Source organism: Pasteuria penetrans, from assembly GCF_900538055.1.
GTDB classification, from domain to species: Bacteria; Bacillota; Bacilli; order Thermoactinomycetales; family Thermoactinomycetaceae; genus Pasteuria; species Pasteuria penetrans.
This window is the reverse complement of record NZ_UZAC03000001.1, coordinates 403,698-519,040: the sequence shown is the minus strand read 5'-3', so window position 1 is coordinate 519,040 and position 115,343 is coordinate 403,698. Positions and strand designations below refer to the sequence as shown.

Annotated in this window: 85 protein-coding genes, 2 tRNA genes and 3 pseudogenes (1 of these 90 only partly in view); 41 read left to right on the top strand and 49 right to left on the bottom strand. The window is 46.0% G+C overall.

The annotated features are described in order from the left end of the window. The 12 genes and pseudogenes from PPRES148_RS02050 to PPRES148_RS10525 form a co-directional block, all read right to left on the bottom strand. On the bottom strand, window positions 1-317 hold the 5' portion of the coding sequence (locus tag PPRES148_RS02050; protein WP_223127915.1) for an NADH-quinone oxidoreductase subunit J family protein. Its footprint begins 193 nt before the window's first position; the window shows 317 of its 510 coding nt (coding positions 1-317); the start codon lies at window positions 315-317; its stop codon lies beyond the left edge, outside the window. 146 nt (window positions 318-463) lie between these two features. Next, a pseudogene (nuoI, locus tag PPRES148_RS02045) lies at window positions 464-874 on the bottom strand (NADH-quinone oxidoreductase subunit NuoI); the annotation flags it as partial. 30 nt (window positions 875-904) lie between these two features. Further along, window positions 905-1,888: an NADH-quinone oxidoreductase subunit NuoH gene (gene nuoH / locus PPRES148_RS02040; RefSeq protein WP_149453004.1), complete on the bottom strand. Its 984-nt coding sequence runs from the start codon at window positions 1,886-1,888 to the stop codon at window positions 905-907. Beyond that, window positions 1,885-2,967 (bottom strand): NADH-quinone oxidoreductase subunit D, encoded by a 1,083-nt coding sequence (locus PPRES148_RS02035; protein WP_149454190.1) that lies wholly within the window; start codon window positions 2,965-2,967, stop codon window positions 1,885-1,887. Before PPRES148_RS02035 ends, nuoH begins: the two co-directional genes overlap by 4 nt. A gap of 20 nt (window positions 2,968-2,987) precedes the next feature. Next, a complete protein-coding gene (locus PPRES148_RS02030; RefSeq protein ID WP_149453003.1) occupies window positions 2,988-3,791 on the bottom strand; it encodes an NADH-quinone oxidoreductase subunit C in 804 nt (267 codons plus the stop codon). After that, on the bottom strand, window positions 3,788-4,306 hold the full coding sequence (locus PPRES148_RS02025; RefSeq protein WP_149453002.1) for a NuoB/complex I 20 kDa subunit family protein: 519 nt from the start codon (window positions 4,304-4,306) through the stop codon (window positions 3,788-3,790). The genes PPRES148_RS02030 and PPRES148_RS02025 overlap by 4 nt, the downstream gene beginning before the upstream one ends. Then, window positions 4,291-4,665, bottom strand: coding sequence for an NADH-quinone oxidoreductase subunit A (locus tag PPRES148_RS02020; protein WP_425468234.1), 375 nt, complete (start codon window positions 4,663-4,665; stop codon window positions 4,291-4,293). Before PPRES148_RS02020 ends, PPRES148_RS02025 begins: the two co-directional genes overlap by 16 nt. A 379-nt stretch (window positions 4,666-5,044) precedes the next feature. After that, window positions 5,045-5,284 carry a hypothetical protein gene (locus PPRES148_RS02015; RefSeq protein ID WP_149453001.1) on the bottom strand — a complete coding sequence of 80 codons (240 nt, stop codon included), beginning with the start codon at window positions 5,282-5,284 and terminating at the stop codon, window positions 5,045-5,047. A 310-nt stretch (window positions 5,285-5,594) separates the two neighbouring features. Beyond that, window positions 5,595-5,897 carry a hypothetical protein gene (locus tag PPRES148_RS02010; RefSeq protein WP_149453000.1) on the bottom strand — a complete coding sequence of 101 codons (303 nt, stop codon included), beginning with the start codon at window positions 5,895-5,897 and terminating at the stop codon, window positions 5,595-5,597. Between the two features lie 199 nt (window positions 5,898-6,096). After that, a complete protein-coding gene (locus PPRES148_RS02005) occupies window positions 6,097-6,342 on the bottom strand; it encodes a hypothetical protein (protein ID WP_149452999.1) in 246 nt (81 codons plus the stop codon). Window positions 6,343-6,815: 473 nt separating this feature from the next. After that, entirely contained in the window at window positions 6,816-7,334 is a 519-nt protein-coding gene (locus tag PPRES148_RS02000; RefSeq protein WP_149452998.1) for a hypothetical protein, read from the bottom strand. 763 nt (window positions 7,335-8,097) lie between these two features. Then, window positions 8,098-8,271: a hypothetical protein gene (locus PPRES148_RS10525; RefSeq protein ID WP_187820391.1), complete on the bottom strand. Its 174-nt coding sequence runs from the start codon at window positions 8,269-8,271 to the stop codon at window positions 8,098-8,100. A 291-nt stretch (window positions 8,272-8,562) separates the two neighbouring features. On the opposite strand from PPRES148_RS10525, the gene PPRES148_RS01995 reads away from it, so the two are divergent. The 3 genes from PPRES148_RS01995 to PPRES148_RS01985 all read left to right on the top strand — a co-directional run bounded on the left by PPRES148_RS01995 (window position 8,563) and on the right by PPRES148_RS01985 (window position 16,500). Then, entirely contained in the window at window positions 8,563-11,820 is a 3,258-nt protein-coding gene (locus PPRES148_RS01995) for a trypsin-like peptidase domain-containing protein (RefSeq protein WP_149452997.1), read from the top strand. Between the two features lie 482 nt (window positions 11,821-12,302). Next, window positions 12,303-13,628: a hypothetical protein gene (locus tag PPRES148_RS01990; RefSeq protein WP_149452996.1), complete on the top strand. Its 1,326-nt coding sequence runs from the start codon at window positions 12,303-12,305 to the stop codon at window positions 13,626-13,628. A gap of 43 nt (window positions 13,629-13,671) precedes the next feature. Next, entirely contained in the window at window positions 13,672-16,500 is a 2,829-nt protein-coding gene (locus PPRES148_RS01985; protein WP_149452995.1) for a PAT1 family protein, read from the top strand. 330 nt (window positions 16,501-16,830) lie between these two features. Here PPRES148_RS01985 and PPRES148_RS01980 read toward each other — a convergent pair whose 3' ends face one another. After that, complete coding sequence (locus PPRES148_RS01980) at window positions 16,831-17,148, bottom strand: hypothetical protein (protein WP_149452994.1); 318 nt, start codon at window positions 17,146-17,148, stop codon at window positions 16,831-16,833. Between the two features lie 807 nt (window positions 17,149-17,955). Here PPRES148_RS01980 and rlmN point away from each other — a divergent pair. The 12 genes from rlmN to PPRES148_RS01925 all read left to right on the top strand — a co-directional run bounded on the left by rlmN (window position 17,956) and on the right by PPRES148_RS01925 (window position 30,324). Next, a complete protein-coding gene (rlmN, locus tag PPRES148_RS01975; protein WP_149452993.1) occupies window positions 17,956-19,047 on the top strand; it encodes a dual-specificity RNA methyltransferase RlmN in 1,092 nt (363 codons plus the stop codon). 99 nt (window positions 19,048-19,146) lie between these two features. Continuing rightward, window positions 19,147-19,905 carry a Stp1/IreP family PP2C-type Ser/Thr phosphatase gene (locus tag PPRES148_RS01970; protein ID WP_246142944.1) on the top strand — a complete coding sequence of 253 codons (759 nt, stop codon included), beginning with the start codon at window positions 19,147-19,149 and terminating at the stop codon, window positions 19,903-19,905. A 37-nt stretch (window positions 19,906-19,942) separates the two neighbouring features. Then, on the top strand, window positions 19,943-21,598 hold the full coding sequence (gene pknB / locus PPRES148_RS01965; protein ID WP_149454188.1) for a Stk1 family PASTA domain-containing Ser/Thr kinase: 1,656 nt from the start codon (window positions 19,943-19,945) through the stop codon (window positions 21,596-21,598). A gap of 22 nt (window positions 21,599-21,620) precedes the next feature. Then, the gene (gene rsgA, locus PPRES148_RS01960) at window positions 21,621-22,526 is read left to right on the top strand and encodes a ribosome small subunit-dependent GTPase A (protein WP_246142876.1); all 906 of its coding nucleotides are present in this window, start codon (window positions 21,621-21,623) and stop codon (window positions 22,524-22,526) included. Window positions 22,527-22,528: 2 nt separating this feature from the next. After that, entirely contained in the window at window positions 22,529-23,173 is a 645-nt protein-coding gene (rpe, locus tag PPRES148_RS01955; protein ID WP_149452991.1) for a ribulose-phosphate 3-epimerase, read from the top strand. A gap of 1 nt (window position 23,174) precedes the next feature. Beyond that, window positions 23,175-23,849 (top strand): thiamine diphosphokinase, encoded by a 675-nt coding sequence (locus tag PPRES148_RS01950; RefSeq protein ID WP_187820390.1) that lies wholly within the window; start codon window positions 23,175-23,177, stop codon window positions 23,847-23,849. A gap of 1,093 nt (window positions 23,850-24,942) precedes the next feature. Continuing rightward, on the top strand, window positions 24,943-25,938 hold the full coding sequence (locus PPRES148_RS13235; protein ID WP_149452989.1) for a CPBP family intramembrane glutamic endopeptidase: 996 nt from the start codon (window positions 24,943-24,945) through the stop codon (window positions 25,936-25,938). Window positions 25,939-26,333: 395 nt separating this feature from the next. After that, the gene (locus tag PPRES148_RS10515) at window positions 26,334-26,777 is read left to right on the top strand and encodes a hypothetical protein (RefSeq protein ID WP_223127914.1); all 444 of its coding nucleotides are present in this window, start codon (window positions 26,334-26,336) and stop codon (window positions 26,775-26,777) included. Between the two features lie 44 nt (window positions 26,778-26,821). Further along, the gene (locus PPRES148_RS01940) at window positions 26,822-27,004 is read left to right on the top strand and encodes a hypothetical protein (RefSeq protein ID WP_149452988.1); all 183 of its coding nucleotides are present in this window, start codon (window positions 26,822-26,824) and stop codon (window positions 27,002-27,004) included. Window positions 27,005-27,387: 383 nt separating this feature from the next. Then, window positions 27,388-27,906: a hypothetical protein gene (locus PPRES148_RS01935; RefSeq protein ID WP_149452987.1), complete on the top strand. Its 519-nt coding sequence runs from the start codon at window positions 27,388-27,390 to the stop codon at window positions 27,904-27,906. Between the two features lie 1,473 nt (window positions 27,907-29,379). Next, a complete protein-coding gene (locus PPRES148_RS01930; RefSeq protein ID WP_149452986.1) occupies window positions 29,380-29,616 on the top strand; it encodes a hypothetical protein in 237 nt (78 codons plus the stop codon). Window positions 29,617-29,943: 327 nt separating this feature from the next. Further along, a complete protein-coding gene (locus PPRES148_RS01925) occupies window positions 29,944-30,324 on the top strand; it encodes a hypothetical protein (RefSeq protein WP_149452985.1) in 381 nt (126 codons plus the stop codon). Window positions 30,325-30,799: 475 nt separating this feature from the next. Here PPRES148_RS01925 and PPRES148_RS10505 read toward each other — a convergent pair whose 3' ends face one another. Then, on the bottom strand, window positions 30,800-30,961 hold the full coding sequence (locus PPRES148_RS10505) for a hypothetical protein (RefSeq protein ID WP_187820386.1): 162 nt from the start codon (window positions 30,959-30,961) through the stop codon (window positions 30,800-30,802). 2,425 nt (window positions 30,962-33,386) lie between these two features. On the opposite strand from PPRES148_RS10505, the gene PPRES148_RS12185 reads away from it, so the two are divergent. Further along, window positions 33,387-34,091, top strand: coding sequence for a CAP domain-containing protein (locus tag PPRES148_RS12185; RefSeq protein WP_149452983.1), 705 nt, complete (start codon window positions 33,387-33,389; stop codon window positions 34,089-34,091). 190 nt (window positions 34,092-34,281) lie between these two features. Here the strand turns inward: PPRES148_RS12185 and PPRES148_RS01910 are convergent, their stop codons facing one another. The 4 genes from PPRES148_RS01910 to PPRES148_RS01895 form a co-directional block, all read right to left on the bottom strand. Next, window positions 34,282-35,406, bottom strand: a complete 1,125-nt coding sequence (locus tag PPRES148_RS01910; RefSeq protein WP_187820382.1) for a Nif3-like dinuclear metal center hexameric protein — start codon at window positions 35,404-35,406, stop codon at window positions 34,282-34,284. Between the two features lie 22 nt (window positions 35,407-35,428). Then, complete coding sequence (locus PPRES148_RS01905) at window positions 35,429-36,205, bottom strand: tRNA (adenine(22)-N(1))-methyltransferase (RefSeq protein ID WP_187820381.1); 777 nt, start codon at window positions 36,203-36,205, stop codon at window positions 35,429-35,431. Window positions 36,206-37,122: 917 nt separating this feature from the next. Then, window positions 37,123-37,959, bottom strand: coding sequence for a peptide deformylase (def, locus tag PPRES148_RS01900; RefSeq protein ID WP_149452980.1), 837 nt, complete (start codon window positions 37,957-37,959; stop codon window positions 37,123-37,125). A gap of 436 nt (window positions 37,960-38,395) precedes the next feature. Next, the gene (locus PPRES148_RS01895) at window positions 38,396-38,659 is read right to left on the bottom strand and encodes a hypothetical protein (RefSeq protein ID WP_149452979.1); all 264 of its coding nucleotides are present in this window, start codon (window positions 38,657-38,659) and stop codon (window positions 38,396-38,398) included. A 632-nt stretch (window positions 38,660-39,291) separates the two neighbouring features. Between PPRES148_RS01895 and PPRES148_RS01890 the strand changes: the two genes are divergently transcribed. The 10 genes from PPRES148_RS01890 to rsmG all read left to right on the top strand — a co-directional run bounded on the left by PPRES148_RS01890 (window position 39,292) and on the right by rsmG (window position 50,549). Beyond that, window positions 39,292-39,507, top strand: a complete 216-nt coding sequence (locus PPRES148_RS01890) for a hypothetical protein (RefSeq protein ID WP_149452978.1) — start codon at window positions 39,292-39,294, stop codon at window positions 39,505-39,507. A gap of 1,031 nt (window positions 39,508-40,538) precedes the next feature. Continuing rightward, a complete protein-coding gene (locus PPRES148_RS01885; RefSeq protein ID WP_149452977.1) occupies window positions 40,539-40,967 on the top strand; it encodes a hypothetical protein in 429 nt (142 codons plus the stop codon). A gap of 584 nt (window positions 40,968-41,551) precedes the next feature. After that, window positions 41,552-41,923 carry a hypothetical protein gene (locus tag PPRES148_RS01880; RefSeq protein ID WP_149452976.1) on the top strand — a complete coding sequence of 124 codons (372 nt, stop codon included), beginning with the start codon at window positions 41,552-41,554 and terminating at the stop codon, window positions 41,921-41,923. 1 nt (window position 41,924) lies between these two features. After that, on the top strand, window positions 41,925-42,152 hold the full coding sequence (locus PPRES148_RS01875; RefSeq protein ID WP_223127913.1) for a hypothetical protein: 228 nt from the start codon (window positions 41,925-41,927) through the stop codon (window positions 42,150-42,152). 204 nt (window positions 42,153-42,356) lie between these two features. After that, window positions 42,357-42,710, top strand: a complete 354-nt coding sequence (locus PPRES148_RS01870; RefSeq protein ID WP_149452974.1) for a transposase — start codon at window positions 42,357-42,359, stop codon at window positions 42,708-42,710. Window positions 42,711-44,490: 1,780 nt separating this feature from the next. After that, window positions 44,491-45,519, top strand: coding sequence for a membrane protein insertase YidC (locus PPRES148_RS01865; RefSeq protein WP_149452973.1), 1,029 nt, complete (start codon window positions 44,491-44,493; stop codon window positions 45,517-45,519). 34 nt (window positions 45,520-45,553) lie between these two features. Next, window positions 45,554-46,453 carry a YidC/Oxa1 family membrane protein insertase gene (locus tag PPRES148_RS01860; protein ID WP_187820380.1) on the top strand — a complete coding sequence of 300 codons (900 nt, stop codon included), beginning with the start codon at window positions 45,554-45,556 and terminating at the stop codon, window positions 46,451-46,453. Between the two features lie 31 nt (window positions 46,454-46,484). Continuing rightward, a complete protein-coding gene (gene mnmE, locus PPRES148_RS01855; RefSeq protein ID WP_223127912.1) occupies window positions 46,485-47,891 on the top strand; it encodes a tRNA uridine-5-carboxymethylaminomethyl(34) synthesis GTPase MnmE in 1,407 nt (468 codons plus the stop codon). Between the two features lie 5 nt (window positions 47,892-47,896). Then, the gene (mnmG, locus tag PPRES148_RS01850) at window positions 47,897-49,834 is read left to right on the top strand and encodes a tRNA uridine-5-carboxymethylaminomethyl(34) synthesis enzyme MnmG (protein ID WP_149454186.1); all 1,938 of its coding nucleotides are present in this window, start codon (window positions 47,897-47,899) and stop codon (window positions 49,832-49,834) included. Further along, window positions 49,800-50,549, top strand: coding sequence for a 16S rRNA (guanine(527)-N(7))-methyltransferase RsmG (gene rsmG, locus PPRES148_RS01845; RefSeq protein ID WP_149452970.1), 750 nt, complete (start codon window positions 49,800-49,802; stop codon window positions 50,547-50,549). Before mnmG ends, rsmG begins: the two co-directional genes overlap by 35 nt. 17 nt (window positions 50,550-50,566) lie before the next feature. Here the strand turns inward: rsmG and PPRES148_RS01840 are convergent, their stop codons facing one another. After that, complete coding sequence (locus tag PPRES148_RS01840; RefSeq protein ID WP_149452969.1) at window positions 50,567-51,250, bottom strand: hypothetical protein; 684 nt, start codon at window positions 51,248-51,250, stop codon at window positions 50,567-50,569. A gap of 87 nt (window positions 51,251-51,337) precedes the next feature. On the opposite strand from PPRES148_RS01840, the gene PPRES148_RS12180 reads away from it, so the two are divergent. Continuing rightward, complete coding sequence (locus PPRES148_RS12180; RefSeq protein WP_223127911.1) at window positions 51,338-51,490, top strand: hypothetical protein; 153 nt, start codon at window positions 51,338-51,340, stop codon at window positions 51,488-51,490. Window positions 51,491-51,531: 41 nt separating this feature from the next. Here the strand turns inward: PPRES148_RS12180 and PPRES148_RS01835 are convergent, their stop codons facing one another. Together PPRES148_RS01835 and PPRES148_RS10485 are read right to left on the bottom strand one after the other, a co-directional pair. Beyond that, on the bottom strand, window positions 51,532-52,737 hold the full coding sequence (locus tag PPRES148_RS01835) for a ParM/StbA family protein (protein ID WP_149452968.1): 1,206 nt from the start codon (window positions 52,735-52,737) through the stop codon (window positions 51,532-51,534). Between the two features lie 1,053 nt (window positions 52,738-53,790). After that, complete coding sequence (locus tag PPRES148_RS10485) at window positions 53,791-54,162, bottom strand: hypothetical protein (RefSeq protein ID WP_187820378.1); 372 nt, start codon at window positions 54,160-54,162, stop codon at window positions 53,791-53,793. 63 nt (window positions 54,163-54,225) lie between these two features. Here PPRES148_RS10485 and PPRES148_RS10480 point away from each other — a divergent pair, with 63 nt between their 5' ends. Continuing rightward, window positions 54,226-54,381 carry a hypothetical protein gene (locus PPRES148_RS10480; RefSeq protein ID WP_187820377.1) on the top strand — a complete coding sequence of 52 codons (156 nt, stop codon included), beginning with the start codon at window positions 54,226-54,228 and terminating at the stop codon, window positions 54,379-54,381. An 841-nt stretch (window positions 54,382-55,222) separates the two neighbouring features. Then, window positions 55,223-55,672, top strand: a complete 450-nt coding sequence (locus PPRES148_RS01830) for a hypothetical protein (protein ID WP_149452967.1) — start codon at window positions 55,223-55,225, stop codon at window positions 55,670-55,672. 425 nt (window positions 55,673-56,097) lie between these two features. Here PPRES148_RS01830 and PPRES148_RS01825 read toward each other — a convergent pair whose 3' ends face one another. Both PPRES148_RS01825 and PPRES148_RS01820 read right to left on the bottom strand, forming a co-directional pair. Next, on the bottom strand, window positions 56,098-57,096 hold the full coding sequence (locus tag PPRES148_RS01825; RefSeq protein WP_149452966.1) for a hypothetical protein: 999 nt from the start codon (window positions 57,094-57,096) through the stop codon (window positions 56,098-56,100). A 371-nt stretch (window positions 57,097-57,467) separates the two neighbouring features. Beyond that, window positions 57,468-58,208: a hypothetical protein gene (locus tag PPRES148_RS01820; RefSeq protein ID WP_149452965.1), complete on the bottom strand. Its 741-nt coding sequence runs from the start codon at window positions 58,206-58,208 to the stop codon at window positions 57,468-57,470. A 371-nt stretch (window positions 58,209-58,579) separates the two neighbouring features. On the opposite strand from PPRES148_RS01820, the gene PPRES148_RS01815 reads away from it, so the two are divergent. Further along, entirely contained in the window at window positions 58,580-59,536 is a 957-nt protein-coding gene (locus PPRES148_RS01815) for a hypothetical protein (protein ID WP_149452964.1), read from the top strand. 47 nt (window positions 59,537-59,583) lie between these two features. Beyond that, entirely contained in the window at window positions 59,584-60,249 is a 666-nt protein-coding gene (locus PPRES148_RS01810; protein ID WP_149452963.1) for a transposase, read from the top strand. Window positions 60,250-61,020: 771 nt separating this feature from the next. Here the strand turns inward: PPRES148_RS01810 and PPRES148_RS01805 are convergent. From PPRES148_RS01805 to PPRES148_RS01765, 10 genes and pseudogenes are all read right to left on the bottom strand, one after another. Further along, window positions 61,021-61,899 (bottom strand): ParB/RepB/Spo0J family partition protein, encoded by an 879-nt coding sequence (locus PPRES148_RS01805; protein WP_149452962.1) that lies wholly within the window; start codon window positions 61,897-61,899, stop codon window positions 61,021-61,023. Further along, window positions 61,892-62,611 (bottom strand): annotated as a pseudogene (locus PPRES148_RS01800) (ParA family protein); the annotation flags it as partial. The pseudogene PPRES148_RS01800 and the gene PPRES148_RS01805, both read right to left, overlap by 8 nt. An 8,188-nt stretch (window positions 62,612-70,799) precedes the next feature. Beyond that, window positions 70,800-72,428: a putative polysaccharide biosynthesis protein gene (locus tag PPRES148_RS01795; protein ID WP_149452960.1), complete on the bottom strand. Its 1,629-nt coding sequence runs from the start codon at window positions 72,426-72,428 to the stop codon at window positions 70,800-70,802. Window positions 72,429-72,760: 332 nt separating this feature from the next. Continuing rightward, complete coding sequence (locus tag PPRES148_RS01790; protein WP_187820373.1) at window positions 72,761-74,401, bottom strand: putative polysaccharide biosynthesis protein; 1,641 nt, start codon at window positions 74,399-74,401, stop codon at window positions 72,761-72,763. Window positions 74,402-76,000: 1,599 nt separating this feature from the next. Continuing rightward, the gene (locus PPRES148_RS01785; RefSeq protein ID WP_149452958.1) at window positions 76,001-76,588 is read right to left on the bottom strand and encodes a TetR/AcrR family transcriptional regulator; all 588 of its coding nucleotides are present in this window, start codon (window positions 76,586-76,588) and stop codon (window positions 76,001-76,003) included. Window positions 76,589-76,662: 74 nt separating this feature from the next. Further along, window positions 76,663-76,736 (bottom strand) — tRNA-Arg (locus PPRES148_RS01780). Between the two features lie 2,057 nt (window positions 76,737-78,793). After that, window positions 78,794-79,177, bottom strand: a complete 384-nt coding sequence (locus tag PPRES148_RS01775; RefSeq protein WP_149452957.1) for a hypothetical protein — start codon at window positions 79,175-79,177, stop codon at window positions 78,794-78,796. Window positions 79,178-79,625: 448 nt separating this feature from the next. Then, entirely contained in the window at window positions 79,626-79,784 is a 159-nt protein-coding gene (locus PPRES148_RS10460) for a hypothetical protein (RefSeq protein ID WP_187820370.1), read from the bottom strand. 580 nt (window positions 79,785-80,364) lie between these two features. Further along, window positions 80,365-80,604, bottom strand: a complete 240-nt coding sequence (locus PPRES148_RS12500; protein WP_281289969.1) for a group II intron maturase-specific domain-containing protein — start codon at window positions 80,602-80,604, stop codon at window positions 80,365-80,367. A gap of 96 nt (window positions 80,605-80,700) precedes the next feature. Beyond that, window positions 80,701-81,426: pseudogene (locus tag PPRES148_RS01765) on the bottom strand (reverse transcriptase domain-containing protein); the annotation flags it as partial. Between the two features lie 846 nt (window positions 81,427-82,272). Here PPRES148_RS01765 and PPRES148_RS01760 point away from each other — a divergent pair. Further along, window positions 82,273-82,623: a hypothetical protein gene (locus tag PPRES148_RS01760; RefSeq protein WP_149452954.1), complete on the top strand. Its 351-nt coding sequence runs from the start codon at window positions 82,273-82,275 to the stop codon at window positions 82,621-82,623. Between the two features lie 834 nt (window positions 82,624-83,457). On the opposite strand, the gene PPRES148_RS10450 is transcribed toward PPRES148_RS01760, so the two are convergent. The 15 genes from PPRES148_RS10450 to rpmH all read right to left on the bottom strand — a co-directional run bounded on the left by PPRES148_RS10450 (window position 83,458) and on the right by rpmH (window position 96,075). After that, window positions 83,458-83,628, bottom strand: coding sequence for a hypothetical protein (locus PPRES148_RS10450; protein ID WP_187820366.1), 171 nt, complete (start codon window positions 83,626-83,628; stop codon window positions 83,458-83,460). A 567-nt stretch (window positions 83,629-84,195) separates the two neighbouring features. Continuing rightward, window positions 84,196-84,369: a hypothetical protein gene (locus PPRES148_RS10445; protein WP_187820365.1), complete on the bottom strand. Its 174-nt coding sequence runs from the start codon at window positions 84,367-84,369 to the stop codon at window positions 84,196-84,198. A gap of 66 nt (window positions 84,370-84,435) precedes the next feature. Continuing rightward, window positions 84,436-84,681, bottom strand: a complete 246-nt coding sequence (locus PPRES148_RS01755; RefSeq protein WP_149452953.1) for a hypothetical protein — start codon at window positions 84,679-84,681, stop codon at window positions 84,436-84,438. A 74-nt stretch (window positions 84,682-84,755) separates the two neighbouring features. Beyond that, window positions 84,756-86,099 carry a 16S rRNA (cytosine(967)-C(5))-methyltransferase RsmB gene (gene rsmB, locus PPRES148_RS01750; RefSeq protein WP_149452952.1) on the bottom strand — a complete coding sequence of 448 codons (1,344 nt, stop codon included), beginning with the start codon at window positions 86,097-86,099 and terminating at the stop codon, window positions 84,756-84,758. After that, the gene (fmt, locus tag PPRES148_RS01745) at window positions 86,099-87,061 is read right to left on the bottom strand and encodes a methionyl-tRNA formyltransferase (RefSeq protein ID WP_149452951.1); all 963 of its coding nucleotides are present in this window, start codon (window positions 87,059-87,061) and stop codon (window positions 86,099-86,101) included. Before fmt ends, rsmB begins: the two co-directional genes overlap by 1 nt. Beyond that, window positions 87,061-87,615: a peptide deformylase gene (gene def / locus PPRES148_RS01740; RefSeq protein WP_149452950.1), complete on the bottom strand. Its 555-nt coding sequence runs from the start codon at window positions 87,613-87,615 to the stop codon at window positions 87,061-87,063. The genes fmt and def (PPRES148_RS01740) overlap by 1 nt, the downstream gene beginning before the upstream one ends. A gap of 7 nt (window positions 87,616-87,622) precedes the next feature. After that, on the bottom strand, window positions 87,623-90,088 hold the full coding sequence (gene priA, locus PPRES148_RS01735) for a primosomal protein N' (RefSeq protein ID WP_149452949.1): 2,466 nt from the start codon (window positions 90,086-90,088) through the stop codon (window positions 87,623-87,625). Then, window positions 90,066-91,301, bottom strand: coding sequence for a bifunctional phosphopantothenoylcysteine decarboxylase/phosphopantothenate--cysteine ligase CoaBC (gene coaBC, locus PPRES148_RS01730; protein ID WP_149452948.1), 1,236 nt, complete (start codon window positions 91,299-91,301; stop codon window positions 90,066-90,068). The genes priA and coaBC overlap by 23 nt, the downstream gene beginning before the upstream one ends. A gap of 923 nt (window positions 91,302-92,224) precedes the next feature. Then, window positions 92,225-92,995: a DNA-directed RNA polymerase subunit omega gene (gene rpoZ / locus PPRES148_RS13135; RefSeq protein WP_149452947.1), complete on the bottom strand. Its 771-nt coding sequence runs from the start codon at window positions 92,993-92,995 to the stop codon at window positions 92,225-92,227. Window positions 92,996-93,007: 12 nt separating this feature from the next. Then, window positions 93,008-93,613, bottom strand: a complete 606-nt coding sequence (gene gmk / locus PPRES148_RS01720; RefSeq protein WP_149452946.1) for a guanylate kinase — start codon at window positions 93,611-93,613, stop codon at window positions 93,008-93,010. Between the two features lie 96 nt (window positions 93,614-93,709). Further along, window positions 93,710-93,832 (bottom strand): hypothetical protein, encoded by a 123-nt coding sequence (locus PPRES148_RS12740; protein ID WP_281289889.1) that lies wholly within the window; start codon window positions 93,830-93,832, stop codon window positions 93,710-93,712. 1,067 nt (window positions 93,833-94,899) lie between these two features. Further along, window positions 94,900-95,025 carry a hypothetical protein gene (locus PPRES148_RS12735; RefSeq protein ID WP_281289888.1) on the bottom strand — a complete coding sequence of 42 codons (126 nt, stop codon included), beginning with the start codon at window positions 95,023-95,025 and terminating at the stop codon, window positions 94,900-94,902. A 141-nt stretch (window positions 95,026-95,166) separates the two neighbouring features. Next, a complete protein-coding gene (gene yidD, locus PPRES148_RS01715) occupies window positions 95,167-95,397 on the bottom strand; it encodes a membrane protein insertion efficiency factor YidD (RefSeq protein WP_425468233.1) in 231 nt (76 codons plus the stop codon). 18 nt (window positions 95,398-95,415) lie between these two features. Then, window positions 95,416-95,850, bottom strand: a complete 435-nt coding sequence (rnpA, locus tag PPRES148_RS01710) for a ribonuclease P protein component (RefSeq protein WP_187820364.1) — start codon at window positions 95,848-95,850, stop codon at window positions 95,416-95,418. A 78-nt stretch (window positions 95,851-95,928) separates the two neighbouring features. Then, window positions 95,929-96,075, bottom strand: coding sequence for a 50S ribosomal protein L34 (gene rpmH / locus PPRES148_RS01705; RefSeq protein ID WP_149452944.1), 147 nt, complete (start codon window positions 96,073-96,075; stop codon window positions 95,929-95,931). 365 nt (window positions 96,076-96,440) lie between these two features. Here rpmH and PPRES148_RS01700 point away from each other — a divergent pair, with 365 nt between their 5' ends. The 7 genes from PPRES148_RS01700 to PPRES148_RS01670 all read left to right on the top strand — a co-directional run bounded on the left by PPRES148_RS01700 (window position 96,441) and on the right by PPRES148_RS01670 (window position 110,621). Continuing rightward, window positions 96,441-97,391, top strand: coding sequence for a TIGR01777 family oxidoreductase (locus tag PPRES148_RS01700; RefSeq protein WP_149452943.1), 951 nt, complete (start codon window positions 96,441-96,443; stop codon window positions 97,389-97,391). Window positions 97,392-98,151: 760 nt separating this feature from the next. Continuing rightward, on the top strand, window positions 98,152-99,753 hold the full coding sequence (dnaA, locus tag PPRES148_RS01695) for a chromosomal replication initiator protein DnaA (protein ID WP_149452942.1): 1,602 nt from the start codon (window positions 98,152-98,154) through the stop codon (window positions 99,751-99,753). A gap of 2,315 nt (window positions 99,754-102,068) precedes the next feature. Next, the gene (gene dnaN, locus PPRES148_RS01690; RefSeq protein WP_187820363.1) at window positions 102,069-103,220 is read left to right on the top strand and encodes a DNA polymerase III subunit beta; all 1,152 of its coding nucleotides are present in this window, start codon (window positions 102,069-102,071) and stop codon (window positions 103,218-103,220) included. A gap of 48 nt (window positions 103,221-103,268) precedes the next feature. Then, the gene (gene recF, locus PPRES148_RS01685; protein WP_187820362.1) at window positions 103,269-104,459 is read left to right on the top strand and encodes a DNA replication/repair protein RecF; all 1,191 of its coding nucleotides are present in this window, start codon (window positions 103,269-103,271) and stop codon (window positions 104,457-104,459) included. Next, window positions 104,425-106,392: a DNA topoisomerase (ATP-hydrolyzing) subunit B gene (gene gyrB / locus PPRES148_RS01680; protein ID WP_149452939.1), complete on the top strand. Its 1,968-nt coding sequence runs from the start codon at window positions 104,425-104,427 to the stop codon at window positions 106,390-106,392. The genes recF and gyrB overlap by 35 nt, the downstream gene beginning before the upstream one ends. 42 nt (window positions 106,393-106,434) lie before the next feature. Beyond that, entirely contained in the window at window positions 106,435-108,891 is a 2,457-nt protein-coding gene (gene gyrA / locus PPRES148_RS01675) for a DNA gyrase subunit A (RefSeq protein WP_149452938.1), read from the top strand. A gap of 1,406 nt (window positions 108,892-110,297) precedes the next feature. Further along, entirely contained in the window at window positions 110,298-110,621 is a 324-nt protein-coding gene (locus tag PPRES148_RS01670; RefSeq protein WP_149452937.1) for a hypothetical protein, read from the top strand. Between the two features lie 447 nt (window positions 110,622-111,068). On the opposite strand, the gene PPRES148_RS01665 is transcribed toward PPRES148_RS01670, so the two are convergent. After that, window positions 111,069-111,920, bottom strand: a complete 852-nt coding sequence (locus PPRES148_RS01665) for an alpha/beta hydrolase family protein (RefSeq protein WP_149452936.1) — start codon at window positions 111,918-111,920, stop codon at window positions 111,069-111,071. A 386-nt stretch (window positions 111,921-112,306) separates the two neighbouring features. Here PPRES148_RS01665 and PPRES148_RS01660 point away from each other — a divergent pair. Both PPRES148_RS01660 and PPRES148_RS01655 read left to right on the top strand, forming a co-directional pair. Further along, a tRNA-Ser gene (locus tag PPRES148_RS01660) sits at window positions 112,307-112,399 on the top strand. A 1,133-nt stretch (window positions 112,400-113,532) separates the two neighbouring features. Continuing rightward, a complete protein-coding gene (locus PPRES148_RS01655; protein ID WP_149452935.1) occupies window positions 113,533-114,315 on the top strand; it encodes a hypothetical protein in 783 nt (260 codons plus the stop codon). Window positions 114,316-115,343 lie beyond the last annotated feature (1,028 nt).

The following is a 115,343-nucleotide window of genomic DNA, read 5'->3' as shown; positions in this document are numbered from 1 at the left end:
AACAACACATGCGAATAGAAAAAGGATCGGGGATGGGGGACAAAGTCACCATCCTCTTCCACCTCGTGACGGGTCAACATGATACCGAATAACATCAGTACCGACACCGCACCCGCATAGATCAACAGTTGGGCTACCGCCACGAACATAGCATTGAGGAAAAAGTACAACGCAGCGATTCCGACCATGGTACTCGCAATGGCCAACACAACATGAACGACGCGTTTGAGCTGAATGGCAAACAGAGCGCCAGCGAGAATCCAAATAGCCAGCAGAAAAAAAACGATAGTGGAGCCTATATCATTTCCTGTATCCAAGCCCAAACCCACCCCCTCATCAACATTGTTCAAGGAGAAGGATCCTTATCCACCTCCTCCCCCCCTTTCGTCGCCGCAGCTACACGCGCCTTCCGTGCTGCAATTTGTTTTGCCATCGCAGCAGCAGCGGGAGAAGGAACGGGCAAATTCTGCTTTCGAATCTGCGTATTGTTATCATCTAGCCACTCCAAATCCTTGAATAACTCATCCCGTCCGTAAACGGCTAATTCGTAGTTGTGGGTCATAACCACTGCCTCTGTAGGGCAAACCTCCGTACACAGATCGCAGAGGATACAGGTCTCGAATTGGATATCATACGTTTCTATAACCTTACCCTTGCGCTCCGGATCCGTACTCTTCCTTCCCGTTAGTGTGATGCAATCGGTGGGACAAACCAATGCACACTGATTGCAAACGATACATTTTTCTGGATCAAAGTGCTGAATACCTCGGAAACGATCAGGCATGGGAATAGGTGCATCGGGATAGCGGTGTGTCACCTTAGGTCGAACGAGATTACGCAAGGTAACCGCCATTCCCTTTGCTAATCCTAACATGCGAGCCCCCCTCCCCGGAAAACGAATGTTTCATTGCCCTGCCCCATAAAACGACCGCAAAACAGGAATCTCTTTAGCAACAGCTACCCAAAGTAAATTGAGCAGGGCAAGGGGTACGAGTACCTTCCATGCTAACGGCAATAGGGAATCTACACGCAAACGTGGCCAGGTAGCCCGTACCCAAAAAATCACAAACAGGATGGACGACATCTTCAAACCAAACCAAAGGGCAGGCGGCAAGATACCCACACCAAACGGAGAATCCCAACCGCCAAGATAAAGAACCGTCGCTAAGGCAGCCATAGAAAAAACGTAAACATACTCCGTAAGCATGAAAAGGGCAAAACGGAAACCGCTGTATTCTACATGATAACCAGCCACCAACTCCGATTCCGCCTCCGGAAAATCAAAAGGGGTCCGATGCAACTCAGCTAACAAGGAAACACAAAACACAGCAAACCCAACAACCTGCGGTAGTAGAAACCAGACATAGGACTGGGCTCTAACAATCTCATCCAACTGCAAACTACCCGCACCCAGTGCCACACCAGCGAGTGCCAACAACAAGGGGACTTCATAGCTAATCATCTGGGCAGCCGCACGCATGGCACCGATAAGCGCGTATTTGTTATTGGAGGACCATCCAGCCACAATGATCGCTAGGGTGGTAATGCTAGACCACGCCACACCGTACAACAACCCAGCGGACAGATTGACATTCATACCCTGCGGCATAAAGGGGACAACCACAAGCCCCGCAAAGGATGGCAGAAAAGCCAGAATGGGCGCCCAGCGAAAAAGCCTTGGATCCACCTGGGCAGGCCGTATATCTTCTTTGCAGAAAAGTTTACCCACATCCGCCATCGTTTGCAACATCCCCCAGGGACCCACACGATTGGGTCCATGCCGCAGCTGGATCCATCCAATCACTTTTCTCTCTGCCAACACGGCCAACATAACGAACAGCAATACAACCGCAAGAAGAATACCGGCATACAACAAATCACCAATCATCCATCCACCTCCCCAAGTACGATATCAATACTACCCAGGATCGCTACAAGATTGGACAGGTTTTCCCCCTGCAGGAGATAAGGGAGAATTTGGAGATTGTAAAATGAGGGTCGACGAAACTTGAGACGCCAGGGTTTGTCACGTCCACGACTAATGATATAACATCCCAATTCGCCACGCGGAGACTCAATCCCTGTATAAACCTCTCCCTCGGGTGCCCTCAAAATGCGGGGCACCTTGGCCATGAAAGCGCCCGAAGAGGGACATTGCCCCGTCAACTGCTCCAAAATGTGAAGGGACTGATCAATCTCCCCCATCCTGCACAAGTATTTGTCATAGAGATCCCCATTTTTCCCTATGGGAACGGTAAAATCCAATCCTCCATACAACGAATAAGGGCGCGTTTTCCGAAGATCCCAGTCCACCCCCGTAACGCGGAGATTGGCACCCGAAAGCCCATAGGCAATAGCTGTCCCCTGATCATACTTACCTACACCCTGTGTACGCTGACGGAAAATGGAATTTCCTGTGATGAGCTGATGATACTCCCCCATCCGCTTCTGCATTCTCCCGATCCAATCACTCAATTTCTCTACCCAACCGGGGGGGGCATCCCATTTGACCCCCCCAACACGCATGTAGTTATAAGTGAGGCGTGCCCCGCACAACTCATTGAACATATCAAGGATTTCTTCACGGTCCTTGAACGCATAGAGAAATGGGCTCATGGCACCTATGTCCAGAAGATACGTCCCCATCCAAACAAGATGACTTGCAATACGGTTCATTTCCATAACCATAACGCGTAGGTACTGAGCCCGCTCAGGGATATCCAAACCCAATAGGGTCTCCACAGAATGAACGAGAGAAAAATTATTCGTCATTGCCGATAGATAATCCATGCGATCTGTATAAGGAATGATTTGTGTATAATTCAGATCTTCGGCCAACTTCTCCGTGCCACGATGCAAATAACCCAACACAGGGTCAACCTTGACAATTTGTTCGCCATCAATCGTAACCCGCAACCGCAAAACACCATGGGTACTGGGATGCTGAGGCCCAACGTTGAGCAACATTTCCTCCGTACGCACCCCTTCTACACCCCCTCATCAAACGGCTCGTAATCCTTACGTAAAGGGTGTCCTACCCAACCATCAGGAAGCATAATACGTCGCAGGTCAGGATGGCCCTCAAAATGAATACCCAACAAGTCATACATTTCCCTCTCGTTCCAATTCGCCGCCTCCCAATCTGTAGCCAAGCTAGGAATACTCGGCTCCCCTCTCAAAAGGGAGGCCTTGAGACAAATATCATAGGGTTGGATGAGGGAAGCAAGTTGGAGAATGACATCAAAGTGCGCCCCTTGATCGGCTGCTGCATAATTACGCATGTAGGAAAAAGAATACTCATGATTCTGGCGAAAAAACAACGCCACCTCCCGCCAGGCCAATGGAACAATGGAAAGTACTGGCAGGGAAATATGCGGCAACACGATCACCTCCGGGGCAACCATATCCCCCATAGCCCGGTTGACCGCATCACGCCAACTCTCTGCCCTCTCCTGCCACTCAGGGTCTATCGGCGGGGGATCAGGCTGAGCACGAGCCGAACCCCGCGAGGTAGGACGAGCCCTATTGGGGACATCCTTGGACTTCGCCTCGGTTCCTATCACACCCTCCGGTGCTATCTTAGGATCTGCCTTAACCTTAACCTTGGAATCAGAATCATTCCCCTCCGATTCCGGGGGATCGTCCACTTTCTTGTCCTCCTCCGATCCCCCTCCACGTCGAGTCGTAGCCTCCATCTCTGATTCCAAGGTAGGAGATCCCTCCGACGACGACGCGTCAGAACCATCCCCATGTCTCCGCGACTGGGTTCCAGAATCCTTTTCCTCGTTCAACCCTCAATCACCCGCTTTCCCATACGGGCCTCCTCACGAATTTTGCATTGTAATTTATAAATCCCATAAAGCAACGCGGCTGGATTCGGCGGGCACCCTGGTATATAAACGTCCACGGGAACGACCTGATCGACCCCCTTGACGACAGAATAAGAGGCACAATAGGGACCCCCCGCTGTCGCACACGAACCCATGGCGATCACCCATTTGGGATCTGCCATTTGTTCATACAGACGATGCAAAACCGGCGCCATTTTTTTGGTTACAGTACCCGCTACAATCATCAAATCAGATTGACGTGGTGAGGCCCGAAAGAGAACACCAAATCGATCCAGATCATAGTGGGAACCACCCGTAGCCATCATTTCAATTGCACAGCAGGCTAGTCCGAAACTGAGCGGCCATAGAGAATTGCTCCGTGTCCAAGCCTTGATCTGATCTACCTTCGTCAGAAGAAGATTACGGGAATCCTCCGCATCCCCGAAGGGAGACAAAACGCCTAGGTCCGCTCCCATCGTAACACCTTCTTTTGCCAGGCGTAGATAAGACCCAGGGCGAGGAAACCAAGGAAAATCAACATTTTGATGAGTGCACCCCAACCCTCCACGGATCGGAGGTGATTGTAAACAACAGCCCAGGGAAAAAGAAAAATCGCCTCCGCATCAAAGACGAGAAAGAGTAAAGCCGCGGGCCAATAGGCAGCATGGAAACGGATATTCCCCACACCCTCTGGGATTACCCCACTCTCGTAGGGGAGTTCCTTGATTGCATTGGGACTGTTGGGACGTATCCAACGTGCCAACAGAGAGGAAAAAAGGGGAAGAACCAGGGGAACCAACAGAAAAAAAAGCAAGGGCATGAAGGATCCAGACACCAAGTATACCCCCTTCTTCCAGGCCGGGAAAATTCTGAAAAACAACCATATTACCTAGAAATATGCGAAAATGACAAACAATCCACAGGAAAAACTCACTTCAGATAATATTCATTCCCAAGAGAAATACTCACTATTCGCACCGAAATCCCACCATTTGGAAAAAAACATCGGGAGTGGGACGCTACTCCAAAAAAGAAAGGACATTCATTACCCACATGGGACTGGAAACAACGCACCCCCACCACCAGCATAACGACATCAGGCAATAATGTCTAGCATTGGGAATGAATTCGAATGAACACCAAGGACATGTAAAATACCCCCGATTCATAAAATTCAGGATGGATTCAGCGGGGGAATGTAATCTCTCCATCACCTAGGAACCCCCCACATCAACAGGGCGTAAATCCAAGGGGCCCATCCCCCCCATGCCTAGGTACGTAACCATGTCGAGTAGGGCTGGCATTTCAGCCACCCCCCGCACAAGAACATGTACTATTCTCCCCATTATGCAGCCCTCAGGATCCATGGGATCAGGATTCACCCAATGAAACGTCAAGGCGCACACAACTTTCTGTACTTGGAACAGATAGTAGGATATCCAGATCTTCTCCATCTTCTCTTGGATCTTTTATATTTGTGTTTCGATCATTCCTCTGTTGTCTAATGGATAGGGTAAGGGCTTTTATCACCCTAGACAGTTGAAAAGCGCCCTAGTGGTTGGATCCCCCCTACCCACAATGGATTGGGTCACTCAGCTCCCCAGTCCATTCCCTTCGTGTCCATCGATGGATCCCCATCACCTTCGGACGTTTCGCCCTCTCATTCCTGGCTTTTCGACTGATTGGATGGATGGAAGCCCAGGAATACTGTACCCGCCCGGGTTACAGTCGTTCGGGGTTTGAATGGATCCCCCAGGCATGGGTCTAACCGTCCTTTCGATAGGACGGAAGAACCTGAAGAGACGATGTTTCCGAGCAGCACCCATGAGATGAAACATGAAAAGAAGGTTCTAGGTACGGTTCTAGTCTGTTCTTGAGGACGATCTGAACAACTCGACCCGCTACGGCAGGAATTCTAAGCGGTTCCTTGCTATCATCAGACTCCGGGATATCCACTCCCGCCGGACTTCGGGTGGGAAGTAGAAACCTGCACCCATTTGGGTTCCCAGTGACGTATCGATTGTTCTTTCGATGGCTTCCCAATTCCTCCATCTTCAGCCCATCCATCCCTAGCCAGCCCTCTACTCTTCTTTATGGACCTAGCGCCATGCTAGCAGTACTTTTGTTTGTTGTATATGGTGCCTAACGGAGTTTCTCATCTGATGTCGCCTGACCCACGACGGAGTCTCCTCTTTACCGTCCCCACCCCCGTATCGGACACGACCCTTCAGCTCCCCTTCACTCCATCTTCATTACAAAGATTTCATTAAGCTACTATGGGCTGATCCAACTTTGTAAACGGGAGGCCCAGTTGCCTTTGGCTTTTGACTACGCCTGGCCGTTGCCAGGCGCGCGCCGTGCGAAGACCTCCCAAGTTCCGTATCAACGCCTGGATTAGGCTTCTTCCGTCTTTCACCAGCATACCCGCCCGAATCGTACATAGGTCGTCTTCCGCGACTTCTCCCGACGTTCCCGAACACACCCCGGCTTGGACACGAACTACTCTTTCCAATACGTCCTCGTCGAACGATTTACCTTTCGTCGAGCTCCCTGACCCCCACCGAACGAGGATATATGGCTCCGCCTTTTCCTAGAACCGCCCATGGTTTCCACACCAGCAGCATTCAGAAGGCGGGAAGCCCGCTACCTATCAGCAAGCTTCGAAGGAACGATTACAACCTCCGCCGCCCATACAAAGCACTGGGCACACTTTTTGAAAAAATGAAACAATTAGTTTCAGAAATTCATAAATGTTTTAATTATTAATTTTTTAAGAAGAAAAACAATACATATAAATACTCCAGAAAACTTCAGTAATTCAGTACTTTAGGGTTGAAAATTACCATATCCGAAAAACTACGCGCAAAAATGATATTCCTTAATTTAAATTTTTCTATATATTAAATTCTATCGTATATGGATACGGTTCTTGATAACATATGATGTATGGGGGAGAGCAAGCCCCCCCTCAACAGTTTAGGAGTCTCAAAGTGGTACAGAACTCAATGGAAACCATTGATCCATGTGTTGATAATAAAATTCATTATTTTCTGGAAATCCTAATCTTTCTAATATGCTACGAATGTCTTCCTCATCCATACTCGGATTAATGATGTATCCCCCCTCCCCCCTATCAGCTGCAAGTTCAAAAGAATGGGACCCAAACTCTACTGCCTTGTCGATCCGTTCCGATGGACTGAGATTTTTCCATTCTGGTTTCCTATAAAGAATGAATTTTTCTAAACGATCAATTACATACTCTTCATTTTTATATAGCCACCTGGCCTCCCTCAGCTGATCCTCACTCATATGATTTTCCTTCAATAACTTCTCTACTCTCTCAACATTCTCATCCATTCGGTTTTCGTATGAATTGCCATTGTAAACGTTTAGACTAGTACCTTCATCTCTCCCCTCCGCATACGAATGAACATTAAATGTTGCTGAAAAAAAAGGAGTAAGCGACAACACAGTAGCAAAGATCATTTTTGCATTCTTTCTCACTTTCAGATCCTCTCCTCACTCACTTGTTAGATAATTGCAGGCAGGATTCCCTATTGGGAGTAATTGTGGTTCTATAACCATCCCAAGCCAAAGAGGGGTAATAAGTTACTTCCTAAGATCCTATCCATCGGAAACTACCTGCCGCATCCCATGTAGTACAACTTTCACAACTGTAATGCTGTGGATTGACTAGTAAAAATTTAGATGGATTCTCGATCCTCTCCCAACTACCCACCGCATCCCATATGGTACAACTTCTGCAACTGTAATGCTATAGGATGGATAGTAAAAATTTGGGGATCGTGTGTTCAATGGGCCGTACGAGTGATAAAGGTTGTAATGAGCCCCCGCCCAAGATTCGGTCTTGGAATATCCTTGAGGGCTTTTGCCTAGTTCTAGATTCCAAAGATGGATTGGATGAAGGCCTATTTTTTCCTAACACATGCCAAGTTCCCTCACGTTGAATAGGGATGGCATCTTAGCCAACCCCCTTACAAAACTACACGTACTACTCTCGCATTATGTGGCTCTTATGGCCTCATAGGATTTTGCCCATTCAGAACCCCGGTCTGGTGTCACGTTCTTCCTACCTTCCTCTGCTGTGTTCTATCCGGATTTCGATCCAATGTTGCCTGGTCCAACTTTCGATCATCTCCTTATCTCAGTATGAGCTGATCTGACTTCGTGCACGGAACCCCGGTTTGTCCTCGGTCTTTCCATCTGGCGACAGCCAAATGCCGTACGACGATCTCCTAAATTCCGATCAAGAGCCTACATCGGGTTTATCCCGCCTGTACACCGCATGCCACCGGAGCAGAAGATAGGTCGTCCCCCACGGTTGATCCCGACGTTTGCACCCCACCCCGGTTTTGACATGGACTACGATTTTCAATGCGTCTTCGAACGGTTCGCTTTCGCTGATCTCCCCGACTCCCACCTGACGGGGTCATGCCCCCTCCTCTTCCTAGATCGCTCACAACCGGGGTGTTTCCACACCAGCAACATTAGGTAGTTGGAAGCCTACTACCTACCAGCCGTCTCCTAGGGGCCCATTACAAACCCTCATCACTTACACAGCTTACACTTGCAAAGAAATTCCCCCCCTATCTCCTCTATTCCGCATGCGATAGTACTACACATCCCTTGACTCCCCTGCCAAAGTTTGCTACCGTGTCGACACGCGTATGGAAAATAGGTGGTAGAAAATAATTGCAAAGGGGATAATTACATGAAGAAATTAAACAAAAAGAGGTGTTTCCTAGCCCACCATAAACCCCTACCGCTGTGGGGTTATCTTACTGTGGGCCTTCTCCTATCTGGTTTCTCCCCTCAAATGATAAAGGCAGAACAAGAAGCGGGGACCGGAGGAGGAGACATTTCGTTGGAAACGTCAGGAAAATATCTCCCCAATCTAGCAACAAAGGAATCCACGGGAATGGGGAAGAGAGAAACCGTGGAAAACCACCCCCCCATGGATCGCGAACCAGCGGAAAAAATGGGGAAAACAGTGGAAAATTCCAACAAACCCCTACCCACCACGACGAAACGGAAAACACCCGGGGGTAAATCCGAGGGAAACCGAGGATCCACTGAAACAGCAGAAGATCCATCCACTATGGATAGGAAAACAGTGGAAAACCAACCCCCCATGGATCCCAAACCAGCGGAAAAAATGGGGAAAACGGGGGAAAATTCCAACAAACCCCTACCCACCACGACGGAACGGAAAACACCCGGGGGTAAATCCGAGGGAAACCGAGGATCCACTGAAACAGCAGAAGATCCGTCCACTATAGATAGGGAAACAGTGGAAAACCAACCCCCCATGGATCCCAAACCAGCGGAAAAAATAGGGAAAACAGGGGAAAATTCCAACAAACCCCTACCCACCACGACGGAACGGAAAACACCCGGGGGTAAATCCGAGGGAAACCGAGGATCCACTGAAACAGCAGGAGATCCGTCCACTATAGATAGGGAAACAGTGGAAAACCAACCCCCCATGGATCCCAAACCAGCGGAAAAAATGGGGAAAACGGGAGAAGATTCCAACAAACCCCTACCCACCACGATGGAACAGGAAACGCCCGGGGAAAGGTCCGAGGGAAACCGAGGATCTACTGAAACAGTAGAAGATCCATCTACCATAGATAGGAAAAAAGAGAAAAAAACAGAACAGGTGAACTCGAATTCCAATGGACAACAATCCGTCCCCACAATGGTAGAGACATCGGGGGGTGAGTCAGGGAGGGATGAGCAATCTGTGGAAAAACCATCCCCTGCATCAGAAACAACTGTTTTACATGGAACTATACCATGGGTAATCCAAAAGGCCGAACAATCCACGGTAGCAATCGCAGTGAATCGTGTTCCAGGCGTTCGCCCATTTCCCTTTCCCAAAAATCTCATCCAGGAGGAAAGGGAAATGATCTATGGTTCGGGTGTGGTTATCAAGGAGGAAAATGGTGAAACTTGGATCCTTACCAATCACCATGTGGTAGAAAACGGCCAAGGGGATATTGATATATTAACCGCCAAGGGGGAAGAAGAAAATCTCCCCTCAATACAAGCCAAATTTGTAGGCTCCGACCCTGGAACGGATCTATCCGTTGTGAAGATAAGGTCCCACGACCTTCAAGGAGTGCGGCCGGCTACGTTCGCCAGCTCCGATTCGGTACGCAAGGGGGAGACGGTGGTAGCCAGCGGTAGCCCCATGGGAATTGGTCAATCTCATTCCGCAGGGATCGTAACCCGCTATTCCAAAAAAGGATCAGATTTCCCCATGAGTTCCGTCTCTGCCATCACACCGGGATTATCAGGATGGGAATTACCATGTTTTAGCATTGGCAGTTGTATTCAAACCGATGCACATATAGAAAAAGGCAACAGCGGTGGACCATTATTCAACATGAGGGCAGAGGTAGTAGGGATCAATGAGAGCAGCATGGGAAGGGGAACGGGATTCGCCATACCCTCCAATCTGGCAAAGCGGGTTGCGGAGCAACTGATAAAGCATGGTCGGTTCCGCAGGGGCAACTTGGGTGCTCTGGGGGCAACGATCACCCCGGAACTAAGATCCAGTTTCAACGTTCCCGATGAAATTAGACAGGGTATGGTGATTACTGCTATTGAACCTGGAGGGGTAGCGGATCGGAGTGGATTCCACGAAGGTGACATCTTTACCCATATTAAAATAGATAATAATAAAATTAGAATCAATAACTTACAAAGCTACAATACACTCATGAACCAATATGGAGAACCGGGCAAACCACTTACCATTGAATACTATCCGCAAGGGAATAGAACGGAGGTAGAAAAGGAAGTCCTTCTGGAAGATATTCCTGGGACGATGGATCAAGACAAGGATTCAACTGAGGAGATCCATAATCCGGCCCAATTCTTGTACCAACTTAGTCATCAGAATAATACGTATCAGAATCATCCATTGGCACAGGAAAAAATACGTGGGGATTTATTCGACTCTCTTATCGAATTCATGGATGGGAGGGAAAAGTACGGGGATCATAAAAACAACCAAATGGATCACAGTGAATTATTATTAGATAATATATTTGCTTATAAAATTAAGGAAATGATGATGTATTCAGGGGATCTACCCTCCGCTATAGGGATGCACAGTATGATAGACACAAAACAAATAGCAAGAGATGATTTGGTAAGGAACAGGGAAAGTATAGTAAAAAACCACTACGTTATCTTTGGATTACCCACAAAAAAAAGATCGGGTAAAGTTCCCAAACTAGAAGTATTAGGGCCCCACTCTACCAAGAACGATCTATACAATGCATTAGGAAACATGGCAAGCAAAACAATGAGGTCGGGTGATCACAAACTTGTCTATCACTACAAGGGGAAGGAAAAAGAAATAAAGTTGCCACCAGGCGATCTAGAAAGAATAGCCCAAACCTTCGAGAAAAAGGGTGTGCGCGGATTGGAAAAAATAGTACCTATATGGACTGAACCGCACAATATGCCCCCTTATGATATTTATAAGGAATCATTATCGAAAAGAATAAGATGGATGAGATCCCAGCCAGATGATGTGCCGCATAGGGACAAACCAGACCATCTTTTTCTCCAGCTCCCCGATATGGATTCATGGGTAAAGAACCATGACAGTGTGGGTATAGATCATCTTCATATGGCCATCGAGCGATTTGTGGACAAGAGGGACGACATGGGAAAACCAATAACCAATCAGGAATCAAACGATTTGTTGGAATTTCAAAAAGCGGCATACACGATGTGGAATCATGAACAATCCGGGAGAAACCCAACAAACACGGATGAGGATGGGGATGAGGATCGTGATAGAGAACAAGCATATCAAGAGGCATACCAAAGGTATAAGAAGCTAATCGGATCGTTCATAGAAAAGGGGTGGTTGTTGAAGGGGAAGCAAGAATCACAACCGTCCAGTGAACCCAATAGTTCAACTGAAACCCTCACAGAATCCCCCTAGCAGGAATCCCCCGATTCCATGGAAAAGCACCACTGTAACGATTTTCGTACCCTTTGTGAATATAAATAACAATAAACTTATAAATATCTATAAATGGTCTATGAACCATCGTTACGATGGTTCATAGAAAAGGCATGGACAAAAGAATTTTTGGAGACCACAAACCGCCCTCTCTTGGACCTTACAGCACAAAGTGGGGTATGGACCTAAATTTTTGACTCGTTGTCGGCCTCAGCCCCATATCCTCCTGAATAGAACGGTTGGTTCAAAACTTTTTCCAAAAATACTACATTTGTGTAATTTTTGATTCATAGGAGTTCCCACAGATAACCCGGATCCGGTTCATGATCAAAATCCTGAATCATTATATAAAAGAAATTGTTTTTATTTAGTAATTTATTAATATTATAAATATTTTATTTAAAATATTTTGGTTAAACATAAAATTAAAATATATAAAAATATTTTAGGGAAGGGAAAACATGAATAAAATAAGTAAATATATTCTATCCATGTTAGTGTTTTCACAGGGAGGGAGTCCCAGCATCACCCCACATACCTTTGCTACTGGAAAACCATCGCAACAACAGCAGACGTCCGGGGATATACAAGAACAGGGGACCTCCTCGGTGGAAGGGGTATATTACACGCAACAGATACAACAGCTAGGGACGCGGATAGAGAATCTGACACAGCAACAGCAGGAGTGGATGCTACCTGAGGAAATCAATAGCCTAGGGAAACATCAGATACAATATCTATCATCCCCTAAGGTAGTACAGCAGATAGTACGACCCGACCTAATACAGCAGTTGCGTTTCGAGCAACTGGGATGGATAGCCCCCTGGCAGAGCCATCATCTCACCTTCGAACAAAAACTAGATCTACCCAAATGGGAACGAGGGCAACAGAAGTACCTGGAAAAAGTGCAGGAGCAAATGCCACAAGCTCAGCGAAAAAAAATGTGGGAGTTGGTACAGAACCTAACACCTCAACAAATACGAAACCTAAAATTGGAACCTGGAGAATTGCCACCTCAATTGTCCGAGGAACAGAAGAGGAAATTACTCAAGGGGGTACTGGAAAAAGCCCTGAGCGAAAACCCGATGGTACATTCGCCTATTGTTGGCTATGGGGGGGAGGAACAAAGAATGTCCCCCTCTGCAGAGTCAGAATCGACCCAAGTACCATCGCCGCAGGAACGATATGGGAAGGAGATACGGAAAAATCCGGAAATGCGATTACAAGCCATACAAAGTTTGTCTAGTCTCCCCCCTGAAACGGCACATAATATGTTGCAAAATTTGATAAAGTATTTCACAATAGAAGAGCTTCATATTTTGACACAGGAAATAAAGGTGTTACCGGAACCCCTGCAATGGTATTGGACAAAGGGGATAGAGGTACGATTACGAATGGAACAGGATATATCCCATCTCCCCCCTGGAATGACACATAATATGTTACGGAATTCCATAAGGTATTTCACTCCAGAGGAACTTCATATTTTAAAACAGGAAATAAAGGTGCTACCGGAACCTCTGCAACGGTATTGGGCGAAGGAGATAGAAAAAGTACAGCATTCGATAAAGTATTTCACTCCAGAGGAACTTCATATTTTGAAACGGGAAATAAAGGTGCTACCAGAATCCTTGCAACAATACTGGGCAAAGGGGATAGAAAAAGTACAGCCAGGGCCTTCCCAATCCAGTAGGGTGGAGAATGATGGTTCATCCCCCACCCCTGAGATAGGAAAAAGGGGGGAAGGATCACGGCAAAGCCAAGAAGGGGGGGGGGGCAAAAAATAAAACTAATGCCCTCCCCCCTAGCAGTGCTGAGGCTAAGCGATCCTTGTCCATTGCCAGAAAAGAGGAACCATCTGTACGAAAAAAACAAGGATCACGAAAGGATCAAGAGGTAAAGGAAAAAACCAATACCCCACCCCGCGAAAATATAGCAAATGAGCAATCCATGGGGGGAGGGGAATCATCATGGGTACGAGGGAGTCGGGGACTGCAACAAAACAAAAGGGAAAAGCATGCAGATGGAGAACAGGCAGGGGAAAAATCCCATAGAGCCCCCCTCAACAATACGGCAACCAAACGATCCCTATACACCATCGCGGAGGAGACATTGCCACCGTCGGTACAGGAAAATCAGGGACTATGGACGGATCAAAGGGGAAAGCAGGTAGTAGGAAAATCCAGGCCCCTCCCTTTGGATAATGATGAGAATAGTAAACACACACCCCCTCCTACTGGGAAAAAGGGGGACCCCCCATCGAACCTGGGGAGTCAGGAATTACAGCAAGAAATTCAGGGGAGGAAACAGGAAAGAGGGAACCTATCCATTTCCCGCACGAACCATACAAAGGAGGAACCACCATCATTCCCCCCTAAAACCCAGGGGTCTCTGCAGCCGCAATCACCACGGAAACAACAGCATTCACCCCCTACCATTGTAGAGGCGAATAGGATCACAATGGAAAACTCCCCACATTCCCAATCCAGGAATTCTCCCGGTGCCCACCACACAATACCCACTTACGCAGCGGTAGTTCAAACAGATCAACAACCTCCTCGATCCGATCCATCGTTACAACGAGCAAACCAGGAATTACAGAGGTTACCCCTCCCTTCACTACCGGGAGGGACACAGGATTCGGGAGGACCCAATGAGCAGGAGTTGCATTCGTCCCCATCGAAAGAAGTAGAGCGGTTCGATGCAACGAGTAGGACGGTGCATGGAACATCAGAAGGGGGACCCACGGTTCACAATATGTCATCAGCCCCTACGGTCGATCCCCCATCCCCCAATCGTGGAGCTGTAACATGGGAAGAACAGCCCACTTCTGGTCACAATACGGATCGTGGACAACGGCAAGGGTCCTCCCGTTCCCCTAGCAACAAAACGGATCATCCATTACTCCAACAAGTGAACCAGAGATTACGGGGGTTATTTCTTTCCCCACCACCAGAGGGGACACAGAATCCAGGACCCAATCAGCAGGGGTTGCATTCGTCCCCATCGGAGGAAGTACAAAAGTTAGATGCAACGAGTAGGACGGTGCATGGAACATTAGGAGGAAAGCCCGCAGGTTCTACTATGTCATCAGCCTCTACGGCCAATAATCCCCCATCCCTCAATCGTGGGACCACAACGTGGGAAGAACGACCCTCTTCCGATCACAATGCAAATCGTGGACAACGGCAAGGGTCCTCCCATTCCCCTACCAACAAGACAGGTCCAACATTGCAACAAACGAACCAGAAATTGCAACGATTATCCCCACCACCAAAGAAGGCACAGGATCCAGGACCCAATCAACAGGTGTTGCCCCCGTCCCCGTCGGGAGGAGTACAGCAGTTGGGCACAACAGGTAAGCTAGCCCCATCAGCAGGGCATACCACAAATCATATGCCACCAACTCATACAACCATTCCCCCAACTGATCATCCATCTCACTACCGTAAGACCGTTACGTTTTGGGAGCAACACCCTTTTGGTACCAAAGCAGACAACGAACCATACCAAGGCCGTCCCTCAATCCATCATCCCCCCCCTCCCGAGTGGAATGCAGAAGTAAAGGACCCTTCATTCCCCTTATCTGCGAAGGGAAAATCATCCCAAATGAAGTCCCCACCCCCGTTATCATCCGAGATCACGCCGCCACAAATAGGATCCCTATTCCTCCCTCGTCCTAGAGTTGCACACCCAGCGCAACCCCCAGCAGTCTATCAAATTTCCCCCCAGGTACAATCCGTAGTTCCCCCACAAGTTCCTCCCTATCGGATGCGATCCATGGTTCCTCCACAGGTTGTTTCCCACCAGATGCAATCCATGGTTCCTCCACAAGTTGTCCCCCCCCACATGCAATCCATGATTCCTCCACAGGTTGTTTCCCACCAGATGCAATCCATGGTTCCTCCACAAGTTGTCCCCCCCCACATGCAATCCATGATTCCTCCGCAGGTTGTCCCTCCCCACATGCAATCCATGGTTCCTCCACAAGTTGTCCCTCCCCACATGCAATTCATGGTTCCTCCACAAGTTGTCCCTCCCCACATGCAATCCATGGTTCCTCCGCAGATTGTCCCCCTCCACATGCAATCCATGGTTCCTCTACAGGTTGTCCCTCCCCACATGCAATCCATAGTTCCTCCACAGGTTGTCCCTCCCCACATGCAATCCATAGTTCCTCCACAGGTTGTCCCCCCCCATATGAACCCTATGATTCTCCCACAGCAGATACAGCAAATTCATATCCCCCCTATGCATATGCAAATAGAGCGAATGCAACAAATGCAGCAAATACAACAGATACAAATTCAACAGATGCAGACCCAACACGCGCAGCAGATCCATGAAATACATCAGATACAGAAAATACAAAAGATACAGCAAACTCAACATACGCAGCAGATACAAAAGCTGGAGGGGTATTCATTATCCCCCTATCCTAGTGGTAGCAGGGGGAGTGAATCAGGGGTGCGTAACTCCCCATCATTGGGTCTTTGCAGTAGCGGGGTTGGGAAAAGATTGTCGGGAGTTTGTGATAGTGTTCGTAGTAGAACCAAGGTTCATGCTAAGGGAAGAAGAATTGGATACAAGATAAAGGGTATTGATCAAAAGAGATGGAGAGGCGGTGGAACCGGCATGAGGACAACGCGTACGATATAGGATGGGGGATTGTCCCCCTTATGTATAATTCCTCCCGTTAGTAGGAGAGGAGTGAGAAGGGGTACCCCCCAAGGGACGTCACAGTCGGGGAGTTATGGAATTCCCTAGGGACACCCAAGAGGAATGCCTACCCTTCCGTTCCCATATACCACACCCCCGGAACCTTTTTGGATTACGGGGGTGTCTTTTCCAGTTGTCCCTATCGGTTTAAATCCCTAACGAATATTCCCCCAAACGTCAACTCTCAGGGGGATTTCCTCCCTCTTTCCACGTATTATAAGATGAGCTGGATTGCAGTGGAATTTTCACGGGGGGTGAATGAATAGCTGATTACAAGTCTCCACCTGTAGAAGTGTACGAGGTTAGGGATAGTTCATCCTGCGCCCTTATGCGTTTTCTCCTCCGGGGTCGGGGCGGTGATTTTTGGGTCCCCTTTGGATCGTGAGTTCCTTCCATACAGACTACAGTTGACTTGTAAGCAAATTGGGCCTGTTGTCCTTTCGCAGCCATAACCCAAGATTCTGTCCAGTCTACTGACATAATATGAACCCCTAACAATAAAATGAATGAATATTTTTCTAATTTACCTATTCTAAAAAAATTCCTATTCAACGACTCCTCTGGTTCGGACACTTCTTCTTCCACCACAGAATCCCCCTAGCAATTTCTCCACTTCGTTATCTCTATTGAAAATTTTCTGTGTTCTTAATTACCGACATGGAAGAAATCATAAAAAAATACTTCCCAATCAGCAAAATACTAGAAAAACAGAAATGATCCACAACGAGGATCGTCCTGGCAATCCAACAACAAGTGTGCAGACAACCCAAATTGGGGATCTATCGATACAAGATAGATATAAAAGGGTAGTAAATTAAAATGAAATCCAAATACCACTACCACTACATTATCAATTATAACATACATTTAATAAAATATATAATATTCTTTCTATGGGCATTACCACAGTGCCGGGGATCAAGATTGGATTCTTATACCCCATCTCCTATACCCCAATGACATGAACTCTTCCGTGCGAAAAGGTATCTTGTCCCCTAGATTCCGTTTAGAACCCTCTTCCCTCTCTCAGACGCTCTAAATCCTGATAAAAGTCAGAGGTGTTGATCGTAATACCCGGGACATTCACCAGGAATTCACGGATCACCGATTCCTGTATTGTGGACGTGGTATAGAGATCACAGTTCGGAATTCTTCGCCGAAGCGGGAACCGTACAATGGATTGGATTCCGAGGTCAGGATTGTTACAATTGTAGGGTAGGAATTTTTAGGACCTGTTGGTATTTCGGTTTCCCCTTTTCCAATGGCTTTGCGATTTGTTTTTTGCTATAAAGTAGGAGATAAAAAACCATGCTGGATCTGATCTCGCTCTTTTTGCACCCGTTTTAGCGTTATTGTCTACAACCGGTAAGGGAAGGGGTCATGGGAGGAATCTCAATGTCTTTAGTTTCTTCTGCCTACGGGCAAACTCAGGAAGATTGGTCCCAGGAAATGGAACGGAGGAAACAGCCCCCATTCCGTGCCCAACAGATTTGGCAAGGTTTATACGAAAAAAAAGTGACAGCCTTTGCTGATATCACGAATCTACCGCGAGATTTGAAAACACAGTTGGATTCCTCCTTTGATCTTCAGCCGTTACGCTGTTTGACAAAGCAGGATTCTGCAGATGGTACCGTCAAATTTCTTTTTGGATTGCGTGATCATCATGCAATCGAAACCGTTCTCATGCGTCATGAGTACGGGATCTGTGTTTGTGTGACAACACAGGTGGGTTGCCGTTTAGGTTGCAAATTCTGCGCCTCTGCCCTTGGTGGCTTGAAACGTAACCTTACGGTAGGTGAAATTGTTGCCCAGGTGATGGAGGTTGAACGATTTCTGTCCCCCTGCGGGGAGCGTGTGCGTTCCGTCGTAGTGATGGGTATGGGTGAGCCGATGGAAAATTATGAGGCAATGGTACAGGCCCTGTGCATCATTATGAAGGGTTTTTCCATTGGTCAACGACGCATTACCGTTTCCACTAGCGGTTTAGTACCGGAAATTTATCGTTTCACTCATGAACCATGGCAAGTGGGTTTGGCTATTTCGCTGCATGCCCCCGAACAGGATCTGCGGGCAAATCTCATGCCCATCGCGCGTCGTTATCCGCTTTCTGAACTGATGGCTGCCTGCCGGTACTATGGGCAACAAACACGACGTAGACTCACCTTTGAGTATGCTTTGATGGACGGACACAATGACCAAAAGGAACATGCCCATGCGTTAGGTAAACTCCTGTCGGGTCTATGCTGTCTTCTCAATTTGATTCCAATCAACAGCGTTCCCGAGCGTGGTTTCAAACGCACACCACACCAGCGTATTCTAATGTTCCGGAAGATCGTTGCAGGTTATGGGATAGCAGTAACCATTCGACGTGAACATGGACATGATATCGATGCGGCATGTGGCCAGTTGCGGCTGCGTAAGGGTACGGACGATTTCCCGGTTGCGAAGGGCACAATGATGGGATCAAAAGAGGATCGGGGACAGTAGAACGGAAAGCGTTCCCTAATGTCCCCCAATTTTGACCTAATCATGGTTCATAATCCCGCGTAAAAAGGGCAGTCGGCTCAGGGAAGGGGTAGCCCCGTGATGGAGATGGTACAGCGAACCGATATTGGGCACGTACGCAGCCACAATGAAGACCGAACCAGTTTGACACGTACTGCCTGTGGTACGATCCTTGCTTTGGTAGCCGACGGCATGGGTGGGCACCAGGCGGGGGAATTAGCAAGTCGTTACGCCGTGGAAACGATTCAAGGGGTATTTGTTCCCGATACGTTGAAGGTTTCGACGGATGAGAAACGAAATAAGCTCTTCCAATCTGTGCAAGCGGCCAATCGGAAAATTTTCGAGTTGGCCCAGGGTGACCCCAATCTCCTCGATATGGGTACGACGGTTTTAGCCTCTCTTGTCGATGAGCATGAGATTGTCCTCGCCCATGTGGGGGATAGTCGGGCTTATTTGTTGCGCGGAGAACGATTATACCGTCTGACTGTGGATCATACCTATGTGGAAATTCTCAAACAGCATGGCCAAATTACGGAAGAGGAGGCCAAAAACCATCCCCAACGGCATTGGATCGTGCATGCCGTGGGTACAAAGAAGGAGGACGTGAAAGTCGACATTGTGAATACACCCTGGGAAGAGAAGGACATACTTCTCCTCTGTTCTGATGGCCTCACTGCTATGGTGGAAGACAGGGAGATTGGTTTGTTCCTCGCTTCGCGGACGATGACGTTGGAGGAAAAGGCTGATTCCCTCCTACAGCGCGCTCTGGATGCTGGTGGTACAGATAATATTTCTCTAATCCTCTTGCGACATACAGGAGCATCATCCTCTGACATCTAGTAAAGAGCAAAGGGAGGAACGAGAGGTGGCCATGCAGATGTTAGGGAAAAAGCTAAGAGGGCGTTATGAGATCATCACCCGTGTTGGGGGCGGGGGCATGGCTGCGGTGTACAAGGCACGTGATTCTCTACTCAATCGATACGTTGCCATCAAGGTGCTCAACGAATCACTGAGTAATGATTCCGAATTCGTACGTCGCTTCAGCCGCGAAGCCCAGGCAGCAGCGAGTTTATCACATCCTAATATCGTCAATGTGTATGATGTAGGATACGACGGATACACACATTACATCGTGATGGAATTGGTAGAGGGACCCACCCTAAAACAGTACGTTCGTGCCCGGGCTCCCCTGAGTACAGAAGAAACAACAACGATTGCTGTTCAGATATGTGACGGGCTCATTCATGCGCATGAGAATCAGATTGTGCACCGTGATATCAAGCCCCATAACATTCTCCTGGGCAGTCGTGGGAGGGTAAAGGTTACCGATTTTGGGATTGCCCGTGCCGCTAGTTCAGCTACCATCACTCAAACAGGTTCTGTCATGGGATCCGTTCACTACTTCTCCCCCGAACAAGCACGGGGCGAATCCATTGATTTGAAATCCGATCTTTATTCGTTGGGTATCGTCTTATATGAAATGTTGACAGGTCGCCTTCCCTTTATGGGTGATGCCGCTATTAGCATTGCGTTGAAGCATCTCCAAGATCCCGTTGCGGACCCGCGCGAATACAATCCGGATATATCAGAAGAAGTGGTAGCTATTCTTCTGCATGCTTTGGAGAAGGACCCTGAGCTGCGTTTCAACTCTGCACAAACCTTCAAAAGAACTCTTTTACAGGCCGTTCCGATGGACCGCCATCAGGAGTTACATTGGCAGAATTTTGAGGTCCCTGAGTCATCAACCGACGACGGACAACGGAACCAGAGTGAGGATTACCTTACAGACAGTGGCTTACCCCTTTCCTCGCGCTCTTTCCCCCGAAGAAATAGTGTCACAGGGGACACACGGTCTACGGTAGACCCTGTAGAGGGTACGATTTTACAGAAAACGACAGCCTGGTTGGGTGTAGTGGGTCCACAACGCTTGCCACTTTGGAAAAGGGCACTTTTTGTTGTTTTTACTATGATCGTAATTCTGGTATTAAGCGTATGGGGATTCATTGCCCTATGGAATTTTATACGGAATGATCCTACGGATACTAAAGACCCTTCCCTTCAGGGGGATGTGTCCAGCTCTTTGAGGCTCCCCCGTTTTTCCACCCGGGACGAGGCGAGAAAGTTCGCAAAGGAGAGAGGACTACCTTTGCCCGTGGTTTATTCTATCTATCATCCGGGAACGGATGCGGGGGCTATTTGGAAACAGCAACCTGCCCCAGGACAAATGGCCAGCCAACGGGATCCTATACGGCTCTTTGTAGGGGCAATGTACCCTGGGGATGCTTCCATGGATGGTTCCCCTATAGAAGGGTCTGTTGTTAAAAACTATGTGGGGGGATATGAATCCCGTGCTACAAAGGATGGCGCAACGGTTAAGTACTGTGATGCTACCGGTATTTATCCAAACCCCACGAGAGCCCATGTAGTTGCGCAATCACCGCCAGAAGGATCTCCCTCAGTGGGTAGTGAGACCTTACAGGTAATCGTCCATATACCAGGTACTAAGAGTTGCAATGATGTTTCATTCGATTGAATCGGAGTGCGGGGAGAAAATCGTGGAGGGACAAATTGTAACGAGTGTAAGCGGCGTGTACGGGGTTTTGACAGGGGATGGGAGTAGGATTGATTGCAAAGCACGGGGTGTATTTCGTTGTAAGGGAAAAAAGATTCACCCCCTCGTGGGCGATTATGTGCAATATGATACTCATGCAACGAACAGGGATGGTATGGGCGTAATTGTAGCCGTTCAGCCACGCCGGAATGAACTTCTCCGCCCAGCCGTTGCCAACGTAGATGTGGTACTTGTTACCGCCTCGTTGGCCTCGCCACCCGTCCACACCCTAACATTGGACCGCCTACTCGTCCAGATCGAGAAGGTAGGACTTGAGGTTCTGTTGATTTTTACAAAGACCGATTTAGTGGATGAGGAAACTGCCCTCATCTTTTACAATATCTATGACGGGGTGGGATATCCCGTCTTCCTTCTGGGGGCGGATAGAAGCATCCGACAAGTTATTGAGACACTTTCGAAACTGTTGTGCGGTCGTGTGGCAGTGATGGCTGGGGAATCCGGAGTTGGTAAATCCACCCTTCTCAATCATCTTCTGCCAGACCATAGATTACAAACAGGTGAAGTAAGTCGTAGACGCCCTCGGGGTCGTCACACAACAAGAACGGTAGAGTTGTTCCCCCTCCCCGGTGGGGGACAAATAGCAGACACACCAGGTTTTAGCCAATTGGAACTGGAAATTTATCACCCCCAGGATTTGGCTGAGTGTTTCCCTGAGTTTATATGGGTGAAGGAAGAGAGTGTTTGTCGTTTCCGGGCCTGTTTGCATCATAATGAGCCTGGATGCGTGATCCAGCAGGCTGTGCAGCAAGGTACCATTGTCGAGAGTCGATACAATAATTATCTCCACATGCTTGCAGGAATTCGCCCTCGCTATAAAAGGGGTCGATGAGTATGGTTACGGTTTTTCCCTCCCTACTGGCAGCGGATTTTTCCCGTCTTAGAGAGGAGATAGAGGATGTTGAAACAGCAGGTGCTGATGGTTTGCACTTGGATGTAATGGATGGACATTTTGTTCCCAATCTTACGTTCGGTCCACCCATCATTTCCTCCCTCCGTAAGGTTACAACCCTCTACTTTGATCTCCATCTGATGGTGAAAGAACCCGATCGTCTATTGGATGCTTATCTCGGGAGCGGTGCGCAACGTATCACAGTTCATTATGAGACCTCTCCCCATCTCCATCGTTTGCTGCAATGTATTCGCTCCTGTGGTGTCGAAGCAGGCGTAGCGCTCAATCCTGCTACGCCTGCTTCCATGATAGAACCGATTTTGGACGAGCTTGATATGGTTCTTATTATGACAGTGAATCCAGGGTTTGGTGGACAAGCCTTTCTGCCCTTCGTGTTGCCTAAAATTGAAAGGATCCGTTCGTTGGCCCCCAAGCTACCCATCATGGTGGACGGTGGTATCGATGCAGCTACAGCCCCACATGCAATTCGGGCAGGGGCGAATGTACTGGTAGCAGGATCCGCTGTTTTTGGCCAGAGTGACCGTGGGGGGGCGATAGGAAATATCCGCTGTAGGGAGGATACATGAAGTGGAAGGGGGAAGGAGAAGGGCCATCGTGATAGCGGGTGGTGAATGCAGTTTACGGGAATTGAATGAATATTGTACACCATCCGCTATAGTGCTTGCTGTTGATGGGGGTTTGTACCATCTGTTGGCAGCCAATTTATTCCCTGATGCCCTGATTGGTGATCTCGACACTCTAGATCCCGCTCTTAAGCGATCCATTCAGGATACGAATATACCTATTCACATTCTTCCCCATGATAAGGATATAAGCGACACTCATGCCGCCTGTCGGTTGGCTATTACCATTTATCAGGCAAATGAGATTATCCTGTTGGGCGCCTGGGGGGGGCCAAGGGCTGATCATGCAATGGCTAACGTCATGTTGTTGGAATGGCTAGAACGAAGGAATATACGCGCCGTGTTGCTCCATCCCACGAATCGCTTCCGTCTGTTGCGGGGTCCCGGTAGCCTATGGATGGGGAAGAATGGAGGGTATACCCATATCTCTCTATTGCCGCTTACAGATACGGTCCAAGGGATTGTACTCGAGGGGTTCCAGTATCCCCTGGATGGTGCTGCGTTACCGCGTGCCCCTGTCTACGGTTTGAGTAATCGTTTGATAGCGCCCTTTTTAGGTCGATTGTCCATTCAATTCGGTGCTTGCCTCGTGATAGAAAGCCAGGATCAGGATACCTAAGTACCAAATGAGGTGCTTATGGGGTGGGTTTGAATGGTTGATCTAGTCTAGAATTCATCCAAAAATTATCTTTCTGCTGATAAAGAAAATGGAGGGGTACGAACAAACCGGTAGCACCCCATTGTGGGTGTGAATTTTTGAACAAGGTTTTCAGAGGGGATTTCCCCCCACTTTTGGGACTTCCTTCTCGGATTCCTATGCACAAAATTTTTATTATTAAAAAAAATAAAATTTATATTTGAATCCTGGTCCCATTCCTATTCTTTTTACGTATTTTTATGTATTTACCAACTACTTATCCCCATCCTACTTTGTCAAAAGAGGTAGCAGATTCCTATTCTTTTTTACTCATCCTCCTCCTCTATTCCATAAAAATAAAAAAATATGGATACAGAGGAGAGTATAAGCTCATGACCCACTGACACTTTTACCACTCTACCAGCTCCTGTTTGCAGTAAGAAAATGGAGAACTATCTCCTGGGGCGTTTGCAATGTTTACAAAATTGGAAGTATCAACGGAATTGACCGCCAAACCAGTTGAGTATCTAGTCTTGTACGATAAAAACTGGGTAAATTTTAGTATAGAAAGAACTTGGACATGGTTGGCTAACTATGAGAAAGATGAATATCTAGAGCGAAAAGACGATCAAAGAGATGACAGGAACGCCGCAAAATCATCAGAAATGGCTATCGAAAGCGGGCACCTTATATACCCATAAGAGTCCTATTACCCATCTAATTCCACGGTTACGAAACGGCAATTTTCAGTCCGTGGCTAGCAGATCCCTACTTTCGTTATGACCCCTCCCTGTTAAAAGAGCTCGTTTCCTTTCGAACAGACGGTGTATCGTTGGGAGGTCCTGGCAGGACAAACGGAGTGGATATTCGGCAAAAAGATTCCCCGTTCAACCCTTTCCCAACGTTTTATTTTCCAATGTGACAGCCGCCTGGATGCGTGGAACCCTCGCTCCCTACAGAGCCCCGCGAGAGTGTTCGGTTCTGTGAGGGTCTCGGTTGAAATACCGGATCTACCCGACCTCGCATCTCTGTTATTAAATTAAAAATATTTATTTTTTATAAAGGGAGGTTGATAATGTTGCAATATGTTACAACGGTTTTTTTAGGGAGAGCATTGCTTCAGGTGTTGCTGGTTTTTTTTGTTGTGAGATTTGATCGTGTTTATCTTCAGAGGGATATAATGTTTAGGAGGGATTTTCCTCAGAAATTCTTCTGGTTGCATCGCAAGGCGATAATGGATGTTTTCCTAATGATTTTATATATGATTTGGATGGTGTACCATTTATACTATCTTGTACCTGCTTTTATAGGAGGAGGATCTCTGTCCGAACGACCTTCCCATTCGCCGATATTAGATCAACTTTTCTTTTTTAGTAGTATTGTTATTTACTTATTATTGGGTATATTTTTTATGTGGTCTACGTTCCGATCATATATAATGTCTAAATTACACCTGGATCCCCAACGATACGTTCATTGTATAATGGTATGGTGGATGCTTTCCTGTGTAACTTATTCTATATATTTTAGATATTTTCAGCCAGTTACTATGTATGACCATTGGGATCGAATAACAAATCATATATTTTCATTTATTCTAGGGTGTAAAGAGGTGCTGTTGACTGTACTTGCTGTAGGTTGGGGTGTTTCTCGCAACTGGCGGAAGGTATTAGCCCGGCTGGGAATGAATAACAAACCCACAATAATGGGCTTTTTGTGGACTTGTGTTCTTGGGACGGTTTACATTCTTTTTAATTTATTAATATATAAATTTTTATATATTTCATATTCATCTGGCCAATTTGTTCGCCCATCGATTGATTGGTTGAGTAGCGTGCTAATAATGGTTATTCCAGCGATTGGGGAGGAGCTATTTTTTCGGGGTGCCCTTCAACCACGTGTGGGTATTTGGATCACTAGCATTTTGTTTACTATAATACATTTTCAGTATAATTGGTTTGGGACTCTTAGTATTTTTTTGGTTTCCCTGATATATGGATGGTTGGCTTCTCGTTATTCAATATGGTTATCTATAGGATTACATATGTACAATAATTGGCTATCTGTGTAGTGGGATGCGAACAACCTTCTATCATTATCTTTTTGTGGGTGTGAATTTATGGATAAGGTTTTCGAGGAGGATTTTCAGGACCAATTTTTCGGTTGCATCCCAAATTTGGTATCGCCCCCCAAAAAAGGTAATTTTAGGTTCCTTATCCTTGCTCACTAAAATGCCCCCCTGGAGGTATTTTTTAACGGGTCTCCGTACTTTAATGGTTACGGAACCAGGAGGACCTAGGATGGTCCTATTTTTTATGGTTCATAATAAAAAAGACAACGGAAAGAATTGAATCAGCATACCCATACTGCAATGTTTTGCTCAGTATAAATGAATTTAAAATTGAATATGTTCCATTCTGAATATGGATCTGGAGTTTTCATTGTACTTTTCGGGAAAAATGAATAATGTGTAGACACCACGTTGAAATTTTTATGAGAATACCCTACTATGGATATGCTAAATGTTTCTGTAGGAGGGACATCCATGATCCACCAAAGAAGATAAGAAAATGGATCCTATATGTACCGTGCCCCCCTCTAACCAATGAAGTGGAACTGATAAGCCTAGAGGAAATAGAATCCGAGTATGAGGATATGAGAACCATCCGATCTGTACTTAAATCAGTGGTCGAAAAACCCTCACCCGAAACCCAGTGTTCCTGTAAAAAATCCCGAGAAAAAGGGCAAAAGTTAGTCAAAATAGGTTTTGGTAGCTTCCGAACCTTTCTTCACCCAAAATGCGACTCATGGATTCAGGAGTCAAAACTGGAACCGCAACGGTGGAAATGTAAGTACCGTAAGCAGCCCAAGCTGCGGACCATTATTGTGTGCCAAGGGACGGTGCTCTGACCAAGCATTACTTTCAAATACATTTGCCTAATAGGAAAAGGGAATTGGAGGATCGGGCCCTAGAGGATGCAGAATCACGGAATGGGCCTATACGTATTGGTATGGATGATGTATCAACCCGTAAGGGACAGAGGTATTTCACAACCATCCATGATCAGGATTCAAGAGCTGGCCAAACTTCGGACCCAAAATATCCTTGGGCTTTTTTTCCTAATTCTGGATTGTAAGAATGGGTTAGGTGGGGATCCCGGGTTTCCCGAATCCTCACAGGAATACCTGATTCCCTAGGATGGACGATTGGCAATAGACTCTAGGGTATCCGTTATTGCTCCCATATTGTGGGTGTTAATACAATGTCGATATGGGAATCTGTTTGAATGATCGAAAATCACTGAACATATAGATTGGAGATGCTTTTTTGAAAACGTCCTGTATGAAAAAGCTTATGATTGTGTCTGTTGTTTCTTTGTTTAGCACCCCCTTGATTTCAACAGCTAATTCAGTTCAAAAGCCCCCCAGTGGGGAGCAACATATTTCATCAGAAAACCTAACGCATGACATACTATCCTCTGAATGAATAGATCCTGAATCAAGATTAAGGGAGATCGAAGTGACAGAGCAAGAACTTTCCAGTGATGTGTCTGAACCTATAAGGGAACACATGAAACAACCACTCAAGGAGGAATTATCGGAAAAATTGCGCGAAAAAGATATGAGAGTGGATATCCAAAGTGCCCGATTGTCTAAACTGGTTCCAACAACAGATACTTCCAAGGAAATACAGAATAATTTGAAGGATTCCCCCCTGTCTGCCTATCTTATGCGGCATATGATTGTGGATAAGGCAAGTGGGCGGGAGGTGGGTACCTTGGTTTCACAGGTTGATGAGTCACTTTTTCCTCCGGTGGCTTTTTTCATCAAGTATAACAAAAATGATGTGGGTAGCCTCTATGCTATGTCCGCTTATGCCGAGGGGGGGATGGATATATCCCCAAGGCGAACTAAGAGGGACTGGACCTGGGGGGATACAGTGGATTGTGGGATAGCAGCGGCTGGTCTTGGGGGCGTTGGCGCCCTAGTCGATTCGTCGATTCATCGAAGAAATATCGTAAAGATAGGGGGTCTTTAAGAAGGTCGTCCGTAAAGTAGCGCTTAAGAGCGCTGTGCGGCTCATTCCCGTGGTGGGTCCTTCAATTGCTGCTGGGTCGGGTGTCGTCTGTATAGGGAAAAAATTGAAATGGTGGTTATAATAATGCTTGCACACATCCAGAGACTCTCCCTGGGGCGGGTTATTGTTGTGGATTTGTGGATGAAAACATTTGTCTGATCATTATGGGGTTATGAAATGAGGGAGGGATAAATCCGGCACGTAATCTCTCATGTATGTGAATCAAGGGTTTGTACCCTTTAAAGAAAGGCCCAATCTCCAAGGAATACTGAACCACATCTACGAAATTCAAGAGCCAGCTCTTTGCATAGTGAAAACCGCTATTCAGGGATTCATCCTTGCTATATACAATTAAAGTAACGATGGGTTGAGTGTTTAAGACAATGGGGAAGGGTTTCGGGGCATTCGGATCATATACAGGAGGGTTCTTAAAATCCGTCTTGGGCCTCTCCAGCCCCAATCTTTCACCCAATGGGTCTAGCTGGTTTCCCCTCTACTATTTCCTTCTGGATATTTGTTATTAGTCCTCCCTTCTCTACCCCAGGGAAGGTTGTGGTCTATCCCTATGCTGAGTTGTGTGTGTCAAGAAGTCGTTCAAGAGATGAAGGTTGCTCGGCCCTTCGTAACCGGCTGGTAGGTAGCAGGTTACAAACCGCCTAGTGCTGCTGGGGTTAAAGTGCCCTGGTAATGAGCGATCTAGGAAAAGGCAGGGCATGACCCTGTCCGGTGTGAATCGGGAAGATCAGCGAAAGCGAACCGTTCGAAGACGCATCGAAAGGCATAGTCCATGTCAAAACCGGGGTGGGCAACCAACGTCGGGATGAACCGTGGAGGACGACCTATCTACTGCCCCGGTGGCATACGGTGTTCAGGCGGGATGAACCCGATTTAGGCTCTTGATCGGAACTTGAGAGTCGTCGTACGGCGTCTGGCTGTCGCCAGATGTATAAAGGGCCGAGGACAAACCGAGGTTCCGTGCACGAAGTCGGATCAGCTCATAGTAGTGAGGAAGCTTCTGTAATGGAAGTGGAGCGAAGGGGCTAACTCATCCTGCGGAGGACAGTTAGATGAGAACTTTAGTGGTAGATCCACTGGAGGAGATCACTGGAACCTCGGAACAACATCCCCATAATCGAAGTAAGACCTAAGGGGTCTGAAGATTGGGATGGGATGAGGAGAGCCGGATGATGCGAGAGTATCAAGTCCGGTTCTGTGAGAGACTCGGCTGAAATGCCGGGTCTACTCGACGTACCTTTCAGAATGACATCTCTCGACTTTGTGTTGGTTTCCTCTCCTCCACATTTTTCGTTTTCTTCACATTTTTCGTTTTCTTCACATTTTTCGTTAGCCTTCAGATCAAGGCTGACCTGACCACAAAGGGGCGTCAGAGATGGGTTGTATCCTCCCCTACAGATGAGGATGGATTAGAAATGAATGAGGTTGGATCGATTCCCTATATCCAGTGTTTGCAAGAAGGGGTTGCTATTAGATATTATAGTTGGCGTTCTAGTAGGGGCTATATTTCTCGGTCGTAGTGATGGTAGTAGGAGAACCCTCGTGGGTACCCTGGTGGGAGCTGCCACCGGCGCAGCTGCGCTCATTGTGGTGAGATGCTTGATTTTTGATATATTGTGGTCGCATCCATTATTTGTCCCAATATTTTTTAATTAGCTCCTCGGTGGGGTCATTGGTACCTAATTAATGACCATGGGCCTAGAGAGCCCCCCTATTTCCTTGGACTTTGGGAAATTCACGGGGATGGCTCTCACTACTGGATGTTTGTCATTGTTTTCCTTTCTTACCTCTAAGAGGGTTGTGGTTTATCATTGTGTTGGATAGGATATTCCCTACTTCCTACAATGGCACCCCTGGCCTCCGTGTATTGGTTTTCCCACATTCATCGTTGGCATTCGGACTATAGCCCGGCTCAACTCCATCGTAAGGGATTGTCATAAACGGCCCTATTCCCACCACCCACGGGATGAGGATGGATCAGAAATGAATTGGCTGGATCGATTTTCCGTATCCAATGGTTGCAAGGAAGATTTGTCGTTATGCATTGTAATTGGTGCCCTAGTGGGTGCTGTAGTTCTTGCCCGTAAGGGTATCAGGGGTGTCCTTATAGGAGTTGTTCTTGGTGCAGCCTTCAGCGTAGCTGTGCGTATCGTTGTGAGATGCTTGATTCTTGATATATTGTGGCCGGATCTATTCCCTATATCTGATAATTATAAGGACTGGGTGTTAGCAAGTACTATGTTTTGTGCCTTCACGGTGTTTTCATCTAGCGACCGTAGTATAAAAGGACTTCTTGCGAGCGCCACTGTCGGTGCTATCATTGGTGCAGTGCTGGGCATCATAATAGGATACCTAATCCTTTGATATATTGTGGCCCTGAAAGTCTTCGAATCGAAGGATCTCAACCGGGAACTTGGCTCAAGGGTGGTGAGATTTTCCTGCGGAACATCCCATTTTCTCCAGGGCTCTTTCCTTTTGACCGTTAATAGCTATCATAGGGGAAGTTGGCTGGATCTTCTCCCTGTGCCTGGTAGCTATATTGTGTGGGGGAGGGTTGTTTGGTGCTATTTGTGATGCTATATGTGGGTATAGTTTGGGGTCGTGGGACCATGCTCCAGGGGAGCGTCCGCCCCTTGATCCCTTGTTACTCCAAAACTACCTGGGCCGGGGATCTTAATCCAATCGGATCGGTGATGATCATAAGGCTCATCTCTCGGTCAAAGAAGGATCGTGGGCATTGCTGTGGAGTGCGTTAGCCCCACAATTACCCTAGCGGTATTAGGAACAGGAGGTAAAACTCACTCACCATGGAAACACCCATACAGGGTAGCCAAACCCCTCACTCTAACTCCAAACGGCTGATGATCCCTTTTTCCTTCATGGTTGGTTTAGCATCCCATGTTCTCATGATATTGCCCATCAGTATGTATGGTGGTTTTTTCCATTTTTCGACCATTTTTACATTGACATTGGCCATATTTTCGTTTTGGATTTCCTTCAATGTAAACTTCTTTCCCCGACAACAGGAGCTAGAACATCAATGGTACGATTCCTACAGAAAGCTTCTGGAAATGCAAGCTTACAGGCAAACATGTCTCCGCTTATACCAGGTGCAAGGTTTCTCAAAATGGAGGTGGTATATCCCTCATTTTGTTGGTCCCCTGGGGATGATTGCTTCCACCCTCGTGTTCGTTTGTATGGAACCGCAGAGGGGTGCTCTTTGGATCCTATTGGCAGGGGTTGTTGGTTGGTGCATATCCTTCCGATGGCAAATTAGGCGGGAGTGCCGATGGTGTTCCGAGGCGGGATCCATCGACCTGCATTTTTTGTATGGGAGGATATTTCAGTTATTGATATGGTACACTATAGCCCTATATATCTTTCATACCTATGGAAACGGGTGGGAAAAAGAAATACAAAGAGTTTCTATTGGCATCCTTGTCCTTGTTCACACATGCCTTTCCCCGAACTGGATCCATCTCTGTCTAGGGCAACGTAGAGCAACGTCCCAAAAGACTTTTTGTGGATTCCTATTAGAAGCTAGTTGTTGGTACGGAAATTTCGGCGAACTGTCTCCCTCCGCCCCTGCCTTGTCTCCCTCTGAAAAAAGGAGGGTGCAGAAGGATGCTTTATTATGGGATTGGGTTCTCCCTATCGTATCCTCCTGCATTTTATTTACTCTATATCTGGTATATATAATAGTAACGGAACTATGAAGAAACAGGTTCATTCGGTTGCATCCAAAATTTGGGATGCAACCGAAGTAGGGTAGGGGGTACCTAAATGGCCAACCCGTGCCGTCCATGCTTTTGACCCGACACCCCATATAGGATTTTGCCCATTCAGAACCCCAGTCTGGTGTCACGTTCTTCGTACCTTCCTCTGCTGTGTTCTATCCGGATTTCGATCCGATGTTGCCTGGTCCAACTGCGATCACCTCCTTGTCTCAGATTGTACATCCAGTTAGACCCATCGGGTCTAACCCACGATCATCTCTTTGCTTCGGATTGTACGTTGGCTGGTCCAGGCAGACCATTCAACCCCTTCGCTCCACCCCCATTACAAGGGGTTCTCCACTACTATGAGTTGATCCGACTCTGTTCACGGAGGCCTTCTCGCATCCTTATTATTAAATTAAAAACATTTATTTTTTATAAAGGGAGGTTGATAATGTTGCAATATGTTACAACGGTTTTTTAGGCAGAGCATTGCTTCAGGTGTTGCTGGTTTTTTTTGTTGTGAGATCTGATCGTGTTTATCTCCAGAGGGAGATAATGTTTAGGAAGGATTTTCCTCAAAAGTTCTTCTGGTTACATCGCAAGGCGATGATGGATGTTTTCCTAGTGATTTTATATATGATTTGGATGGTGTACCATTTATACTATCTTGTACCCGCTTTTACAAGAGGAGGATCCCTGTCCGAACAACCTTTCCATTCGTCAATATTAGATCAACTTTTCTTTTTTAGTAGTATTGTTATTTACTTATTATTGGGTATATTTTTTGTATGGCCTACGTTCCGGTCGTATATAATGTCTAAATTGCACTTGGATCCCCAACGACACATTCATTATATAACGGTATGGTGGATGCTTTCTTGTGTAACTTATTCTATATATTTTAGATATTTTCAGCCAGTCACCATGTATGACTATTGGGATAGGATAACAAATCATATATTTTTATTTATTCTAGGATGTAAAGAGGTATTGTTGACTATACTTGCTGTAGGTTGGGGTGTTTCCCGTAACTGGCGGGAGATATTAGTCCAGCTGGGAATAAATAACGAACCCACAATAATGGGCCTTTTGTGGACTTGTGTTCTTGAGACGGTTTACATTCTCTTTAATTCATTAACATATAAATTTTTATATATTCCATATTCATCTAGCCAATTTGTTCGCCCATCGGTTGATTGGTTAAGTAGTGTGCTAGTAATAGTTATTCCATCGATTGGGGAGGAGCTATTTTTTCGGGGTGCCCTTCAACCACGTGTGGGTATTGTGTAAATATTTTGAAATTATATAGGACGACTGCCCTGCGGTACCCATTTTCGACATCGTTTAGAAAGCCCCGGTTTATATATTTATTAATAAATATTTTTATATAAAATGGATGGTAATTAGAGTCAATTTAGATTTTATTATATATTAGATTGAAATAGTTAATAAAAATAGATTCAGAGACGGGTCATTAGATGACGCGGGGAGGATAAAAAAGGGCCCCCGCGGGGCCCTGACACCAAATTTGGGATGCAACCTCATAAAAAAATTATATGAAAAATAATGAATACTTGGCACCCCCCGCCCTTTGAAATGAGGGAACCCCTGAATACCCATCCTCACATCCATGGGATATCATATGATAACAAACCGGGGACGGCGGCCACCACTAGTATCAAAAATCCACTAAGGAGTTATGATCCAATGCAACAAGGATACAACCATCCCAGCCGTGTACGCCCCTCCCGTGCTCCATGTTGTAATCAGGGCATAACCTCTTTCTTTCACACCCCCCTTCCACAAAGAAGTCATCAAGGGGCTGTCAGGCGCTATCATCTTGGTCCCGTAAGGGATGGCAGAACGGTCTCGTCGTTGGTAGCCTTCGTTCCAGATCCCCATCAAACCATAATGTTCAACACGCAACCTGGAGCCTCCTACTCGCGCATTTGTGTTGGGAATCAGGAACCTAAGATTGCTGAAGATATACTGTTGGAAAATGGGGTATTCCATAAAATTAATGAATTTAGACAGCAAAATGGCCTCGGTTCACTTATCCTCCATAATAAAGGGCAACACGTAGCACGCTGTAAGACCCTCCACATGGCAGAAAATCAATACTTTCATCACCACTGGTCCATTCCTCTCACCGATGGTTCTGTAGTTGAGAGAAACAGTTTTGATATGCTTATTGATTTACAAATTGTTTTCAAGCGGGTTGATGAACTCTTGTTGGTAAGCGCTAGGGATGCCCATGCAGAACAGGTTACTGCCTCTTGGATACAGAACGAGGATAGCAAAAAGAGCCTACTACACGTAGAACACAGTCATATGAGTATCGGGTTTGCTCGGGGATCATACCAAGGGAGCGATGTGTTCTATTGGTCGCAAATGTTATTTCAATTCCGTTGATTTCCCACTAATCGTCATAGGATAGAAGGGAATATAGTCCAGGAGGGTCACACCCGCCAGCGGTGATGGAAACCTTAGCAGTCCCCTATCTAATTTTCCCCATTATATTTCCTTCTGTTCCCTATATCCTCCTCATTGTTCTACTGAGCGTCCATTTTTCTATCCATTTCCCTCCAACCACTATGTTTTTCTATGAGGGTGTGAGTGCGATTTGGAATGGGTTGGGTGTTATAAGAGTATAAAACGGTAGTTGGGGGAAGACTTTTTGGAGTCTTTCCTCCAAGGCTGATAATCCTAACCCTTCTACACAGTGACCAGGATCCACAAGACAGAGACCTGCTGCCTGTGCGTCCAGTACGGTATGATGATCCAGATCTCCGGTAAGATAAACATCCGCCCCCTGGCGTAATGCTTCTGGCCAAAACTTACCTCCAGAGCCCCCAAGTAGTGCAACCCTTTGCACTCTTTTGCGGGGATTACCAACATAACGGACATGGCTGATTTCATAAGCACGGCCAACCTCTTTGGCCCAATCCCCCAGAAAGGATGGTTGGGCCAACTGACCAATCCTTCCCATACCCACGTTATCCATTACATTTTTCAACGGGTAAAGATCATAAGCTACTTCCTCATAGGGATGGGCTTGCAACATAGCCTCTCTTACCCTGGGCCACACATCCATGGGTACCAGTGTCTCTAGACGAGCTTCCCTAACAAATTCCTGTCGTCCCACCGTGCCCACCGCGGGTTGTGCACCTTCCTCTGAAAAGAAGGAACCCTCCCCTTCCATAAAAAAGGAACACTGACTATAATTCCCTATGTGACCAGCGCCAGCGCGAAAAATGGACCTTTTCAAGGTGTCGAGGTGTTCCATGGGCACATATACAACTAACTTATGATGTAGGGGCCGCCCCTGGGACAGAAGGGGGGTGGATGATTGCAACCCTAAACGCTGCGCCAGAACCTCGTTGATTCCCCACGGTACCACATCCAAATTCGTATGCAACACAAAAATTTGTATTTCCATTGTCAAACATTGGCGTATCAAACGTCCTGTGGGTAGATTCGTGGTTACGGAGTTGGAGGGTCTGTATAGGGGTGCATGATGAACAAGGACCCAGTTGGCTCCTCTTTCCCGTGCCACTTGCAGGGTCTGTTCATTCAAATCCAGTGTCAATATAACCCCCTTCACGCCAGCGTTGGGGTCTCCAATTTGCAGTCCAATAGGATCCTTGGGCTCAGCATAATTGGGTGGTACCAGGGTATCGAGAAGGTGTGTGAATACCTTCCCCTCCACCTCTTCTTTTCCCTTCATAAAAAAGTTTCTTCCTCTCATATCAGAATGATGTTTGTATCCGTTGGGAGGGGGGAAGAAGCGGTTGGTATTCGCTGTGGGTACGACATCGTTGATGGAGAATCTTATTCCCCTCCCTTAGGATATCCCTCCAATACCACCAGTGTTGAGTATGCGGATGGGATGGATTTTGTAGCGAGGCTAGAACACGCCCACAGCGTTCCCATTCCCTTTGCCATCGTTTTGCGAGCAGAGGATGACGTTTTTTCCATAGTAGTGGTCCAAAGGTCCTTAGGAAAGAGCGTGCGATTACATGGGACCGATAGGGGAGGTCCCCCCACCCGGGTCGGGCGACCATGATCTCATAGAGGTAGTCCCGTTCCTCTACGAGATCCTCCTCTACTAAACACCATTGGTGGTTTGCTAACCAATATCGTACCATTGCACTGCCATTATTGGGTTGTAGGACCAGGGTATGGACACCCCTGAGAAAATGGGAACCCTCCTCCAACATTGTAACGATTTTTTTCCCTCCAAGGCCTGCAATCACAATACTATCTACAATGTAATTTTGTAGGACTTTTAATCCATTTCCTAATTGCAACGAAATCGGTAGAGAAATGGGCTGTGCTTGTAGGTTTAGCTGCGCCTGCGCCAGGGGTCCCGGGTGGATATCCCCCCCTATGCCCATTCGTAGCCGGTGGGTGAGGGCCAGATGGATGAGGAGTTGGGCATGATCGCAACCTATATCAGCTACCCTGTCCCCCTCGGGTACAAGGGCTGCGATGGCCCGTAAACGTTTGGATATGTGTCGCGACAAAATGCCATCTTCCTCCTGTCGCCAGATGCATAGATTTCGATGAATTGGTAAGGTGGTACGGGATCCAGCGCATACTGTTTTCGTAATTCTTATCGTAAAATATTTTACAAATGGCGCTGGCGCAAGAACAAAATTACCCCTGTTCCATAATCCACCTACAATTTTTTTGTTTTTAAAAATTTTATTTATATGGAGCATGAAGGGATAAAAAATGACATGATGGGAACGGTAACTGTTACCACCACTACTACTTACACCCAACGTCATCAATGAATAGAGACTCTGTTGAAGCCAATATTACAACAATTTTAATATGAACCACCTTTCTATTGAATCTGGACTATACTACCCCCGTCCTGTGGGAGGAATCCGCTGTGGAAACAGGTTTACTGCCCTGTGTATAGGAATTGTGCATCTTTCGGGTTTTTGCAACACATCCAGTAATAGACGACAAAAATAATGCAAGGAGGAGGATAAATTAACCTTGATTGTGTATAAATTTTAGTTTCCTTCCGTTATAATTTAGGAACATCCCCAAGGATCTTAGGGGCCTATCTACCCCTGTGCTCGCACATCATGGCATTAACCACATTAAATTAATACATAATAATATAAAATTATATATGTTATGGGTGCCGGACCAACTTTCGATGGGCAACCGTGGAGTGAATTGATCATCTCCTCATGAAATGGGTAGGGGAATAGGGGTTTTCCTTTCTGATACGGTAGGTTGGTACAACCAATTCATCGTACAAGAAGAACCTCAATCCACTATCCAACCTAAAACCGAAAAAGGATGTTTGTCCTCTTTACTGGCGAGGTTTCCTTAAGACAAGAGGGGTAACGGTTATACCGGAATTGATTTAATCCGTTTCACCCCCTGTTCCATTCTCTCCCTTCACACGACCGACGTCCGGTTAAACCGGTTGTAGTGCAGCGGATTTTGCATAAATCCAGGGTTCCCCAATTTGGACATAGTTTTCCTTCAACCAATCTTTGATTGATATTTTTTGTTGATTTTCCCTAATGATTTGAATTTCCAACAATCCAAGCTCGCCATCAGGTGTCGCTAACCAGACGACTCCCTCCTCATGATCCACATCAGCCACGCATCCCGGTTCTGTAGTAGTCGTATTGGGACGGGTCTTGGCCCCCCATATTTTCCACCTTGTACCGTTAGTGTGCTGAAAGAATGCAGCAGGCCATGGGAGTAACCCTTCTACTCGATGGAGCATTTCTCGTGCACTTTTTCGTATATCCAGTTCTCGATCCTCGTATTGTTCTCTCATTCGGTCCGTGAACAATACCCCATCCAAATGGTCCATCCCATGCTGGATAGACCAAGCCAGGGGCCCTTCCGCCCGGATTTCAATCTCCTTCCCCCGTCGATCTTGGGCTCGGATTGTGATGTATTCAAAACGCTGCACCTTTCCCCAGAGATTTGGGACCGATAGGGAACCCTCTGAGGGATTCCATTTCTCCCCCTCACGTTGGATAAGGCGAGGGTTGATGATCTCCAAATGTGAAGTTTCTGATTTGGGTTGTGATGTTGGTTTGATCTTTTTACTATTGATGACCATCAAACGTTGCAGAATACCTATCTGTGGAGCCGTTAGTACGGTCCCGGAAGCCCCATACATTGTCTCCACCATATCGTCCAGGAGTTTATGGATATTCTCATCGAAATGGAACACCGGACTCGCCATTTCCCTCAGGACGGAATTGGGATACAGTAAGATGCTGCGTATGGCCATCTATGCAAAACCCCCTTCTTTTTAAAAAGTTTAAATAAATGTGATGAATAAATTGATCCCACAATCGATCCATCCGTCCGCATGCACTAATTGTAACAACTTTATCCCCAAAAACCAACTCAATTTATCCTTGAGTTAATTATTTATATTCGGATTGATATTATTCATTATATGCAATATTAATTAGGGAACCCATACCACAACAGATATCAATTTATTATATATAGTGGATTCTATCTGTAGAATTAATTATAAATTTATAAAATCAATATATAATTTCCGGCATAGGCACAAATTTTGGGATTCATGGTTTCCCCATCCCCCATGGTACTTGGGTGAAGGAGGCCATTGATTGGACAAAATACCTCGGTAGAACGAAAATTCTAACGAGGACGTAAACTCATGCTCCACGATACTTGTACTTTTCTATCAACCCCTATTGGCGGGAAAAAAATGAAGAACGATCTCCTAGAGCATTTACCATGATTACAAAAATCAAAAATATCAACCGAAAAAGCTGTCCAAATCGTTGGGTACCTAGTCCTGTACGATAAAAACGAGGGGAATTCCAGAGACTTGGACGTGGTTGGCTAGCTAGGAAAAGGATGAATATCTGGGGCGGAAAAACAATCAAAGAAACGATGGATAACGCTGTAAAGTCGTAGGAAATATACAAAAAAATCGTACCATGAATACCCATAGGAATCCTATTACCCTCCTGATTCCACAGTTACGGAACGCCAATTTCCCGTCGGTCCTGGGCCGATCCCTACTTCTGTTAGGATCCCTCCCTGTTGAAAGAACTCGTCTTCTTCCGAACAAACGGTGTATGGTTGAGCACCCTGGAAAGACAAACAAAGTAAAATCCTCGGCAAGAGGATTCCTCCGTTCCCAACGTCTTATTTCCCGATAGGATACCCGCTCGGACAAAGTGGAATCTTTTGCCCCCTACACAGGGCCGGTGCCCCGCCCTTCAGACTAAGGCCACCTACCCGGGAATTGGCGGACAAGGGGAAAAGTAGCCCTTTCATAGTGATAGGACGCAGATGGGATGGTGTCTGGAAGCTTCTTTAACTGTTGGATACAAGCACCCCCCTTAAACGTTAGACACCTAGGACCCTGTTTTCAAAAATCTTCGCTCATGACATCGGTTCCCATGATCGTTACCAACGCGCCCACTCTCGCCTCAGGACAACCATTCGTATGAATGATCCCGCATCAGATAGGCCCAACGGGGGCCCATCATCCCTTTAGAAATCCGTAGAATGCCGCCAGGAGATTGCACAAGAAAGGTTCTGGCTTCCGATCCGAAGACAGCCTATGGGACCTGGCATGGGGATCTGCGGTGATTATGCAACAATGGCTCTGAAAAAGGTGAAAGTAACGGGAAAGAACCTACACGATATCACCATTCATCTCAGGCACAACCTTGCCTATCGAAAGTCGAATCGGAGTACGAATGTCCTGGAAAACCTCAATGGAAATGGGAAGCGTAGTACAAGTCGAGCCTGTTGTAATCTTGATGGCAAGGCTGTGCCCACCGGATAGCGATCCCCTTCTGCCTTCGTTATCACAAAAAACAGCGGGAAAGAAGGGATCAGGAAGAAAGCATAAATAGTATTGAATTGTGCACAAATTGAAATTTACCATATTGTATATAATGAAAATTGACAATAGGAGAACGAAGAACAAGAACGAATTTTTTGTTTATACAAATTAATAAGAAAATTATTCTTAGGAGAATACAGGAGGATGTTCCCTCTGAAGAATGTACACACACCCGTTCGAATACTGCCATTAATGCCCTTAGGTCGGAGAAAAATTTGCTGAAAATCACATTCAGAACACATTATTACTATAATTTTACATTAGAAGTGCTGGCGCAAAGGGAACAATGATGCGAAAACAACCTCCCTTGGCCCCATATCTTGATGATAAATTATTTATTTTTAAAAAATATTTATTAATGAATAGATATTGGAAGGTAAAAAATGACCTAGTTGGAATGGTGACGGTAACCCGTCCCTATTCCTTGCACCCACACCCCAGAGAAGTGGGCTTGGGATAACAACCCAGGGTCCAACATTAAGCCAAGGCCTACCTCACAGGCCAATCCTTACTCCCGTGTAAGGGGTTCCTGAATTCAAGGAAAAAACACCGGTAATCTTTCAAACCATTTGTATTTTGTCCAATATACAAATAGTTTCATAAGTAGTATAGACCATAATCGTAGGGACATGCTCTAAAAAAACGGGGGAATAACCCAGTATCAGATAAATCTTTCATTTGATGAGACAAATAAACATTCTAATTGTTCACAATGATACCCATTTCATGTATAATTGTCCCTGAGGGTTGGGTTGTTAGTCACATCATATCCAATGCTGCTATGATCCGGGAGATCCGTCCATTTCTAGGATATAGCCAATCTAGATATTCCCAAAGTAGTAGCAACATTAAGCCACCAAAAAGCGGATCATAGTAGGCAGTTAGGGTGGGGCAGATCTCTTTGCCATTGAAGTGACAGTGTTTTCCCAATCTATTATAGGACATACATCCTAAAGGAGGACGTTTCAATTATGACTCATCGTAAAGTCGTAGGTTCCATAGCAGCTCTCGGTACCCTGGCTTCAGCCTTCGCCGTATCTGCTTCAGTGGCTTCGGCAGAACCAATAAGTATAAGTGCAAATATCAACCAAACTGTGCAACTAACCTATGGAGGATGGTCCAGTGGTTGCCAGACATTTGTTCTTCCACCCAATGTCAAGATAAATCAATTGAACAACTTCAGTGTCTACCTTCCAACGGTTCAGAGTAACGCCATAGTTGTTCACAACATCCAACAGCTTCCCCTCCCAATCTCAACATTACAGACCAATGTATTACAGGTTCTCCCTGTCATGATAAGTGGGGTACAGTACTATCAAACCATTATAGGTTCTCAGTACTATCTCCTCTCCTCACAGATCACCAATCATCTCAATATCAAGATTGTAAGTAGTTTATAACATTTATATACCATTTTTCAAAAATTAAATAGGGGTATTGTTCCCCCTATTTTTTATGTATAATTCAATTATGGTGCTACCGCAAAAAGGAACGATCCGACAAGTACCGCCTAGAGCATTGGTTTCCGAAATTTGGTTCCCTCCCCTACCTATAATAAAATTTAATAAATATAGTGGGTTATTTGATAGTACTTTCTCTTTCATTCAATGCATCCCCAGAAAATAGATCAACACGATATTTCATAATAAACAGTTTGCTTAGATTATTATGTACCAAACCGTGATAATTAAATCTTGTTGATTAAAAACATGGTAAGAGATAATGGGAAATCCATCTGCTCTTGTTGTATAATCTTCCTTATCATAGACAAAAAATATAAGGGGACTAGAAGACAGATAGCTCTCCAATATTATAACACAATACCCAATGTCTACGAAACAGAGGAAATAGAACAAAGGGAAACTTACTTGTAGAATCATCTATTATCCACGGTGGATCCGAATCCTCTTTCAGATATAGAATTGGTTTTTATCCTCCCTGGCCGGTTCTTCACCAAATATGCATCCTCGTATGTAGACCACTTATGGGCGAAAGAACACTATACGAGAGTCGAAATCGCCTCAATGTCTATGAGGAAACCGAAGACTATAAGGTGAAGGAACAATTCTACTCCAACTCCACCCAATTTTTGATGGGGATCGTGGATATAGACCCCAGTTTTTATCGGATGGATTCAACCCTTATCGACAGCTTTATCAGGAAATTGAGCCGCAATATGTTGATTTTCTTGGTGATTAGGATTGCAGTCCGTACGATGGCCAAACTTGCTCTCCCTCTTCCTTCCGAATGGGAGATCTTCTTGCAACCCGATTGCAGGATAGCCTATGTGAACGGAGCCCAGGCCCGTTCTTATGGATCCCTCCCTCCTTCTACCAGCGGATCACCTAACGGATAAGATGAAACGGAGGGCAACACTGCTAGAGATTTGCCTAACCCTCGAACACTTTGGGAACCAGTACAAGGAGTTTCAATCCGCCCCAGTCTATATACTGTTGCAAAGGGTGATAGGAGAGCAGACAGAGGGAGTTGAACAGGAAAGGCAAAGAAAACTCATGGTGCGTTCCACCTTGCCATCAGGCAGTCTGCAAAGCCCCTTTGATCCAGACGCCCAAGATCGAGGGTGAGCCATTGTGTGAAGGGTATGTTGGTAACCTTGTCGAGGCCCATGATGGGGAGAAGGGATTGAGTATAATCACCCATGCAAATACCTAAGGAGCACTTCATTCCGATAAGGATTTCGGAGTTGACTATATATCCAACCATGGGGTACAACTGCCATGAGGTAAGGAGGGCGGCTAAAGAACGTACTATCTATACACCCAACCGATATGTTGGGAAGAAAGGAAAATCCCAGTAAAAAGAGGGTAAGTGGGTTCAAGAGGGGGAAGGATGGAAAGATCCATCGGTGTCCTGGTGGCAAGACCCCCGACTCATCCACGTACCAACCCGGAGAAAATGGCAAGGGTAAGATGGTAGCCCACTTCCATGAGGGGACCTGCGGGGGATGTAAATTTGCCGAGCAATGTGCCGCCAAACCTCTGAAGAGGGGGGGTCCTGCGCACCACAGATCAGTCCTATTCAACGGCGGAACAACGGGACAAAATGGAGCAACCAGAGTACAAAGAGAAAAAGAGAAGGGTAATCGTTGTGCGGCTGTGGAGGGGGGGGGTGTTCTTCTATGAGGAATCGTTTTCAGGCCGCCAAAATGAAGGTGCGTGGTAAGATGAGGGTGGCACGGGCCATGATGGCAAAAGGATCTGCTTATCATTGATCCCAGGTCGTCCGTTATCTTCAAAAAAAGATCAGGAAGAGAAGGATAAGATCACCCATAACTACATAGGATTTAATATATAATACTATTTAAATAAAAAATAAAATTCGACTTCATGTCGGTTTCTTTGGTGTGCGCAAAAGGGGCAAGCAAGACAGGAACCGGTTCCTATGATCTCACAGTGATTTCGGTGTTTCAACAAAAAATAGCCGATCGTATTAAATTTTCAGGTGCAATCCCCCAGAAAGGGGTATCCTTCCACCCCCAAGCACTTATGCCGGAAATACTCAAACAAACTGTTTTATACCCATTAAAAATATAAACATTTATCAAACACATCATTTAGTATACAAAAATATTATAATAAGTTTGATACCTTTTTTCGCGGCAGCATCCGTGGTAGTAATGTTTAGGAAAAAACATCTATTTTGTTTAGCAAATAAATATATTATAAATTAAAAATTCGGATAGATTCATGAATGTTTAGGAACCTTACTCATAACTTTTAGACCCTAAACCCCTTAGGGCGGTTATCCCAATCCGCGTCTGTCGGAATTCAGGCAACCCCTTCCTGTACTGGGATCTAGGGAAATTCCGTTCCTACCTATACAATACCAAAGGGGTTCACGTTTGAATTTAAGAGCATCAGGAATTGTTACCATTCCTAAATCAGAAAAATATCCATTTCTTTAGAAAAAAATAGGAAGATACCTCACTATACCACCCGCAGAATATGTTTTTGGGCCCATTTTATATCCGTTTGGATATAGATTCCTATTCCTTGACTTTCCATTGCAAAATCGTTATAATGTCGCTTACTGCTAGTTGTTGGCTCGCCCTCCGAGTTCGACTTTCCCGGACATAGGGTTGGAAAGCCCTCCCGCGTTTCAGAAGGACAACGGTGTATACATCAACGATCCGAAACGGGTTGCTGACCCCCTAAAAATCGGGGGGTTGTTTTTATAATCCATGTTTCCCCAATCTCCGGGATCTCCATAAAGAACACGTACCCTAATGAAGACATAGTACCCATGTTTCTAACGCATGCTCTTTTGAGCATATGGTGGAAAAGGACGGCCCACGTTTTCATAAGCAGTGTTCAGGTACCAACAACATCCTGAAGGTTACCTTTTTCGGTCTTCGGTGAACGTAGTTTGTCCCCCGCCCTAAACCCTGTTATAATCTTTCCGCAAAAACGTATCGATATTTCCCCCTTCGTTTTGTACTTAATAGTGAAGGTGGTTACTGTTCTACCGTTGGGGATTGTTTTTTCTGGTACTTTTTCGGGGTACGCATTCCCCATTCGTGGTGCTACCGAAACGTCAAGCGTTCCTTTATTTGCTGGTTGATCAAAGAACTACAGATGGGGACTGTTTCCCAGAATGATATAGGGGGTCATGGATTCCTAGGGGATTCTCACCATGGTTGTTGCGATGATCCTATACCAATATAGGAGAGTCTTGACCCCTTTCCCACCATTTGTCCCCCTGAATTGCGGAGGAGGAAAGAAGGCAGTCCGCTACCAATCCCTGGTCTCATGGGCTATTGTAAATCGGCGATGGGGTGGGTTGCTTTGTGTTGTTTTCTCCCAGCCAAAACCTAGAGGAGGAAAGGTGTTTAATGGGTCCTGTGTTCCTGTCCAAGTGGAAGGGTAGATTAGGACAGGTCCTGTTCGAGGGGGCGTGTCAACGTTGAGGAATCTCATTTCCGTCCTCAGGTCAAGAAGGCATATGTTCTTTTTTATTATTATCCTCGTTCTTTTTCTGTTTACCTCGAGTGGTTGTAGTGGAGTACCGGATTACCAACAGGATCCATGGACACCGGAAAGGGTATACAACGACCCCTCTTCGCTCCCTTGGTATGCCCGGTTCCTCCCAGTACCCTTTTTCATCAAAGTTCTAGATTACGCAAAGGATTATCTGGGTCTCTATGCATGGGCTTTTCTCATGGTTCCCGCTGCTGTGAGAATCCTTCTGGCTCCCTTGGTTTGGAAGAAGGATTTAGCTTTGGTGAAGATGAAAAAGCTCTATCCAGAGATTCGCAGATTACGTGAAAAATATAAAAGTGATCCCCTTCGAGCACACGGAGCTATACGTGACCTCTATACCATGCATGGCACGAGTCAGTTCGCCTCCATGGGATGCCTTCCGATGCTGTTGCAGACTCCAATTTTCGTTTCATTGTACCAGGCAACCCTCCACTATACACCCCTGCGTGGGGAAGGATTTTTCATTTGGGATGATATTGGTCAGAAGGATCCCTATTATTTAGCTCCCTCACTGGCTGCTGCCATGATGTTTCTCTGGCAAGTTGTCAATTTCATGACCCAGGGAAAGCAACAACTGAATATGGGTCAAGTCAATATTCCTCCCCAGCTTCTCTTGATCATGGGCCCTCTCATTACCTTCGCGTTTTTCGTCAGTTTCCCCGTAGCATCCAGCCTGTATTTATTTTCTTCCAATACGATTGCCTTGTTGCAATCCTCCGCGTTTTATCTTTTTTACGTACGTCCCCGCCGTTTAGCGGGAGGGAGCGAGCCGCAGGCAAAAAAGGCAAGCCCCAAGAAAAAGGGGAAGGTAGTTATTGAAGCGGAGGCACGTGTTAAGGACGCAACAGGAGAATCAATATCCCCTAATGATTCCTATGAAGGATCCACTCAAAAAAAGAGTACCGGAAAGGGGAAAAAGAAAAGGAAAAAGAAAAAGAAGCAGGGTCGTTAGGAAACGGTATTGGATGAAGGGGGGCCAATCAGGATTGCAATGGGTCCATGTGAGGAGGGGATTCTTTCCCCTTGTGTTGTACTTATCATTGAGCTTATCGGGATGTAGTTCCTCCTCCTATCCCCAGGAACTATGGACTTCAGAGCAGGTGTACCACCAATCGCAAACGTTGGATCTGTGGGATCACTGGCTAACAGTACCCATGATTCAATTGTTGGATGGATTACGGTACCTCCTCGGTACTTATACAATGGCCATTTTGTTTATCCCTGTGACGGTTCAGCTCCTGGTTTCCCCCCTCATCTGGCGCCAGAATAAGATACAAATTATGATTCAGGGTTTGCGCCTGGAGATTCAGGACCTGCAGAAAAGATACAAGGATGACCCTGTGCAGTTGCACAGGGCAATGCGTAATTTCTATGAGCAGCGAGGTGTTGGTTCTCTTTCCCAGGTGGGTTGTCTTCCGATCATGATGCAAGCCCCCCTTTTTTTTGGGTTATTCCGGGCTATCCTTCATTACATTCCCTTGAGGGAAGAGAGATTCCTTCATTTTACCTTAGGGGAGTTAGGTCCCTACTGGTTGTTTCCCCTCCTCTCAGCGCTCGCCGTGTTAGGTGTACAGGTTATGGGATTGGTTATCCGGGGAACTCAAATGATCTCACAAAAATCACATCTTCCCTGGAGGATGATGTTATTTTCCTTTACGGTTAGCACCCTGATTGTGGCCGCCATTATGCCCGTGGCTGCCAACCTCTATCTAATTGCTGCCAATATAGCTTTCTTTTTCCAATCATTGGCTTTTTTCATTTTGTATGCGCGTCCCATGCGTTTACAACAGAAAAGATCAGATTCGGGTAGGGAAGATGGGCAATCGGAATCGGGGCATAAGGGGAATGGTTCCCCAAGTAAGGATGTCCCACGGGACGTTTTGTAGAGTTTTTTGCATAAAAGGGAGGTGTATCTGTTTGACAAACGATGCCCCTTTCATGGATACCATCGCGGCCGTGGCCACTCCACCTGGGGAAGGTAGTGTGGCTGTTTTGCGTTTGAGTGGTTCAGAATCCATCGGGATTGCAGCTAAGGTAACAAAGGGAACAGCTCATTCCCTATTAGAGGTTCCCTCCCACACCATCCATCACGGCTTTTTACATCATCCCGTGACCGGTATCTGTATTGATGAGGTATTAGTGAGTGTTATGCGTGCCCCTCGCACCTTCACGTGCGAGGATGTAGTAGAGATTGGTTGTCACGGGGGTTCTGTACTGGTTAAGATGGTTTTAGAAGCTCTCTTAGCCGCGGGGGCCCGTTTGGCGGAACCTGGTGAATTTACAAAACGCGCCTTCTTCCACGGTCGAATTGATTTGGCACAGGCAGAGGCCCTAATGGATCTGATTCATGCACGTACGGAAAAAATAGCTCAGGCGGCATTGGCCCAACACAGGGGGCATTTTTCCGGGGCTGTGAATGAATTGCGTGATTCTTTGTTGACGTTATTGGCCCATATTGCAGTAACTATCGATTACCCAGAGTATGATACCGATCAGGTGGTTGCAAAGGACGCCCTCTCGCAGCTCATAATCATGGAGAAAACAATCGCAGATTTGTTGGAAAGCGCCCACCAGGGGGAACGATTGCAAGCGGGAATCCGGGTGGTAATCATAGGGCGACCCAATGTAGGAAAATCTTCACTCCTCAATGCCCTGGCGGGTACCGAGAAAGCCATTGTAACGGATATTGCTGGTACAACAAGGGATTTGATTGAAGTAGAGGTTACGATTGATGGTTTTCCCTTCCTGTTGGTAGATACAGCGGGATTGCGTGACGCCGTGGACCGAGTGGAACAAATGGGGGTAGAAAGAGCACAGCGTGCGCGTCGGCAGGCTGATGTAGTGGTTTGGGTGGTCGATGGTTCCCAGCCCCTTCAAGAGGAGGAGCAGCGTTGGTTGATGGACATGGATCAACAACCCGAATTCATTATTGTCAACAAAATTGATTTGCCACAGAAAATCGATCGGTCCACCCTGCGCGAATTCCTCCCCGGGGAGAGTGAGTGGATTTCTTGCTCCGTCCAACAGCAAATAGGATTATCTGAACTCAAGGGGGCATTGGTCCGGAAAGGTTTTCCTGATGCGGTTACAATGTCCGATAAGACTACTGCACTCCATCTATGCAATTTACGTCAATCTGAGGCCTTACGATGCGCCCAAAAAGCATTGGGGACAGCGGCGGAGGCATTACGATCCGGTATGCCGATTGATCTAGCCGAGGCAGATATTAGAAACTGCTGGGAATGTTTGGGTGAGGCAGTGGGTTCTACTGTGCAGGAGGACTTATTGGATTCCATTTTTTCCCGTTTTTGCTTAGGAAAATGAAGGATATGGAGGTGATCACTGTGTATGATGTAATTGTCGTGGGCGCTGGGCACGCGGGTTGTGAATCAGCCTTAGCAGCTGCCCGTATGGGTTGTCGTACACTCGTTTTGACCCTGAGTCTAGATCATGTGGCCTATATGCCCTGCAATCCCTCGATTGGCGGACCCGCCAAGGGTCACGTTGTACGAGAAATCGATGCCCTAGACGGGGCTATGGGTCATGTGACAGATCAAACTTATCTACAAATGCGAATGCTTAATGCAAGCAAGGGAGCCGCTGTTTTTTCCCTCAGAGCCCAAGCAGATAAAGAACGTTATCAGCGAATGATGCGCCGTTTGTTGGAGGAAGAGGAAAATATAGTATTACGTCAGGCCATGGTAGATGAGCTCATCGTTCAGGAGGGTGTCTGTCGAGGCGTACGCACGGAAACAAAGGTGAATTATTATTCCCAGGCAGTGATCCTCACTACAGGTACATACCTACGTGGTCGGGTCATTATAGGTGATTTATCCTACGGGAGCGGTCCAAATAACCAACGTCCTTCTCTAGCACTTAGCGCCTCATTGCAATCGCTGGGTTTTTCATTGGTTCGTTTCAAAACGGGTACACCGCCACGGGTGGATGCTAGAACAGTAAATACAAAGGTAATGGAGAGGCAAGAGGGTGATCCAACACCACGTTTCTTTTCCTATAGGACACCAGCACAACAGTTTTTGGATGATCCTGCGCAAATGCCTTGTTTTCTAACCTATACCAATGCCACCACCCACCAATGCATCCAGGAGAATCTCCATCGTGCGCCCATGTTTTCAGGTCTAGTGAACGCGGTGGGGCCAAGGTATTGCCCTTCTATTGAGGACAAGATCGTTCGGTTTGCAGATAAGGACCGCCATCAGATTTTTCTGGAGCCGGAAGGTCGAGCAACATCAGAAATTTACGTTCAGGGTTTATCCACTAGCCTACCCGAAGATGTACAATTACGCATTCTACGAACGCTCCCCGGGATGGAACAAGCGGAGATGATTCGTACTGGATATGCGATCGAATATGATGTCATTGTACCTACACAGTTATGGCCCACACTGGAAACAAAATGTGTGAAGAGGCTATTTACTGCTGGTCAAATCAATGGAACCTCTGGATATGAGGAGGCAGCGGGACAAGGGGTTCTGGCAGGTCTCAACGCGGGACGTTTGGCACGTGGCGAGAAGATGCAGGTACTGGCACGCTCACAGGCTTATATTGGTGTAATGATTGACGATTTGGTAACAAAGGGAACAGCAGAGCCCTATCGATTGTTGACGTCACGGGCGGAATATCGTTTATTGTTACGACATGACAATGCGGATTTGCGTCTGACGGAATGGGGATACCGCTTGGGCTTGGTTGGTGAGGAAAGATATAGGGCGTTTGCGAAGAAACGGGATGCGATCATGGCCGAACACACCCGACTGCAGGAAACAATCCTACAGGCCACAGAAAAGATGCAAAGAATATTGGATTCATTGGGGACCACGTCACTTACACAGCCAACGTCCCTAGCACATCTGCTCCGTCGTCCTGGCCTCCAATATGGTGATGTAGCCAGGTTAGGTTCCTCTGAGCCGGGGGAAGGGGTAACGGAGGAGGTTGCTGAAGCCGTGGAAATAGCAATCAAGTACGATGGATATATCAAACGTGCAAAGAGTCAGGCTGCTAAAATGCAGCGTATGGAGAAACAACCCCTGCCGGTTTCCACGGATTATCATGCTCTCAAGGGATTGTCCATGGAGGCGCGTGAAAAATTGTCGGCGATTCAACCCCGTTCATTAGGTCAAGCAGCCCGAATCGCCGGGGTAACACCTGCTGATCTCTCAGTACTGATGATTCATTTGGCTGCACAACGAAAACTGGGGGTGAAAGGGAAAAGTGAACCCCGGAGGGCAGAAACTACCGGTTCATGAAGAATTCCGCAATTGGTGTAAAAGAATAGGTCTGAAACTATCAGATAAAGATTTGTCCCAATTTGCTGCCTATGCCGATTTGATAAGAGAAGGAAATAAACGTTGCAATTTAACACGCATTCTGGATGATGAGGGTATGTATAGTAAGCATTTTTATGATTCTCTTGCCCTTTGTCAGTTACAACCCCTCAAAAACGACAAAATAAAAAACCTACTAGATGTAGGTAGTGGAGCTGGTTTCCCATCGATTCCTATTAAAATTGTTTCCCCTGATCTGCGTGTAACCACAATGGATGCACGAAGCAAAAAAGTTTCCTTTCTACAAACGGTTTGCCAACAACTTGCTTTATCACGTGTGGAGTGTTTGGTTGGCCGCGCCGAGAAGTTAGCACATAACCCCTCCCTGAGGGAAGCCTTTGACATGGTAGTAGCCCGAGCATTGGCTCCCCTGCCTGTTCTACTGGAATATACCCTACCCTTTGTTCGACGGGGGGGAATTTTTGTTATCATGAAGGGACCTCCCCCCCCTGCCATGGAGTTGAAAGCCGTGGAATCCGTTTTATGGAGATTGGGGGGAAACTGGGGGGATCAATTGCAATTTTCCCTTCCACATAACCACGGAGAAAGGACCCTATTCACAATCAAAAAAGAAGGGGTGACCCCTTCTGACTATCCCCGTGCCGTGGGTGTACCCACACGGCACCCCTTGGTGTAACTGGATATTTTTTTATTTCATCCTAAACTGTTGATGAGGTTGCTGAGTTCTCTTTCAGCGATAGCACGTCGTTGTTCCTGGTTGAGGTCACGAGGATCGACAGGCACACCACCGTTATCCTCTTGGGTTGGGCTGTCTGAAAGGGCGCTTTTCAAGGGGACATTCTCCTTCTTCAGACTGGATGGAAGATTGAACTCCCAACGGGTGGGGGGAGTAGTTTGCTTTGGGTCCCTCAAAACAGATGAATCCACCCAATAACGATGATCCTTAGAGGACGATGAGCAGCTCTCCCGGGACTGCACAGATACGGGATTCACAGCCTGTCGTAACATCTGTTGCCTCTGTATGTGGCTCCGCCTTCGACTTCGTAGATGACGGAGGAAGGAACGACGTGGTTCCTGAGGGGGGGGAGAATGAGAAGGGGATGATGGAGCCACGGGCACAGGCGGAAAGGGTCGGAGATGGATGGATTCCACCGAATCATGGTACTCATGATCTGGCATCCGAGAGTTCTCATAGGAGGAGGGAGGAAAGGGTTCGGGATAGTAAATAGCAATCGAATACGGTTCAGGATTTTGATGATGCATCTGCTGTTGTATCCCCTGTGCGGAGGACGACGGAAACTGTGATGGGGAAACCATAGGAACCCAATGATGATGGCGATAATGGCGGGCTCGCAATCTTTGAACGATAGTGTCCACCTCCCCACCTACAATAATTTTTCGCTATACGGTTATAAAAACGGACCCCCCTCCTTTTATCTGTTCATTACAAGAAGGGTTCAAACCGTGTCCCCATTCCCAGGAAGTTTATGGTTCCATAGGTTATTTTCTGCATCGACGATACGGCGACCTAACGATACGGACGTTGCCTTTCCTTCTCTCTTTGTTCCCCCCTACCACACGGGGGACAGATCAAGACGCGTAGCTGCCTCCATGTGATTTTGTTATGGGACTACGTCACATTGGGATATCAGAGGGGATCATGTTTCTTTCATTTCCCCCTTGCTTGGGGTGGTAGAGGCATCATAAGTAGCATCCGGTATGTGAAATTGTTGCTGTATTGGGATTGATGCACCTATATCAGACGATTTTTCTTGCTCTTCCCTACTCTTGGCCTTAGATTGGGCAAATTTACATAGGCCAAAACTGTTGGCAAACTGTGCCTCGATACCGTAGTCCTCGGCATAAATCAACTTTTCACGAAATCGTTCACGATAGAATCGTTTGAAAGGAATGGAGGCACCTCCCGTCAGAATAATATAGGCGATATCATCCCCATAGTCGAGTCTCTTCCACACCTCGTCGATAAGGGAGTTCCCCACTTCCTGTATGCACGTATTGATGAGATCGCTAACATCATGGGTGGTACCCTTGAAGCTAATCTCCCCTGAACGAACGATACGTGGGAGGCTCCAGATAGGATATTCCTTACCATTCTTGTCAGGATCAACCTGCATCGTGAATTCCAGCAACCGTTTTGCAAGACGCTGGTACACACTGAGCATAGCATAACGTGAGGTGAAGCTTTGCCGTTTGATAATGGTTTCCCCATGTAGTGTTTCCACGTCCGATGTTCCAAAGCCCAAGTCGTTGATGCTTACCTTTTGGATGAAAAGGTCCTCATTCAGGAGCTTTCCGTCCCGGTCTAGAGCAATATGGAACAACGTGGCCATGGGTTGACTGATGACATAAAGGTTTTCGGGTTTGATTTCGAAATGGATGCGGCGGAAGGGTAGGTTGCCCTGTTTTACCTCGAAGGAATGGGAACCGATGAGACGCCTCCTGATTTCCTCCCTGTAGTCAATATAGTGGTCGGTAGGAAGGGCCACGGAAAGTATGGGTTCATCATCCTCCTGTAGCATCAAACCCGTACTCACACGAAACATAATGAGGTATTCCTGTTCACGGAACCAGGTGGGACTGAAAAGACGACGTTTATGGGAATCAAAGAGCTCATCATCACCGGATTGCTCAACGGCCAATTTACCACAAAACCATTCCCTGTCGCTTTCATCCTCCCTGTAAATGATGTTGTGTGAGTCATTGTTATACGTAATCTCGCCAACGCGGTTAGGAACAACCATATTGCGCACAAAGAGCTTGAAAAACTTACCGCCACGTTGGCTGACGACTTTAGTACCATAATAGCCTATGTCATTGCCAATGTAGATTGGTGTTTTTGCCACTTTCTATTACCTCCTGCGGAGTTTGATGTTGGATCCCGTTTCATGGGAATGGGAATTACCCATTATGGCTACTTCGCTGGATGGGCCCATTTTTAGGTGTAGGGGATCAAACGATGTTTCGCATTTTTAGGGTTATCCAAAAAGATAAAGGATCTCTGCAGTGCTGAACTCGTCCCACATAGCCTCCCCTTAATTCTATCAACCTACAGTCATGGGGGTCAATAGAGGTGTTTTTTTTCACAGGTTTCCTTATGGAATATTATGAATAATTAATCAACTAAGCGGAATTTTGGATAAGTTGCAAAATTTTTCCGTTTATAATTTTTTAAAACATCGGTATTAGTTCTATAATTACTCAATTATTATTTGATTGCATACCTTTCTTTTATTCAAAATATTATAACACAATTCACACAATATATTAATTATATTCGATTCAATTGATAATTAAAATTATATTATAAATTAATAACAATTTATAATATAATTTATAAAATTTATATATTGTTGAAATAAAATATTATGATAACTGCAGACAAGGGGTAAGAAAAAATAAGAAAATAAAAAGAATTAACAAAAAAATTTTAAAAAATAAAAATATACAATATGGCTTGATAGATAAGGACAAGCACCATAAAATTGGGCAACCATGTTCATTATTATGTATACAACAAGTATATTATTTTGAAAATATTAATTAAAAAGGTAATTCATAAATAAAAAATACCTAGGAGGACTTTTCCACCAATGGATTTTTCTAGAGGGAGAGCTGAACTTTTCATCGGGTTGTGTGTCCTATAGTCTGTATAAACAAAATTAACTCTTCGTCGAGTAGGGCTGACATCTCAGCCAACTCTCTCACAGAACCACATGTACTACCCCCCCGCATTATGTGGTTTCTATGGTCCTATGGGATTTTACCCATTCAAAACCCCAGTCTGGTGTTGCGTTCTTTGTACCTTCCTCTGCTGTGTTCAATCCGAGTTTCGAGCCAATGGTACCCGGTCCAACTTGCTCCTTATCAGATTGTGCGTCCAGTTAGACCCATCGTATCTAACTCATGATCATCTCTTTGCTTCGGAATTGTACGTGGGCTGGTCCAGAATGAACTCCGTTGCCCATCCATAGGGAACCATGGGTACGAATGGCTGTCCTGTGGAACCAAGATGAGCGTCGATGACAATCCGGAGAACCGATCATAAAGCCCCGTGGGCAAATATTTTTGAAAACATGATCCCAGATATCCAACGTTTCGGAAGAGAGGTATCCAACATAAAAAAGATCCCAAGTACCATCCCATCCGCATCCTATACCAACATGGAAAGAACTACTTTTCCCTCGGCCGCCATGAATCCCCAGGTAGGTACCCTCGCAGTATGAATGGTGGGGTATCCGGCCCTTGCAGGAGACGAAGATTCCACGCATTCAAGCGGCCCTACCCTATGATGGAAAAACACATAAGACGTTGGGGAAGGGGGAATCCCCTCCGTGAGTACCTACTTCGTTTGCCTTGCCTTGCCGGGACGATCCCTCCCCACAACGATACATCGTCTGTCCCGAAGGGAACAAGCTTTTTTCAACAGGGAGGGGTTCAAAATGGAAGTAGAGACCGGCCAGAACCGACGGGAAATTGGTGCTCCGTAACCGTGGAATCGGAAAGATAATGGGACCCTATGGGTAGATAGGGTATGCTTTCTATAGCCATCTCCGGTGATTTTGCAGCGTCCTCCATCGTTCCTCTGATCTCCCAGATACTCATCTCTCTCCTGGGCTAGCCAACCACGTCCAAGCCCCTGAAATTCCTTCCGTTTTTATCGTACAGAGCTAGCTCCCCAACCGTTTGAATAGCCTGTTCGATGGATACCCCCAATTTTTATAACTTGTCCCCAGGAGATCATTCCCCATTTTTTTCCGCCAAGTAGGAAAATGATCAAGAAATATCAAGTATCGTGAAGCGAGAATCTACCCCATATATACATAATTTTTTACGTAATATTATAAAATAATGTCAAGAGGAAGAAAACAGAAATGTTCTACCATTTTTTACAAATCAAGGCAGGATCAGTGAATCGTGACTACGCGAAAGGAGGAGAATAGGGCCAGACTCCCAAATGCACTTTTTTATCTTAGTAATAAAATAAAAATATTATAAATATAAATTTGATCCCTAAAGGGGGGGAGAAGCCACCGAAAACCTTACCCAAGGATCTACACCTACAACAGGCCACCTATTCGTATTCCCCACTGCATTTTTATATCCTTTTATATCCTTGCAATTTTATATAAAAGTAATTATCCTAACTATTTGTTAATGATTCATAATTTTTCATTATCTGAATTGAACACATTTTATTTCTTATTGTCCACATTGCACAAACATTTTATCATATTTTTTATATTATGTATTGATAACTAAAAAATGTATTATATATTAAATAATACGTATATATAAAATATACAGACGATACCTGTGGAGGAAATAAAGATGGAATGTTTTTTTCTAGCAAATTGTTGTTTCTTCCCCTGCTGTATCCCGGGTGTTACCTTTCCCCCTTCTATTCCCACCACAAATAATATGTATGCTATACAAAGTGGTTTGCTAAGTTTATCCATAGGGGGAGCTATGACCTTTGACTTTGTTTCCACTTCCAATGGTTCTGCTATTACTATAAGTGTCCCTTCCGATGTTTTTTCCTTAGCACCCCAGAGTACCTACGAAGCAACCCTTACCACGTTCCTACTGGGTCCATCTAATTTAGAAATGCAACTCAATGGGGAGACTATCACGAGAAATTTCATTGAGGGTTTTCTAGCGGCCCCGGCCATCCTTGACTCTTCCACTGGTCCTTCCTTTGATTCCCTACGCGTGGTGAACATGGGTCCGAGTTCAGTAACCGTATCAGGAAGTACCATGAATATCGTGAAGTTATCATAGCGGTTCAAACCCTGGTTTTGTGTGTCATGTTGTGTCCGTGGAATAGGAGGCTCTCCGAAATTGGCAGATGATATACAGACCCCAAGCTACCTAAGAACTCTGTTGTAAAGAACAATGGGAGGAAGATCCCTGGGAAAAGGCAGGATGAGAAAATCCTATGAGGTATGATTCTATAAGATAGGTAAGACAAACCATTAAAATAAAAATTAAGGGATCAGTTAATCCCAAAATAGGGATATTGAAACCCATCCCTGGAATAAGGCTATAGGAATATGAAACACTTTCCCTCTCCAAGCAACTTTCCATACACCGACGGGATGACAACATCCAAGCGGGTGTGTATATTCTCCAGGGGGAATTTGAGGTCCTAATTTTTAGCCCCTTGGGGGAAACTCCCTCGCATTTCTTTATGGGGGAAAGGAGCCTTACTTCATCCTTACATTCAGAGTAAGAAAAAACTGCTCAAGGATATTTGGGGTCCGAAGTTTGGCCAAGGGCCATCGGAACCAATCCATAATATCCTCTACTATGAAAAGCACGGCAATGACCCCTATCGCAGAAAAAAATAATATGAATAAAAATTTATATTTTTTTAAAAAAAACTCTTTTCTTTTTCGTATGTCAGCAATGAGGTGCCCTCTCCCAAAATTATCATAAAATAACGAGGTGGAAGAAAATTCTAGGCCCTCCTCCTTATCAACGAAGGACCTAAGAAGAAAGGGCCTTTTACCAAGTAGGAAATGGGCCCAAGTGGGAAATACCCTGAGGGAATATGCAAGCGCAACAAAACCCAAGAACATTTGATACGACATATCATCCCGATACATATACCAGTATATGGGGATTATATACAGAAGTAGGAAGGCGATACTAGTTCCAGTGAAAGAGCGAATATCCACCTCTTCCTCAATTTCCCCAACGCACCAACGACGTTCACGAAGGATTTGCCAATGAAAACTGCCCCACCAACCCACAATCCCTAAGGTTAATACAATGAGTGATTTCTGCACCCATGCGGAAAAAGCCATAGTTACCAAAAACCAGATGAAACCAGCCCATGAAATCACATACCACTGTAGCTTAGTTACGCCCCTCCTCTGCGCTATCTGTAAGCATTTCAATCTGTGTGTGCGTATGAAATCAACCCTGGTGCATATATACAGGAGATAACTTCGGATGACCCCCCCTAATGGCAACACATGAATGACAATCATAAAAATAAACAATAAGAGGCTCCAATCCAAAGCACCAAAATGGGGAGAGAAGGGGGATAGAAAGGATCCAAAACGTATCCCGTAAAGGCTAATATGTAGAAGCATCATAATATGAAACAATAAAGCCAAAAAACCAAATCTCAATACGGTGCGGCGTATATGTGGGGACCCTGGTTCCCCGCAAGGAAACTCGGGGGGGTTCTGTTGCATTCCGGTCACACCCTTTTTATAATTCACTTGATGTTTACCATATCACATGATTTATTAAGAAATTAAAAAAATTGGCATGAATCGGAAATACGTACCCTCCCGATCAAAACTTTATACTATCAGGAGTGCTATAATAACCGCCCATAGTAAGTAAAAAATTCACGTCAATACATAATTTGGGGATCGAATTGACTGTCATATTCATCTTACCATTTCGAAGCACATAGGCCCCGAAAATGATAAGTCTATAGCCATGGAAAAGTCTAAGGGAAGCAAAAGGGACCTTTGAACCCAGCCCTGTAAGGGTAATCTATGAATAAAAAACCACGGGTACTACACATTCGCCCGCGGTTAATTTGTAATCTTTTGAATCACCTGGAATACCCGGCTCTCCAACATCCGTGGGTACATGTAGTTTTGGACAACCGCCAACATACCGCGAAGTGTATTGTAGCACACGCAGTGTAACAAATAGCTGCTGGTACCGCAAGACCCCATGTGGCCCAACAAAACCTCGTACAACGCGGTATTACTTTAAGAAATGCAAAGCCAGATCCATCACAAAGAAAATTCAGTAAATAACCGCACACATCACTACAAGTGATATCATCAGTGAAAAAATCCCAGACATCCTCGATGGCATCCCCTATTATGTTCCTCTTCGCCCGGATGATACCTTCCCCGTTCTGGTCCCCCTCGGTAAACTCAAACCCCCCATCTTCCCTGAAAAAATAAAGCCTTTTCTGACCATTTTCCTGCAAAATTTCAGCTAAGGCGATAAACGGTCGCTCCTCCGAAGAATCTGTCGACGAACCTTGTTGAGCCGGGTCAATTCCCCTACTGCGACGACTTTCCTGACCTGCTTCGCGAGCCCCCTTCATAGGGGGTATCTTAACAATATCCCCTACTTTTACACCCCCTTTATGAAGGTCGTAAGACAAAATTCGTGTAGACAAATCCCCCCAAGCCTCTTTCACTGACCCCTTCATATCATCTGGAGCATCTTCCTTGATTTTCATTTGTACACCATAGGCAATCTTTTTGCTTACCCTCAAATTCCCGTCGATAAGGCCCGCCAATTCCACCATTTTATCACGCGAGTTGTCAACCATATCAGCTGATGCATCAATTTTCCTTGTTTCTATCCATGGTGCTGGTGCCGTTAAAAAGGTTCACAATTGTTTCCTGAGGTTCGAATAAAAATGGAAAGTGGGCTTTTGCGGATTCATAAAAATAACTACATAAACTTTTATGAAACCATACTATCTATAGAAGCTCGGTTCCATAATTATGGTTAGGTTACCGATATTATAATAATATTCCGAATATATAGTCAAAATAGGATATGACCCTACCTTCCTTACGTACATTCGAAACAACTTTATATGTATTACCTGAAAAATACCCTCAAAGAAACTTGAAGACCATCTGTTATTCCTATACAATCCTCTTTATACCCACTATAAAGGGAGGTTGATAACAGATGGTCTCAGGGTATTGTACCATAGAACAGTCGAACTTGGAAGGGGTAGAGGAATGGATTGAATGCTTCGCGGATAAGTGGCGCTGGTGTTCCACCAAGGAAGAAATTAAACTTGCAACCCTTTGCGAGTATTATGAGAAACATGCTTCATGGTACAAGGAAACATATGCCGATTATCATAATACTATCGGTCAACCCTGCAAGGATATCCTTTTTACCATAATCCTGGAGTCCATTAAAGAAACCTTTGGGTGGACAGACAGGGAATTGATCGAACGTATTCCACGGGAAGGAGTGTTCTTTGAAGCTCTGGGGGGCAAAAAAGGAAAGCCCCTTATAGGTAGGAGAACATTATACGAAGGCAGAAAACGGTTGTTGGCATACGAGGAGAAAACAAAATGCAATGTTACACGGGACTCCTTTCAGCACTTCACCACCTTCCAAAAGTCAATAGTAGGTATGACATCCACCTGCCGTAGAATGGATAGCACGCTAATCAACAGCAACATAAGGAAATTGACCCGTAATGACGTGATCTATCTGGTGGCGAAAAATGTGGTTTGTATCTCGGCTGAACTCCTGATTCCCCTCCCCGCGGAGTGGGGGGTTTTTCTGGAGAAGGGGTGTAAACTAACAGACATCGATAGTCGGCAATCATTGGGCTATCAGCCTCCCCTTCCCCCCAAAAAAGGGGCAACAGCAAGGGATCATAGGACTGCAGAGCTAATTGGGGTTTGCTTGGCTGTAAGGGAACAGGTCTCCCACTATGACAACATCAGATCAACCAAGGAGTATGCATTGCTGGAAAGGGTGATCTGGGAACAAACTGAGGAGGATGAACAAGGAAATCTCAGGATGCTCTCCAAGGTGCGTTCTGGTAGTCTACAAAGCCCTTATGATCCTGATGCTCAGTACAGGAAGAAGAACAAACAGGGGGATATTCCGGACAAATCGTAGAGGATCGTGATGGAGAGAAGGGAGTAAGCCTAATTTCCTTCTTTGATATGAAAGGTTCCCTTCATCCAGATACGGCCTTTGCGAAGGAGTACATAGAAACATGGGTTCCCCATGATGGAATGCGGTTGTGTGCCGATGGGGGGTACTACAGCCATGAGATAAGCGAACTTGCCCAATCAAAGGGTATTTCGCTATGCTTCACCAATATGACGGGCCGAAGGGGGAACCCCGATAAATTGAGGGCAAGCACGTTTGTGCGAGACAAAAGAACAAAGGAAATTACACGGTGCGTGGCAAACAAGGAACCCGAGAACAGCCAGTACAAACCAGGGAGAAAACCAGGGAGCGGGACCAGTGTGGCTTATTTCAACGGGGAGGATTGCAAGAAGTGCCCCTTTGCGGATCAGTGCATTGGCAAACTCAACAAAACAGGGGGAAGAACCATAAGATTAACCGACCGAACGTACTCGGCGGCGGAGCAAAGAGATCAATTGGAGGAGACAAAATATAGGGAAGCAGGGAACAGTCGTGCGGCCATTGAGGGCGTTTGCTCCGCACTAAAAAATGCTTACGGAGCTCGCCGACTTAAGGTGCGTGGTGAACGAAGAGCTAGGTTGACAATGTTCGCAAAGTGTGTAGCGTATAACACATCTCAAGTCTCCGAATATATAGTAAAATTTATAAGAATAAGAAGGAGAGAAGCCATATCGTGATGAGCATATCTAATAATTTCAAAAATTCATAAAATAATCGGAACTATAGGCCGGTCTATTTGGCGTGCCAAGGTGTGCGGAATAGGGCATTCATTTCCGCGATCATGGGTTCAAAAACCGAGTTTCCATGGTTATAGTAGAAATCCAACCATAATCGTTACGTTTCACACATATCCAGTCCAAAACATTCATACTATTCAATTTTTTATTTACATTACAAATTATCCATACATATTATACAGAAGTAATTCATTAACTGTTAGCAATCAATATATATCATTTTGAAATATAATTAATATCGGAAAAAACCAAATCAACTGACTTTTAATTCCAGCACCAGCACCAGTTACTATATAAAAAATGGGGATTGATCCTGCTCCGCACCCCCACAGGGAAGATGTTGAACTATTGGACCGTGGTGGACCCAAAACCGGGGGTTGAACCGCCAAAACAGGTTCCAACAGGGAGAGCCTATGTGGAAGAAAAACAATAAAGTAGAATAGATCTATAGGGTACTTAGATTCACTTCATATTTTATTAAATACTATATTAAAATAATCAACGAAAAACAGATCTAGAGACGAGTCCCCAGAGGCACGGGGAGGAAAAAAAGGGCCCAAAAGGACCCCCGAACACCAAATTCGGGATGCACAACCTCAAGGACCCATTGAAACCCTGAATCCGGGAGGTTCCAACCCATATCTCAAAATCAAAGCCCAACCCAAATCCAAGAATAGGGAACATTTCTTTCGATGTCCCTATTCACCAAAATCAACTCAATTTCTTCTTCAAATCCTCGACAATTCTATCTATTTCCTCTTTCGAATGATAAACAATATCAATCCCCCCTGTTTTCTTTTTCGTCTTCTTATAGCGCAGTTGAACCGGTATCCCCCATAGATCTTGAAAAAAATTTTCATAGGAGGATAGCTGAAGGGGGGGAGATTTTTCTTCCAAAACCCCTTCTGTTCTCTGGTCACCAGCTACCTGACCCTGAATCAAACTCTCTAGCTGTCGAACACTAATTCCCTTGTCCATCACCCGTTCGGCCAGAACCCTCTGCTTCTCCTCTCCCCTTACAGACAGAATAGCCCTGGCGTGTCCCATAGTCAGGGAACCCGAGGAAACATATCCCTGAACTTCCTTTGGAAGTTGAAGCAAACGGAGTGTATTAGCCACATGGGAACGACTCATACCGGTGCGTTCAGCCAATTCTTCCTGTTTCAAACCACAATTCTCCATTAAAAGTCTATAACCATGAGCTACCTCTATTGGATTGAGATCGGCACGCTGCACATTCTCAATAAGTGCTATTTCCATCATTTGCTCTTCATGCAAGATTCTTACCACTGCAGGTACCGTTTCGAGACCCGCCATTTTAGCTGCCCGGAAACGACGCTCCCCTGCTACAATTTCATAACCCACAGATTTTTTACGCACAATCAATGGCTGGAGGATACCATGTTTTCGGATGGATTCTGCTAATTCCACCAACTGTCCTTCATCAAAATGGGTCCGCGGTTGATAAGGATTAGGACATAAATTTGCAACGGCTACTGAAAAAATTTTCTCCCCCTCACTGGGCAATAACGAATCCAAACCCCTCCCCAATGCTGCAGACTGTCTTTTTTTATTTTTTCCTTTATCCATTATTCCTCACTACCTCCCTGGCCAACTCACGATAGCACTCTGCGCCACGTGATTTCGCATCATATTGCAAAACAGATTGACCATGACTAGGTGCTTCCGAAAGACGAATATTGCGAGGAATTACTGTTGTATATACCTTATCAACAAAGTGATTCCGAACCTCACCAGCCACCTGTGTGGATAGATTCGTACGGGCATCAAACATCGTCAGCAGAACACCCTCAATGGCGAGAAACTTATTTAGATGTTGCTGTACAATACGAACTGTATGCAACAACTGTCCTAAACCCTCCAGGGCATAAAACTCACACTGAATGGGTATTAGAACAGAATGGGAAGCCGTGAGGGCATTCAGTGTAATAATCCCAAGGGAGGGAGGACAGTCGATAATAACAAATTCAAATGATGGGTCCAATACCTGCAAGGCTCTCTGTAGACGCAATTCACGGGAAATGGCCTGGGCCAATTCAATTTCCACACCTGCCAACTGCAGAGTAGCTGGCAACAGAAAAAGATTATCCACATGTGTTTTGAACACCACCGTTTCCAAAGGGGCCTCATGAATCAGTACATTATAGATACAACGCTGAATTGAGGACTTATCACATCCCAATCCACTCGTTGTATTCCCCTGTGGATCAATATCAACGAGGAGAACCTTACAGCCAAGAAGTGCCAAACCAGCCGCAAGATTAACAGATGTCGTGGTCTTGTAGGGTAGGCCATCTCATAAAACCGTAGCCCCCACTCCGAACCGTACATACGATGGCGATAGGTAAGATTTCGGCGTTCCCTCCATCTTTTCCCCCGCCCCACACCGTACATGAAAATTTCTCTTCATACGGCGTTCCCTCCAGAACCAACTCCTATCTGGACTGGGGTCCATCCCTCGATCTCTATGATCCTAATGGTACTATGACCCCGCTTTCACAGGTGATAAAACTTGTCACCAAGTACCCTTTCCGCTGGTGAACGTTGGGATCCCCTCATAAGGGGCCCGAAAGGTTCCCTGCTTTCCACGTTCCGAACCAGCTAGCCTTCCTTTATACCCTTAGATGGAAATTCTGAATCCATTGGTCCTAACACGGAATTCCCCGTGCCCCCACCTTTCCCCGAAAGGATAAGTACTCGGCAGTAACCCCTCTCAGAATAGATAATCTAAGCCCAATCCTTTCGGATTGATTATGTTCTGGATCCTTTTCTTCATTTCTTTGTCAGTTGCTTACCAAGCAACATACTCATCTTAGGTATCCTATCGGCCCCCCGGCCTATCAACAACCACTACCACAGAAAGACCAGCCATGGTCGTTTTCAGCCGCCTTCACCTGGCTTCATACACGAGATAATTTCACCACATGTTATCCCTATGCATGCAGGAGTATTAGGGGGGTCCAGGAAGATCATTTCCCCGTCCCACTCACCGGTTCAGTTCTCACCCTGCTTCAAAAACTACGTATCATTTCCCCGATTACAGGATGGTCTGTATTCGCCCATAATAGGACTTCCCCAGAAACGTGTCGCACCCTTTCAGCGTATACGGCTCTCCAGGAGAATTGATGAAAAATATACCCTCAGGCCACCGCCTCTACGCAGTGATCGGTCTATATCCATCCACCAATCCCCCCTCTTCCCCTTCGCCCCGTACTAGGTTTTCCCTAGCTCTGACTACTATAGGAAGTCCGCAACCTTAATAAATCCAAGAGATTCCTGGATCCATCGTAGGTTGTCCCCGTTCTGTATGCAATGATCTCACGATGGATTAGGTCGTCATTCACTCCTTTATCAACGTACCTATAGGCACGCGATGGGACACCACGAGGAGTGCAAGGGCCCGTGGACAAGGAGCCTTGCAGGGGTATCCGTATGCCTACTTACAGAACATACCCCGGGGGATCCGGGCCTAAGAAGCTCGACTTCAGAACATATTATCTTAACCCTACCATCTACAACCATAACAATTGCAGAAATCAGTTCACTGGGCAATTGTTTTTTCGGCATGCTTTTTTCCCGTAGGACGTTTCCGTCATCGGTAAGCCGTCGGTTGCTAGAATTTCTCCCCAATCCTAGGCCCCTCTAGGGGCTAATCACTGCACCTCACGGGCGCACGCCCACACCCCCCTTTTGATTAGCAATGGCTATAACCTTAGTATTGGGCATTTGGATCTCCCCCCTCCATTCCTAGAAATTATTCAGCCCAATGAACCCTTGAGAGTTCCCAAAGCAACTCCATGGAAACACCCAACTGCTCATTACGAATGATAGCGGGGAAATATACCCCCACACTAGTTTACTTCTATTGAACGCCAATAGCTATTGTTTCACGTGAAACTCTGGAAATACCATCTCCTACCTATACCCCACAAACACCAAATAGAGAGGGCCCAAGGAATACGGGTGTGGCTAACGACAGGGGAATGTGTTTTTATTTATAAATTATATAATATTTTATATATCATTCTACCCTTATTCATATTACTTGTTTCTGTATACGTCGAGTAGAAGGATGGCATCTCAGCCAACCCTCTCACAGCACCATACGTACTACTCTCTCATTATGCATCTCTTATGGTCCCATAGGATTTTGTCCATTCAGTACCCATCTGGTATTACATTTTCCATATCCCTTCCTGCTGTGTTTTGTCCTGATTCCGATTCAATGCTATCTGATCCAAACTTACGATCATCCCCTTATCCCGGATTGTGTATTAGCTGGCCCAAGCCAAGCCATTCAACCCCCTCGTCCTGCTCTCATTACAAAGATTTTATCCCTATCATAAGTTGCTGTTCATGAAGGCCTTAGTATATCCTTAGCCCTTTTACCCCCAGCCTTAGCCCGGGGTCCGTGCCATAGTTCTCACCCTATGGGGGCTTAAATCATCGTCCCTCCATCCGCGCACTGAATGTCGCCAGGACAGTAGATAGTTCGCCCTGCTAATTTCCCTGATTCACACCGGACAAGAATCTCTCGACCTGTCTTTTTCCAGACGCTCTCCCCATTGTTCCTTACAACCGCAAATCTGAGAGGATGGGAATACAGGACCCTATCATGAACCATTCGACCTACTGAACAATGATTCAACCCTCGTTCCCGGGTCTAAAAACCCAGGTCCGATAATTCAGTCCAAATTCAATAGAATCCGTTTCTCCCCACACACCCTCGGGGGCACGAACGGGAAATAATTTTCTAACCACCATCCCTAGGGAATAGAAATCCGGCATGAGCAAATTACAAATGATCCCCCATTTTTATTTCCAAACACCCCCAATATCTTTGATAGGGTTATTATTTTCACTGATAATAACTTGTCCTATAAAACAAGGGATGTAGTACAAACGATTCAAACGACTCTAGGTAGATATATTGAAAATGAGGGGACAAGCCCATTATACGAACGGGTAACGATTCACAATTCATTATTCATGAGTTCCATAGATCCGTTGGGGCGGTGGGAATCGATCCCTCTAGACAACCCCCATGAGGATCTGAAAATTCCCTTTGCACATGTTTTAATCTATACAAAAATTATTTTTTATGAATATTTTTGTAAAATGAAGGTAGTTAGCACCATGTTCTTGGTGGGTCCCCACGGAAGATATCATCCCTTATTATAGAATAAATATATTCAACTATGAGGTGCGAAACACATCTTCAATGGAAGGTACACGTCAAACCATATGGGATATGCGATCCAAACTATAAAAAAAATTGCATGAAATATTTATAGATTAGGAACCTCCTACCCCTTACCTATTGAAATCCGGAGACCCCTCTCTCCCGAAGCGGATGGATATGTTTCACGTGAAACATGGTATTAGAAAAGTCATACATTGCAGGACCTATTCCCTGATTTCCTCATATAGCCACTGAAATGACTTTCAATCGAATGGTTTGTAATTCATTATTCATAGATTTCATGGATTCATTGAAACGATGGGAATCCATTCCCCTAAACACCCTTGATCTTGTAACCATTAAAGTCTAAAGACTCATTATTCTCCTCCCCTATTCCCCCTCTCACAAAAATAAAACCAAATAATATTTTTCAATATTCTGATGAATTAATATAAAATTTATTGATTTCACATACGATCCATTATATTTATTTTTATGAACCTGCATATGTGATTCCATACGATTATTATTTTCCTATCCAAAATTGTATATGTTTCACGTGAAACATAAGATTTGAAAAAATATCCATTACAGGACATATTCTCTGATTTTATATGTAAAAAAGTAATTCTCCGATCTCCTATTTGGTTATTTTTTCTATATTTTATGTATGTATTAGGATATGATTTATGACCACATTTGTTTCACATGAAATATTACATCTACCCAATACCATTGTGCCCACTGAAATGATGCCGCAGTTCTACCCTAAAGTTGTACATAACATTCCGAATCATTTGATATCCATTGTTATCAAAAACTTGCATGCAAACTGAGGAGGTAGAAGGCATTATTGCCAATCTAAAAAATATGCCGTCTCTGTAAGAAGAAAGGACCACTACGATCCATCGGAAAAATAAAAACCATTCCTCCCCACCTGACTATAAAAACTACAACGAAAAATGACAAATTCTAAACAGATCTGGTGAAGAAACATGCAGCATGGTCGATTTCAAAATGCTCCACCATTTTTATTTATATAAATTACCGATGTCCTAAATAGGGTTATTGTTTTCCCTTCAACCATCCGTCCTATAAATCAGGAGATGTAGTAACAATGGTTCAAACAATTCAAAGTAGATATGTTGAAAATGGAGAACAATCCTATAATAGGAACAAATAACGATTCACAATTCATTGTTCATGGGTTCCAGGATACGAAAAGGTAATATGATTCGAACCCCCTCCCGTTCACCCGACCCTAGGGATTGCATTGAATGAGATTTCCTCTCAACATCCCGATAAGCGAAAATATAAAATCCATCGATTCCACAATGGATAGTAACCCTTCTCTTCACAGGGATATCTCATATGTTTCACGTGAAACATAGCATTTGAGAGATCAGTCGTTGTGAAACATATTCATGAATCTTATCATATAGAAATATAAGTAACTTTCCGCTTCTGTATTTGGTTATTTTTGTATATTTTATATATGTGTTGGAATATAGTTTATGCCCTCACTTATTTTACGTGAAATACGTCGTTTGCCCCTCAATTGTATCCATCGGGATACCCCTGTAATTCTATCCCAAGATTGTGCAACGCATTCCTAATGATTTGATATCCATGGCTATCAAAAATTTGCATGCAAATCGGGAGGGAAGAGGACATTGTTGCCAACCACAAAAATGTTCGAACCCTATAAGAAGAAAGAAAAATTCCACCCCATTAGTGAAATGAAAACTGTTCCCCTGCCTATCCATAAAAACTACAAACGAAAAATAACAGCCCCTAAACATCCCGGAAAAAGAAACCTCCATTATGATCCATAGAAAAATAATCCGAAATTTTTGTTTCTAAGCACTCCCGATGTCTTCGATAGGATTGCTGTTTTCCCTCCATTTTTCCTATAAATCAAAATATATAGTGAAAACAGTTCCAATATTTCGGAATAGATATGCTGAAACCGTGATACAAGCCTATGATGGAAGAAGATAACAAACCGGAATTCATTATTTGTGAATTCCATAGATCCGATAGGAGGATGGAAACATATCCCTCTAAATAACCATAATCCTGTAGCCATTTAGATCCAAAAACCCATTACTCTTCAGTTCTCCCTCTATTTTTCTTCACCCCCCAAGATCACATTGAATGGGGTTGCTTTTCAATGTTCGGAAGGGTAAAATGTAAAATTTGTTGATTTCATATATGATACATTGCATTCATTGTTATGAACCCCCCTACATGATTCTATATGACTATTACCCCTCTCTTCATAAAAAAGGGGTCTATATGTTTCACGTGAAACATGTTATTGGAGAATCATCCATCTCATGATTCGGAGGGATGGTGTCAGGACTCGAACAATTCAAATCCATCGGGAACCTATTATCTTCTCTATTCCCGAACCCCGGAAGGTCTCTTCCCAATCCATCCTTAAGAAACCCTACTATTGATACGATCCCCTCAATGTCGGGAAGACCCTGTGGGTTGGGTACGATACCACCGAATTCCTTAAGACTTGAAATCACGTCCCTCAAAATATCCGTCCATGGGGTCTAGCCTATGTTCCTCACATCACTAGCGACTCGCACCTCGGTCCTAGGAGGGCTGTTCATGTGAATTGCTCTAACATAAACTGGTAACAATTCATAACCCATATTTTAAAGAACATTTGCGATGCTGTTATGAAAAAATCGATCCCATCAGACGAAAGAGGGAATCTGCTAAGAGAGCTGAGGGAATAAGTTATAGCAGCCCTCGATCTGGAAATAGCACTCCAGGTTGGTATGCAAATTTGTGATGAATACCAACCGATAAGCGCAAAAGTCATAGCAGTTTTGTGAGGGAGATTACAGGATAGCATAGATCACCTCCGACATGATCCCAACTACCGCATCATTCTACTAAACGATGGGAGAGGTTCCATGGGGAAAGTAAGCAAGCCACTCAAAAGATCCAATCGTATCCAAATGGGGATTCCCTATCGCATAGGATCCTATTGATTTGTATAAGGAGACCGAAAACAGAGGGAAAAAGCGGAATAAGGACAACAGATACTACAATCCGGGGTATGGTGTAGAAGTGTAGTAGCATAACGAACGAGGCGAGTACCCCAGGGGTAATAGGATGGCACCAATGGAATCTCTGTCATCAGAGGATTGGATTCCATAGCATATATTTTTGTTGTTCCCCCACAGACCTTAAACCTAGCTCGTAATCGAACAGGTCCCGGAATTATGCCCTAGTAATACACAGCACAGAATATAGGGAGCAGAGGAACCCCGGAAAAATATAGGCAGTAAGCCAATAAAAATTAGCAAAACCAAGCTAACCCCAATAGGGAGAGGGATACCAGCAATGAAAACAGAAAATAAGGGAGAAACAATGGAAGTCAAAGTAATTTAGGATCATGCGGGGGTCAGAGAACCCTCCAGTGGTAAGATCTCGGATCACCGAGGCAATCTATGGGTAAATAATAGGACACCTCCTGTGAAAAAATACTTGCTGCCCGCATGTAGGATGTGTTATGACACCCGGTTGAAGGGGAATAAATCAATTTTCATATTTTATATTTATAAAAAAATAAATAAGTTTTTATAATTAGGGTTTAAAGGAAATCCCCTTTGGGTAGGATAAACCATTCAAAAATACCTGAAGAAACCCCTGGAGAATATACGCACACGATCGAACCCAACCTCCATTTGTTTCACGTGAAACATAGTATTGAAGCATTGGCCCAAATCATGGGGGGATTACCAATGTTTCACGTGAAACATTACATCCGCCTCTCTCCATTGTGCCTAGGGGGACGCTCCCGCAATTTTATGCAAAGGGTGTGTACCACATGCCAAGGAAATGAACATGTAATTCCCTTTCGTAGGTCACCCTCTCCCCATTTTCATCCTGCCATAACAAAATAACCCCCAACATTCGTTCTGTGCGGAATAAACCAAGTCCCCAGCCAATCCCTGCCCATAATCATCATTGAATCTGTAAACTATTTTCCAGTATCCCTCTCCATAACTACTGATCTTAATGCTACTTGTTATGATGATCTTATCCATGCCATGATCCCTGGGAACTTATCCTCGCTAATTTATGTCCCGCGTTCGTTGAACCAGCGGATTTTTCTTGAAGGTAATCCAAACAAGAAATTGTCATCGGAAATGAAGGGCGAAATATAATCGATAGCAATATGGCAATACCCAAACAGATGCATACATTCTACCAATAAGAATTGGGGGTCCCCTATTCCTAATCCTCCACAGTCCAATGCTCCCCTACCTCCCCTGTGGCAATACGAAACAGGATCAATCCTCATTTCTTGTATAGTACCCCTACATTCATAATTCATAACTCGTCCCCTGGAACTGTGATCATACCTCAGACCTTCTGCATCCCGATTCATAAACCAGTGCTATGACCTCCGCCGAGATATAGACAAACTACAATACTAATGAGATCACCTGTTTTAAAATATAGGGGAGACGAACGTTCAAAAGGTTGTCTCACCCTTCCGTACACCCACCCCATTTTTGGAATCCACTCACGGGCGAATTCAACGGCCCCGCGTAGTTACCAATGGATTGATAACCACCCGAAATCATGAGTACATAGGGTATCCCCCTATTCCAAAGGGTAAGGAATAGGGGATCCAATCTTCAATAAATATTTTTTTCATGTATTTTTTAGAATGGGTCATTGTTATTACACGGATTCGCGTTCGCCATACCTATTGTGCATTTTATTGTTGTACACGCTTGTATCTACTATAAACGAGGGACATTCCCCAAAAGATGCCCCCACGAAAATACAGGTCTGATTTCCTCGATTAGGGGGGGGCATGGAAATCAGGAGCCGATTTTCCTATGTATTTAGGATACATCATAGGATCCCCCCAGTTCTCTAGCCACTAAGATTTAGAAACCACCCTATACGAAAGGCCCAAAGAATGGGAAGAATCCATCCAACGATACCCCTACGAAGGGAAAATAAGCTAACCAATACCTCCTTCCCCCAACAATTGATCGTACGAACAGTACTATCTGTCTAGGTACATTAACAACTTGCTTGTCCACCCCTGCTAACCTATTCAACTTCCCTTTGCTTGAATTCTAACAAAAATTTCTTTCGTATCATTTTTGTATTTACCCCTTATGAGGCTGTTGTATAACATTTATGGACTAAATCAAGAATGGGACCGCCCCCAGAGATCCAGGATCAGAATCAACACCCCCTTTGGGACAATGCATACACCTGTCTGGATGTGCCATGATTCTTATCCCCATAATTTATCCCATTTAGAAATTATTTTTTTACCAAGAGGGAAGGATAGGATGTTTTCCTTTGTGATCATTTTCAAACGGAAAATCATTCCCATATAGATAAACAATCCCAAACAACCTATGCTAAGTACGATAATACAATCGTACATTTTTTTATGGGGGAAAGGTAAACTGTTTTCAAGGAATAGCAACGGAACGAATAGGATCAGGGACATTACCGTGGTACATAGGATGGGTTTGACGATGATATTCCGCAAATTGGGGGATAGTTTCTTTTCACGAATGATGTAACCAACATTAAGGCCACATTGAATGGCATAGGCTATTAGTGTGGCCCATGCCGCCCCCTCTACACCACCAAGGTAGGGAATGAGGGCGAAGTTACCCGATAGTTTAAGAGCAATGGCAAATAGAAGATGCCGAATGGGTATGCGATTGTACCCCAGCCCCTGCAGTATACTTGAGCTAACCAAAGAAACGTTGCCAAAAATTCCGGCGGTAACCAAAATAGCCAAAAAAAAGGAACCACGTGGATCCTTGGCTATGATAGTAACCAAATGAGGGGCCAATAAGGCTATCATCGTTGCCATGGGCAGGCTACTCATTGTGATTGTGGACCAAGTTTGTTCAATAGTACGACGAATGAGATTCTGTCTGTTTTTGGCGGAATGCCGAGCCAGGGTAGGAATAAGGTTGATAGCCAATGCCGTTGCAAGAATGTTCATAGCATTTACATAGGGATCACCCCGTCGGTAAATCCCTGCTTGTGTTTTTATATGAAATTCCGTTTTTGGGATTCCTGTTTCGGGAAGGAGATACTCAAAAGAAAAAGTGTCTATGGTTTGTAGGAGGGGTTGGGCCACTGCAACCAATGTGATGGGCCATGTGTGTTTAATCAACTTATAGGCTATAGTCATGAGGGGAGCTCGTTCCCGGCTTCTACTCCGATAGAGGTAACTGGGAACAGATCGAACAGATATTGGCGTGTAGGTTATGGGTTGACGTTCCTTCCGATACCAGACAACGAGCAATAGAAAGGCCACGAACGCCCCTCCTAGTGCTCCTGACATGGATCCTGCACTGAGTATTTCCCTGCTCGAACCCATTTGTTTCAATTGGTTCACTACCACGATCATAAATATAATCCTCACGATTTGTTCAACAATTTGGGAGACGGCCGTGGGTTCCATACGCTGATGGGCCTGAAAATAGCCACGGAGTACAGAAAGTGGGGGTACAAGGAGTATGGTTAGGGACAGAATATGTACGGAATCATCAAGCCCATTCAATGCTGGTAGATAGGGCGCACCAAACCAAAAGAGGATAGCAGCAAAACCGGCTGTAAGGAAAAGAATGGACATAGCAGCCCGGAAGGTGCGATTCACACTATAGAGATCCTTCCGTTCCAGTTGCTCTGCAATGAACTTGGAAATCGTGACAGGTATACCCGCGGTAGCAATAATATGGACAATATTGTATATGTAAACAGCATCTGTATACATACCTATGACTGCATCATCCGTCATGTGACGCAGGGCGATTTGGAAAACTACTCCCAGAACCCTGGTGATCAATGTTGCTATAAGGAGAAAAACGGTGCCATGAACAAGACTGCGTGCCAAAGTTTCTATCCCCCTTCCCCGGCGGGGATGGTGACCCGTGGATGAGATGATTTCCTATGATTTAGTTTTCCCTTTTCCCATCCATTCGTTGCCTATTGATTAGGGGAAATCTGTTAGGGGGTCGATAGGGGTATGGAATATTATTCGGAAAATTTTTTTATTTTTAACATTTTATAAAATAAATACATTCGGAAAATTAATTATAGGATAGTTCCCAGGCAAATGGAAATAGGCATAACAACCCCAAGGAGGCCCATTTGTTTTGGCCCCCCTCAGATTGTTATGCCCATTTCCATGGACAATAGGAGTGGGCACGATTCCCTTTATAGGAATTATTTTCCTCTCCACCAAATCAGTGCCCTCCTGCCAAAGGGGAGTGTTGCAATATCCTGAGACGTGATCAAACGAAAAGAAAAAGCAAGGGCAGTATAAATAGCTACCCCCATCGTTCCTATAATGATAATAGTCCCTAGATGCAAAAAACGTGAGGTAGAGGTAAGATGATTTTCTAACCAAATCATGGGTGGGAGGAGAAGGGTCGCCATAATCGCAGTACAAAACAAGGGTTTTAATACTATATGACGGAAATCGACAGTCAAATTTACCTCTCGTAGTAGGTATCCTGTATTCAAGCCACAGGCAACGGCATAAGCAACAATCGTAGCCCATGCCACACCCTCGATACTCCCCAAGAGGGGAACGAGGGTTAAGTTACCCAACAGTTTTAAAATAATAACCACAAAGAGATGGCGGATGGGAACCTTATCGTACCCCAAACCCTGCAAAATACTTGAGCTTACCAAGGATAAATTGCCAAAAATGGCGGAAACTGCTAAGAGAGTCAACACCATAGATCCCCGACTATCCCCGGCCATGAGTATGGTGAGGGAGGGAGCAAGCATACCCATCAGGGTAGTAGCGGGCAGGCTGATGGCAACTGTTATGAGCCACAATCTCCTAATCCTTGACCTGATTTTATTGATTTCCCCCCTTTTTAGATAGCGGGAAAGAGTGGGAATAATATTCATTGCGAGCACAACAGAGAGAATAGTAATGATGTTGACATAGGGCTCACCCCGACTATAAATGCCCATTGCAACTTTGTTATCGAAAATATGAACGGACTCGGGGAGACGGAGAAACGTAAGGGAATCAACCCCCTGAAAAAGGGGAAGGGAGAGAGAAGCCAGGGATATAGGAAGGGCATATCGCATGATTTGCCTCGCCAGCACAAGAATAGAACCATGTTCCCGCGCTCGACTGCGATAACGGGAGATGGGTACATTTTCAAACCCTATTTTCTCCTCCTGAATAAGCTGCTTTCGGTATTCCCTCCCGTAAAGAAAAACCATAAAGAGAAGTGCGACTATACCCCCTGCTAGAGCCCCCGACATAGCTCCTGCGCTAACCATGGATTTACTATAACCAGCGGCTGTAAACCAATAAACCAAAACGATCATAACAACTACTCGTACCAATTGTTCCAGGAATTGGGAAACACCGGTGGGTGCCATTCGTCTCTGACCCTGGAAGTATCCCCGTAAAGCCCCCATAAGGGGAACGAGGAGAACAGCAATGGACAAAACGCGTAGGGAGGGCTCTATTTCCATGGAGTCATATGTTTCCTGTTTTGAAATGATACGAGCAATCCAAGGAGACCCAACCCAGAGAAAGATACTCGCTGGAACACTAGTAAACGTCAATACAAAAACGGCTGCACGGAAAATACGACGAGCCCCCCAGGAATCCGCACAAGCGAGTCTCTCAGAAACGAGTTTAGAAACGGTAGTTGGAATGCCTGCAGTGGCGATAGTAAGTACGATACTATAAGTGGGATAGGTTAGATTGTACAGGCCAACTACGGATTCATCGGCAATAATTCGGAAAGGAAACCAGAATAAAAATCCCAGTATTTTTGTCAACAACATGGTGATGAACAAGAAGGTGGCACCATGTGCAAAATTGCGTGCCAACGGTTTCAACATCCCCCCAAAAATATATATCGCTCATTCTAACAAATCAGCGATTCTAGTGCGACTCCAGGATACTAAATAATCCCCATCGTATGTTTTCTATCGCCTTGTCCTTTCAAGATCCAAATTCACAACTCCTGATAACCGAGGGAATCGATGGGTGAACGTTGTTCCTATAACTTTTCCCCCGCATTTATTATGAAAGTGGCTCACAACAGAGATATAAATATTTTTAAATAAATTTTATAATTATATTTTTATTTATATTACTTGTTTCGGATTGTTAGGATCAATAAACCAAAGTTTGAAATCATAGTACTTACAAATGTAAAGGAGAGGAGGATGTTTGAACCCCTCGTTATGTCGGTTACTCCTGCACAGCTTTTAAGGGGGTATTCCCCTCTAGTCTAGATTGGGTTTTCTCCATTCTATAATGAGATTCCTGCTTGTTATTCTACACAACAAAAACTATGCATCCTTCAGATTTATGTAACACGCCCTTCGGATATGTGGGTCTATCTTGAAACCCGGACGAATATCAAGCCTGGGGGGCAATACTGGGAACAATTTTGGGACCATTGTTCGGTAAAATTGGATATTTCGTTGTGGAGCCCCATATTCACATTTTCCCAGACTCGACTCCTCTATTGTATACCAAATAGCATGGACATGTATATAATGGACGGATGCATACCAGTTCATTATGGGAGAAAGGTAAACCTATACCCAATCCATCCTGAAAAATACGGAATGAATCAAAAACCACCCAACGATATTCTGAGCATGGGATTCCGTCAGGATCCAGTCTATCCAGCATGCACAGAAGGAACAAAATAAGAACCAACTACCCTTACCTCTTTCTATAAATTAAGTAATAACACAAATATTTTTATAATATATTATTAAATTACTATAAAAATATTATAATAATCTTTTGATATTTTTTTCAGAAGAAGTACTCTGCTCTGCAATACTCTTTTTAAAATTTTATAATAAAATTATAAAAAATATTATATGTCAAAGGAACAGGGAAATGAAAAAAATCGCTACATCATAGAACCAAAGAAAAAAGTAGTGAAGGGGGCTCTGCATAAAGATATGTGTCCGAAGTTATTCGTAACCATGAACTCGTCCCCGGAACCGTCTAGAGTGGGGTGAAACAGTATAGGATAAAGGGGGATCTTTAGAAAAAAGTGCCCTTGCAATCACGATAGGAGGAAAATATTGGGATGTATGGAAAAGGATAGACACCCATCTAATCCATCCTTGAAATACAGAATCCGGAAAAAGCTACCTGATGATATTCCCAGCCTGAAGTTCAGTCAAGATCCCCTGATTCAACCTCAAGATCCAAAATCAGATAAAAGCTATCCGATGATATTCCGATCCCAAAATTGGATCAAGAGCCAATCATTTCATCTAAATGTTCTGTATGAATGAAATATTTAGAAAAAAATGACCCTAATAATTACTAAATAATTTCAGTAATTTCAGGGTCATTCTATTTTTTCTGTTTTCACTCGCTCTTTAATTTTTCTTAAAAAATCAAAATTTTTAGATATATTTAAACAAAACAAAAGGAGTCTAATCGGAACGGGTTCAGGGAAGAAGTAGCTGATGAGCCGTAGCGTACAGAATAGCCAGTTTTTCCTCCTTACATTCGTCTACGGACGATTCTAGGTTATAAAATCGATCCAACGATAAAATACTCAACGCCCCGAAGATTGCGGTTGCGGTCTCCCGCGGATGGATGAAAGAAAAATCCCCCTGGCGCGACCCCTCACGCAACACCCCGTCAATGAGATCCAAATAGGAACGAATCTTATTGCGGAGATGATACTGGCGTTGTTCAGAACCGAGGGACTCGGTTAGTAGGAGTTTCGTCAACTCGTGGTTGTTGTTGTAAAACTCCAATTGTGTTTCCAACAGGGTCCGCAGACGCTCATGTGATGTTTTTTTGTTGCGGAGACTGTTTATGATGCAATTGAGCAGCCGATCCATGCCTTCGTCGATCAAACACATAAATAGCTCTTCTTTGCTTTTGAAATGATAGTAGATTGTTCCTTTAGCTATCCCGGCTAATCTTGCAATTTCATCCATCTTAGCCTCGTGAAACCCATGTACCGAAAATATTCTGATGGCGGCCCGAAATATGACGCTAACCCTCTCGTATCTCTTCTTTCGCATGAGATGATTCTGTTGCCTCCCTGGTGTAATTTGATCAACAAAGAAAGAACGGGGTAGGAAAGATCCTACCCAAACGCGCCCGGAAGGATTCGAACCTCCGACACGCAGTTTAGGAAACTGCTGCTCTATCCACCTGAGCTACGGGCGCAAATGGACCACTCACTAATTTTTCCCCCTGTTGGCCTATTATAACCTGAACAAACCCAAAAGTTAAGCTTATAGGGTCGAAAAAGGAAGTTTATGTTGAAATGGCGATACCCGCAAGGTGATGACTACTAGGACCCTCGGTATAATAAGTTCAATGGAATGCAAGGAGAACGGGTCCCCTGTGAGGTATGAACACGAAAATGGCACGGAGGAAATTCTCGTTGGAATTCAAAAAAAGGGCATTTGAATAGATCAGGGGTGGAGGACAACATGTTGCTCAGGTACCTAGACAATATGACATTACAATCAACACACGATGAACCGTTGGATAAAGGAGGAAAACAAAGAGGACATATCGGCCCATACATTCCCCCTCAGTTGAGGTGTCATCCGATGAATTCTCCATCCCTTCGGTTCCTGTAAAAAGAGGTTGATGATTTGAAAAATCCCCTGAGTGATAGGGAATTGGAAATCAGTCGACTGGGGAAAGGGAGGAAGAATGGAGAAAAACCACTATGACTATGAAACTAAGGGGGAAAATAATGTGGGGGGGATCTTCATGGTGATCATGCGTCTAAGGTTGCTCGTAAACATAGACTCAATCCTAGGATCGTTTGAGGTTGGATGAAGAAGTAACAAGATAAAAGGGAATCCTCCAGGAAAAAAACAGGGATAGTACAAAAAAAGGGTTCCAGCGGACATACAATATGTTCTCTATATAAATGCTATATAATTAAGGATGAATTTGCCAATTGGGTAGAGAAATGAAAGATAAAAGGGGGATACTCAGCATAAAGATTTCTCCCCTTTCCCAACTCCATTAGTTCCGATGGGATAGCCGCCTGAACGCGACGTAAGTAGGAGGGGGCTGTTCGCCGTGTTCGCCGCCCTCCACTAAATCATCAACCTCCCCCCGGAAATTGAAGGGAGGGTCTATGATACCAGGGGACCTAATAGGGCATCCGTGGACATCAAGGGTATTGTATGTAAACCGCGTGAACGAAGGAAAAAAACTTCGCCAGATCGGGACGCATTCTGGCTGACCGATTCCATAGTACAAAATGTCCTGAATGCGAATACCCTTCCAGTTTCTGAATTCTACGATGATGGATACGGACACGAGCCCCAGACCACAAACCTATGTGTAGATAGTATCCCCCCTAAAGGAAACTACAGAATGTAGGGAACGTCGATTCCCCACACTTTAGATTAGAATTCTAATAGCGCCCCAACCCACAGAAAGGAGAAAAACGGGGGATACCACTATGGCATAACAACGGGGGATCGTTTCAAAAAATCCTACAGGGGCACACCATCAACGCGGAGGGGACACCCCTTCTCCCACCCACCATGCATATACCTATGATCACGTTTCACAAAAACGGATCCTCCCTTCCGTACCTTAGGAAAGAGAATCGTAGGGGAACCACAACCTATCTACAGGGTTCTTCTCCTATAACTAGTGGTTTCCACGCGAATCATCGAACCCTTGGGATTCCCCTTCTGAAGCTTCTACTGCCGATAAGGGTCATACCCATGATGAACGAGCTACCCCGGAACCTTGGGAAAAGAATGCAAACCAATGTGGGGATCTTGGGAACATCCCCACTCTCAATGCAAATAGCCTACTTGAACGAACCCCCCATTTTTTGTAGGTATTTCAATTGATATAGTAAAAAAGAGTGTACATCAACTTCACTTGTCCAGTGAACGGGATCAGGAAGTTTGTCCATAATATTTCGGAAATCGCACAATAAAAAAATAGGGGGGAGGGGAATCTTGAAACCACCACTAGTTTGGAAAAAACACGACATCAGTAAAGGTGGAGAGAGAGGTCGGAAGTCCTTTTCAAAGGGCAAGCTCGCTAGAGTTTTATAGAGAAGACGGGAACAAGGGGCTCGGAGAGGTTCAGAGAGGAATCCGTCTTACCCTAAATGATGGACAAGGATTCAGGGAATAAATCCCCCAAGGCGACTTTCAACTGGGGGGAACCGAGACAGGTCCGACAAAGGGGACCTACGTGGTTGGTGGCCATGAGGGTGGTTGCCCCCCATGGCTTTAATCCAAAAGCAGGTTCCGATATCCCCCTTGTTTCAACATCGACTGCATCTTTCGTCCTGCTTTTCCCCAGAGACGCTCCCCACCATTACTCTTTACAACAACAGCTCCAAGCGGTTTGAAACCTGCTACCACCTGCCGTTTCAAAAGACTCTCCCCATCCCTCATAGGACACGAAACCCCGTGTCCGTACTCATATTCATCAAAAAGGGGCAACCACGGACGACGTACCTGTCCGCGCTTTTGAACACCCCCCCAATCCGAATTATTATCTATCTTCTCCTGCTCTTGAGGTGTAAGTCCCCACTGCCATGCCAACTGTTGTAAATGCTGTTGCCCCCGCTGCCGATCACCCCGGTTTTGTTTTCTAAAACGTTCATCCATTACCCTATTATATTTTATATTATAATTAAATAATTAAAAAAATAGATCCAGAGACGGGTCCGCAAATGGCACAGGGGGGACAAAAAAGAGACCCTCCAGAGCCCCAATACCAAATTGGGAATGCAATTGTATTGTGTGTAGACATCGGTTTTGACATAGCCTACTATGATTCCCAATGCATCATCAACGGTCCGCTCGTGCTGATCTCCTCGATTCCTATCCAACAGAATCAAGCCCTGCCCTTTCCTAGCCGCTCATCATCAGGGTCCCTTTACCCTAGCAACACTAGACAGTTTGAAACACCTATTGACCCTACCCCGAAAAACCGGACAACCACCATCCTCTGTAGAACCTCCCAAACACATGTACACGCAATCGTCGAGTAGGGCTGGCATCTCAGCCAACCCTCTCACAGAACCACACGTAATACTCTCGCATTATGTGGCTCTTATTGCCCCATCTTAGCGTCTAATGTGTCCCAGTGCGCAAACAGGTCCCCGTACTTTCCTCGTATATACTGGATCCACCTACGAGCCTTTCGCATGCTACCGAGCTTCTTATACTTCTTTCTGTCGAGTAGACCCGGCATTTCAGCCGAGTCCCTCACAGAACTGGACGTGATACTCTCGCATCATCCAGCTCTTCTCATCCCATCCCAATCTTCAGACCCTTTAGGTCCTACTTCGATTATAGGAATGTTGCTCCGAGGTTCCAGTGATCTCCTCTAGCGGATCTCCCACTAGAGTTTCATTTTACTGTCCTCCTCAGGATGAGTCAGCCCCTTCGCTCCACTTCCATTACAGAAGCTTCCTCACTACTATGAGCTAATCCGACTTCGTGCACGGAACCTCAGTTGTCCTCGGTCTTTTCCATCTGGCGGCAGCCAGACGCCGCCGTACGACGATCTCTCAAGTTCCGATCAAGAGCCTACATCGGGTTCATCCCGCCTATACACCGCATGCCACCAGGGCAGTAGATAGGTCATCCCCCACGGCTCATCCCGACGTTAGGACCCCACATCGGTTTTGACATGAACTAGCCTTTTCGATGCGTCTTCGAACGGTTCGCTTTCGCTGATCCCCCCGATTCCCACCTGACAGGGTCATGCCCTGCCTTTTCCTAGATCGCTCACAACCAGGGCACTTTTTTACCCCAGCAGCACTAGGCAGTTTGTAACCTGCTACCTATCAGCCGGTTACGAAGGGCCGAGCAACCTTCATCTCTTGAACGACTTCTTGACACACGGCCCACCAGGCCAAAACATTGTCATCGAAACTCCGTAGTAGGGATTTCCTCAGATGTGAGGGATCAAAGACCCCATAGTAATTCACCCAGCCCCTCAATATGGGATTGGACCTTTCCGCCACCTCATGCAGTTCCATACCTGGCTCCATGTGTTTTCTTATTTCCTTCCCCCGCTTAGCTATCTTCTTCTTCGATTTCCGGCTGACAGCTGGATTGAATCCTAAAAACCTTCTTCTCCCTACACGGGTTACAGCCTGACGCGGGCAAAACGTAAACCCTAGGAAGTCAAAGGATATTCCTTTGTACTTCCCTGTCTTCCAGCCATCCTTGCAATAAAAGATTTTGGTTTTTGTCGGATGTAGTTCCAGACCACACTGAGCCATTCTCTGTTGCAGTTCCCCTAGAAGATTTTCGGCTTGGGCTTGATTTTCACAATGAAGGATCACGTCATCCACATATCTTTCGAACTCAATATCTGGATGATGTTCCTGCAACCATCGATCTAGGGCATAGTGCAAAAACAAATTGGCCAGTAGGGGGGCTTATGACACGACACCCCCTTGTGGTGTGCCCTTGGTCCTTTCTTCGATCGTTCCATCGGGTAGTTGTACCGAGGCTTTGAGCCATCTCTCACAATAACGGAGCATCCTTTTGTCAATGCCGCAATGTTTCAATGCTATGATAAGCAAATCATGCGGTATATTGTCAAAGAATCCCTTTATGTCAAGATCAATCCCCCAGGCATACTTCCAGCAACGACTCCTATTCCTATCTACTGCATCCAGGGCAGATTTCCCCGGGCAACATCCATAGGAATCAGGAACAAAGCGTGGCTCTAGGAGGGGTTCGAGTCGGTTCTTAACCACCGTTTGGGCGATCCTATCCCCTATTGTTGGTATTCTGAGGGGTCTCTTCCCACCGTCTGGCTTCGGGATTTCCACCCTTCGGACCTTAAACCTGCTTACCACCTGCCGGTTTCGGGGGTCCCCTCCCCCATCCCTCATAGAGCTCGACACGACACACGAAACCACACCATCCCCTGTATTCATTGAAAACTTACACATATGAAAGGGAAGAGAAATCAAAGTGTAAGCCATTTTTAATCCCCAGTCTATACCATTACAACTGCAAAAGAAGTACCATGGGACATAAGGAATGATTGTCAATAGAATCTAGAAAGGAACCCATCATCCTCCCGGCAACCTATATGACTCGTTCTCAAATTGACCTACCCCGAAAAACCGGACAACCACCATCCTCTGTAGAACTTCCCAAACATATGTACACACAATCGAAACCACACCGTCCCCTGTATTCATTGAAAACTTACACATATGAAAGGGAAGAGAAATCAAAGTGTAAGCCATTTTTAATCCCCAGTCTATACCATTACAACTGCAAAAGAAGTACCATGGGACATAAGGAATGATTGTCAATAGAATCTAGAAAGGAACCCATCATCCTCCCGGCAACCTATATGACTCGTTCTCAAATTGACCTACCCCGAAAAACCGGACAACCACCATCCTTTGTAGAACTTCCCAAACACATGTAAACGCAATCGAAACCACACCGTCCCCTGTATTCATTGAAAACTTACACATATGAAAGGGAAGAGAAATCAAAGTGTAAGCCATTTTTAATCCCCAGTCTATACCATTACAACTGCAAAAGAAGTACCATGGGACATAAGGAATGATTGTCAATAGAATTTAGAAAGAAACCCATCATCCCCCCGACAACTTATATGACTCGTTCCCAATAGGAATCAACTGCAATCATTCAAAAGTGAGTATAGAATCCATGCTCATAAAAAAATAAAAATTAAATTAGTGAAAGGGGCATTCCAAATGAGGATCCCATACAAAGTCATCGCTTCCACAATGGCCCTAGGTACGATAGCAGCCGCTGCCTTCTCCCCCTCCTCCCCCGCATCAGCATCCAGAATAACAGCAACAGCCTATTCTAACTGTGATTACTCCCCCTACAGCTATTGTGTCAGTAGCTACCAACAACTCCCCTACCCGGTTATCTACCAACCAACGCAGGTCAGCTATTACGTGAATAACTTCCCCGTTCAATGGCAAAACCGTGTCTCCATCTTCAACATCCACACCCAAAGAGTAGAATACCACTATAAACTAAACATAAATAATTCCATTTACTTTGTACCAGAAAACGTTTACCAACGATTCGCCTAAAGTGTGTAAACACACTATCGCCCCAACCGTAACCTTTATAACCCCAAAGGGAGAGCAGAGCGCTATAAGCCTGCTCTCCCTTTAGTGTCTCTACCCACTAGAAGCAGATAACAACAAGGAAAAGGCATCGTCCTTGCAATAGGGTTTATAGAACCCTATGCCAAAGAACCCCGCTACCAATTTCAAAAAATTCGGTTATGTTCAGTAGGAATGACACTTCAGCCAACCCTCTCGCAAAACTATACCTGAGGGACACATTTTTTCTCAAATAAAAAGCGCATACCGGAAATTTCATTATGTATATTTTACTTATATAAATATTATTACTCAACATCAATGAACAAAGTTTTAGATAGCAGTACTCATAGACGAAAATGAGAGAAGGATGCCCCATCTATCCAAACTCTGGTTGAGTCCCATAGGGAACCTATCACGGATGAAAGACAGAAGACACCTTACCATCCAATCCACCCCACGAGTTGAGGACGGAGTAGGCCCGCTATTTCATCCAAATCCATACCAACTCCGCCTTGGATAACCAGAGCTCCCTAACATGCCAAGCCAAGCCATCTTGGCTTTTAGATTCTTGGCTTACGGCCAGTGTGAAATCCACTGATCCAACCCCTGTCCGATGACTTCTGACCTCACGGGGACTTAAACCGTAAAATCAGAAAACCATTCAATCCCCTTCATCCCATCCCCACTACAGGGACTTCGTCACCACTATGAATTGATCCAACTGTGTGCATGGAAACTCCAGTTTATTCTCGGTCTTTGTTTACCTCTGTCGACAAACGACGGGCACCATACGACGTCGAATAGACCTGGTGGTATTCATACCAAGCCCCCCATAGAACTGGACTCAACAGCGTTATATCTGGCTCTTCCCATCTCCACATAAATCAACGGTGCACAACGTGTGTCCATTATGATGGTTGTGTAAACGGGCAGGACTGGTATGATTTCCCGTTCTCCACTTGATCTTTCCGGGAACCAGTCCGACAAAGCTGGCCCCTTTGCCCCACTTCCATTGCGGAGCTCCCTAGCTACCTACAAACCTGTACGATCCTAATATGGCAAGACCCCTCGATATCCCCTGGCTTTTACAGCCTGGCGACGATCATCTGCTAGGCGTCTACACGACAGGTTTCCCAAGCGGTTGCACGGAAAAAGCCTGGATTGAGTTCGTCGAGTAGACCCGGCATTTCAGCCGAGTCCCTCACAGATCCGGACATGATACTCTCGCATCATCCGGCTCTTCTCATCCCATCCCAATCTTCAGACCCTTTAGGTCCTACTTCGATTATGGGGATGTTGCTCCGAGGTTCCAGTGACCTCCTATAGTGGATCTCCACTAAAGTTGTCGTTTGATCTCCTCCAGCGGATCTCCCGCTAAAGTTCTCATCTAACTGTCCTCCGCAGGATGAGTCAGCCCCTTCGCTCCACTTCCATTACAGAAGCTTCCTCACTACTATGAGCTGATCCGACTTCGTGCACGGAACCTCGGTTTGTCCTCGGTCTTTATACATCTGGCGACAGCCAGACGCCGTACGACGATCTCTCAAGTTCCGATCAAGAGCCTAAATCGGGTTCATCCCGCCTGAACACCGCATGCCACCGGGGCAGTAGATAGGTCATCCCCCACGGTTCATCCCGACGTTCGGGACCCACATCGGTTTTGACATGGACTATACCTTTCGATGCGTCTTCGGCTGGTTCGCTTTCGCTGATCTCCCCGATTCCCACCTGACAGGGTCATGCCCTGCCTTTTCCTAGATCGCTCACCACCGGGGTGTTTCCACACCAGCAGCACTAGGCGGTTTGTAACCTGCTACCTATCAGCCGGTTACGAAGGGCCGAGCAACCTTCATCTCTTGAACGACTTCTTGACACACATCCCGCCCGTACACCGCATGCCGCTAGGGCATAGGTCTTCCCCCCTAGCCTCGATCCAAGGGTAGGGATCCTTACCCTCCGATTTCGACATAAAAGGTCCATTTCGATGCGCCCTCGTTCAGTTCGCTTGCGCCATTCGCTTGCGCCATTCGCTTGCGCCATTCCCCAACACTCATCGGACTATTCCTTTTCAAATAAACAACATTCCTTACCAAAATATAGTAAAAATTTTGGGATCACGGCTTTCGCCAGGCCGCCAGGAAGAAGGCATCCGGTACCCAATGATCCTTTGGCAGGATCTGCAACCAATGGGGAGAGGACCCTAACACAACTCGATCCCGCACATTCTGAGGAAAACGACGCAGTAATTCAACATCTGGTAGAAAATCGGGAAAATCTGATTGAAATTCATCCACACGATGAATTGTTTCCTCCTCTGTCCAGGTACAAACAGCATAAACCAATCGACCCTTCGGACGCAGGCAACGCGCAGCGGCACACAATAACTTGCGTTGCAGGATCGCCAGGGAAACAATCTGATCCTCTGTAAAACGCCATTTCAACTCCGGTTTGCGTCGCAATACACCCAAACCTGAACAAGGCGCATCAAGTAAAACAGCATCAAAAAAACCTTTAGGTTCAAAATTGAGTAAATTTTGCAAACGAACGTCAATGGAAACCAATCCGAGCCGTTCCTGCATCCCTTTCAGCAAGAGAACACGATGAGGTTTACAATCACAAGCTACTATCGTTCCTTGATCCCCCATCCGCTCTGCTATATGACCCGTTTTACCACCCGGGGCCGCACAAGCATCCAAAATGTATTCCCCCGGCCGTGGATCTAAGGCATAGGTAACCAACATGGAGCTCTCATCCTGTAACGTACACCAACCTTTTTTCATCCATTCAAAAATGAGGGTAGCCGCCCTCGGTCCCCCTCCATGTAAACTCTCCGGCAAAAATTCAGAGGGTACCACCTCTCCCCCACCCAACTCACAGAGTTTCACAGGGGTTGTACGTAAGGGATTCACCCGCACATGCAACGACGGTAAACGAAGCCAAGATACAGCAATATCCAAGGCCCGATTCCGTCCATACTGATTCTCCAACCTCCGCAACATCCAGGCGGGTACAGAAACATAGGACGACCGTTCCGGCAATGTGGTGGGGGGAGGAGGAGCCGATTTTTCCTCTCGTTCCCGCTGACGAATCGCCGACCGCAATACCCCATTGACCAACCCAGCTAGTTTGGGAAAACCATGGGTACGGGTTGACTGTACAGCCTCATTTACGGCCGCATAGGCAGGAATTTTATCTAGGTAGAGGATTTGATACAGGGCCAACCGGAGAATTCGCTGAATCCATAACGGTAGGGATAGTAAACCCTTGGGGAGGAGAGGGTGGAGAATGGCATCTAGGGCACCACGATACTGAAAATAACCATAGAAAAGCTGTACCACCAGACGACGATCCTGATCCGACAACATAGACGGTAAATCGCGTTGCAACAATAGATTAGAATAGGCCCCCTGATCCTCTACCTTTCCTAACAATGAGAGAGCCACCTCACGCGCGGACATCAACCAACCACCCCTGGAAGAATCCAACGATCCCCTACATCCACTGAATGTCCCCTCAGCCAATCTCGCATGGGCAACCTCCGCTTCCCAGCCGGCTGGATCGTAAGGAGACCTAACTCATCCTGCTTGGCCCCCAACCACAAAACACCTTGATCCCGATCTATAGATGTAACATATCCGGATCCCAATGTCGTTGTTGCAGGACGCCAACACACCTCCCACACCTTCCAAATTTCCCTATTGGCGCGCTGTAAAAAAGCACCCGGCCAGGGGGACAAGCCACGGACACGATAGCTCAATTCTTGTGCCGTTTGCTGAAAAAAATCCAATCTCTCATCCAAACGCTTCACATTAGGGGCATAGGTAACCTTTTCCGGGTCCTGTGGTACTGGGGACAGATCGCCTGATGACCAAGCCGGTACAATGAATAACAGCAATTCCGCACCTACCTGACTGAGACGATCATGTAGCGTACCCACATCGTCACTTGGTTCAATCGGAATTGCCACCTGTGCTACCATATCCCCTGCATCCAATTCCTTTACCATAATCATGATGGTCACACCAGTCTCCCTCTCCCCCCGGATGAGCGCCCAATGAATAGGCGCCCCACCACGGTAACGGGGCAGGAGAGAGGCGTGAACATTGAGACAACGATAACGAGGCAACGTTAGGATATCATCAGGAATCAACTGTCCATATGCAGCGGTCACAATGAGATCCGGTTTCAACCGGTGAACCGCGTCCACTGCCTCCGGTGCGCGTAACCGTATAGGCTGTAGCACAGGAATCCCATGTTGGAGCGCCACCTGCTTCACGGGGGTAGGGGTACAAACCTGTTTGCGCCCTACCGAACGATCGGGCTGTGTCACGACACCCACCACTTGACAATCATCCGAACCCAATAATGCCCTCAAACTAGGGATAGCAAACTGTGGTGTACCCATAAAAACAACTCTCATTACAGTGTTCCTCCTGAGGACGGAAATGTACGGGAGGAACCAGAAACATCGTCGACTGATTGTCCTTCATCCCGGTTCTCATACTGGGAACGGGGGAACACCTCCTTTGCCCGATCAATGAACAATATACCATCCAAATGGTCCATCTCATGTTGCAACACACGGGCCAAAAAACCCTCCGCTTCCAACTGAATATCCCCCCCATTCCTATTTTTCCCCTTTACCCTCAGGTAATGAAAACGAACCACATTTCCTAGTAAATCAGGAATCGATAAACAACCCTCTAGGGGTTCTGTTTGCTCGCCCGTCGCTTCCAAAATCTCTGGATTGATCAGTTCGTGCACACGTCCCTCCGCATCATCGGGATCATAAGCCACCAATACTCTCTTTTGAACTCCCACTTGCGGAGCTGCCAACCCCACCCCGGAAGCATTCTGCATTGTCTCTACCATATCGTCTAGAAGACGATGGAGACGAGGACCAAAGAAAACCACGGGATAGGTTGAATGGCGCAAAATGCTTGCCGGATGCTGAACTATAGTGCGGATTGCCATCTTTACTTCAAACCCCCTTTGCTACCATTACATCCGCACCCTCTAAGGTAACACGGATTCGCATTTTTTCCCTCTTTTGTTCCTCCAATACCCAGGTACGTAAGGATGATAAAACCCGTCGGTAGGCCGTCGGATCTATCGGCAATTTCATCACAATTTGCATACGATGGCGATCCGCCAGCCGCGGAATGGGAGCCACCACAGGTCCCCATATCTCCGAAGCCACCTCGGATAATTCCCGCCTGCAACGTTCCACCCAAACGTTCGCCCTCTGCCAGACGATTTCACGATCGGGATGACTCATCAATACTGTACCCAACATACAAAAAGGTGGATAATGATGTGCACGACGCATTTGTAATTCACGCTGATAAAAAATATCACTATTCTGTTGCGCCGCCAACGCAATGCTGTAATGCTCAGGATGATAGGTTTGGATGATCACTCGACCCGGATTATGCCTCCCTGCCCGCCCGCTGACCTGAACCAGCAGCTGGAAGGTTCGCTCGGCCGCCCGATAATGGGGCCAGTGGAGAAGGGTATCCGCAACAACCACACCCACCAAGGTCAAACGGGTAAAATCAAGACCCTTGGCAATCATCTGCGTACCCAACAGAAGATCCGCCTCACCCGCCGCGAAAGAAGCCAGCATACGCTCATGGGCTCCCCGCTTCTGGGTAGTATCCACATCCATCCGCAATACCCGTAGGGTGGGAAAAAGCTGTTGCAAGGCCATCTCTACCCGTTGTGTTCCCATACCCATGGGGTACAGACGATCGCTATCGCAATTGGGACAATGGGTAACAGGGGGAATATGATAATCGCAGTAATGACATAAAAGCTGGTGTACCTGTTTGTGATAGGTAAGGGTTACATCACAATGTTCACAACGAATGGCCTCCCCACAATGACGACAAAGCAGACAACTTGAAAAACCACGCCGATTGAGAAAAAGCATGGCCTGTTCCCCCGACCGATAGCAGGACTCCAACGCCTGATAAAGGGATTGGCTGAACATATGCCGGGAGCCATCGAGTGTTTCCCGTCGCATGTCCACAATACTCACCGGTGGCAAAGGGCGTTTGCAAACCCGTTCTGACAATACAAGATGTTGATAGTAGTTACGACGGGCCAAGCAATACGTGGGAAGGGAAGGAGTAGCCGATCCTAACAAAAGTACACATCCATGATAACGGGCTCGCTGGTGTGCAATGGCTACAGCATGATATGCTGGATTCCCATCTTGTGCATAAGTAGATTCGTGCTCTTCATCAATGACAATGATACCCAACCGATAAAGGGGAGCAAAGACAGCCGAACGGGCCCCCACGACAATATCCACCTTACCCTGCCGAATCCTTTGCCAAACCGCATATCGGTCGCTATCCACTAGACCACTATGCCATACCACCACGTTGTCCCCAAAACGGGACTGCAAACGGGCAACTGTCTGTGGTGCCAATGCAATCTCCGGCACCAGAACGAGGGCACCCTTACCACGGGACAGTACCTCGGATATGGCCCGCAGATACAATTCCGTTTTACCACTCCCCGTTACTCCCTGCAAAAGTACAGGTGCGTAAACATCCCGTCGTATGATGGAACACAATGACTCCCATGCCCGTGCCTGACCCGGCACCAACGGCATCGGTTGTTCCTGTATCCCATCATGATTTCCCCCCCCCCATTCCAGTAACGTCCCACCCTCCATGATCTTAAGGTACCCCAACTCCACCAATCGCCGGACCGCCGACCGTGATATCCCCGTTATCCCCAATAGATCCCGCAAGCGGATTCTCCCCGGATGATCCATTCCATACTGCAATACCATCCGCTGACGAACAGCACGCACAGATAGATGAGCCAGTCCCTCTGCTAACTTTTTTGGCGGTTGCCACTCCACCCAGAGCACCTTCGATGCCTGTCCACCCTTCTGATGATCTTCATAAACCAATAAACCCTCCTCGATTAAGGATCGCAAGAGATCTGCATCCACCCCCGATAAGGACAACAATTCCTTCACGGATGAACTACGTTTCCCCTTCTGGCGCCAGTGGGTGAAAATAGGCTGCGCTGCTAAACTCGACAAAAAACGGTCAGCATCTACGTCGCCCTGCCTCAGCCTCCGACCTATGGTACCACGCACAGCCACGGGAACCATGGTTGCTAAGGCGTGACCCAAGGTACAAAAATAGCGTGTGGCCATATAGTCAGCAATTTTCAAAAGTTCAGGAGTCAGAAGAGGAAGGGGATCGAGAACTGCCTCTAGGAAACGATACGAATCCGGTACCGTGGACAGAGAACGGAGCTCGTAGACAAAACCGTGATGAATCTGTTTGCCGAAGGGGACACAGACCCGACTCCCTTGCTTAACTTTTTCTACCAATGGGACTGGAATACGGTAGGAAAAAATCTGATCCAACAATCGTGAGGGTTCATCCACGACTACATCAGCGATCCGTTCTACCATCATAATCCAGACGCCCTCCCACCCAGGCTACCAGTTGGTCTGCCAATTGGTATTTGGTAGCCAAAGACCAATGGATCACCTTTCCACCAGAATAGCAAATAGTGAATCGGTTGGTATCACTCCCCGCTCCCTCCATTGGCTTACCCACTTGGTTGATCACAATGGCATCGAGTTTTTTATTCCTCCGCTTCTCCTCCGCCCTTGCCTGTACCGACGTACTCATCGGGTTCCCTGTTTCAGCAGCAAATCCCAGTAGGAATTGTCCAGGACGTCGCTGCTTCCCTGCCCAAGCAGCTATATCAGCCGTTAGGACGCAAGGCAAAAAAAATTCCCCAACGGGTTTGGGTTTTTTCTCTGTTTCAAATTGCTGCGGACGAAAATCACATACGGCCGCTACAAAGAAAGCAACATCAACCTGAGATAGATACTTTTGAACCTTCGCCAACATATCAGCTGCTGTCTCTGCAGGAATAACCTGTACACCCAACGGTGGTGATAGGGAAACGGGACCACTGATCAAAAGTACCTTCGCACCCGCCCTCTGGGCTGCCCCTGCCAGAGCATAACCCATCTTACCAGAGGAACGATTGGTCAAATATCGCATGGGATCTATGGGTTCAATCGTCGGGCCCGCTGTAATAAGCACCGTGCGTTGTTGCCAAACGCTGCGATTACCCTGGGATTGGGACAATTTTCCTTTTACATGTTGAACAATGACCTCTGGTTCTGCCAATCTCCCCTCTCCCTCAGAACCACAGGCCATCCTACCCGTACCAGGGGGCACAAAGGAAACACCCCTGGACTGTAAAATTTCCCGATTCACCCGCACGGCAGGGTGATCATACATTCTGGGATTCATAGCCGGCGCAAAAACAACGGGAGCACGAGTCGCTAAAAGCAAAGTGGAAAGTAAATCTCCAGCCAAACCCTGTGCCAGAGAGGCTATCTGGTTGGCAGTTGCAGGGGCCACCAACACCAAATCAGCACTCTCTGCCAAAGCAATATGCCGGATGACAGAGGGATCAGGCTCAGAAAACAAATCCGTAGCTACGGGCTGCCCTGTTAGGGCCTGTAGGGTCAAGGGTGTGATGAATTTACTAGCTGCCGCTGTAAGAATCGTTGAAACTTTACAACCCTGCTGCGTCAATTGACTCGCCACGGACGCTGCTTTGTAGGCAGCAATCCCGCCGCTGATTCCTAATATTATGTGTGGCATCCTGATTTCACACCCCCTAGTGTATCCCGAGCTTGGATTAAAAACATACTGGGATAAAAACATAGTCGAAAGCGAATAGATTCAAAAAATATTATGTAATCCATCATCACTTATAAAAATCGGAAACGCCCACACTAATCCCATCGAAATAAAGGGCATAGTGGATCCCACGGGAAAACACGGGTCCCACCCCACTTCAGTATGCACCCATTTCCATCAGAACCCACCAATCGTCCCATCCCCTTCCCTCATGATCTCACCCTCTTCATTGGACGCATCCCGAACTCATAAGATCAAATGCCAAGTACTTATGGAATGAATCTGGGAAAAGAAAGACCTCGCACGGGGAAAAAAACTGGATCCGACAGGACCCCAAAATTCTGGACACAATGCTGGCGAGGAAACAACCCCCCCGATCCCTGTCTATCTAAATAAGGTATTTCATTTCTTAAAAGCAGCCTCTTAAGTGAATATTGAATAGAAAACCATGACATAATCCAAACGATGATGACTACCGCTACCATGATCCACACCGGGTATACACGAAATCTGTTGCATTCATCATCCCCGTGTATCCCACTGAAACCACCCAATTCACAACCCAGATAGGACCCCCCCTGTCCCCAGGAAGTTCCAAAATTAGGATAGGGTACCATTCAATGTTATAAAAATTCTACCATCCCTGGACTTGCGCTACCGATCCATGGAACACCCAGAGAAAAAAACGGAAGACGGGAAAGCTGCTTCCTCCAAATACCATGCGTACTAGGGAACAACTGGATTACCCGTAGTAGAAAACCGGTTGTGTGTAAAACAAAAATGAAACCCATAACCCACACACGCCACCTGCCCTATCAACAAAAGGAAAGCGGAAAATCCCAACCATCCCAGTAACGCTATCCCTGCCTTACCCCCCTGTTTCCCTATGGTTCACCTTCACGGGGGTCCTCTTCCCTTTCCTCTTCAACTACCTCCTTGACGCGCTTTGTTCCTGTTATCCCCTCCACCATCGTCTCCTTCCCAACAGCCTTGACCTCTGCTCCCTTGTTCTGCATAGGCTGATTCCCCGTTGCCTTGGTTTCCTTTTTCGTTTTTTTTGTAGATCTGGACTTCTTATCTGCTATGATTTCCTCATTCTCTTCCCCACTGGATCCTCTCCCAGGAGCCTCCCCTACGGTGTCATCTAATGGTTCCGTTCCAACCCCTTTTTCGCCTACCACCACCCCCCTCTTAGATTTTGATTGGACCCCATTCTTAACCCTGGAACTGGCATCCTTCAACCCTGTTTCTTCTGTATCTTCCTCAACCACTGCTTTCTTGACATCCCTACCCGCTATCTCTATCCCAAAATCGGCTGAGGACCTGCCTTCCTCCCGTTGGGAACCATCCACCGGGGGTCCTGTTTTCGCCCTGGGAGCCCCCGATGCAGCCTCATTCCCCCCCCCTTCAACCGGTTCCCTATGCGTATTGGTTACGTTCGCAAGCGGATCCACTACAGGATGCGAGGAGGGCGATGCTGTCAACAAACCAGCCGCTACCTCTTCCAGAGACAAACCTACATACTTGTTCCCCTGAAAGGGGAGTTTGGATTTTTTTCCATTCAACAACTCACGAGCACGTCTCGATACCAAAATAACCAATAGATACTTGCTCTCTACTCTATGCATAAGTAAATCAATGGATGGATACAACATGGCTGCTACTCCTTATTCCTCCAACATGATCACCCGATTGCGTCGGCACCTCTCCGCCATGCAAATGGCACAAATGCACTCACAAGCTTTCGATACCTGGTCATTGACCACAACATAATCATACGCTTCTAGGTGCTTACACTCATCGTAGGAAACACCCAACCGTAGCATCATGGACATTTCCGTCTCCGTGCCCCGCTTCATCATACGCTCCTGCAACGTCCTCCAATCCGGGGGAACAAGAAAAATAAAAACCCCCCCGTCGAAAGAGCGCCGAACTCGATCTGCCCCTTGCACGTCAATTTCAAGTAAAACATCTTGTCCCGATTTTAGCGTTTTTTCCACAAAGCCACGGGGTGTACCGTAAAGATTATCAGCATACTCCACCCATTCGATCAAATCATCTTCCCTTACCATAACCTGAAAAGCTTCACGTGTGGTGAAGAAATACTCCACCCCATCCCGCTCATTTGCCCGCGGCTTACGTGTGGTTACCGAGATAGAATAAATCAAATCAGGAAGCACATCACGCATCGCAGCCCGTACGGTACCCTTACCCACTCCGGACGGACCGGAGAGAACAAACAAAATACCTTCCCGGCGGTAGATGACCTTCATCTCCTATTCACCATCTCTCCCCCGAACGCACACCGGCATACCACAGTTACTAGATATAGTACGAAAAACCCACTAGGAGTACTATGTTTATAATGATCACTGCCTGGGTTCCCTCTTACCCATACATTCCACAACGGAATCAAAGTGAAAATCATCCATTGGTGCGTAAACAACAAAACTCCGCTGGCGCATGAACAACAAAACTCCGCGTCCTCGCACCCCACTCCATTACATGAAGCCCGTTTACTCCAAATTCTTCCTGTGACGTTCACCCAAAGGGAAAAAACAATCCCCTTGCAAGATATTGTAGATTGTTTTCCCCAGGGAAGCAACGAACCCACAAAGGAACAGGGAAGTGAAAGGCGAACCTTGATCAGTATCATCCCCGCCCCAGAAATGTTGCCTATATAACATTATTTTTCATACATAAATCATAAAAAAATGAAATAATGAATTGATTTGATACAATATTTGCTGATATATAGTGCCAATGCAGTGGACAAGGTCTACAGTGAACCCCTAAAGATCATTACATGTTGGTTCATTGGGCATACGCAAAAAGAAGCGAAATCAGGAATTAACTACCATGATCCCACCTCGATGGAGTGCCCAATAAAAAGGACCGATAGCAATGAAATTCCACATGTGCTTTTGGGGAAAGTGGTAATTTTTATCCATAAACTTGCTTATGACCGAAACACTTGCATAGACTGTTTGTATACCCATTTCATAATAAAAATATTTTTATAATATGTATTTTTATATAAATATTATAAAAATTTGGATAGTACCCCTACAGTAGCACCGTTGGGAAAACGGGTCTCCGCTGTTCATAGCAGGTAGATGAACGGTAACTCTTTAGCATGGATTTTTTTATAGAAATCGGGTGGGCGATGACGTATTAGAAAACGAATAAGATGCTTGTTGGGGAGCACCTATCCGATGACTGTAAAATTGAGGATCATAGTCCCCCAGTTTGATAGTTATTAAGAAAAAAAATTAGGACATTAACCCTTCTTCTGCTACAATGCCCCATAATAAAATCTTCAATATCTTCTTACCCCAACCACAAAACCGGAAGGAGTAACATCCTTACCATGGATACAGAAACAACCAGCATGAACAAAAATTATCATTATGTATAAAATATTTTATAAACTCTATTTATTTAGACTAAAAATATATCCCGCCGCCGCCAGCCACCCTCACCCCGATTATAGAATAGGCCCCTTCGACAACATTCCCCATCATCCCATCTCAAAGGCTCTCGGGCACTTGAGAACGGATCAAGCAACATTACCCCCTCGCATGGGCAAAGCATCCCCCAAGTTACCCTCACGATCATGCATAACCGACACCAATGCAGCAATTCGCCCTTGCCGATCCCCGAACCTAACAAGGGCAAGACCCACTTCTTCTCCTAGCCAATCCTTAGTTCAGCAACGCTAGCTCATCCAAAACCCGCTTATCTACCAACCGATTTCGAAGGACCAAACAAACCCTCCTCTTTTCCCTCCTACGACTTCTCAAAAAACACACACGCCGCACACGTATTAGGGGACCTCGTCCACACCACCCTGGCAAAGAGGGTGACACCGCAACAGCCGTCTAACCGCCAACCACATTCCCCACCAGGCACCATAGCGAATGATTGCCTCCCTAGCATAAGCCGAACAGGTGGGGAAAAAACGACACCGGGGAGGAAACAAAGGGGAGATACCGTACTGATACACCCACAACAAGCTCAACAAAATCGCCCGCATTCCCATCCCCCACGTCGTCATCAATGCACCAACATCCCATCAATGACAATTTTTATCCACCACCAACCGCCGGCGCTGTCGCGATGGAGTAGGGGTAGACAAAGAAATCCATGGCTTGGAAGCAACAGACCCTCTGAAACAACGACCCCGCCGAAATAAATTCTGTAAGTGCCCACAAACCTCGGCATAGGAGAGAGAGGTCGCAGCACTACGCGCTATAATCACTACATCCAAACGATCCCTCAGGTCCGGCAACTGCGCACGTACCGCCTCCCTAACCAACCTCTTTATACGATTTCGTACCACAGCCTTACCAATCTTGCGCTTGATAGAAACACCTATACGCGGTACCACAACATTTGGATCGTGGCGCCTGTGAACCACGACCACGAAAGCGCGCCCGACCATCGACGAACCCAATCGGAACACCCTTCTAAATTCGCGACCCTTACGCAAACGATTTTCTCGCCTCATTCGATAATCAAACTCCCCAAAGGGCATATCCTCCCGCCGCAATCACACAACAGGGGAAAACGCGAAGAACGAAAAAATCTACCCAGTCTTACGAACTGTAAGTGTTTTCCTCCCCTTGCGACGACGCGCCTGCAACACACAACGCCCACCAACAGTAGCCATGCGGGCGCGAAAACCATGTTTTCTACTTCGCTTAATCCGCGAGGGCTGATACGTCCGTTTCACTGCTACGTCACCCCCTTCCTAAATTCCTAATCAAAACCTCAATAAAAAATCACGGACCCCAACACATAGGGAAAAGAAGGGACACTTCACTTACAACGGCCGATCCACAAACCAAAGGCACACGGTATTATAGCGACTCTAGGACGAAAAGTCAATGGATACAAAATCACTCATAAAACAATATAGATCCATAGAACCACAGAACTACAAAATAACCCCTGTACTCAGTCCGAATCCACCCACGTCCAACCCATAACACCATGATACACTGAAAGCAACCCACAAGAAAATCTGCGTATCATACGCTTACAGAAACAATTCAATTTCTGCAACTAGGGAAAACAAGCGGAGGGAGGAAGAAATGGATGATTATAAATAGGGGGAAGGATTCACAGAAACCCTTACGAATCGCAATCACCGGATCTACAGGCCTGGTAGGTACTGAATTGATGTCCCACGGCAAAAACCATGGTCATACGATGATTCCCATCGTACGCTGTTCAAAGGGAAGGGAATATGGGATTCCCTGGGATCCCGAAAAAGAGCAGCTAAATCCGGAGGATTTGGAAGGATGCGACGTACTGATTCATTTGGCAGGGGAAAACATCGGAGCACACCGCTGGACAACAGCTCAGAAAGAAAAAATCCATCGGAGCCGTTGGAAAGGAACAAACCTATTAGCCAATACATTATGCAAACTACAACGACCGCCCTCCGTATGGTTGTCCGCTTCCGCTATTGGATATTACGGCACGGGGAAAAACACGGACATCTATACCGAATCCTCCCCACCTCCCGCCGGGGACAATGATGATTTTCTCTCCCGGGTGGTAAGGGACTGGGAGACGGCCACGAAGCCAGCTATGGAAGCGGGAATACGCACGGTCTGGTTACGATTTGGCGTCATTTTAAGTACAAAGGGTGGTGCCTTACGGAGAATGCTTCCTCTCTTCCGTTGCGGTTTGGGGGGACGCATGGGAACTGGAAAACAAATCATAAATTGGTGGTCCCTATCAGAGATCCCCGATATTGTGGAGTTCCTCATTCGACACAAAGATATCCAGGGACCCGTAAATATCGTATCTCCCGATAGTTGCCCACAACTTGTTTTTGCTGAAAAACTAGCAAAAATCATGCAACGACCGTCCGTTGTGCCTACGCCTGCTATAGCTATGCAATTAGTATTGGGTGAAATGGCCGGGGTACTCCTAAAAGGGGGAACCATTCTCCCTAAAGTACTCCAGAACCGCAATTACCGTTTTCGTTTTCCCAAACTCCACAATGCCCTATCCGAGATCCTTGCCAAACGACTTTAGTCCAATAGAGGGGGATTTCCACCAAAGGCGTACCTGGAACGTAGAAAATCCCCTCTACTGCCGCATACCTGGTTGATCGAGGGACGATGGCAGAAAGGTAATCATTACCAAAACCCCACTACCATAAGGCCAATATCCCTAAGCTCCTTCTACAAAGGGAACTGTGATCGTTATCATCCATTGCTCGCCTGTCATCCGCAACAACCACCAAAATAAATCACAGAAAACCATTTTCTCCACAATAGTTACCACAGTAGAAAAACGGAAAACTACGGGAATACCAACTCCCTCGCATGGGCTTCATAATCCGTAGCCCTGTGGAAAAGCCAATCTGGGATATACCGACAAAATTTGCTGGATCATTCCCAATGGATTTCCACCAGGAGCCGAACCACTACCATTTGCAACACCCTTGTATACACATCCTAGGATGGAACATTGTAGTTTTCCATCTTTTTTGTTCCCTCGGGGGGTGAATTGAGTCTGGAGAAACTTTTTGATACGCTATTCTTGCAAAAGCGACAGGTCGTCCCTTTCCAATGGAGGTTTGTGCGGAATGGACGATCGGGAAAAAACACAAATACGGCGAAACCCCCACTAATCCCGTGAGATAGCCCGGTTCTGCAGAAAGATAGTCTGAATTCCTTCCCCATCCAACAAGGAATGGGGGAATCATGGATAGGATGATAATGTGCAAGATTATTATAATCAATTTTTATTAAAATATTCATTTCCCAAGTTCGTATAAGGAGGGTGTAAAGTGCTCCCCAATAGGTATAAGGACTGGGATCTTCAGGAACTGTGGAACCGTACACTGAAACGGGTGAAAAAACACATTCCTGATACAATTTGGATTCTTTTTCAAAAATCCAATATCACCGGGCGGCACAATGATACAATCTTAATGAAAATGCCCCAGGAATCCCTCCATTATGACAAACGACAAATCGAAGAAGGGATTGCCATAGCAGAAAAAACCTTCCAGTTCGTTACCTCTAGTCATTGCAAGATACTCGTTGAATTTCCTCCCGTAGCGGGTTCGACGGGGAAGACTCTGCAGGGTACCCTAATCCACCCCTTACCAAAGGAGGGGGTAACAAAAACTCAGCTATTGGACGACTTTTCTGCCGGGGGAATTGCGCCTACCTACCTGGAGAGAGCCGGAACAGACTGGACAGGGGAAAACAAAAATACCCCTTTACCCCGAAAAGAAGATCCAACTGTTAGGAGAAGGGAGGGGATTTCGGAACAACCCCCCCCAAGTACGAGTGGCCAGAAAAACATACCGGGAAACAGGGGAGGAAATTTTCTAGGGAAAGACCAGTCATTCCAATTCAATCCCAATTACAACTTCTCCACCTTTATCGTAGGAAAAACAAACGAACTTGCCTATGCTGCCACCTGTAAAGTAGCTGAGTCGCCTGCAGGTGGTTATAATCCTCTAGTACTCTGTGGTGGTGTGGGTCTGGGTAAAACCCATCTCATGCACGCCTTGGCGCAACACATACTGAGTAAAGAGGAAGCACAGTATAGAATAGTTTACATATCGTCAGAGGACTTCACCAATCATTTCATTTCCACCCTAATGCAAAAGGAACGTACTAGCGAGTTTCGGGACCGTTATCGCAATGTTGATATCCTACTGGTTGATGATGTCCAGTTTCTAGGACGGAAGGAACAAACACAGGAGGAATTCTTCCATACCTTCAATGCCCTCCACAGTGCCAACAAACAAATTGTTCTCTCTACGGACCGGCGTCCCCATGCCATTTCCGCCCTGGAAGCCAGGCTCCGCTCGCGTTTTGCCTCTGGTTTGCTGGTAGATATCGAACCCCCCGATTACGAAACACGATTGGCCATCCTCCGCCGTAAGGCAGAGATAGAAAAGGTCTCAGTGGAAGATAACATTCTTGAATACATTGCCGAGCGAGTTGACAACAACATCCGTGAACTAGAAGGGGTTTGGATCAGCGTCGTAGCCCGATCCCATCTTGAAGGAACACCCGTGACAATCCAGTCAGTAAATAAACATTTGAGCAAATGCTACAACGAACCCTCAAGATCATCCCTGAGCTTATCGACAATCCAGAAAACAGTCTGTAACTACTACAGCCTCAACATAAACGATCTCACCGGGAAATCACGTGCTAAGCCCATCAGCGTTCCCCGTCAAATCGCCATGTACCTGGCAAGGGAGCTGACTGACCATTCCTTGCTACAAATTGGCCATGCCTTCGGTGGCAGAAACCACGCCACTGTTGTCCACGCTCATGAAAAAATTTCCAAAATGCTCCAAGGGGATAGCCAGCTCCAACGCATCATACAAAGTTTTTCGCAGAAAATCACACAACACAACAACTAGATACCCCACGGCGGGTATTTTTTTTTTGTCCTCAGCACAGGAAATATGCAATGTGAAAACTAACCCCGAGCACGATACAAGGAACAACTTGCCCATGGGTTACCAACCTACTTATCCACAGACTCATTCGAAAGGGGGCAGCAGCGGCCAACCCTACCCCTTCAGTTATCCACAAGTTATCCACAGACTTATTCACAGGGGGGCAGCGGCGCCAACCCTACCCCTTCAGTTATCCACAAGTTATCCACAGACTTATTCACAGGGGGGCAGCGGCGCCAACCCTACCCCTTCAGTTATCCACAAGTTATCCACAGGTGGGCGGCAGCGCCAACCCTATCCCTTCAGTTATCCACAAGTTATCCACAGACTTATCCACAAGGGGGCAGCGGCGCCAACCCTATCCCTTCAGTTATCCACAAGTTATCCACAGACTCATCCACAGGGGGGCAGCGGCGCCAACCCTATCCCTTCAGTTATCCACAGACTCATCCACAGGGGGGCAGCGGCGCCAACCCTATCCCTTCAGTTATCCACAAGTTATCCACAGACTTATCCACAGGGGGGCAGCGGCGCCAACCCTATCCCTTCAGTTATCCACAAGTTATCCACAGACTCATCCACAAGGGGGCAGCGGCGCCAACCCTATCCCTTCAGTTATCCACAGACTTATCCACAGGGGGGCAGCGGCGCCAACCCTACCCCTTCAGTTATCCACAAGTTATCCACAGACTTATCCACAAGGGGGCGGCAGCGCCAACCCTACCCCTTCAGTTATCCACAAGTTATCCACAGACTCATCCACAGGAGGGCGGCAGCGCCAGCCCTACCCCTTCAGTTATCCACAAGTTATCCACAGACTTATCCACAGGAGGGCGGCAGCGCCAACCCTATCCCTTCAGTTATCCACAAGTTATCCACAGACTTATCCACAAGGGGGCGGCAGCGCCAACCCTACCCCTTCAGTTATCCACAAGTTATCCACAGACTTATCCACAAGGGGGCGGCAGCGCCAACCCTACCCCTTCAGTTATCCACAAGTTATCCACAGACTTATCCACAAGAGGGCGGCAACGCCAACCCTACCCCTTCAGTTATCCACAAGTTATCCACAGGAGGGCGGCAGCGCCAACCCTATCCCTTCAGTTATCCACAAGTTATCCACAGACTTATCCACAGGGGGGCGGCAACGCCAACCTTACCCCTTCAGTTATCCACAAGTTATCCACAGACTTATCCACAGGGGGGCAGCGGCGCCAGCCCTACCCCTTCAGTTATCCACAAGTTATCCACAGACTTATCCACAAGGGGGCGGCAGCGCCAACCCTATCCCTTCAGTTATCCACAAGTTATCCACAGACTCATCCACAAGGGGGCAGCGGCGCCAACCCTATCCCTTCAGTTATCCACAAGTTATCCACAGACTTATCCACAAGGGGGCAGCGGCGCCAACCCTATCCCTTCAGTTATCCACAAGTTATCCACAGACTTATCCACAAGGGGGCAGCGGCGCCAACCCTATCCCTTCAGTTATCCACAAGTTATCCACAGACTTATCCACAGGGGGGCAGCGGCGCCAACCCTATCCCTTCAGTTATCCACAAGTTATCCACAGACTTATCCACAGGGGGGCAGCGGCGCCAACCCTATCCCTTCAGTTATCCACAAGTTATCCACAGACTTATCCACAAAGGGGCGGCAACGCCAACCCTACCCCTTCAGTTATCCACAAGTTATCCACAGACTTATCCACAAAGGGGCGGCAACGCCAACCCTACCCCTTCAGTTATCCACAAGTTATCCACAGATTATTAACAGGTTATCCACAAGTTATCCACACGATTTATTACTACAAAACCCTTGTAATACAGGGTATTCCCGAGTTATCAACAATTTTATTGCCCCCCTACTACTACTACGACGGTAAATAAATAAAGAAGTAAGAACTAAAAAAATCGCGCGCGCGCGCGGGGACAAGTCCGAATCCTGAAGTGAATGTTCAAAATGCAAAGCTATTCCCAGCAAATCTTTTCTGTTATCCTGACTATGCAAGCGAGCCCGTACCCGCTACAATAAAGCATATTGCTGTGCGGAGGGGACGCTCATCCTGATTCAACTGACACTTTATGTTCCACGTAGACGAAAAAGAACCGGGGTTCCATTCTCCAAAAGGGATGGAATTGTAAATGGGATGCGTAGGATGTTTTTCGCGTTGGTTTCGTGTAGACTGGTATGTATCGCGGGTTAACGTTACAATAATCGGTGAAATAAGAATTTTGGTGATCAACTGGTATGATCTTCCCAGGGGGGCCTGTAATGTGAAAATTCGTATGGGCCGCGCAGTTTTGCGTCGGGTTATTCAATTGGTATCACGAGCTATTACGCCCCGCTCCCCTTTACCCGTCTTAGGGGGGATTTGGGTAGAAGCTGTTGAGGATCAGGTTCATTTCACTGGAAGCAATGCCGATGTGAGAATTCGTACCGCCTGTTCCATGCAGGACAGTCCTGAAAGCATAAAGAATCTCCGCCAAGTTGTTGTGGAACAAGAGGGTCAAGCGGTGTTGCCGGGACGGATTTTGAGTGATATCATGCGTAAGATTCCCGAAGGGGAAGTTTCCATCGAGGTTATGGGTAATTTTGAAGTGGATTTTCGGATAGGATCATCTCATTTTCAATTGCACGGTTTTGATCCCCTTGAATATCCCCGGTTGGCTATCTCGGCTGCAAGTACAGGTTTCTCTATGCAGGCTTCCGATCTGAAATCCATGTTAAAGAATACTGTATTTGCAGCTTCTATCACGGAGGCGCGAGGTGTGTTGACTGGGGTTTGCCTTGGTTGCCATGCTGATCTGCTCACAGCCATAGCTACTGATACTTTTCGGTTATCAAAGTGGCAAACCCCGATTTCTAATCCAAAAAATGTTCATCCCGAGGATATAGTCATTCCCGGGCATAGCGTTCATGAATTGTTAAAAATTATGGATGATGCGGATGAGGTTTCCTGTCAGGTAGTGGAAGGCCATTGGGTTGTGTCCACAGGGGAATGGTGGTTTGCCACGCGTCTGTTGGGGGGGGCTTATCCCGATATCAGTAAGGTAATTCCACAAGAGGCACCTGTTCGTGTTCGTCTACCGCTTGCTAATTTTCTTGGTGCGGTGGGGAGAGCTTCGCTCATTAGCCGTGATCACCCCGATCGTTTGATTCAGTTGGTAGTGGAGAATGATCGGATCTCCGTGGCCGCGATTGCTGCGGGCGTGGGAAGTGTTGCAGAGTCCCTACCAGCAACGGTGGAGGGTGAACCAATGACACTTGCATTCAATGCAACTTATCTGGTAGATTCCCTTGAGGCGTTCAGCGGGGCGGATGAAGTGGAGATGTTGTTACCAGGTCCGCAAAGGCCTTGCCGTATCCAAGTACCAGGTATACAGACCGCAATGCAATTGGTGGTTCCCGTGAGGACCGAAGTTTAGAAGATGAATGGGAAAGATTAGGATGGGTAGGAAAAAGGAAGGCTCCTGTTGTGGAGACAGGTGGAGGGCGGCAGTAGGGTGCGGGTAGAGGGTTTAGAGCTGCGGCAGTACCGGAATCTCGGATCAACGGCACTATCCGGTTTTGGAATGTTTTCTTTATTCTATGGTATGAATGCCCAGGGAAAGACAAATCTTTTGGAATCTTTGTATATACTTTCTATGGGCCGTGCTTTCCGGACGCATTCATATCGTGATTTGATTTGTTTTGGGAAATCAGAGGCCTTTCTGCGATCCTTCATTCGGCTCCAAAGTGGCCGCCGCATTTGCTTGGAGATTAGGCTCTCCCGCGGTCGGAGGATTCTCATGCGGGATGGTGTGACCCGGAAGAGTCTTAGTGATTATATCGGTGTCGCTCCGGTTGTTGTTTTTTCCCCGGCTGATCTTGCTTTGATCGAAGGATCCCCTGCGATGAGGCGACGTTTTTTGGATCATGCTGTTAGTCAGGTTCTTCCTCCCTACTTGCAATCTTTGCGCGAATACCAACGACTTCTGCTGCACCGCAATCAATGTCTTAAGCATATAAGGGAAAAGGGATGCAGAGTGGCGGGAACGGATGCCAGGGTTCTGGAGACCTTTGATGAGCATTTGTGGCTGAGTGCAGAAAAGGTTTGGCGCTATCGTTGGCAGTGGGTGCGTCGTTTAGTTGCACATGCATTGGAAATTCATAGTTCACTCACAGGAGCCGCTGAACGGTTGTCAATTCAATATTTTCCTTCCTTCCCTTTTCAGAATTCGGGGGATATACTATCGCAAGCAACCTGGTTGCCCCTTGATAGAAGCCGGGTTTCCCGTTCCTTGCAAATGAGGGAACGGCGTCTTGGTTTGACATTATGGGGACCCCATCGTGACGAGATGGCTTTTTTTGTTGATGGAAGGGAGCTCTGTAAATTTGGCTCCCAAGGACAAAAGAGAACGGTTGTGTTGGCTGTCAAACTTGCGGAGTTGGCTTGTTTAGGTGAGGTGGCTGGGCATTCTCCCCTTCTGTTGTTGGACGACTGTTTTTCTGAACTGGACACTTTCCGGAAAGAATACTTGATGGAGTGGGTTCGTGGACGTGTACAGACATTTGTTACATCCGCCTCACCGTTGAAGATCGATCATCATATGGGATCGAATGCCTGTGTATTTGAGGTCTTGGCGGGCAATGTACAGCGTCGTACTGTCGGAAGTGAGGGATGAAAATTTGTCACCAGAATCAAAGGGTAAGAAATACGATGAGTCACAAATTCAGGTTTTAGAGGGTTTGGAAGCAGTTCGGCGACGCCCGGGTATGTACATTGGCTCCACGTCCAGTCGTGGTTTACACCATCTGGTTTGGGAGGTTGTTGATAACAGTATGGATGAGGCCCTAGCGGGCCATTGTGACCAAATTGTTGTCATCATGCATGTTGATGGCAGTATAACCGTAACGGACAACGGTCGCGGGATTCCAGTAGGTATTCATCCCAAAATCGGACGACCTGCGGTCGAGGTGGTTATGACCGTTCTACACGCTGGGGGGAAATTTGATGGTGAGGGTTACCGTTATTCGGGTGGACTCCACGGTGTGGGTGTTTCCGTAGTCAATGCTTTGTCAGAAACATTGGTTGTGGAAATACAGCGCGAGGGGAAATGTTATCGTCAAGATTACAAACAGGGCATGCCTCAGGGGGATCTTCTCGAGGTGGGTGAGTCTGATACAACTGGGACAAAAGTTACCTTCAAGCCGGATCCAGTGATATTTACCGAGGTCACTGATTTCGATCGTGATGTTTTGCAAAATCGTTTGAGGGAGCTCGCCTTTCTTAATCCCGGTATTTCTGTTACCCTCACCAATGAACGGGAAATAGAGGATGGCAAGCCCTTCTCCGTCGTTTATTCCTTTGCGGGCGGATTGCAGTCCTTTGTCACCTATTTGAATCGTAATCGCGAAGCACTTCATGATCCGCCGATTCGAACTGTAGGGGAGAAGGATGGTATATTTGTGGATATATCCATTCAGTATAATGATTCATATACTTCTAATATATATTCTTACGCAAATAACATTCACACCCATGAGGGGGGAACCCATGAGGCGGGGTTCAAGTCCGCGCTCACAAGGGTGATCAATGACTATGCCCGTAGGAATAACTTGTTGAAAGAGAATGATAGTAATCTAGTAGGGGATGATGTGCGTGAGGGATTGACGGCTATTGTTAGCGTCCGAATCACCGACCCACAGTTCGAGGGGCAAACAAAGACGAAGTTGGGAAACAGTGAGGTTCGCTCCGCAGTGGAGCAGATTTTTGCAGAGCAATTCCAGATTCAGTTGGAAGAACATCCCTCCATTGCCAAAAAAATTATTCAGAAGTCCGTGTTGGCAGCACGGGCACGGGAAGCAGCTCGTAAGGTACGTGAGCTGACAAGGCGTAAAAATGCGTTGGAGGTGAGTTCTCTACCGGGAAAGTTGGCGGATTGCACATCCAGAAGTGCGTCGGATAGTGAGTTGTTCATAGTCGAGGGTACTTCCGCGGGTGGTACGGCGAAGCAGGGGCGTGATCGAATGTTTCAGGCCATTTTGCCCCTGAAAGGGAAAATCATAAATGTAGAGAAGGCCCGTTTGGATAAGGCTCTCTCCAATGAGGAGATCCGTACCGTAATTACTGCTCTTGGAACAGGGATTGCGGATGATTTGCAGATCGAAAAAGTTCGTTATCATAAGGTGATTATTATGACAGATGCGGATGTGGATGGTTCGCACATTCGAACCTTGTTGCTCACCTTCTTTTATCGTTACATGCGCCCCTTACTCGAGAAAGGCCATATTTGTATTGCTCAGCCCCCCTTATACAAAATTTCCCATCGTGGTGCGGTTCGTTATGCCTACAGTGATCGGATGAAGGATTCGATCATAAAGGAGTTTCCCGATAAGAATAAGGTGGAGATTCAGCGGTACAAGGGTTTGGGGGAAATGAATGCAACACAGTTATGGGAGACGACAATGGACCCTGAGAGTAGGTCTCTTCTCCGCGTTTCCTTGGAGGACGCCATGAAAGTAGATGATATCTTCGAAACGTTGATGGGGGACCGAGTGGAGCCGAGGCGGGATTTCATTCGTGCCCATGCCAAGGAGGCTAATTTGGATATTTAAGGGCATGTACAAGTATGGCTTGAGGATTTTGGGGTGATCAATGTGGGGGATACCAACCGGACGCAGGAGATCGATATCAGACATGAAATGAAAACAGCCTTTCTTGATTATGCAATGAGTGTTATTGTGAGCCGTGCTCTACCCGATGTGAGAGATGGCTTGAAGCCGGTTCATCGCCGTATTTTGTTTACTCTGCATGGTATGGGTTTATTGCCCGATAAGCCGTATCGAAAGGCGGCCCGGTCCGTTGCCAATGTAACTGGTCAGTACCATCCGCATGGTGAGAGTGCTGTGTACGATGCCATGGTCCGAATGGCGCAAGATTTTTCTTATCGTTATCCATTAGTAGATGGTCATGGAAACTTCGGATCTATCGATGGCGATGAACCGGCGGCGATGCGTTATACGGAAGCACGGATGGCACCCATTGCAACGGAGCTCCTACGTGATATACAAAAGGAGACGGTGGATTTTACACCCAACTATGATGGACAACAGTTGGAACCGATGGTTTTGCCAGCGCGTTTTCCTAATCTTCTAGTCAATGGTGCTTCTGGTATTGCTGTGGGAATGGCAACCAATATCCCACCGCATAATCTCACAGAGATCATTGAGGGTGCGTTGATGTTGCTGGAGGATTCTGATCTTACCATGGAGGACTTAATGAAGGTAGTACGCGGACCTGATTTTCCTACTGGTGGGATTATTCTTGGTAAGGGGGGGATTGCCAATGCTTTCCGGACGGGTCGCGGTAGTATCAAGGTTCGTGCCAAGACGCTCATTGAGGAAACTGGGAGTGGTAGATCCAGGATTGTTGTGGAGGAATTGCCATACCAGGTAAATAAGGCTCGTTTGGTAGAAAAGATTGCGGATTTAGTTCGTAGTCGTAAGATTGAAGGTATTTCCGATTTGCGAGACGAGTCGGATCGAAATGGAATGCGTGTTGTCATTGAATTGCGTCGTGAGGCCAAACCCCGTCTTGTTTTGAATCAGTTATTTAAGTTCACAGCGATGCAGACCAATTTTGGTGTTAATATGCTGGCACTTGTGGAACGCGAGCCCCATGTACTTGACTTACGTTTGATGTTACAGCATTATCTGGATCATCAAGTGGAGGTTATTAGGCGTAGGACGGTTTTTGATCTCCGTAAGGCTAAGGAACGAGCGCATATTCTAGAGGGTTTTCGTGTTGCCCTGGATAACATCGATGAGGTGATCAAACTCATTCGTGCTTCCCGTACAACGGCTGAGGCGCGAACCGGTTTGATGGAGCGTTTTTCCTTGTCTGAGCGACAGGCACAAGCGATTCTTGATCTCCGCTTGCAGCGTTTGACTGGATTGGAACGTGAAAAAATTGAGCTTGAATACGAGGAATTATTGAAAACTATTTCCTATCTAGAGTCTCTTCTCGCCGATGAGGCCAAGGTACGTGCGGTTGTGCGGGATGAGTTGACCGCTATCAAGGATCAATATGGTGATGAACGGCGTACGTTGATTGTGAATGAGGAGGATGAGATCATTGAGTCCGATCTCGTACCGGAGGAAAATGTAGTTATATCTCTGTCCCATCGCGGTTATATCAAGCGGGTTCCACTTTCTACATACCGGGCACAGAAGCGCGGTGGGAAGGGTATTGCTGGGATTGGTACCCGTGACGATGATTTCGTGCAGGACCTCTTCGTTACCCATTCCCATCACTACTTGCTTGTGTTTACCAACAAAGGCAAGGTGTATCGCATGAAAGCCTATGAGGTTCCTGGCCTAGGAAGAGCAGCACGTGGCGTGGCCATGAGTAATTTGGTGCATATCGATCAGGAGGAGCGGGTACATGCGGTCATTCCCGTAGGCGATACATCAAGTCAGGAATACTTGTTTTTCGCTACCCGGTATGGTCTTGTTAAAAAAACGCCGCTATCGGAGTTTGAAAATATCCGTCGTAATGGCTTGTTTGCCATCAATCTCCGTTCCGGTGATGAGCTCGTAGGCGTACGGCGTACGGATGGGGAACAAGAGATTATTTTAGGTACCCGTCTTGGTATGTCTATTCGTTTCCACGAGCAAGAGGTACGCTCGATGGGACGCTCCGCTACAGGCGTGAAGGGGATCAATTTGTCGGAGGATGACGTAATCATTGATATGGATTTAGTATCCGCCGATAAGCACGTGTTGATTGTGACCAAACATGGTTATGGAAAGCGTACTCCCTTAGTGGATTATCGTTTGCAGTCTAGGGGTGGAAAGGGGATCAAGACCCTCAGTATTACAGAGAAGAAGGGGGATGTGGTGGGTTATAAGGTAGTGTCTAAGGATGAGGAATTTATGATTGTCACCCATTCGGGTACGGTGATACGTTTGGATTGTTCCGATGTGTCTATCCTTGGACGCTATGCGCAGGGGGTTAAGCTTATCAATCTTAAGGCGGACGAGAGCGTGGCTACGGTAGCGCAGATTCGTTTAGGGGATGGTGGTATTGCCGATATGGATGCACCATTAGTATAAATGGGGGAATTTGGGGGCGGATCGAATCCTTTTGTTTCGGGTTTATCACGATGAAATACTTCACATCTAGCCCTGCCCCTGGGCGGTACATTATTTCCCCGGCCCTGTGACGCTTTCTTAGTTTCCTACTCTTGCATTCCAATTCATCCATAGGTGCCATGACCCCTGCGAAGACAGGGGAGATCAGTATACGGATCCGTATCTACCAGATCTGGATTCTATACTACTGGGTATTCTAAAGAACAACCATCACTTATGATCATCATGGTGAACAAAATCCGATCCTGGATAAGGACCCTAGGGTACCGATCTCCAGCATAACTTAGGGACGGTTGATTGTCTGGATAGGGGAATAGGACCAAGATATTAAATGGAAGTTAGTTGTAGGTCCATATTTTTGTTATGTTCACCAAAGCCTACCCACCCCCAGGATTGTTCGTTCACTGAACCCTCTAATGGAGGGGGATGATTTTGGGTCCTGTATAGAGCACTATTGTATGGTGTGCGGTCCTGAAAGGGGCTCAGTCGTAGGGTTCTGGGTCTACTACTTACCTTTTCGCAGTAGAAACCCTCGTAGCGTGGGATGGGAGAGCTGAATTGCCGCTTGGTACGTTAGTATACAATTTCTAAGAAAGTTAGAAAAATGATTGCGGTGAGTCCAGTAGCATCAGATCTAGGGATCGACGGGGTGGAATCGTAAGGAAATGGGAAGTACAATAGGCCCCCTCTGAATCGTACAAAGGGGGTCCTTATTCCAGTAGAGGATAACGGACGACCTGGGATCAATGATAAGCTTACCCTTTTGCCATCATGGTCCGTGTCACCCTTGTCTTACCATGTATTTTCATCTTGGCGATCTGGAAATAATTTTTTATAGAAAAACAACCGCCCTCCACAGCCGTACGATGATTCCTCTTTTCTTTAGTACTCCGGGTGTCCCAATTTGTTCTGTATGTTTCGCCATTGAATAGGACTCATCCGTGGTGTTCAGGATCCTTACCCCCCTCTTCAGAGATTTGGTATCATATTGCTCGATCCATTTACATTATATTGATCTAGAACCGTTTGAACTGCATTCACTACATCCCCCGATTTACAGGATAGGTAGCTGTCATAGGGTCTCCGTACTTTAATGGTTACGGAACCAGGAGGACCTAGGATGGTCCTATTTTTTTATGGTTCATAATAAAAAAGACAATGGAAAGAATTGAATCAGCATACCCATACTGCAATGTTTTGCTCAGTATAAATGAATTTAAAATTGGATATGTTCCATTCTGAATATGGATCTGGAGTTTTCGTTGTACTTTTCGGGAAAAATGAATAGTGTGTAGACACCACGTTGAAATTTTTATGAGAATACCCCTACTATGGATATGCTAAATGTTTCTGTAGGAGGGGCACCCGTGATCACCAAAGAAGATAAGAAGATGGATCCTAATGTACCGCGCCCCCCTCTAGCCAATGAAGTGGAACTGATAAGCCTAGAGGAAATAGAATCCGAATATGAGGATATGAGAACCATCCGATCTGTACTCAGATCAGTGGTCGAAAAACCCTCACCCGAAACCCAGTGTTCCTGTAAAAAATCCCTAGAAAAAGGGCAAAAGTTCGTCAAAATAGGTTTTGGTAGCTTCCGAACCTTTCTTCACCCCAAATGCGACTCATGGATTCAGGAGTCAAAACTGGAACCGCAACGGTGGAGGAAAAACAATAAAATATTTTACTAAATAAATTTTCTTCATAAACTTCCCTTGGTGCGTGTTTATGTCATATATAAAATTTTTTTATGAATATATTTGTAAAATAAGGGTTTAGTCCCATGTTTTTGTAGGGGATTTGCTTGAGATATCACATCTTAGTTTAGAATAAATATATTTAAAAATGAAATACAGAATGTATTTCACAATGGGGAAGGCAACCGTTAGGCTATGTTATATATGCGTATCAAATAACAAAAATTACATAAAAAAATATTTAAAGATTAGCCCCCCCCTACCCATTGAAATCCGGAGACCCTGAATTTCTGAACAGGGTTTTAGGGGGATTTTCTCCCATTCGGGGTGCTTCCTCTATGGATTACTATATAAAATACATTTATCATATTAAATATAAAACGTATACTTTTGGGATCTTGGCCAAACTTCGGACCCGGAATATCCTTGGGCGGTTTTTTCCTAATTCTGCAGTAGTGTGGTAGCTATGATGTAAGCCACCAGGGGATCCTGGATGAGGGAATAATGATCTGTGAAGGGAAGGGTTCCTAGATGCTTAGCACCTTCTATCTGTGTTTCCTCCGGGAATAAAACCCCATCACTGGGGCGACCGTGGAGCATGGTTAGGTAGAACCATCCAGAAAGGAGTTCGCCATACCGTCCGTGGGGTAGGGTGAAGATGTCACCAGCAAGTGTATAGGCACCGCCCCCAGGGGCAAAGTTTTTCGTAGGGATGGAAAGTCGACCGCCCTTTTCAAAAAACTCGGCTACCTCGTCCGTAACTTCTTTCCCCCCCACCATAGAGGCGGCCCAGGCGAAGGGCCTGAAGAGGGCACTACCCCGATAAGGTGCGCCAATGGATATGAATTTTTCAACAACATTGGGTTGTTGCTGGATATGGGATAGAGCTACGATGCCCCCCAGGCTATGGGTGATCAGATGGTAGGGATAAAGCAATTGCCCTGTCTGATGGAGATCGGCTAGATTTTTTTGCAAGATGTTCGTTTGTCTTGCAATGGATTGGGTACCGGCATTCCAGGAGAAGTAATTTCCTATTTCAATTCGCTGGTTTATGGTTTCCCTATCGGGGAGAGGGTGTATTTCGCGGGGAAGCGATCCATCTAGTCGAACGAGGATGAGTCGGTTCTGTTTGCATAGGTATTTTTGTAAACTTTGCAAAAAAAACTCCCCAAAGGGATGCTGGTTGGCTAACCCATGCAGTAAAACGATGTCTCTTCGGATGCAGGAGGAAAGACCCTTGGACGGGAGAATTGGGACAGGGGGGGGAGTGGATGTGGGGGTGGAAAAAATCACCCACAGGGAGAGGATACCCCCCAGGCAGCAGAGGCCCCTGTAAAGGATGGTCCAGTGTGGGACGGTAATTTTGCGACGGAGTAATTGTAGAATGCCCATTTGGTGCTATTATACAGGGGTAGGGGGAAGGATGGAAAGGGATTTTTTTGTGGTAGGATCAAATCCCAATAGGTGTTTTGCGATGGTTCCCTCTTCCCTCTGATCCATGTCTATTTGGGATATCAGAGGATAAAAATGATGTGATTGGGATCGTTGGCTGTTGTTTGTGTCCACATGGAATCTGGGGATGTAGTTGGAATGGACGGGGATGAGGGAGTTTTCCTGCAGCGGGCAGATGGATTCCATCTTGACAAGTGATTGGTATTTTACATACAATGAACTTCCGTGGAGAGGTGTCCGAGTGGTTGAAGGTGACGGTCTCGAAAACCGTTGTGCGGGTTTTCCCCGTACCGTGGGTTCGAATCCCACCCTCTCCGCCAGACTGGTTGTTGCTTGTAGTCGAGTAGGACTTCCTAAGGACCGGCATTTTCTGGATCTATCATGTCAAGTGGGGCCTGGCATCTCAGCCAACCCTCCCATAGAACCACATGTACCACTCTCGTATTATGTGACTCTTATGGTCCCGTAGGATTTTCCCCCAGTCAGGACTGATCTGATATTGGGGGGCGTTCAACGACGGGAGGGTTATACATTTTTATTTAAATAAAGTTTATATAATATTTTATTACATAACTATATTTTATATGTATTTATTGTTTATTTGTGTATGCAATATGGATTTATGTCGAGCAGGGCCGGTATTTCAGCCAACCCACTCACAGCACCGTACTCAATAGTCGTCCATTGCTTTTTACAACAGCAGTACTGGGCGGTTTTGAAATCTGCATATCACCCTGCCAATTTCGGGGCCCCCATCCCTCATAGGGCACAACACGACACATAGAATCCTGTCGCGATACATTCGATTTATCGAGCAATGGTTCAACCCCTACTCCCGGGACTGAATCCCCCCAGGTTTCCGAATTTGAAAGAATTTCTTTAAAAAAATATTGTTGTAAAATTTTAATTATTCGAAATATTAATACCAGTATGTTCCAGTTCTGCCTGTGGGGTTCATTACTCAAAATAATTATTAAGAATATAGGGTCAAGAGGGGGATCACATTAGTGTTTATAGCTAATGGGTATATGATAAGGTGCACATTGGGTTGAGTTTATCTCAGATGCAACCGTGGTAACGGAAAAATTCGGTGGGGATTGCAAATGGGGATGATGTTTTATCGTTCAATGGAAAAAATTCCGCTGTGTGTCTTGGCTCTTGGCTCTTGGCTAAGCTTCGGATCCAAAGTGTCCTTGGGCGTTTTTTTTCTGCTCTGAATTGTAAGGATAGGTGATGCCTACTTTCCCTCCATAATTGGTTTGTTTATTCAGTTCACTGAATCATGAATGTGGGGGTTACTATATAAAAAATAGGGATTGATCCTGCTCCATTCCCCCACAGGGCAAATGTTGAAATATTGGATTATGGTGGACCAAAAACCGAGGATTAAATCGGCTAATGGGGAATATATTTGAATGATTGGTAACTATAAAATATATTGGAGATGTTTTCTTTGAAAACTTACCCTATGAAAAAGCGTGCTATTGTTTTGTTTTTAGTTGCCCCTTTATTTAGCATTCCTATGACCTCAATAGCCAAATCGAATCAAGTATCCTCGGGGAAGGATTGCCTTGCATCGTCATCGGAAAACCAAATCTACAACTTAAACTTGTCTGATTTGGGATTAGAAATAAAGGAAATAACGAATCAGGAGCTTCCTCGGGATTTATCCGACTCCATAAGGGAACATATGAGACAACCCCTTAAACTAGAGGAAAAATTATCGGAGAGATTACGCAATAAAGGTATGGAGGTTCATATCAAAGGTGCTCGGTTGATGAAACTTGTTTCAACAACGGATTCCCCCATAGAAGTAAGGGAGGGGGTAAGGGAAGAAGTAAGGAATTTTTTGAGGGACTTCCCCTTATCTGCCTATTTTATAGGTCATATTATTGTTGATAAAGAAAGTGGACAGAAAACAGGTGTTTTGATTTCCTTAGCTGACGAATCAATTCCTCCTACAGCTGTTATCAAACACAGCGATAAAAATGGTATGGATGGCCTCTACGCCATGTCTTCCCATGCTGAAAAGGGGATCACGGTACGATCGAAACGTTTTTGGGATATGGATTGTGATGATGCCTTTGCAGGGTCGGGTGCCGTGATAGGCGCTCTTATATGCGACTTACATCCCGTAACCAGGGTGCCCCATAAAGTGATGAGAATGATGGGTGTTGGGGGTTGTGGTGCAGTGCTCGGCATAGTAGGTAATAAAATAGGAAAATGGGTTTGCTGAGTTTGCATGGAGATGTGTGATTCCTTCTAGAGTAATCTTTACTGATAATATATATATTTTTTTACTTCTGGTCATATTCTCATTAAATTACGTTAAGTTTATCGTTATCTTAGATTGTGCGTCCCGTTAGACCCATTGTCGGGTTTAACCCACGATCATTTCTTTGCTTTGGATTGTATGTCGGCTAAGTCCAGGCGAACCATTCAACCCCTTCGCTCCACCCTCATTACCAGGGTTTCTTCACTACTATGAGTTGATCCGACTCTGTTCACGGGAGCCTCTTAGCCCCTTACACCTGGCTTAGGGCTGGTGTAAGGGGCGGACAGTCTCTCGTGGTTCCCCCCTTTATGGGGGCCTAACTAAATCAGGTTCATTCCATCTGTGTATCGGATGTCGCCAGGACAGTAGGTAGTTCGCCCTCCATAGCCTTGTTCCAAGGATAGGACCCTTGTTTCAACATCGACCGAGTCTTTCGATACTTTCCTGCCCTGGTTCGCTTTACTAATCTCCCTGATTCATACCGGACAGGAATCTTTCGTCCTGCCTTTTCCTAGGACACCTATCACCTGCCGATTTCGGGGGCCCTCCCCCATCCCTCATAGAGCACGACACGACACACGGGCCCAGGCTTGTAATGATAATTAATGAAGGATAAAAATTTCTAGTTATGCAATGAATGGTCTAGATATTTATAGTTATTATCTATTGGAGGTTAACTTGGAAAATCATGAATAGATCGTTGGAAAGTATCAAAATCACCAGGCCAAGATGGATTATTTTCCTCTTTTTTGTTATTACTGGTATTTTGTTCAATTTTATGATGATATTGACCATTTATAGTCATAAATTGTCTACTGGTCTAATTTTCTTTATAATGATTAATTCTATTATTTATTTTTGGATTTTTTCTCTTCCTTCTGCTAGAAAAAGGAAAGATCAGTGCTTTATTCTTTTCAATGAGCTTTTGTCGGTGCATATGTACAGGAAGAAATGTCTCTATTTATATCAAATGCAGGGTTTCTCAAAAT

Coding starts and splice junctions, on each gene's coding strand:
- nuoH (WP_149453004.1), bottom strand. CDS start 1,888: ATGATTGGTGATTTGTTGTATGCCGGTATTCTTCTTGCGGTTGTATTG.
- PPRES148_RS02035 (WP_149454190.1), bottom strand. CDS start 2,967: ATGTTGCTCAACGTTGGGCCTCAGCATCCCAGTACCCATGGTGTTTTG.
- PPRES148_RS02025 (WP_149453002.1), bottom strand. CDS start 4,306: ATGGGAGCGGACCTAGGCGTTTTGTCTCCCTTCGGGGATGCGGAGGAT.
- PPRES148_RS02015 (WP_149453001.1), bottom strand. CDS start 5,284: ATGGAGAAGATCTGGATATCCTACTATCTGTTCCAAGTACAGAAAGTT.
- PPRES148_RS02010 (WP_149453000.1), bottom strand. CDS start 5,897: ATGGATGGGCTGAAGATGGAGGAATTGGGAAGCCATCGAAAGAACAAT.
- PPRES148_RS01995 (WP_149452997.1), top strand. CDS start 8,563: ATGAAGAAATTAAACAAAAAGAGGTGTTTCCTAGCCCACCATAAACCC.
- PPRES148_RS01990 (WP_149452996.1), top strand. CDS start 12,303: ATGAATAAAATAAGTAAATATATTCTATCCATGTTAGTGTTTTCACAG.
- rlmN (WP_149452993.1), top strand. CDS start 17,956: ATGTCTTTAGTTTCTTCTGCCTACGGGCAAACTCAGGAAGATTGGTCC.
- PPRES148_RS01970 (WP_246142944.1), top strand. CDS start 19,147: ATGGAGATGGTACAGCGAACCGATATTGGGCACGTACGCAGCCACAAT.
- pknB (WP_149454188.1), top strand. CDS start 19,943: ATGTTAGGGAAAAAGCTAAGAGGGCGTTATGAGATCATCACCCGTGTT.
- rpe (WP_149452991.1), top strand. CDS start 22,529: ATGGTTACGGTTTTTCCCTCCCTACTGGCAGCGGATTTTTCCCGTCTT.
- PPRES148_RS13235 (WP_149452989.1), top strand. CDS start 24,943: ATGTTGCAATATGTTACAACGGTTTTTTTAGGGAGAGCATTGCTTCAG.
- PPRES148_RS10515 (WP_223127914.1), top strand. CDS start 26,334: ATGTGTAGACACCACGTTGAAATTTTTATGAGAATACCCTACTATGGA.
- PPRES148_RS01930 (WP_149452986.1), top strand. CDS start 29,380: ATGAGGTTGGATCGATTCCCTATATCCAGTGTTTGCAAGAAGGGGTTG.
- PPRES148_RS01925 (WP_149452985.1), top strand. CDS start 29,944: ATGAATTGGCTGGATCGATTTTCCGTATCCAATGGTTGCAAGGAAGAT.
- PPRES148_RS12185 (WP_149452983.1), top strand. CDS start 33,387: ATGCAACAAGGATACAACCATCCCAGCCGTGTACGCCCCTCCCGTGCT.
- PPRES148_RS01910 (WP_187820382.1), bottom strand. CDS start 35,406: ATGAAGGGAAAAGAAGAGGTGGAGGGGAAGGTATTCACACACCTTCTC.
- def (WP_149452980.1), bottom strand. CDS start 37,959: ATGGCCATACGCAGCATCTTACTGTATCCCAATTCCGTCCTGAGGGAA.
- PPRES148_RS01895 (WP_149452979.1), bottom strand. CDS start 38,659: ATGGGTATTCATGGTACGATTTTTTTGTATATTTCCTACGACTTTACA.
- PPRES148_RS01890 (WP_149452978.1), top strand. CDS start 39,292: ATGGGGATCTGCGGTGATTATGCAACAATGGCTCTGAAAAAGGTGAAA.
- PPRES148_RS01885 (WP_149452977.1), top strand. CDS start 40,539: ATGACTCATCGTAAAGTCGTAGGTTCCATAGCAGCTCTCGGTACCCTG.
- PPRES148_RS01880 (WP_149452976.1), top strand. CDS start 41,552: ATGGGCGAAAGAACACTATACGAGAGTCGAAATCGCCTCAATGTCTAT.
- PPRES148_RS01875 (WP_223127913.1), top strand. CDS start 41,925: ATGAAACGGAGGGCAACACTGCTAGAGATTTGCCTAACCCTCGAACAC.
- PPRES148_RS01870 (WP_149452974.1), top strand. CDS start 42,357: ATGTTGGGAAGAAAGGAAAATCCCAGTAAAAAGAGGGTAAGTGGGTTC.
- mnmG (WP_149454186.1), top strand. CDS start 47,897: ATGGAGGTGATCACTGTGTATGATGTAATTGTCGTGGGCGCTGGGCAC.
- PPRES148_RS10485 (WP_187820378.1), bottom strand. CDS start 54,162: ATGCGTGGAATCTTCGTCTCCTGCAAGGGCCGGATACCCCACCATTCA.
- PPRES148_RS01830 (WP_149452967.1), top strand. CDS start 55,223: ATGGAATGTTTTTTTCTAGCAAATTGTTGTTTCTTCCCCTGCTGTATC.
- PPRES148_RS01825 (WP_149452966.1), bottom strand. CDS start 57,096: ATGCAACAGAACCCCCCCGAGTTTCCTTGCGGGGAACCAGGGTCCCCA.
- PPRES148_RS01820 (WP_149452965.1), bottom strand. CDS start 58,208: ATGGTTGACAACTCGCGTGATAAAATGGTGGAATTGGCGGGCCTTATC.
- PPRES148_RS01815 (WP_149452964.1), top strand. CDS start 58,580: ATGGTCTCAGGGTATTGTACCATAGAACAGTCGAACTTGGAAGGGGTA.
- PPRES148_RS01810 (WP_149452963.1), top strand. CDS start 59,584: ATGAAAGGTTCCCTTCATCCAGATACGGCCTTTGCGAAGGAGTACATA.
- PPRES148_RS01805 (WP_149452962.1), bottom strand. CDS start 61,899: ATGGATAAAGGAAAAAATAAAAAAAGACAGTCTGCAGCATTGGGGAGG.
- PPRES148_RS01785 (WP_149452958.1), bottom strand. CDS start 76,588: ATGCGAAAGAAGAGATACGAGAGGGTTAGCGTCATATTTCGGGCCGCC.
- PPRES148_RS01775 (WP_149452957.1), bottom strand. CDS start 79,177: ATGGATGAACGTTTTAGAAAACAAAACCGGGGTGATCGGCAGCGGGGG.
- PPRES148_RS01760 (WP_149452954.1), top strand. CDS start 82,273: ATGAGGATCCCATACAAAGTCATCGCTTCCACAATGGCCCTAGGTACG.
- PPRES148_RS01755 (WP_149452953.1), bottom strand. CDS start 84,681: ATGGCGCAAGCGAATGGCGCAAGCGAATGGCGCAAGCGAACTGAACGA.
- rsmB (WP_149452952.1), bottom strand. CDS start 86,099: ATGTCCGCGCGTGAGGTGGCTCTCTCATTGTTAGGAAAGGTAGAGGAT.
- fmt (WP_149452951.1), bottom strand. CDS start 87,061: ATGAGAGTTGTTTTTATGGGTACACCACAGTTTGCTATCCCTAGTTTG.
- def (WP_149452950.1), bottom strand. CDS start 87,615: ATGGCAATCCGCACTATAGTTCAGCATCCGGCAAGCATTTTGCGCCAT.
- priA (WP_149452949.1), bottom strand. CDS start 90,088: ATGATGGTAGAACGGATCGCTGATGTAGTCGTGGATGAACCCTCACGA.
- coaBC (WP_149452948.1), bottom strand. CDS start 91,301: ATGCCACACATAATATTAGGAATCAGCGGCGGGATTGCTGCCTACAAA.
- rpoZ (WP_149452947.1), bottom strand. CDS start 92,995: ATGTTGTATCCATCCATTGATTTACTTATGCATAGAGTAGAGAGCAAG.
- gmk (WP_149452946.1), bottom strand. CDS start 93,613: ATGAAGGTCATCTACCGCCGGGAAGGTATTTTGTTTGTTCTCTCCGGT.
- yidD (WP_425468233.1), bottom strand. CDS start 95,397: ATGACGACGTGGGGGATGGGAATGCGGGCGATTTTGTTGAGCTTGTTG.
- rnpA (WP_187820364.1), bottom strand. CDS start 95,850: ATGAGGCGAGAAAATCGTTTGCGTAAGGGTCGCGAATTTAGAAGGGTG.
- PPRES148_RS01700 (WP_149452943.1), top strand. CDS start 96,441: ATGATTATAAATAGGGGGAAGGATTCACAGAAACCCTTACGAATCGCA.
- gyrB (WP_149452939.1), top strand. CDS start 104,425: ATGTACAGCGTCGTACTGTCGGAAGTGAGGGATGAAAATTTGTCACCA.